Below are 112,835 nucleotides of genomic sequence, written 5' to 3' on the forward strand. Positions count from 1 at the left end.
AAATCCTGCCTTGTCTTGTTCGGATGACGGTAAACCGCTCCGAAACGAGAATGAGTGTCAAAGTCCGAGCATCATGCGGACGACGGGCTCCAGCCCGCGCCCGATGGCCCGCGTGTTTTCAGCATCGAGATGAACGCCGTCCACCGGCGTCGTGTGGGCGACGGACCCGGCATCGAAAAATCCGCAATCGAGGTCGTCGGCAAGGTCCCGGTAAACGGAAGCCAGCATCGCCGATTCATCGATTGCATCGCGATAGATCGCGCCCATGACGGGGTTCGCCGTTTCGCAAAGCTGCGGCGGCGCGACGATCAGCACGTCAGGCGCTTCCCAATCCGGCACCTGCCAGACATGGTTGCGCGTGAGTTTCACCAGACGCTCGATCCCCTTCATTGCCACCATGGCCGATCCGTGGATCGACGGCTTCATGTCGTTGGTGCCGAGCATGATGATGACGAGGTCAAGCGGCGCATGGCTGTGCAGCAGCGTTGGCAGAAGTCTTGCCCCGTTGCGGTCGCAATCGGCCGTATGGTCGTCATAAGCGGTGGTGCGGCCGCCCAGACCCTCGTGGATCACATGCACGTCGGAACCGAGCGCCTTCTGCAAGACGCTCGGCCAAAGATCGTCATGGCTGTGCCGGCCACCCGTTTCCGCGTCATATCCCCAGGTCAGGGAATCACCAAAGCAGAGGACCGACTTCACCATCTCACTCTCCAATCAAACCAGCATGCCCATCGGGTTTTCGATATAGCGCTTGAAGGCGCCGATCAGTTCGGCTCCGAGCGCGCCATCGACGCAGCGGTGGTCGGTGGAAAGCGTGACCGTCATGACGTTGGCGATCTTGATCTCGCCGTTCTTCACGACAGCGCGCTGTTCGCCCGCGCCAACCGCCAGAATGGTGGCATGCGGCGGGTTGATGACGGCGGAGAAGCTTTTCACGCCCATCATGCCCATGTTGGACACGGCGGTCGTTCCACCCTGATATTCCTCGGGCTTCAGCTTGCGCTCTTTCGCGCGCTTGCCGTAGTCCTTCATCTCGTTGGAGATGGTGGAGAGCGACTTCTCTTCCGCCTTGCGGATGATCGGCGTGATCAGGCCACCCGGAATGGAAACGGCAACGCCGACATCCGAGTGCTTGTGCTTGACCATGGCGCTTTCCGTCCAGGAGACGTTGGCATCCGGCACGTCGCGCAGCGCCAGAGCAAGCGCCTTGATGACCATGTCGTTGACCGACAGCTTGTAGGCCGGCTTGCCGTCCTTTTCAGGAGCCGCCGCGTTGAGCTGGGCGCGCAGTGCCAGAAGCGTGTCGAGCTCGCAATCCACGGAAACGTAGAAATGCGGAACCGTCTGCTTGGATTCGACCAGACGCTTGGCGATGACCTTGCGCATGCCGTCATGCGGCACGAGCTCGTAGGAACCAGGCTCGAACAGCTTGAGAACGGCTTCGTCGGAAGGACCCTTGGCAAGTGCCGGAGCCGGCGCGCCTGCGGATGCCGCGGCGGCCGGAGCAGCCTTCGCACCGCCGGAAGCGGCAGCTTTTTCCACGTCGGTCTTGACGATGCGGCCATGCGGGCCGGAACCGGAGACGGCCGAAAGGTCGAGACCGGCTTCCTTGGCAAGACGACGGGCAAGCGGCGAAGCGAAGATACGCTCGCCGGACTTTGCAACCGGAGCCGGCGTGGAAGGTGCCGCTGCCTGATCGGCCGCCGGCTTCTCAGCCTTGGCCGGTGCAGCCTCTTCCTTCGGCGCTTCGGCCTTGGCAGCTTCCTGCTTCGGAGCTTCCGCCTTGGCGGGAGCGGCAGCGCCGCCCTTTGCCGCCTCGGCAACATCCTCGCCGTCAGCAGCGAGGATCGCGATCAGGGCATTGACCTTGACGGCTTCGGTGCCGGCCGGAACGACCAGCTTGGCAACGGTGCCTTCGTCGACGGCTTCCACTTCCATGGTCGCCTTGTCGGTCTCGATCTCGGCGATCACGTCACCGGGTGCGACCTTGTCGCCTTCCTTGACCAGCCACTTGGCCAGATTGCCCTCTTCCATGGTTGGAGAAAGGGCAGGCATGGTGATGTTTATCGGCATCGAAACGCCTCCCCTTACTTGTAGCAGACGGTTTTGACGGCCTGAACGACTTCATCGACGTTCGGCAGAGCCAGCTTTTCGAGGTTTGCCGCGTAAGGCATCGGAACATCCTTGCCGGCGATCGTCAGGATCGGCGCGTCGAGATAATCGAAAGCGGCACGCATGACCTGGTTGGCAATGAAGTCACCGACCGATGACTGCGGGAAACCTTCCTCGACCGTGACGAGACGACCGGTCTTCTTGACCGATTCAATGACGGTGGGCAGATCCATCGGGCGGATGGTGCGCAGGTCGATCAGTTCGACATCGATGCCGAGCTTTTCGAGTTCCGCAACCGCCTTGATCGCATAGGTCATGCCGATGCCGAAGGAAACGATGGTTGCATCCTTGCCCTTGCGGTGAATACGCGCCTTGCCGATCGGCAGCACGAAATCATCGAGCTTCGGCACTTCGAAGCTCTGGCCGTAGAGAATTTCATTTTCCAGGAAAATGACCGGGTTCGGATCGCGGATAGCTGCTTTCAGCAGACCCTTGGCGTCGGCTGCCGTGTAAGGCATGACGACCTTGAGGCCCGGAATATGGCTGTACCATGCGGCGTAACATTGCGAATGCTGTGCGCCAACGCGGGCAGCAGCACCGGAAGGACCGCGGAACACCATCGGTGCACCCATCTGGCCGCCCGACATGTAAAGCGTCTTTGCCGCCGAGTTGACGATCTGGTCGATCGCCTGCATGGCGAAGTTGAAGGTCATGAATTCGACGATGGGCTTGAGGCCCGTCATCGCAGCGCCGACGCCGATACCGGCAAAACCATGCTCGGTGATCGGAGTGTCGATGACGCGGCGCTCGCCGAATTCCTGCAGCAGGCCTTGAGTGATCTTGTAGGCGCCCTGATATTCGGCGACTTCTTCACCCATGACGAAGACTTTTTCGTCGGAGCGCATTTCTTCGGCCATGGCGTCGCGCAGCGCTTCACGCACCGTCGTCATCACCATTTCCGTACCGGCCGGAATATCCGGATCGGCAGCAACTTCAATCTTGGGTGCCGCCGGAACCTTGGCGGCTTCCTTGTCAGCGCTTGGCTCTTCGGTGGCTTCGCGAGTCTTGCCGCCAGCGGCATCCGAGCCGGAATTGGCGGCTTCCGCCTTCGGCGCCGAAGCGATATCGTTGGCGCTCTCGCCTTCCTGGATGAGAACGGCAATCGGCGTATTGACCTTGACGCCTTCGGTGCCGGCATCGATCAGCAGCTTGCCGATAACACCTTCATCCACGGCTTCCACTTCCATGGTTGCCTTGTCGGTCTCGATTTCGGCAATCACGTCGCCGGAGGTGACCTTGTCGCCTTCCTTTTTAAGCCACTTGGAAAGCGTGCCTTCCTCCATGGTCGGGGAAAGGGCGGGCATAAGAATTTCTACAGGCATGGGTTTCCCTTTCCCGATCAGAGCAGAATGTCGGTGTAGAGCTCGGAGACATCCGGCTCGGGGTCGTTCTGGGCGAAGTCGGCGCTGTCGGCGACGATATCACGGACATCCTTGTCGATGGCCTTCAATTCGTCTTCGCTTGCCCAGCCATGGTCCAGAAGCCGTGCCTTGACCTGCTCGATCGGGTCATGTTCGGAGCGCATCTTCTGCACTTCGTCCTTGGAGCGGTATTTCGCCGGGTCCGACATGGAGTGACCACGGTAACGGTAGGTCAGCATTTCCAGGATGATCGGACCCTTGCCGGAACGGCAATGTTCCAGCGCCTGGTCGGCGGCGGCCTTGACGGCGCGCACATCCATGCCATCCACCTGAACACCGGGGATGCCGAAGGACTGTCCGCGCAGCGAATAGTTCGACTGGGCGGTGGCGCGGGCGGTCGAGGTGCCCATGGCGTAACGGTTGTTCTCGACGATATAGATGATCGGCAGTTTCCAGAGAGCAGCCATGTTGAAGCTCTCGTAGACCTGGCCCTGGTTGGCGGCGCCGTCACCGAAATAGGTCACGGAGACATTGTCGTTACCGCGATACTTGTTGGCGAAGGCGAGACCGGTTCCAAGCGAAACCTGCGCGCCAACGATGCCGTGGCCGCCGTAAAAATGCTTCTCCTTGGAGAACATGTGCATGGAGCCGCCCTTGCCTTTCGACAGGCCGCCCCTGCGGCCGGTCAACTCGGCCATGACGCCACGCGCGCTCATGCCCAAGGCGAGCATGTGGCCGTGGTCACGGTAAGCGGTGATGACCTGATCGCCGTCCTTCTGCGACATCTGCATGCCGACGACAACAGCTTCCTGGCCGATGTAGAGGTGACAGAAACCACCGATGAAGCCCATGCCGTAAAGCTGGCCTGCCTTTTCTTCGAAACGGCGGATCAAAAGCATTTCACGATAGGCGTGAAGCTCTTCGTCCTTCGAGAAGTCCGGGCTGTTCTTGCCGGTGAATTCGGTTGCGGACTTTGCCGTGGTCTTGCGGCCGGATACGGTCGCTGGTTTTCGCGGCGCCATTCATCCCTCCCTGAGTTGCCGTTTGAATGGATAGAGTGGCGCGTACCATATGCAAGAAAATGCCATGCAGCAATGCTTTAAACGCATGGCACATATTCACGCTAAGATGCTGTGAATAAATCAGAAATGTTAAATTAACATGATTTCGGTTAATTAGAAATAAGTGTTCATGATGACGATTTCGTCCGTGCGGGACATATTCAGCTGGTAACGGGAAATCTCGTCGATCATGTCGCGCTCGAGCGAACCATCACTCAGCAATTCCACCTGCCGCTCCAGCGCCACACGGGCCTGCGTCAGCTTTGCAAGCTCAGCCGTCCGGGTAATACGCTGCCGCTCCAGCCGCTCCGTCGCCTGAAGGCCGAAGTCGCCATGAATGGAATGATAACCGAAATAGGAAAGAAAAGCGATCGTGATGGCCGGAACGATCAAACGGCCGAATCGTCTCTTTTTATGATGTCTGGTCCACATGCCGGAGAGAAGCCTTAAAACGCACAACGTGATTCTGAGACTAAGCCGGATTGTTTAACTATCCGTTGACCTTAAATTCCAATCGGGGGATGGGGCATGAAAAAGCCCGCCTGAAGGCGGGCTGAGAAAGGCAGTGATGTCACATAAACCTCGTCATGCCGGACTTGATCCGGCATCCCGCCACGGCGCGTCTGCGCCGTGAGAGAGACTTTCGCGATCAAGGACTTGATCGCGCTGGATCCCGGATCGAGTCCGGGAGGACGGAGTGCGGATGAGACCGCTCACTCCTGGAATTAAGCCCGCCGGACGGCGGGCCTCATCCGCAAAACCAAACCGAGAATTATCCGCGCAGGATCGAACGGCCGGCGTAAGCGGCCTGCGGGCCCAGCATTTCCTCGATGCGGATCAGCTGGTTGTACTTTGCGAGCCGGTCGGAACGGGCAAGCGAACCGGTCTTGATCTGACCGCAGTTCGTGGCGACTGCGAGGTCAGCGATGGTGGAATCTTCCGTCTCGCCCGAACGGTGCGACATGACGGCGGTGTAGCCTGCCTTGTGCGCGGTCTCAACCGCATCCAGCGTCTCGGAAAGCGAACCGATCTGGTTGACCTTGACGAGGATGGAGTTTGCAACGCCCATCTTGATGCCGTCGCGAAGGCGGGCGGAGTTGGTGACGAAGAGATCGTCGCCCACCAGCTGGCACTTGTTGCCGATGAGATCGGTCAGCGCCTTCCAGCCATCCCAGTCGTCTTCCGCCATGCCGTCTTCGACGGAGATGATCGGATATTTCGCGACCAGCTCGGCCAGGTATTCGGCCTGCTCGATCGGAGAACGGGTCTTGCCTTCGCCTTCATAAACGTAATTGCCGTTCTTGAAGAATTCGGTCGCGGCACAGTCGAGACCGATGAACATGTCGTCGCCCGGACGGTAACCAGCCTTTTCGATCGACTTCATGATGAAATCGAGCGCTGCCGGTGCGCTTTCGAGACCGGGAGCAAAACCGCCCTCGTCACCGACGTTGGTGTTATGGCCTTGTGCGGACAGTTCTTTTTTGAGCGTATGGAACACTTCCGAACCCATGCGCACGGCTTCACGGATGTTTTCCGCGCCAACGGGCAGGATCATGAATTCCTGGAAATCGATCGGGTTGTCAGCATGCGCGCCGCCATTGATGATGTTCATCATCGGAACCGGCAGCAGATGCGCGTTCGGGCCGCCAACGTAACGGTAAAGCGGCAGGCCGGAAGCTTCAGCGGCAGCCTTGGCGACAGCGAGCGAAACGCCGAGAATGGCGTTGGCGCCAATGCGCGACTTGTTCGGCGTGCCGTCAAGCGCGATCATCAGCTGATCGATCTGGATCTGGTTTTCAGCATCGAAACCGCCGATGGCGTCGAAGATTTCCGTATTGACGGCTTCAACCGCCTTTTCCACGCCCTTGCCGAGATAACGCTTGCCGCCATCACGCAGCTCAACCGCCTCATGCGCGCCGGTGGAGGCGCCCGAAGGAACGGCTGCACGGCCCATGGAGCCGTCTTCGAGATAGACATCGACTTCAACGGTCGGGTTGCCGCGGCTGTCGAGGATTTCGCGCGCGATGATATCGGTAATGGCAGTCATGGTCTCTCCCTTGGGAATGGAACAGATATTTTCCGTCGCCTGTCTTAGACGATGGCGAAGAAATTACAATGACGGCGGGCGGCAGAAACGGACCGCCCGCCATTTAAAATCGATTGGCACGAACCGCGCCCGTTCCTCAGGCTTTCGCGATGGCGTCGAAGGCCAGAAGCTTCTCGAGCAGTTTCGGCATATCCTTCAGATGCACCATGTTGGGGCCGTCGGAAGGCGCATTGTCCGGGTCCTCATGGGTCTCGATGAAGAGGCCGGCCACGCCGACAGCCACTGCCGCGCGCGCAAGCGTCTCGACGAATTCGCGCTGGCCGCCGGTGGAACCGCCCTGCCCGCCCGGCTGCTGCACCGAATGGGTGGCGTCGAAAACGACCGGCGCGCCGAGCGAAGCCATGATCGGCAGCGAGCGCATGTCGGAAACCAGCGTATTGTAACCGAAGGATGCGCCGCGTTCGCACAGAAGCACATTCGGATTGCCGCTGTCATTCAGCTTGGCCAGCACGTTCCTCATGTCCCAGGGTGCCAGGAACTGGCCCTTCTTGACGTTGATGACGCGGCCGGTCTTTGCTGCGGCGACGAGAAGATCGGTCTGGCGGCTGAGGAAGGCCGGGATCTGCAGCACATCCACCACTTCGGAGACGACGGCGCATTGTTCTTCGGTGTGAATATCCGTCAACACCGGAAAGCCGAATTCCTTCTTGAGATCGGCGAAGATTTCCATCGCGCTGTCCAGGCCGATGCCGCGCTTGCCGGAGAGCGAGGTGCGGTTCGCCTTGTCGAAGGAGGATTTGTAAACGAGGCCGATGCCCAGCCTGTCGCACAGCTCCTTGAGCACGCCCGCGATCATGAAGGCATGTTCGCGGCTTTCCATCTGGCAGGGACCGGCAATCAGCGAAAAACGCTCGACGTTGGAGAAAGAAACCTTGCTGGCGCCATCGCCAGCGGTGACTTTGAGATTGTTGGTAACGCTCATCATATTTCCTCGAAGGCGAATGCAACGCCCTGACCGGGTGCTGCGGGCACCACCAGACGGCCGCCCGCTTCCATGCTCGAAACGCCATTAGCAGCAAGTACTGCCGCTGTCACGGCAAGATCGTCGACGGAGAAGACGACGCTCGCGCCGTGCAGCCCGCCGTCCTCTCGATTTGAAGCATTCGGGCCGACGCTGGCGAAGGCCCGCTTTTCGGTCAATCGGATCCTGGCATTGCCGGTTGCGAAAACCGTATCTCCGTCCGGAGATATGGTCGCTTCACAGCCAAAGACCGTTTCGATCAGGCGAGCCGCCTTTGCGTCCCCTCCGGGAAACAGGACAATTTCGCGGAGACCCGTGGCAGAATTGGCATGCCGCTCGAGCGCCGTGCGGTCACCCGGCAAGGCCTTCAGCCGCTGGCAGTTGAACAGGAAAAAATCCGCCGGCGCCCCGCTTGCCGCAAAGGCCAGCCGAAAGGCCGCCTCGCTGCGCGAACCGTCCGGCATCTGAACCGGCCGCGAAAAATCAAAGCGATCACCGGCGGACAGGCCCGCCGCGACGAACCGTTCGTGATCGGCAATAGCGTCGTCTGTTTTGGCGACGAGAGCCGAAAAACCTTCCTGCCCATGATGTTGTCTGAACGCCCGATCCCTGCCGGTAAAGACATCACCCTTTTCTATCGAGGCGTCATAATTAGCTGGCTCAGCAATCGCCAGCGGCTCGATATAGGTGCCATCCTGAAAGAAAACGCAGGCGTTTTGCGTGCCGAATGGATGGAGAGCCGGCGGCGCGACCGTAAAGCCGAGAGCTTCAAGTCGACGAACAGCAACACCGATATCCCGCACGGGCAGGACGAGATGATCGACGCTTCGCTTGTCATCCATGATTTCCGCCCCTTCGGCCTGCCTCCGGCGCCGGACCGGACTGTTGCGGCAGACAAAAGCACGAACGGCGCCAGGAATGCAAATCGGCAATCCCGGATATTTCGCGCATCCCGAGGCAAACACTCACGAAGCAATGTTGGACATATCCACCGATACAGGCGTTTGCAGCGGGTAAAGGACGTTGTCTCCACCACTTCCCGTCTGCCACATCGTCATGGCAAATCGGCCGGAAGGCGCAAGCGGTGTCAGCCTGTGGTGCATGACACCGCAACGATAGGTGACGATCTGGCTGGGGCCTGCCAGAAAGGCCTGGAAGGTGGTTTCATCCGGCATCCCGTTTTCACCGGCCTCGCAGACCACGACCAGAGATGGCGCCTGGTCGAGCGGCAGAAAAGTCTGGCTGGAGAATGGATGTATTTCCATTTGCGAAATGACTGGCGAACCCGACATCGCCTTCGCCTGCACGAGTTGAAGCACCGGCGTTCTTGCGTCGCCGGTTCCCTCATAGGCATCCGTCAGCGACACCAGATTTTCAAGTGCGGAGATGTCGGCGACAGAGCCGAATGGAGCGAAGGCTTCCGCTGTCAGCGGCGTGGCGACAACGGGCTTCATCAGGCTGCTCCACTGAAGGCAAGCTGCACTTTCATGCTTTTTGCGCGGTCACCGGCAAGATCGAAAGCCTCCCGGGCGCGGTCAAACGGCAATGTGGCACTGATCAAAGGCTTAACATCGATCAGGCCGCGTCCCATCATGTTCACCGCCTGCGCAAATTCCTCATGGAAGCGGAACGTTCCGCGCAGTTGCAGCTCTTTGGCAACGATGAGGTTCATCGGGATGGTGAAGTCTCCGCCAAGGCCGAGCTGGACGATCACGCCGCCCGGTCGGAGCAGATCCAGCGCCGAGACCAGAGCCGCCTGATTGCCGGAGGCTTCGAACAAGACATCGAAAGCGCCTTTTTCAAACCGGTATTTTTCAAGCGTGCCGGCATCGCGCAGGATGTTGACTGCTTCATCCGCGCCGATACGTCGCGCCAGATCGAGCGGCGCATCGGCGACGTCGGTAACGACGATATGGGCGGCGCCCGCAAGACGGGCAACGAGCAGGCTCAGCATGCCTATCGGTCCGGCGCCGGTTATCAGTACCGTCTTGCCCAGAAGCGACCCGGCCTGCCGCGCGGCATGGAGGCACACGGCCAAAGGTTCGGCCATCGCTGCCTCACCCATGGAAAGCGCGTCGGCAATCGGTACCGGTTGCGTCGAATGGACCGTCACGACTTCACGGAAACCGCCCTGAACATGGGGGGAGCGCATGGCGCTGCCCATGAAACGCATGTCCAAGCACTGGTTCTGCATTCCCTCACCGCAATAGCGGCAGGTGCCGCAAGGCAGGCTCGGATTGACCGCCACGCGCATGCCGGGCACGAGATGCGAGACGGAACTGCCCACCTCAGCCACCGTGCCGGCAAACTCATGACCAAGCGCCATGGGCTCGCGCACGCGCACCGTGCCGAAGCCGCCGTGGTTATAATAATGCAGATCCGAGCCGCAAATTCCACCGACGGCGACAGCCACCCGCACCTCGTCCGCGGCAAGTGGCTGGCCGGCAACGTCCTCTACCCGCAGGTCTTTTGCTGCATGAATGACGACTCCGCGCATGCGCGTCTCCTCCCGTCAATTTCTGTTGGCATCAAGGATGACGGCGGCCCTAAAGAACCGACAGCATTCCACCGTCGACATAGATTATCTGGCCATTGACGTAGTCGGAGGCCGAAGCAGAAAGGAATACAGCGGTTCCGACGAGTTCCTGCGGCTTGCCCCAGCGTTTCGCCGGCGTGCGCGCCTTCACCCAGGCGTCGAATTCCGGATTGTCGATCAGCGCCTGATTCATGTCGGTCAGCATGTAGCCGGGGCCGATGGCATTGGCCTGTATGCCATATTGCGCCCACTCCGCCGCCATGGCGCGGGTCAGCATCTTGATACCGCCCTTGGCCACGGTGTAGGGCGCCACTGTCGCGCGGGCGAGTTCGCTGGTCAGCGAGCCGATATTGACGATCTTGCCATATCCTCTCGGGATCATCCGCTTTGCCGCCTCACGGCCAATCATGAAGGCGCTTGTGAGGTTGGTGTCGATCACCCGCTGCCAGTCCGCCGTCTCGAGCTCGACCATCGGCTTGCGGAACTGAATGCCGGCATTGTTGACGAGAATGTCGACCTCTATCCCCTGCTCATCAAGTCTGGCGAAGGTCTCAATGATTTCACTTTCGGAGGTGACGTCAAAGGCGACCGCCTCGGCATCATGGCCGGCATTGCGAAACTCCTGAACCGTTTGCGCGACACGCGACGGATCCGTGCCGTTAATGAGGATGCGTGCCCCCGCGACGGCAAGCCCTTCCGCCATTGCGCGGCCAAGACCGCGTGAAGAGCCGGTAACAAGCGCAGTGCGCCCGCCGAGATCAAAGATGGTCTGATAGGTCATGGCGTCCTCCTCACAGCGTGCTGACGCGGACCGTCAGGTCCGGCCGCTCGAAGACCTTGGGCAACAATTCGGTCCCGAGGCCGGGGCCTTCCATCGGCAGCACGAAACCGTTTTCGATGACGGGCAGATTTGTTACCAGCTCGCTGTACCAGCCGGTATAAAAAGCGCGCACCGACTCCTGGATCATGGTGTTGGTCTGTGAAAAAGAGGAATGAACGGCCGCTGCATAGGCGACAGGCCCGGTGCAATCATGCGGCGCGTAAGGGCGATGGTAGGTGTCGGCCAGTGCGGCGATCTTGCGGCCTTCGGTCAGACCGCCGGTCCAGACCAGGTCGGTCATCACGATGCCGATCGCACCGGCTTCCAGCATGTCCTTGTAGGGGAAACGGGAACCGAGCGTTTCCGAGGCACAGATCGGCACGCTGGTGGAGGCGGCCAGTTCCGAAAGGGCGGATACCGAATTCATCCGTATCGGATCCTCGTACCATGTCGGGTCGAAGGCTTCGAGTTCGCGGGCAATCTTCTTGATCGTCGGCAGGTTCCAGAGGCTGTGAAACTCCACCATGATCTGCATACGATCACCCACACGTTTGCGTATCTGCTCGAACGGCAAAAGGGCTGCGCGCAACTGTTCGCTCGTGATGTAACGCCCATCATTTTCGATGGCCGCAGGATCGAACGGCCAGATCTTCATGGCCGAAATGCCCTGCTCCAGCAGGTTTTCGGCAAGCGCGCCCGCATCCGTCATAAAAGCCTTGAGATCTTCATAGGGGCCTTCTGCATCGTCGCGAAAATTCCAGGTATCGACCGGCTTGATCTTGTTGGACCGCACATAACCGTAACCGGCGCAGGTATTGTAGACGGGAATACGATCGTGGCAGAGGCCGCCCAGCATCTGATGGACCGGCTGGTTGCAGACCTTGCCGAAAATATCCCAGAGCGCCAGATCGATCGCCGAAGCCGCGCGATATTCGGCGCCAGTCGAGGCCTGCGCCATCGGCAGATTCACCAATTCGCGGGAATGTGCCTCGATCCGCATCGGGTCGCGGCCAAGCAGGCGACCGGCGAGCACATCGTGGATATGAGCCTCGACCGCGCCTGCGCCATAGAATGTCTCACCCAGCCCGATCACCCCGGCATCGGTGTGGATGCGCACCCAAAGCACATTTGAGAACTCCTCGGTCCGCAAAGTTTCGACAGACGTAATCTTCATTAGCTCCTCCGCGCGCCCGGCTCGGTCGCGTCTCCCGATTGACTGACCAGCCTCCCAGCCAGTCTCGATCAGGACAATAATGTTGCTTGTAAAATTTCACAACATGTTTTATAGCGATTTATGTACTGAGTTCGTTGACCGCGACGGGAGGAGACCGGAGATGGCACGCAAGCAGACAAAGCCGGAATTGGTAAAAGACGGCGAAAAGCCCAAGCGGGCAAACCGCGTCAATTTCTTCGATCTCGCTTATGAGCGCATCGAGGAACTGCTGATCAATTGCGAGCTGAAGCCCGGCCGACAACTGACGTTGCAGGAATTGCAGGACGTCACGGGTCTGGGCCGGACGCCGGTTCATAATGCCGTCAGCCGTCTTGCCGCCGATACGCTGCTGGTGGTGTTGCCCCGCCATGGCCTCAGGGTCGCGCCGATCGATCTGGCGCGCGAGCGCCTTCTGCTGCAGCTTCGCCGGGACATGGAGCGCTTCGTCATGCGGCTGGCGGTGGAACGGGCAAGCCTCTCCCATCGCAATCAGATGCTGCATATCGAACGCGCCCTGCGTGAACGGCGGGAGCAGATCACGCTCAGCGAATTCAACCTGCTCGACCGTCGGATCGACCAGATATTGCTGGCGGCGGCGAACGAGCCGTTCCTCGAACATACGCTGCGGCCACTGCATACGATCTATCGGCGCATCGGCTTCATTCACCATACGGTGACACATGGAAAATCCGACCTGACGCAGACCGTCGACTGCCATCTTTCGGTCTTGAACGCCGTCGCGAACCGCCATCTGGACACGGCACTTGCCGCAACGGACGCATTGGTCGGCTTCGTCGATTCCATGTTCGACGAAATGGAGACGGGCATAGACCCTCGCCTGCTGGATTGCAGCATCGAACCGATTTTCAAGATTTGAAACAGCGGCGCCATTGGATGCCCGACATCCGGCCGCCACGAAGAAAGATTTCTGAAATACATATTTTACAATGACTTATGGCGCTCGGGAGGCGCCGCTAAAAAGCTCAGGGAGGAGCATGGATGAGCAATATCGTAAAATCCTTGATTGCGGCCACAATGGCGACGGCACTCGCATCCTGGGCAGCGCCTGCGCTGGCCAAGGACAAGATCACCTTCGCAGCCGCGGTTTTTGCGGAAGCCGGACGTGGCGACCGGGTCAAGGCCTGGATCCAGAAGTTCAACGAAAGTCAGGACAAGGTCGAAGTTGAACCCATCGCAATTCCGTTTTCCAGCCTTGCCAACACCGTCTTCACCCAGATGGGCGGCGGCGGTGGACCGGACCTCGTGCGCTTCGACCAGACCGATTTCTTCGCTGCTATCCCATCCGGACGCCTGCTGCCGCTCGATGATCTGATCAGCGACAAGGATCACGAATTCCTGGGGCCGGACCGCTTCATGAAGGTGAAGGACGTCCGTTACGGTCTGCTGTTCGACACGACGGGTTATGCGCTGCTGTACAACAAGGACATCCTGCCGGAACCGCCGAAGGATTTCGAAAGCTTCCTGGCGGCCGCCAAGGAGAAAACCAAGGACGGCGTGTATGGTTATGCCTACCGCGCCACAATGGCGGAGCGCGCCGGTTTCTGGCAGGATCTCTGCAACTACGTCTTCGGATTTGGCGGTCGCTGGAGCGACAAGGACGGCAAGCTCACGCTCAACAGCCCTGACGTCATCAAGGGCGTTACCGCCTACAAGCAGGTTTATGACGCCGCCGTGACGCCACGCGGTGCGGATGCGGCCACCTATCGCCGCATGTTCTGGGAAGGCAAGATTGCCATGAACGTCGACAATGGCGGCGTGGCGGCAATCTTCAACCAGAATGCCCCGCAGCTCAATTTCGCAGCAGCCCCCTCGCCTTTCCCGGACAAGGCACAGGGCCTCATCATGACCGCTCTCGTGGTCAACGCCAACACGAAGCACAAGGATGCGGCGGGCGCCTTCATCAAATGGGCCTATGCCCCCGAGAACCAGAAAGGCCTTCAGGCCGCCATGGGTACGGGTGTCGGCACCAAGATCGACATGTCTGCCGAAGAGCAGGCGAAGCGGCCATGGCTGAAGGTCTATGAAGGCCAGATGCAGAATGCCCTTCCGCAGCTTGTGATGGGACATGAGGGCAAGACGCCCGAAATCCAGCAGATCGTGCTCGAGCAGGTGTTGAAGGTGCTTCTCGAAAACGCCGATCCAAAGGACGCCATGGATCGCGCCCAATCGCTGGTGGAGCGGCGCGTGCTTCGCTGAAATCGATGCGGAGGCTGCCTGAACGGCCTCCGCAACCCCGGCTCTATTTCCATCGAGGTCAGTTATGAAACGTGCCCAGCTCGCAAGAGCAAGGCTCGACGGTCATCCGTTGACTCCTTATCTCTTCGCCGCACCGGTCGGCATCTATCTACTGCTGTTTCAGTTTTACCCTCTGGTCCAGCAGTTCTTCATGAGCTTCACCGCCACCGACCTGCTGACGCCCAACGTCAACCCGTTCGTCGGTATCGAGAATTATTCCTTCCTGATCGAGGATGGCGAATTGTGGAAGGTGCTGTGGATCACGGCGATCTATACCGTCGCCTGCGTGATCTTTGCGATCGGCACGGGCCTCGGGTCGGCCATGCTGCTCAATTCCCCCTTTTTCGGCCGGGGTATTGCTCGAGCGCTGATCACCGTTCCCTGGGCCGCACCGTCCGTTGCCGTCGCGCTGGTATTCACCTGGATATTCAATTCGCAATACGGCATTTTCAACCGGGTTCTCACCGGTCTCGGCCTTCCCTTCGGCGGCGAGAACTGGCTCGACGATCCAAGCCTCGCCCTACCGGCTATCCTGCTCACCACCGTCTGGCAGATATTTCCATTCTCTTCCGTCGTGATCCTCGCGGCGCTGCAGGGCGTGCCGCATGAGCTCAAGGAGGCTGCCGTCATCGATGGCGCGGACCGGCTTAACATCTTCAAGACCGCCACATGGCCGACCATCCAGCCGACCGTGCTGATGCTGACGCTGTTCGTCACCATCTGGTCGCTGCGCCGCTTCGACCTCATCTGGCTGATGACGCAGGGTGGCCCTATCGGCGCGACCAACACGCTCGTCATCGAGCTTTATCGCCAGGGTTTTGTCTATCGTGATCTCGGATCGGCGGCCTCCATCGGCATGATCGGCCTGTCGATCGCGCTTCTGGTCACCGTCATCTATTTCAAGGTCACCCGGATGACTGAACAGGCACAGGGGAAGCGTTGATGAACACCACAGGCAACGCCCACCACGTCCGCATCCTTGCCGTCCTCTTCATGCTCGGCTTTGCGGCTTTTCCGATCTACTGGATGTTCGTCACCTCCATGACGCCGTCATCGGAACTCTTCGCGCCCTTTCCGCGGCTCGTACCGGACTGGTCGCAGCTTGGAATCTATCTCGAGGTTTTTGATACCATTCCGGTGACGACATGGCTGAAGAACAGCTTTCTGGTCGCGGCCGGAACCACCATTCTCAGCATCATGCTTGCCGTCCTGCCGGCTTACGCCCTTTCCCGCTTCCGTTTTGCGGGACTTGCCATACTGGGCTTTGCATTGTTCGCAACGCAGATGCTGCCGGAAGCCATGCTCGTCGTGCCGCTCTATTCGATATTCGGCGACCTCAACCTGCTCAACACGATCCCTGGCCTCGTGCTGGCAAACACCGCTTTCGTGGTGCCTGTCATCACCTGGATCATCAAGGGCGCGATCGACGGCATTCCGATCGAGATCGAAGAAGCTGCAAGGGTCGATGGCTGCTCGCGTTTCGATATTGTGCTCGGCATCATCATTCCGTTGATTGCACCGACGCTGGCTGCCGCCGCCGTCATCTCCTTCTTCCACGGCTGGAACGAATATGTCTTCGCGCAGACCCTGATCAGCAGTGAAAACCTCAGGACGGCTTCCGTCGGGCTCGCCAGTTTCGTGGGCGAACTCTCCACCCCCATCCATTCCGTCATGGCAGTGGGGGTGATCTACACCCTGCCCGCCATCGTCTTTTACCTCTTTGCCCAACGCTATGTGGTCGCCGGAATGACCGCCGGCAGCGTCAAAGGCTGACAGGAAAACCAGATGTCCGCTATTGAACTCAACAATATCTCAAAGAAATTCGGCGCGAAGGAAGTCATTCGCGACATCAATGTCTCGATCGAAGAGGGAGATTTCCTCGTCCTTCTCGGTCCTTCTGGCTGTGGTAAATCCACGCTCTTGCGTATGCTCGCAGGCCTTGAAAGCATTTCCGGCGGGGAAATCCTGATCGGCGGCAGGCGGGTCGATCAATTGCCACCCGGCGAGCGCGATATCGCCTTCGTGTTTCAGTCCTACGCGCTTTACCCGCATCTTTCCGTGCGCAGGAACATGTCCTTCCCGCTGTTGATGCAGCAGTTTCGCTGGTGGCACCACCTGCCGGTCATTGGCGGCATGGCGAAACGCCGGATCGAGAAATCACCTGCAGTTGTCGAAAAGGTCGCCAGAATCGCAAAAATCCTCGGACTGACGGAGATGCTCGACCGTTTCCCGCGCACGCTTTCCGGTGGACAGCGCCAGCGTGTCGCCCTCGGGCGGGCCATGGTGCGGGAGCCGGAAGTGTTCCTGATGGACGAGCCGCTCTCCAATCTGGACGCCAAGCTTCGGACCTCCATGCGTTCGGAAATTTCACGGCTGCACCAGGAGATCGGCGGCACTTTCGTTTATGTGACGCACGACCAGGTCGAAGCCATGACCATGGGCACAAAAATCGCCCTGATGCGCGACGGCATCATCCAGCAATTCGGAACGGCACGCGAAATCTATACCGATCCGGCCAATACCTATGTCGCCCGCTTCATCGGCACGCCGCCGATGAACCTGATCGTTGCGGACAGAAAGCCGGACGGCCTCTTCGTCGGTTCAACCCCCATTCGCATAGATGCGCCGAAGTCAGAGACGGCTTCCACCGTGCTGTTGGGCGTCCGGCCGAACGCCCTCTCCCTGACGGCAGAGCCGACCGAGGCTTCCCTGCGGGGCGAGGTCGTGATGGTCGAACATATCGGTGCGGATTCGATCATCGCCGTTCGCCTCAAAGACGGCCGCACGGCGCATGACGAAGACGGCGATATGGATGCGGTGATGGTGACTGTTCCCGGATACTGCACGCTTTCACTGCGGCAGGAGGTTTCGCTGACGATCGATCCCGATCAGGCCATCCTGTTTTCGACCGTGACGGGCGAGCGGATCCGGTCGTGATCGTGACCGGATCTGCACCAGCGCAACCATTTTTCAATCTCCAGAAATATCCGCAGCGGGGAGAATAAACATGTCAAAACGGATCGTTTTTCACGGCGAAAATGCCGCCTGTTTCAGCGATCACTTCACAAGTCTGGTCGATGGCGGCGCGGAAATCGCTCTGCTGCCGGATCAGCTAGCCACCGAGGAAGACCGCGACGCCTATCGCAACGCCGATATCATCGTCGGCGTCAAATTTGATGCATCGTTGCCGATGCCTGAGAGACTGACGCTGTTTCATGTGCCCGGTGCCGGTTATGACGCCGTCAATCTCGATCTGCTGCCGAAAACTGCCGTCGTGTGCAACTGCTTTGGCCATGATCCCGCGATTGCCGAATATGTGTTTTCAGCCATTCTGAACCGCCATGTTCCGTTGCGCGATGCCGACAACAAATTGCGCGCCGGCCAATGGGCCTACTGGTCCGGTTCAGCGGAGCGCCTGCACGACGAAATTTCCGGAAAGACCGTCGGCCTTCTCGGCTTCGGCCATATCGGAAAGGCCATCGCCGTCCGCGCGAAGGCGTTCGGAATGCAGGTCAGCGTCGCCAATCGCAGCCGCGTGGAACCGTCAGATCTGGTCGACCGCTCCTTCACACTGGATCAACTGAACGAATTCTGGCCGACCGCAGATTTCATCGTCGTCTCCGTACCATTCACGGACACGACGCGCGGGATCGTCGATGCGGAGGCTTTCGCAGCGATGAAATCCGGTGCCGTCATCATCAATGTCGGACGCGGCCCGACCATAGACGAACAGGCGCTCTACGACGCGCTGAAGGGCGGAACGATCGGCGGCGCGGTCATCGACACCTGGTACGCCTATCCGTCCACCGACGCGCCGACGAAACAACCCTCCGCACTGCCATTCAATCAACTCGATAACATCATCATGACGCCGCACATGTCCGGCTGGACCAGCGGAACGGTGCGGCGACGTCAGCAGACAATCGCGGAAAACGTCAATCGGCGGCTGAAGGGGCAAGACTGCATCAACATCGTCCGCACCGCGTCTGAATAGCAGATCAACGCATGGCCGGGAGGAGCCGGCCGGAAACTACAGCTCAATCAACCAGGGAGAGAGTGATGAGCATCTTTCAGTCTTTTAAATCCGTCGCTGCCGCGATCGCGGTTTGTGCCGGTATCTTCACCGGTTTTTCGGCGAATGCACAGAGCGTCGATGACATCGTCAAGCGCGGCTCGGTGAAGATCGGCGTGCTGGTGGGTGCGCCGCCCTTCGGCTCGGTGGATGCGCAGGGAAATCCGGTTGGGTATGACGCCGATGTCGCAACGCTTGTCGGTAAATATCTCGGCGTACCGGTCACGATGGTCCAGCTGACACCGCCATCGCGCATTCCGGCTCTGGAATCCGGCAAGGTGGACTTCCTTGTCGCGACGCTGGCGCCGACGCCGGAGCGCGCCAAGGCGGTGATGTTCACCAACCCCTACAGCGCCTTCCAGGTGGGGATCTACTCCCACAAGGATACCAAGATTGAAAAGTGGGAAGACCTCAAGGGCATGACTGTCGGGGTCAATCGCGGATCGAGCGTCGAGCGCGAATTCGTCAACCGCGAGAAGGAACTTGGCCTGACGATCCTGCGCTTTGATGATGACGCAACGACCATGCAGGCTCTTTTCTCGGGTCAGGTGCAGGCGATCGCCGGGCCGGATGCGCAGGCCAACGCGGCCATCAAGCTGCGCGGCGATACGACGACAGAAGTGAAATTCTTCTTCTCCATGCAGCCGAACTCGATGACCGTTCGCAAGGATGCCACCGACCTGCATCAATGGCTGAACAATACGATCTATTACATCAAGCAGAATGGAGAGCTGGACGCGATTGCCCGCAAATGGGTCGGTACGCCCCTGCCCGTTCTCCCGACATTCTGATCGGACGGCAAAACTCCGGCGCGCCCTTCCACAGGCGCGCCGGAACAGCTTATTCGAGAGGAGCCAGCATGAATTTTTCACTTCACTTCGAGGCCGTGTTTGCTGAATCGGATCTGATCTGGCGCGGCATCATGTTGACGATAGGCCTGTCGGCAACTGCCATCGTCCTCGGCACGATGATCGCGGTGGCGCTGGTCGCCATGCGCAGTCTCGGCAACGGAGCCACCCGCTTGGGTGTCGATTCCTATGTTGAACTGCTACGCAACACCCCGTTTCTCGTGCAGCTCTTCATGGTCTTCTTCGGGCTGCCGCTCGTGGGCTTTCGCATGTCCGGAACCCAGGCGGCGCTCTTTGCCATGACGCTCAACCTTTCGGCCTATGCGACGGAGATCATTCGTGCCGGGGTGGAGTCCATACACCGCTCCCAGGTCGAGGCGGGCCTGTCGCTCTCGCTCAGCCGCCTTCAGGTGTTTCGTTACGTCGTGATGAAACCCGCCTTCGCGAAAATATGGCCGGCGCTGTCCAGCCAGTTCGTGCTGATGCTTCTGGCATCGAGCATCTGCTCCTTCATCTCGGTGCCGGAGCTCTCCGGCGCGGCTTCGATCATCGAGCAACGGACGTTTAGAAGCTTCGAGACCTATATCGTCGTGACCGTCATCTACCTCCTTCTCGCGCTGGCGCTGAAAATCATCCTCGCATGGATCGGTCATTGGCTGTTCCGCCGCCGCGTCAATGTCGTGTCCGCGATGACCGTCAAGGAAGGAATTGCCTGATGTCCACATTCGGTTGGCCGGAATTTCTTTTCCTGCTTCGTGCGGCTGGCTGGTCCATCGTCCTGACCGCCATCGCTTTCAGCATCGGCTCTATCGCCGGCGGCTTCTTCGCCATCATGCGGCTTTCGCAATACGGATCGGTCCGCAGCGTCGCCGCAAGCTATATCACCGTCATCCAATCGATACCGGTGCTGATGATCCTGTTCATGTCCTATTATGGACTGACATTGTTCGGCTTCGAAATACCGCCGCTGCTCGCCGCATCAGTGTCCCTGTCGGTCTATGTTTCGGCCTATCTGGCGGAAATCTGGCGCGGCTCCATCCAGGCGGTGCCCCATCAGCAATGGGAGGCCTCAGCTTCGCTGGCGCTCACGCGCTTCCAGCAATACCGCTACGTCATCCTGCCGCAGGCCATCCGGCTGTCACTGCCTCCGACGGTGGGTTTCCTCGTCCAACTGGTCAAGAACACCTCCATCGTATCGGTGGTGGGCTTCGTGGAACTCTCCCGGGCGGGCCAGCTCGTCAACAATGCGACGTTCAGACCCTTCCAGGTGTTCTTCGTTGTCGCCCTTCTTTATTTCGCGATCTGCTTCCCGCTATCGCGCCTCAGCCGCCATCTCGAAAGGGTTCTCCATGTCGGTCGTAACAATTGATCAGGTGCACAAGCGTTATGGCGCCCTTGAAGTTCTGAAGGGCGTATCGCTGAACGTCGAGGCGGGACAGGTCGTCGCCATCATCGGGCGCAGCGGCTCCGGCAAGAGCACAATGCTGCGCTGCATCAATGGTCTCGAAGAGTTTCAGTCCGGCAATATCACCGCCGCGGGACACAGGGTGGAGCAGGACCAGACCAAGCTCAGACAGCTGCGCAAGGACGTCGGCATCGTCTTTCAGAGCTACAATCTCTTTCCGCATCTGACCGTCGGCGAAAACATCATGCTGTCTCCGAAGATAACGCAGGATGTTGCAAAGGCGGAGGCCGATGCGCTGGCGCGCAAGGTGCTGGCGCAAGTGGGGCTGGCGGAAAAATTCGACGCTTATCCCGACATGCTGTCGGGCGGACAACAGCAGCGCGTGGCCATCGCCCGCTCGCTGGCGATGCGGCCGAAAGTCATGCTGTTCGACGAGGTGACATCCGCTCTCGATCCCGAACTGACGGGAGAAGTGCTTCTTGTCATGGAACAGCTGGCGCGGGAGGGCATGACGATGTTGCTGGTGACACATGAAATGAGCTTTGCCCGCAGTGTCGCAAACGTGACCGTCTTCATGCATCAAGGCAAGATCTGGGAAATGGGTGCTTCGAAACAGCTGTTCGAACAACCGCAAACGCCCGAGCTGCAGGCTTTCCTGTCCAATGGCGTGAAATAGGCAGTCACCGGCTCAGCGCGCATCAATGCGCACAACAGGAAGCAACGCAGACAATGTCACTCTTCTGCGTTGCTTTGGCTTATCCAGACTGTACGAGGTGGGAGGTGAGTTGCGGGCCGCGCCGGTTTATCGCGACCGATGCGGCCCCGCCCCGATCCAATCCAAATTCCACTACCGGCAGGCGTCGAGGCGGTTGATGGCCTCCACATTCTGCGCCGAAGATCCTCGCGGATCGAAATCCGAAACCAGCCAGGTGTCGACGATGGCTTTTGCGAGTTCCGGGCCGATCACGCGCGCTCCCATGGTAATGATCTGGGCATTGTTGGATTTCGCCGCGCGTTCGGCGGAATAGGTATCATGGGTCAAGGCGGCGCGAATTCCCGGCACCTTGTTGGCCGAGATACAGACGCCGATACCGGTTCCGCAAAAAAGCAGGCCGCGGTCGAATTCGCCGGAAAGAATGCTGCCGGCAACGGCTTCGGCGAGATCGGCATAAAACCCGTCCTGGCTTCGATCCACGACCGTCAGTCCTTCCCTGCCGGAGAGATGGGCGAGCACCGCATCCAGCAGGGGTTTTCCGGCGCTATCGGCGCCCGCGACAATTCTCATTTTGAAATCTCCCGTTGGCTGCGCAAGCCTGACCGGCTGCGACCGATATGTTGTGTTTTCACGATTGCAATCTGGCCTGCGCACCTTCGGCAAGGCTGCGCAAAATGAGCGCACAGGAGGTGGCTCCCGCATCGAGAACGCCCAGCGAGCGGTCGCCGAGGCGACTGGCGCGGCCGATCTTCGCAACCAGATTGATGGTTGAGTCCCTGCCGGTTTCGGCCGCAGCCACAAGTGCCAGAGCGGCATCGTGGAACGACGAGCCGGAAGCGATGGCGACGTCGAATGCCGTAACGGCCGGCACCAGCGTATCCATCAGCGTCTTGTCGCCCACCTTCGCGGAACCGATGGAGGCGACGCCTTCAAGGCCCGCATGCAGCATTCCGCTGAAGGAGGCAGCATCGATCGCCTCGGCATTTTCGATTTTCTCGGCGAATTCCGTAAACATGACGCCATAGAGCGGCCCCATCGAACCACCGATTTCCGTCATCAGAACCGTTCCGAGCGTATCCAGCGCCTCAGCCAGCGAGGCGTCCTGCCCGCGCAGCCGGTCTGCCGCCATGCCGAAACCCTTGGCCATGTTCACGCCATGGTCGCCATCACCGATCTTGCCGTCGATCTCGCTGAGATAGGCGCGGTTTTCGATGATCCTCTCAGCCATGGACAGAACGATGTCTCCGGCCTTTGCGTTCTGAAAAGATTGCATGATTTTTCCCCTCACAGCGTAACGGTGCAAACTGCCTCGGCATCGAGCAAAGGCTTCAACTCGTCATCCAGCGCCATCACGGTCAAAGTCGCGCCGACCATCTCGAGAGACGTGAAATAGTTGCCGACATAGGTTTTGTGGATTTTCAGGCCGCGTGCGGAAATCTCAGCCTCAATCGTGTCGTTGAGGATGTAGAGTTCATTGACCGGCGTTGCGCCCAGGCCGGAAACCAGCACCGCCACCTCGCTGCCGGCGGGCAGGTTGTGATCGTCGAGCACGATCTTGCACATGTCCTTTGCCACGTCGGCGGCGGATTTCAGCTTCTCGACGCGAACGCCGGGTTCGCCGTGGTGGCCTATGCCCACTTCCATGGTGCCGGGCGCGATCTCGAAGTTCGGATGGCCGACCGCCGGCAGAGTGCAGGGACCGAGGCCGACACCAATCGAACGGCAATTGTTGATGGCCTTCTGTGCGGTCGCCCGCACCTCCTCCAGCGAAGCGCCGCTTGCCGCCTTGGCGCCGCCGATCTTCCACATGAAGATTTCGCCTGCGACGCCGCGGCGTTTCTCACGCTCCCAGGGTGCGGCGGAGCATACGTCGTCATTGGCGACGACGGTAGCGATCTCGATGCCGTCCTTGGCGGCAAGTTTTGTCGCCATTTTCACATTCATGTTGTCGCCGGCATAGTTGCCGTAGAGCACGATCACGCCTCTGCCGCCATCAGCCTCGCGGATGGCGTCGTGAAAGCTCTTGGCCGTGGGTGATGAAAACAATTCGCCAACGGCGACGGCATCCAGCATGTTGCGGCCGGTGTAACCGATAAAGGCGGGCTCATGCCCCGAGCCACCACCCGTGACCACCCCAACCTTGCCGGCAACCGGTGCGCCCCTGGCAACGACGACACGTGGATTTTCCGCAAGACGCACGATCTCACGATGGGCCTTGACGAAGCCTTTCACCGTATCCTCAACCACCTCGTCGGGGTTATTCACAAATCTCTGCATTACTCTCCTCCTTTATGCCGTCTACGCGCCAGCGCTTGCCGCTTCTCAGGCGACAGCGGCCGAGCTTTCGGCTCCGCCCCCGGCCAATCCTCTTTTGACCGCATCAAGCGAAGCCGTCAGCGCTTCCTCTATTTCCCTAAGCGATGCGGGGCTGATACGCCTTACCGGCTGGGCATCCGCGCGACGGTGAAGGCGGGCCGGAAACTCGATGCTGATCGGCATCTCCGGCTTTCGCGCAATCTCGCCGAGCAGCTTGCGGCAATCGATATCGCCCTCGCCCACCGGCGCGAAAAACCAGCCTTCCGGCGTGCGTTTCACATCCTTGATATGTGCGTGGACCGAGGCGGGCAGTGCTGCCACCGCGTCGTCGGCAAAATCCTTGAGTTGCGGACGGTGGGACGCGGTATTGGCCGCGTCATAATTCAGCCCCAGCCATGGCGAGCCGAAACGCCGCGTGAGCGCGATACCCTCCTGCGCGATATTGAAAAGGTTGTCGCTGCCGTCGCCGGGATTTTCCAGCGCGATCACGATGCCGAAGGCTTCGGCACGGCGCAAAAGCACCTCGATATTGCGCAGGAACTGTCCTTCGCGCTGCCGGGCCGACGCATTGGTGGCGATAACCCTCGCGCCGATTCCCGCCGCAAAAGCCATTCTACCGGTGAAAATTTCAACGGAATTGTCCAGTCCGAGATCGATATGCGACGACATGGCATGGCAACCGAGCCCGGCATCGCTCAGCGAGCGGCGCCATGATGCCATTTCAGCCGGCAGGAAGGCGCTTTCGTCGAAGGGTTCGGTGTAACCGACGATAAAGGCAGGCTCCACATGGCAAAAACCGACTTTGGCGATGCTCTCCAGCATCTCCTCGCGCCCATAGCCGTCATATGGCGCGCCGGACGCCGATATGATGCGATCTTCCATGCAATCCTCCCTTGAGCCGCAGCTGAAGGGACGATGCCGATCACGCTGCAACCTCATTATTCCGATCGGAAAATGACGGAGAGGTCCGCTCGCGAGCAAGCGGAAAAAATTAACGCGCCAGTGAATTCAATTCATGTAACAGCCACACTCCTATTCGGAGGCGGCATCCTGCGGGTCATCGATCAGCCAGTCGGCGAACCGCCGGGCCAGCCTGCGCTGGCTGCCGGACTTCGGGTAAGCGAGATAATGCCCGACATAGTGAAGATCCTGCGTCACGCCGCTCAAGGGGGCGACCAGCCGCCCGGATTTTATCTCGCGATGGGCAAGCCGCGTCGATTCCAGCGCCACGCCGACGCCATTGGCGGCGGCGTCGATCGCCAGAAAACTGCGGTCGAAACTCATGGCCTGAATGGGCGGCTTGCCGAGCCCATTGGCCTCGAACCAGTCCGGCCATTGCAGACGTTTGTTGTCGCTTCGAATAAGCAATTGCCGGTTCAGATCACGCGGCGTCTGGATCTCTGCCGCAAGCGCCGGTGAACAAAGCGGCGTGACACGCTCGCTACCGAGCGGAATGGTGATCAGGTCGTCTCCCTGCGGTTCACCATAGATGATATCGGCGTCAAATTCACCATCCACGAAACGCACGTAGGTGGTGCTCGCGGCAAGCCGCACCTCGATCCCCGGATTGGCGTTTAGAAATTCAGGCAGGCGCGGAGACAGCACCTGCGCCGCATAGCTCGGCGCGCAGTGCAGGCGCAGAAGATGCGAGCGATTGGAGGACACCACCTCGATGCCCTGCCGCAGCTCCTCGAAGGCGTTCGATGCATGGGTCAGAAGCGTCTGCCCCGCCGCCGTCAGGCGCACGGTCCGCGTCGTGCGTTCAAAAAGCGGCGTGCCGAGCACCCTTTCGAGCTTGACGATGGCATGGCTGACGGCGCTGGCCGACAGGTTGAGCTCATCCGCAGCGGCGCGGAAGGAGCCGAGCCGGGCGGCGGATTCGAAGGCGCGGATGGAGGTAAGTGAAATGCCGTTCAACATTCGATTAGTGAAGCAGATTCATGAGATGATGTAAACTTCGCGTTTGAAGCGCCCTCTGCCCATCTGCAATATCGAGGCTGCATTCGTCGCAGGACGGGATGCGGCGGCAGGTCGGGAGCACCGCCGTCAAGCGTATGGAGCCGGCCCGTCCGGCTTGGGAGGATTGCTCATGTTGTTGAATGGAAAGACCGCGGTTATTTCAGGCGCCGCCAGCAAACGCGGCATCGGCCGCGCCACGGCGGAACTTTTCGCCCGCCACGGCGCCCGCGTCGCCATCGTGGATCTCGACGAAGCCGGCAGCATCGAAGCTGCGGCCTCGCTTGAAAAAGTGGCTGGTGGCGAGCATCTGGGCGTCGGCGGCAATGTCGCAGACCGCGCCTCCTGCGAGGCGGCCGCGCAAAAAGTCATCGCCGCTTTCGGCAAGATCGATATCCTCATCAACAATGCCGGCATCACTCAGCCGGTGAAGACGCTCGACATTACCGCCACGGACTGGCAGCGCATCGTCGACGTTAACATGACCGGTGTGCTGAATTTCAGCCAGGCCTTCATCCCCAATATGCGCGACAATGGCGGCGGTTCGATTGCCTGCATGTCGTCGGTTTCCGCGCAGCGCGGCGGTGGCATTTTCGGCGGGCCGCATTATTCGGCGGCCAAGGCCGGTGTTCTCGGTCTCGCAAAGGCCATGGCGCGTGAATTCGGCCCTGACGGCATTCGCGTCAACTCCGTTACCCCCGGCCTGATCCAGACCGACATTACCGGCGGCAAGCTCACCGACGACATGCGCCGCGACATTCTCAAGGGCATTCCACTCAACCGCCTCGGCGACGCCGTCGATGTGGCCAATATCTATCTTTTCCTCGCCTCGGATCTCTCTTCCTACGTCACCGGTGCGGTCGTCGACGTGAATGGCGGAATGCTCATTCACTGAAAACCATCTTTCGAAGCCGGGAAACCGGCTTCGATTTTCTGACCGGGAGGAGGAAACCATGGATCAGGCGTATTCGGATACCGATGCAACGAGGGAAGCGGCGCTGGCGAATGTATCGCTGGCGGAACGCGCCTGGCGCATCCGGCGCAACGCCCTGTTGATGGGTGAAGTTCAGGGACAGGGTTATGTCGGTCAGGCGCTCGGTATTGCCGACGTTCTGGCCGTGGCGTGGTTTCACACCATGCGCTACCGGGCGGACGATCCGCACTGGGAGGGCCGCGACCGGTTTCTGCTCTCCATCGGCCATTATGCGATTGCACTTTACGCAGCACTCATCGAGGCGGGCGTCATCCCGGAAGACGAGCTGGAGACCTATGGCTGCGACGGCTCGCGCCTGCCCATGTCCGGCATGGCCTCCTATACGCCGGGCATGGAAATCACCGGCGGTTCGCTCGGCCACGGGCTTGGCATTGCCGTTGGCATGGCTCTCGGCCTCAAGCGCAAGAATTCAGACCGGTTCATCATAAACCTGATGTCGGATGGCGAGTTGGGTGAAGGCTCGACCTGGGAGGCCGCCATGGGCGCGTCCCATCACAGGCTCGGCAATCTCATCAATCTCGTGGATTTCAACAATCAGCAGGCGGATGGCCCTTCCCGCGAAATGCTGTCCTCCGAACCCGTCGACGCCAAATTCGCGGCCTTCGGCTGGCATGTGCAACGCGTCAACGGCAACGATATCGACAAGGTTCGTGAGGCTTTCGACATCGCCATGTCACTTGCCGATGACAGGCCGCGCGCCATCATCTTCGATACCCGAATGGGCCGTGGCGTGCCCTTTCTCGAAAACCGAGAAATCACCCATTTCATTCGCGTGGAGGCGCATGAATGGAAACTGGCGCTCGACGCCCTTGAGGAAGGACGGCCGTCATGAGTGCAGCAGCCCCGCAGAAGCGCCTCACCACATCGGCGATGATCGCCTCCATTGCCGCCGAAGGTCAGTCGACACGCCCCGCGCCCTTCGGTCATGCTCTTGTTCAGCTGGCGAAGGAACGCGAGGATATTGTCGGCCTTACCGCCGATCTCGGCAAATATACCGACCTGCATATTTTCGCCAAAGCCTTTCCCGAGCGCTTTTATCAGATGGGCATGGCCGAGCAGCTGCTGATGAGCACCGCCGCCGGTCTCGCGCGCGAGGGCTTCGTGCCCTTCGCGACCACCTATGCGGTCTTCGCCGCCCGCCGCGCCTATGATTTCATCGCGATGGCGATTGCCGAAGAAAACCTGCCGGTGAAGATCGTCTGCGCCCTGCCCGGCCTGACAACGGGTTATGGCCCCAGTCATCAGGCGACCGACGATCTGGCGATCTTCCGCGCGCTGCCGAACATAACGATCATCGACCCATGCGATGCGACCGATATAGAAGGCGCGGTGCCGGCGATTACGGCTTACAACGGCCCGGTCTATATGCGCCTGTTGCGCGGCCAGGTGCCGGTGGTACTCGAAGAATATGGCTACAGGTTCGAACTCGGTAAGGCCAAACTCATTCGTGATGGTGCGCAGGTCCTTTTCATATCGTCCGGCATATTGACGATGCGGGTTCTCGAAGCGGCTGCCCTGCTTGAGAAGGAGGGCGTCGGCTGCGCCGTACTGCACTCCCCCACCATCAAACCGCTCGATACCGCCTCGATCTTCGCGGAGGTGGACAAGGCCGATCGTCTTGTCATCGTGGCGGAAAACCATAGCGAAATAGGTGGTCTCGGAGAGGCCGTGGCAATGGCGTTGATGAAAAGCGGCCGGGCGCCGCGACTGCAGCATATCGCCCTGCCCGATGCCTTTCTGGATGCAGGTGCGCTGCCCACCCTGCACGACCGATACGGCATCTCGACGACAACGATCGTGGCGCGCGTTAGAGGCTGGCTGGAGAATGAAGGTTTTGAAGTACCGCGCGGTTCGGTCTAAAGGCTGAGGTAAAGACATCGCGCAGAATCAGCCGGGGGGAGCCGGCGGTTTTAAGGGAGTGGAGCGCGTTATCCGCATGATCGGACAACGCTGAGGGTATTTAAATCCAGGGAGGAAAAAATGAGTATTTCCATCAACAGGCGCATGTTCCTGACCGGTACCGGACTGGCACTGGCGGCACCGGCCATTCTGACGGCAGCCCGCAACGCCCGGGCCGCCACAACGCTGACGCTCGGTCATGGTGCGGCACCGGGCAATCCGCGCACGCTCGCAGCCGCGAAATTCGCGGAACTCGTTGGAGAGAAAACCGAAGGCCGAGTGGCGATCAACGTCGCCGGTTCGGAAACGCTTGGCAGCGACGCCGCCATGCTGACCAGCCTGCGCACCGGGGCACTGGATTTCACCGCCAATAGCCAGGGTCCAGTTTCGAGCGTTGTTCCAGAACTCGCGGCGCTCGGCCTGCCCTTCCTGTTCAGCAATGCCGATCAGGCGATCAAGGTGCTTGAGGGCGATGTCGGCGCATCACTCGATGCGCGCTTCCAGAAAGTCGGCATCGTGCCGCTTGACTGGTGGGATAACGGCATCCGCCATGTTTCCAATTCCAAACACGCCATCACCAGGCCGCAGGATGTTGCAGGCCTGAAAATCCGCACGCCCGCCGACCCGATGACGATGGATATTTTCAAGGCGCTGGATGCGGCGACGGTTCAGATCGCCTTTGGCGAACTTTACATCGCGCTTCAGCAGGGCGTTGTGGACGGGCAGGAAAACCCTCTGGTCAACATCGAAAGTTCCAAGCTTTACGAGGTCAACAAACATATCAGCCTCACCGCTCATAAATGGGAATCCACGCCATTCCTGATGTCCAAATTCGCCGAGGGGCGGCTGGGCAAGGATTTTGAAGCGGTCAAGGCGGCTGCGAAGGAGGCCGGGGCGCTTCAACGCAAACTTTCGGCTGAAAAGGCAAGCGCATCGCTGGCCGCCTTCAAGGCCAATGCCGCTATCGAGGTGGTGGAAGACATCGACCACGCCGCTTTCGCGAAGGCCACCGCGCAGGTTCTGGAGACATGGAAACAGAAGCCCTTCGGCGATTTCGTCGCTGAGCTGGAAAAGGCCGCCAAGGGCTGACGATCAGGATGCCGGGCCGGCTCATGCCGCCCGGCCTCGCCTTCATGTCCACCGACAGGATCGGCGGGAGCCTCGCTCACGCCGACATTCATACGGTTTCAGTTTTCAGGAGATGCGCCAATGCTCGAAGGAGCCTTGTCCGCCGCCAATCGCGTTGACAGTTTCATCGCCATCCTCTGCCGCATCATCATCGTGGCATCCGGCATTCTGCTCACGGTCATCATGACCGCAAACGTCATCGTCCGCTATCTATCGACATCCGGCGGTCTGGATTTTGCGGAAGAACTGCCGACCATGCTGTTTCCATGGTTCATCGTCGCCGGCATTACCCTTGCCGCACAGAGCGGCGCGCATATGGCGGTGGAATGGATTTATGATAAGTTCGACGAACGCGGCAAGGTGGGCGTTCTGCTGTTCGCCAATCTCGTCACTGTCGCAAGCTTCATCATTCTCGCGCAGCAGGCGCTTGTCGTCGCCGAGATCGCCGGCGCGGAAATCAGCCCGGTTCTGCAGCTGCCCAACAGCATCGGCTATTATTCCATCGCCTTCGGCGCGGCACTGGTTTCGGTCACCACCGCAACGGCCAGCCTGCGCATTCTCTCCGGCGGCTGGCATGCCCGCCCGCACGGTGCAACCGAGGAGATGCCGCTATGACCATCGTGATGATCATTGCATTTTGTATTCTCATGATGATTGCGGTTCCGGTCGGCTATGCGCTGATCATCTCTGCGGGCGTCGCCGTGCTGTGGAACGGTTACGTGCCGCTTTCGATCGTGGCGCAGCAGGTTTACGACCAGACCCAATCCTTCCCCATGCTGGCGCTGCCATTCTTCATGCTCGCGGGCACGCTGATGCTCGGCGGCAAACTCGGAACCCAGCTTCTGGAACTCGCTTCCAAGGCCATGCAGCGTTGGCGCGGCGGCGCGCTTTCCACGACAGTCATTTCTTCGGTTGTGTTCGGCGGCGTTTCCGGCTCGGCGGTCGCCAATGCCAGTGCGCTCGGTTCGGTGCTCATTCCATGGCAGAAGCGTCAGGGTTACCCCGCGCCTCTCTGTGCGGCGAACAACGCCACCTCCGCGGTCATCGATGTGCTCATTCCGCCGTCGATCCCGATGATCCTCTATTCATTGGTCAGCGGCGTCAGCATCGCCAACCTGTTCATCGCCGGCATTCTGCCGGGCCTGCTCATGGCAGTGGGCTTCATCTTCGTCTGCTGGGCCATCGCTGTGCGGCGGGGCTATGCGGTGCGCGACGAAAGTATCCGCAAGCGTGATCTGGCGCTCCTTGCATTCCGCAGCCTGCCGGCAATCCTTCTGCCGGTCCTGATCATCCTCGGCCTGCGCTTCGGTTTTGCAACGCCGACGGAAGTGGCCGTTCTTTCCGTCGTCTATTCGCTGGTGCTCAGCATCTTCTTTTATCGCGATCTGACGTGGAAACGTTTCTGCGACAATTTCGTCGAGGCAGGCTCGGCAACCGGTGTCGTCATGCTGGTCATCATGGGAAGTGCCGCGGTGGGCTGGGTCCTCACCTTCGATCAGGCGCCCCAGCATTTCGCCACCTGGGTGGCAGAGAATATTTCGAACCCGATCCTCATCATTCTCATGATGAACATCCTGATGCTGATCATCGGCATGCCGCTCGATCTGCCGCCTTCGATCCTGCTGCTCGGACCGATCTTCGTGCCACTGGCCGATATGATAGGGCTCGACCGGGTGCAGCTCGGCATGATGATGGTGATCAATCTGGGTATCGGGCTCTACACCCCGCCCATCGGCACCACGCTGTTCATCTCGTCCTCCATTGCCAGAGCACCGCTCGGCGCGACGACGAGGGAATTGTGGCCGTTCTTCACCATGGCGATGCTGCTTCTCATCGCGGTCAGCTTCATTCCTGCGCTCACGATCTACTGAAATTCAGCCCGCAGCAAAACGCTAAGGGAAACCATCGGCCGATTCTCCCCGGCCGGTGGTTTTGGCGTTCGAGACACCTCGCTTAAGTAATCAAATCCGCTTTGTTCACGGTTTCGACGATCAAATCACCATCTGCGATACACCCTTCACGAAATTTTAGGGGATTGCGGAACACATATGGAACATATAGTGTTCGTTCTGTATTTGTTTCGCGACTTCAACGACGATTCTCAAGGGTGTTTTCCTCATGCTCACGCGCAAACAGCAGGAATTGCTTCTCTTCATTCATGAAAGAATGAAAGAGTCCGGCGTGCCGCCCTCCTTCGATGAAATGAAGGACGCACTCGATCTTGCCTCCAAATCCGGCATCCACCGGCTGATCACCGCACTCGAGGAGCGCGGATTTATTCGCCGGCTACCTAACAGGGCGCGAGCGCTGGAAGTGATCAAATTGCCGGAGGCCTACACGCCGGGTGCGAGGCCGCAACGCGGCTTTTCGCCAAGCGTCATCGAAGGCAGCCTCGGCAAGCCGAAGACGCCGGAACCTGCCCCCGCCCCCAAGGCGCCTGCCAACGATCTCGGCGGTGCGGTCACCGTGCCGGTCATGGGCCGCATTGCCGCCGGTGTGCCGATTTCCGCTATCCAGAACAACACCCATGATGTGGCCGTGCCGGTCGACATGCTGGGTTCGGGCGAACATTACGCTCTGGAAGTCAAAGGCGACTCGATGATCGAGGCCGGCATTTTTGATGGCGACACCGTCATCATCCGCAACGGCAACACTGCCAATCCGGGCGATATCGTCGTGGCGCTGGTGGATGATGAAGAAGCGACGTTGAAGCGTTTCCGCCGCAAGGGTGCCTCCATTGCGCTTGAAGCGGCCAACCCCGCTTATGAAACCCGCATTTTCGGGCCGGACCGGGTGAAGATCCAGGGCAAGCTGGTGGGACTGATCCGCCGTTACCATTGAATGGGTGATATCGAGCCCGTCCCTTTCGCGATGGCGAGAGGACGGTCTCTTGTGATGCATGGCCGCCGGTCCGAGGAACGGCGCGTTTACCGCGTTCATGAGGGGACGCACCATCCGTCGGATCGACATGCCGTTTCCTGCGAAGAGCAATTCCAGCTTTCACGCTTGATGTTTCGGTTGCGCTGCAGGCGCAACGGCAAAATGACGCTGGCTGCAATCGCGGAAAAGGCGCATTTCCCTTCTTCGCGAGCCATGGGCAGCCAATCGCCTCGCACCTTTTCGGTCGTCTCCAGGTGGTGATGTGTGTGGAATTCTTTCCCCTGCCCGGCCGCCATTCATCAATCCGGCTTATGGAAGCCATGGATTATTTGCAATATTCCGGACCGCATTGCCGGTATAGAAATGCGCGTCATATCGGGGAGACATGCCATGTACGATCTTTATATCGCCAACAAGAACTATTCCTCATGGTCGCTGCGGCCCTGGATATTGATGCGCACGCTCGGCATCGCCTTCAATGAAAAACTCGTTCCCTTTGGCGAAGGCGTCTCATTTTCCAGCTTTTCGCCGACCGGTAAGGTGCCCTGCCTTGTCGATGAGGGCGTGACGGTCTGGGAAACGCTGTCGATCGCCGAGTATCTTGCCGAAAGACATCAGGGTGTGTGGGCGAGCGACAAGCAGGCAAGGGCCTGGTCGCGCTCGGCGGCGAGTGAAATGCATGCGGGCTTCTCGTCGCTGCGCAATCTCTATCCCATGTCAGTCGGCATCCGGGTAAAGCCGAAAGGCGGCGACGCCGGGCTTGCGGCCGATATAAAGCGCATCGATGCGCTTTGGAGCGAAGGCCTCACGAAATTCGGTGGACCTTTTCTCGCCGGTCAGAAATTCACGGCGGTCGATGCTTTCTTCTGCCCGGTGGCATTCCGTTTCCAGACCTATGGCGCCGACCTCTCGCCGGCGGCCAAAACCTATTGCGACCGGCTGCTCGACCTGCCGGCCATGCGCGAATGGTACGAAGCAGGGTTGAAGGAAATCTGGCGCGATCTGCCCCATGAAGAGGAAGTCGGCGGCATTGGCGAATTGACCGCTGATCTGCGCGTCAAGGCCTGATGAATCACGCTGGCGGCATTCATTGTGACGCCGCCAGCAGCCGGGTGACGGCTTCGGGCACCTCATGGTCAAAACGGCCGCTTTTCCAGTCGTAGAAGCGATGTTCGCTCCAAGGCCTGTCGGTTCCCGCGGTTGCCGCGCGCATCCCTCCGACGACCCCGGTTTGATCGCTTCCGGCGAAATTGACCTCCACCGAACCGATGCGCCGTAAAATATCGCGGTTGAGCAGCAAGGCTCCCGAGCGGCATTGCGCAAACGAGGTTCTGCGGGAAACAATGACGATATCGGCAATGTCGCAGGCTTTCCCGGCAAACCGGCCGTCCTCCAGCACTATGATCCACTCGCCGCTTCTCGCGCGCGCCACGCACCAGATGCCTGTCCTGCAGGTAAAGGCTCCCGGCGCAGCGTCCCTCAGGGCGGCCGTCATCTCCCACACCACTGCCTTCATCTCTTCCGGCGCAAGCTTCGATTTTGCGCTTAAAGCAACGGTGGTTGCCGGAACCCCCGACTTGAGAAGGACCGGTGAGAGCGGTTTCTCAGGCAACAGCAGCGCCCTCTGCCATTGCTCATAGATGAAGCCCTGCGGCCGCGTTTTTGTGGTATAGACCTTGCCCTCGTCCAGAAGGGCGACCAGCCTGCCTTCCTCATGAATAAGCAGATCAGGCAGGCCGCGTTGGGCGACCGCTCCGGACAGGCCAAAGGCAAAGAGCAGAAGCGGAATTCCGAGAAGCGCCAGACGGGTGCGCAGCAATGTCAGCAACAGAAAGCCCACAGAGGCAATGCCGATGAACCAGCCATGCGGCCGCCCGGTCGCAGCGCTGCCGCCCCAGGACGCCACCTCCTGCGCGACCTCGATGACGAGCGCCATGCCATAACCCATGACCTTCAGGAAAGGCGCATCGAGCCCGAAGGGCATCAGCAGCATGGCGATGAGGCCGAAAGGCATGACGATCAGCGACATCAGCGGCATCGCCGCCAGATTGGCAAAAAGTCCATAGGTGGTGACACGCTGAAAATGTTCGGCCGAATAGATCGCCGTCGAAAGCCCGCCGATCAGCGATGTGGTGACGACCCCGCCAACAACGGCGCCTGCCGTTTGCGCAATCGTCATCCACGCCGGTTTGCGACCGATGACGAGACGCTCACGATCTCTGCGCCAGCGGCTCCAGGCGGCATAGGCGGAAACGAGCGCAATTGTTGCGGCAAAGGACATCTGAAAGCTCGGCCCCATGATTTCCGAAGGCGAAAGGGCGAGAATGACCAGAGCGGAAAGCGCAACATTCCTGAGGCTGAGCGAAGGTTGGTCGAACAACACCGCAATCAGCATCACCGACATCATCAGCCAGGCGCGTTCGGCGGAGACGGCAAAACCGGAAATCAGATAATAGGCAAGCGTCATCAGGAGCGCTGCGAAGGCGGACATCTTCTTCACCGGCCAGCGCTGCGCAAAAGCCGGAAACAGGCTGAAGGCGAGCCTCAGTCCCACGAAGAATATGCCCGAAGCGAGCGCCATGTTGAGCCCGGATATGGCGACGATATGGGCAAGACCGGAAAGCCGCAACGCTTCCATCGTCCCGGCCGATATGGCCTGTCTCTCATCGGTGACGATGGAGGCGGCAAAAGCGCCGGCATCACCGCCGATGGTGTTGCGAATGCGCTCTGCAATGGCGGTGCGCAGGCCATAAAGCCGCATATCGGCCCATTCCAGCCAGCCAGTTATCGCGTCGATGTCAGGTGGGGCTACGGCCTGCGGCGGCTTATAAAAGAAGCCTGTCGCACCTATGCCCCTGAAATAGGAGGCGAAGGCGAAATCGTTGAGACCCGGCAAGGCCGGACCGGATGGTGGAGAAAGCCGCGCCTTGCCGCGGATGGTCGCGCCGAGTGTAACAGGCTCACCCCCGCCGCGGGCCAGCAACGAAACCTTCTGCGGCGGGCGTGACAATGCCGGCGCTTCCGTCGCAGCCAGTTGCACGACATACCGCCAGTCACCACGCGCATCGACCTCCCGACGCATCACCGTGCCGGTGATGGTGGTGGTAACGGGCGTATCCAGCAGCACCGTCCCTGCCCGCCAGGTTTCGAACCCGGCGAAAAGCATGCCCAGCAACAGCAGCGCAGCGAGGCTGCAGGCCGTGGCTGCAAGGCGCGCGCGATATCGGGTGGCTAGCGCCAGGCTGGCGGCAAGCGAAAATGCGATAGCCAGAAGCAGCAATGAAGGTGTGGCATCCAGCGAAAACCAGAGGATCGCTCCACAGCCGATGAAGACCGGCACAAAAAGAAAATCATGGCCGAATGCGCGTTCTTCGGCGAGGCAGATGGTGATTTTTTGGAGAACCGCAGTTTGCAGTTTCGGTTTGCTGACAATGGCCGGCAGATCATATGTTGCGACTTCGCCGGTCCGGCGCAGCGGAGACAGGATATCCACCGTGCGGGGCAAGCCGCCCTGCATCGTTTCGGCATATCCGAAATGCTGTTTTTCCCCTTGATCAAGCAATCTGCGCCGCGCCCCTGCCGCACCGGAAACAGGTTTGCAGATGGACGCGCGGGATTGCAATGCTTTCCTTTAACCCTGCGTTGACCGAGATTGAATTGCTATTGCCGATAAAGCTGAAAGCAACGCGATTGCGTTTGCCGCAATGCACAATTTGACCTTTGGATAGCTTGGCATCGGCGCCAGGATCATATAGCTAATCGGTAGACGCTTAACCGCGAGGCGTGTCTCAACGCCTCCACCCGCATGTTCTCGGAGGATCAGTATGACGGAAAAAAGCGCTACAGTGACACTTGGCGAAAAGCAGGTGGAACTCCCGGTCAGGGAAGGCACGATTGGACCAAGCGTCGTCGATATCGCCACGCTCTACAAGCACACGGGCTCCTTCACCTACGACCCGGGTTTCACGTCGACGGCCTCCTGCGAATCCAAGATCACCTATATCGATGGTGACGAGGGCGTTCTGCTGCATCGCGGCTTCCCGATCGAGCAGCTTGCCGAACAGGGCGACTTCCTGGAAACCTGCTACCTGCTGCTTTACGGCGAACTGCCGACGGCTGCGCAGAAGAAGGATTTCGACACCCGCGTCACGCGCCACACCATGGTGCATGAGCAGATGAGCCGCTTCTTCACCGGCTACCGTCGCGATGCGCATCCGATGGCCGTCATGTGCGGCACGGTCGGCGCTCTCTCGGCCTTCTACCACGACTCGACCGACATCACCGATCCGCACCAGCGCATGGTCGCTTCGCTGCGCATGATCGCGAAGATGCCGACGATCGCCGCCATGGCCTACAAGTACCATATCGGCCAGCCCTTCGTTTACCCGAAGAACGATCTGGATTACGCCTCCAACTTCCTGCACATGTGCTTTGCCGTGCCGTGCGAGGATTACAAGGTGGATCCGGTTCTGGCCCGCGCCATGGACCGCATCTTCATCCTGCATGCCGATCACGAGCAGAACGCCTCCACCTCCACGGTGCGTCTTGCCGGTTCGTCGGGTGCAAATCCGTTCGCCTGTATCGCGGCTGGCATCGCCTGCCTCTGGGGCCCGGCTCACGGCGGTGCCAACGAAGCGGCGCTCAACATGCTCAACGAAATCGGCACGGTTGACCGTATTCCGGAATATATCGCCCGCGCCAAGGACAAGAACGACCCGTTCCGCCTGATGGGCTTTGGTCACCGCGTCTACAAGAACTACGACCCGCGCGCCAAGATCATGCAGAAGACGATGTACGAAGTGCTGGAAGCCACCGGCAACTCCGACGATCCGATCATGCAGGTCGCGCTGGAACTGGAAAAGATCGCCCTTTCCGACCCCTACTTCGTCGAAAAGAAGCTCTACCCGAACGTCGACTTCTATTCGGGCATCACGCTGAAGGCGCTCGGCTTCCCCACGACCATGTTCACCGTTCTCTTCGCTCTCGCCCGCACCGTCGGCTGGATCGCACAGTGGAACGAAATGATCGAAGATCCGCAGCAGCGTATCGGCCGTCCGCGCCAGCTCTATACGGGCGCCGGCAAGCGTGACTACGTTCCGGTTTCCAAGCGCTAAGCGACGAAACCCAGCAAGATCAAAGGCCGGCAGGTTTTCACCCGCCGGCCTTTTTGTTGAATGTCGTCCCAATAGCTCTCAATGGCGCGCAGCAACGCCCAGGAACTGCTTGAGTTCGGGCGTGGCCGGATTGGAGAACACCTCTTCCGGCGGGCCGATTTCGTGCACCCTGCCCTCATGCATGAAAACGACGCGGGAGCAGACGTCGCGCGCAAATTTCATTTCATGCGTCACCATCAGCAGCGTCATGCCTTCGCCGGCCAGTTCACGCACCACCGCCAGCACCTCCGAGACCAGCTCGGGATCGAGTGCCGAGGTGATCTCGTCGCAAAGAAGCGCGATCGGCTGCATGGCGAGTGCACGGGCAATCGCAACGCGCTGCTGCTGACCACCGGAAAGTTCATCGGGATAGGCATCGAACTTATGCGCCAGCCCGACCCGTTCCAGCATCTTGCGCGCAACGGCTTCCGCTTCCGGTCTCGGCGTCTTCTTCACAACGGTCTGCGACAGCATGACATTGCCGCCGACCGTCTGGTGCGGGAAGAGATTGAATTGCTGGAAAATCATGCCGACCTTCAGCCGCAGGGCTTTCAGATGCAGATCGTCTTCGAGAAGCTGCGCACCGGCGACCGATATGGAACCGGCCGATATCGTCTCCAGCCCGTTGATGCAGCGAAGCAGGGTCGACTTTCCCGATCCGCTCTTGCCAATGATGGCGATGACCTCACCCGGCTCCACATCAAGGTTGATGCCTTTCAGAACCTCGTTGCTACCATAGCTTTTGCGGACTTCAGTGATTTCGATGAGCGACATTGAGCTTCCTTTCGAGGATCTGGCTGCTCTTCGACAGAGGCCAGCACAGCGCGAAATAGATGAGGGCGACGAGGCCATAAACGGTGAAGGGCTGGAAGGTGGCGTTGGTGACGACCGTGCCGGCCTTGGACAGTTCCACGAAGCCGATGATCGAGGTCACGGCCGTGCCCTTGATGACCTGGACGAAGAAACCGACGGTTGGCGGAATGGCGACCCGCATGGCCTGCGGCAGGATGACGTAACGCATCTGCTGCAGGCGGCCCATGGCAAGGCTTGCCGATGCCTCCCATTGGCCTTTCGCGACGGATTCGACGCAGCCGCGCCAGATTTCGGTGAGAAAGGCAGCGGCCCAGAGGATCAGCGTCAGGCCCGCCGCCAGCCAGGCCGGCACATCGATGCCGAACAGGCCAAGGCCAAAAAAGGCGATGAAGAGCTGCATCAGCAGCGGCGTTCCCTGAAAAAGCTCGACATAATAACGCGCAAAAGCCCGCATCGATTTTTTTCGGGAAATGCGCATGAACAGCAGAAGCAGCGCCACAAGGCCACCGCCGGCAAAGGAAACGAGCGAGAGCAGCACGGTCCAGCGCGTGGCGAGCAACAGGTTTCTGAGAATATCCCAGGTGGAGAATTCGATCATCGGACACTCCTGCGCGGAAAGATAAGGTTGCCGCCCATGACAAGCACCTGCCGGAGAAGAATGGCCAGCACGAGATAGATGACGGTGGAGACCATGTAGGCTTCGAAGGCGCGGAAGGTGCGCGACTGGATGAAATTGGCGGCGAAGGTCAGGTCCTCGGCCGCGATCTGCGATACGACCGACGAGCCGAGCATGACGATCACCACCTGCGAGGACAGTGCCGGCCAGATGCGTTGCAGGGACGGCACCAGCACCACATGTCGGAAGGTTTCGAAACGGGTCATGGCAAGGCTTGCCCCCGCTTCGAACTGCCCCTTCGGCGTCGCCTGAATGCCGGCACGGATGATCTCGCAGCTATAGGCTCCGAGATTGACCACCATGGCGATGTTGGCCGCACTCAGTTCCGATAGTTGCAGGCCAAGCGACGGCAGGCCGAAAAAGATAAAAAACAATTGTATGAGAAATGGCGTATTGCGAATGAGCTCCACATAGGTCGCGACCGGCGGCCGTAGCCATTTAGGCCCAAGCGCGCGCACCCAGGCGCAGAATATGCCAAGCGCGATGCCAAGAACGCCGCCGACGGCGATCAATTCCAGCGTGATGACGATGCCCTTGGCGATCTGCGGGTAATAATCGAGAAGCCATCCAAAATCGAATGTATATTTCACCCGATGTTTCCTTTCGGGGAGGACAAACCATGCGCCGGACCGGGATCAGACAGGACCGGCGCGTGGATTTGCCGGGTTGATCAGAGATCCTTCGGAAGATCGGTTTTCAGCCACTTCTGTGCGATTGTGTTCAGCGAACCATCGGTCTTTGCAGTCGCGATGATGGCGTTGACCTTTTCAAGCAGCGCCGGCTGTTCCTTGTTCAGGCCGATATAGCAGGGCGAATTCTTGATCAGGAATTTCAGCTCGGGACGCTTCGGCGGGTTCTTGGCCAGAATGGCGGCAGCCACGACATTGCCGGTGGCCACGGCTTCCACCTGGCCGGCGAGGAAGGCGGAGATCGTGCCGTTATTATCCTCGTAGCGCTTGATGGTCGTGTCGGCCGGAGCGACCTTGGTCAGTTCCAGATCTTCTACCGCGCCACGGGTGACGCCGATGGTCTTGCCCGCCAGATCTTCTGCCTTGGCGACGGTAACCGAGTCCGGAGCAAACACGCCATTGAAGAAAGGTGCATAGGCGGTGGAGAAATCGATGACCTTTTCACGGTCCGGGTTCTTGCCGAGGCTCGAAATCACGAGATCGACCTTGTTGGTTTGCAGATAGGGAACGCGGTTGGCGCTGGTGACCGGCACCAGCTCGACCTTCACGCCCAGCTTCTCGCCGATCAGATTGGCGACATCGATATCATAGCCCTGTGGGGCCATATCCGTACCGACGCTACCGAAGGGCGGAAAATCCTGTGGGACGGCAACGCGGATCGTGCCGCGGGAGGTGATATCGCCGAGCGTATCGGCAAGGGCAGCAGATGAAAAACCAATCGTTGCGGAAATCGCGGCAATGGCAAGCAATGAACGTCTGGACAACATGGGAGACTACTCCTTGGGGCTTGAGAAAAGCGGCTGCAGTGAAAGGGAATTGCGAAGCTCGTAGAGCGGGTCCGGCCTGCGGGTGAGATCGAGACCGGTTTCGACCTCATCGAGGTGGCGGATGGCGAGTTCGGCGGCGGCGTGGAAATCGGCCGCCTGGATCGCCTCGAAGATGCGGCAGTGCCCGTCATGCGATTGCTGCGCATGGAAATCAGACTGATAGAGCATGGAGATGAGGATGGTTCTGGCGGTCAGGTCTCGGAGCGTTTCGACGATGATGTCGTTTCCGGCGATTTCCGCGATGCGGATATGGAAATCACCCATCAGGCAGGTCAGGCGCTGGCGATCACCCTTGGCGATGGCCGCCTTCTCCTCGTCGAGGTGACCGGCAAGGATGGAGATGCCTTCCGGGCTGACAACGGAAAGATTGCGCAGAAGCCCATATTCAATGATGCGGCGCGCCTCATAGACCTTGATGGATTCTTCCGCAGAAGGCTCCACCACGAACCAGCCGCGACGCGGACTGACGGTGACGATGCCACGCGTTTCAAGCCGCATCATCGCCTCGCGGATGCGCGTGCGTGACACGCCAAAAAGGCTGGCGAGCTGGTTCTCGCTGAGGCGGGTGCCCGGACGAATGCGCGCGGAGAGAATGCCGGAGATGATGGCGTCTTCTACCGCGCTCTGGGCGCTTTCGGATGTATGGCTATCTTGCATACAAGATTGAAAGCAAGAGCCGTGCCAGACGTAAATCTAGAGACTATTGGCCATTTGACGGTGCATTGCCTGCCGCCCTAACGATCAAATGCGTTAAAACAGGCCCCTCGTCTGCCTCGATCCGCAGCAGGATGGCCGTGAGCTTCGCCCGCTGGCGAACCGCAATTCCGGCACCTCGAACATGAAGATGTGATCAGGCTGAGCGGCTATCTTTGCTCTTCAGGACATCGAGAAGGATGGCCGCACCGGTTTCGCCTGGGGGGACGTCCGTGCGCAGACGCTGCTGCACCAGCGCATAACCTTCCAGCATCGCCTGTCGTTCGATGGTATCGGAAGACAGGCGTTCGGCCCAGCGCAGCATCGAACCTGCCCGGACCACTTCGTTGAAATATTCCGGCACCACGGCATAGTCCGCAATCAGGTTCGGCAGTGCGCCCGTCCAGGTCTTCACCCGCTTGCTCAGCATGGTGAAAATCCAGTCTGTCTTGTAGACGGAAATTGTCGGCACACCGGCCAGCGCCAGTTCGAGAATGACAGTGCCGGAAGCGGCTATGGCCGCATCGGCCTGCGCAAACGCATTCCACTTGAAGGCGGGATCTATGCCGATCTCGGGCCTGACATCTTCCGGCCATGTCGCGGCCAGTTCACGGAGACGGTTTTCCTGACGCTGAACGGTGGGCAGCACGAAACGGGTCGGGCCGTTGCGTTCCACGAAGGCTCTTGCCGCCTGCTGAAATGGCTCCATCAGCCGTGTCGTTTCGGTGGAGCGTGATCCCGGCAGGAGAAGAATGGTCTTCGACTGGCCCTGTTCCGGCAGAGGCCGCTCCGCTCGCCTCTGCCGCACCGCCAGCACATCGGGATCAACGCTCAGGCGATGGCCAACGAAGGTTGTCGGCGGGCCACCAAGGCGGCGCATTGCCTCCGGCTCGAAGGGCAGCAGCGCCAGAACGTGATCGACATAGGACAACATCGCGGTGGCGCGATATTCCTTCCACGCCCAGACGCTGGGGCAGACATAATTGACGACCGGCAGAGGCGGCAGTTGCTTGCGGACTTTTTTCGCGACGCGATGGGTGAAATCCGGACTGTCGATGATCAGCAGAACATCCGGCCTTGCGGCAATGATCGCCTGCGCAGTCTGGTTGATCCGCGCAATGAGCTTCGGCAGCTTCTTGAGAACCTGCGTGAAGCCCATGATGGAAAGTTCGGAATAATCGAACAGCGAGGTGAGCCCCTGCGCCTCCAGCGCTTCGCCGCCAACGCCCACCAGCTCCACAGGACCCGGATATTGGACTTTAAGCGACCGGATCAGATCCGCGCCGAGAAGATCGCCGGACACCTCACCGGCAATAACCGCCACTTTGAGTGCCGCCGTCATGCGTTCATGTCTCCGCCAACCATGTCGCCACCGAGTGACGTATCGATGCCGCAGACGAATATGCCCGCCTCATCCGCCGCTTTCAACATCGCCTCGCGATCAAGCACCAATGCTCGCCCGGCTTCGACAGCAATGCCCGCCAGCCCGGCTTTTTTCGCGTTTTCCACGGTTTCGATGCCGATGGTCGGCAGATCGGCGCGCACATCCTGCTGCGGTTTGCAGAGCTTGACCAGCACCCCCTTACGGCGTGGCGATATGCGGCCTTCGGCACGCAACGCCGCGACGCGCGCCAGCATGGCATCCGTACCCTCGACGCCTTCCAGCGCCACGATACGGCCGCCAACGGAGACCGCCCCCTGCCCGACATCGAGCTTGCCAAGCGCAAGCGCCGCCTCGGCAGCCTTGCGAATATCCTTCTGATCCTCCTCGGCAGGCTTCTGCCCGCCGAAAGGGCCTGTCGTTGCCAAAAGGCCGGGTGCAATCTCGTGCGCGCCGATGACCTTTGCGCCGAGCGTGCTGATGATCTTGATCACCATCTGCAGAACCGCATCATCGCCGCCCGAAAGCAGCGTTTTGACGATGGATGGCAATTTCAGCAGGATGCCGGCTGTGGGGCGGATTTCACGCCATTCCGGCCGCCGGGCGACACCGCCGGACAACACGACACGATCTACCTGGTTATCGCGCAGCAGACGACCAAGCCCGGCGACATCGCCAACGCTGATGACGGCATTGTCGAAACCGCTCCAGTCGAAACGGGAATCATCGCGCAAGCGCACGATGAAGGGGTTCTCACCCATCTCACGGGCGGCGGCCGCCACATAAAGCGGCAACTGGCCACTGCCGGCCACGATGGCGAGACGCCCGCCGCCTGTCACGGCTCACTTGCCCCGGTTGGGCGAAGAAATCGCGCGATCGGTGCCCGCGCCGATGAAATCGATGACTTCAAGCGCCTGCGGGCAATCCAGATAGTCATTGCGGTCGATGGCCGCCGCATTGCCGCGGATCGTACCCTCGGCCTCGAAAATCGCCTTGTAGACGCGTCTGACCTTGTGGATATCCGCGCGCTCGATGCCCGCGCGCGTCATGCCCACGACATTCAGGCCGCCGAGGATGCCGGGATTGCCGTTCAGCATACCGTAAGGGATCACATCGTAATTGACCGCCGACAGCCCGCCGATAAAGGCCTGACGGCCGATGCGGGTGAACTGATGCACAGCGCAACCGCCGCCCAGTATGGCGCGGTCCTCGATGGTGACATGGCCCGCCAGCATCACATTGTTGGACAGGATGATATGGCTGCCGAGGCGGCAATCATGCGCCACATGTGAATTGGCCAGGAAGAGATTGTCGTCGCCAATAATCGTCTTGCCACCGCCATCGGAACTGCCGGCATTCATCGTCACGCCTTCGCGCATGATGCAGCGCTCACCGATCTCGAGCGTCGTTTCCGAACCGTCGTGGCGAACCGCCTGCGGCGTACCGCCGATAACCGCCATGGGATGAATGACCGAACCGCGGCCGATGACGGTGAGGCCGGACACCACGGCGTGGTTGTGAAGCCGGACATCGTCATGCAGCGTTACCTTCGGTCCGACATAGGCAAGCGCACCGACGACAACGTTTTCACCGATGACCGCTCCGTCTTCGATGACGGCCGTCGGGTGAATTCTGGCCGAGGCCGCGATCGTGCTCATTGCTGGTCCTCGGGGATCATCATGGCGCCGACATCTGCCTCCGCCACCAGCGCACCGTCCACCTTCGCTTCGCAATGGAACTTGAAGACATTACCGCGCTGACGCTGCTTGGTGACATGGATTTCCAGACGATCACCGGGGATCACGGGTTTGCGGAAACGCGCATTGTCGATCGTCATGAAGTAAACCAGGTGACCACCCTCGCCCTGGCTGCGAGCGCATATCGCACCTGCTGTCTGGGCCATGGCTTCGACGATCAGAACGCCCGGCATGATCGGCCGGTCCGGGAAATGGCCGGTGAAATGCGGTTCGTTGACCGTCACATTCTTGATGCCGATCGCCGAATTATTACCGTCGATCTCGATGATCTTGTCGATCAGCAGGAACGGGTAACGATGCGGCAAAAGCTTCATGACTTCCAGAATGTCAGCCGCGCCAAGCGTCGTCTTCGTTTCTTCAGTCATTATTTTTCTCTCCTGTTTTTTTATCACGCCCTTCAGCGCGTGCCAGAATTTCGGCCATGTCGCGCAGGAAATATTTCATCGGTCGCGCAGGCGTTCCGCCATAACGGGCGCCTGCCGGTACGTCCGCCACAACACCGCTCATCGCCGCGATCTGCACGCCGTCGCCAATGGTGATATGGCCATTGATGCCGGCCGCGCCACCAATCATCACACCGTCGCCGATGCGGGTGCTGCCCGCAATGCCGACCTTGCTGACGATGCCGCAATGGCGGCCGATGCGAACGTTGTGGCCGATCTGGACCTGGTTGTCGATCTTGGTGCCTTCGCCGATGACCGTGTCATCCATGGTGCCGCGATCGATCGTGGTGTTGGCGCCGATCTCGACATTGTCCTGGATGATCACCCGGCCGATCTGCACGATCTTCAGCATGCCGCGCGGACCGGGCGCATAACCGAACCCGTCCTGACCGATGCGCGCACCATTATGGATAATCACATTATTACCGATGAGCGCGGCAAGAACGCTTGCGCCGCCGGCAATGGTGCAATCGCGCCCGATCTGCACATCCTGCCCGATGATGACGCCGGGGCCGATCCGCGTGCCGGCGCCGATATGGGCGCCAGCCCCGATCACCGCGAGCGACTCGACGATGACACCAGCCTCCAGCTTCGCCGATGGATCGACATGTGCCGCATGAGAAATTTCAGCTTCCATCCGCGCTATCGGACCGGGACGCATGGCGGAAGGATGCAGCAAGGCACCAACCTGCGCAAAAAGCGTGTGCGGGTTTTTCGATATCAGCGCAGGGGTGTGAGACGGAAGCATGTCTACAAGCGCCGCGTCACAAATGACGGCGCCAGCTTCGCAGGTTTGCAGCTCATCGCGGCTCTTGCGCGAAAGAATATAACAGAGCTGGTCCGGTTTTGCCCGGTAGACCGGCGCAACGGACCGAATGATCCGCTCCCCTGCCGTTTCATCAGACAGTTCCGCCCCAAAACGGTCTGCGATATCTTTCAATCGCAGTCCCTCGTGGGGCGGAAAAAAGGCGTTGTATTCCATCAGCCGGAAACTCCAGAACGTTCAAAGTTGCAGTTCTGGACTGCCGATATCAGAAAGTGTTGGACATGCCAAACCGGAAACGCTGTTCCTCGTCGTAGTCTTCCTTGGCGATCGGTACAGCATAGTCAACGCGGATCGGACCGAAGGGCGACGCCCACATCACGCCAACACCGGCAGAGGCGCGGATGGAGTTATCATCCTTCACACCTGCACTGTTGGCAACCTTGTTGCCATACAACGTACCGGCATCCACGAAGCCAGCAAGACGCAGGCCGAAATCTTCCGGAACACCAGGCATCGGAGCCGTGACTTCAGCAGAGGCCGCGAAATAGGTCGTGCCGCCGATGGAGTCGGAGCCGATACGCGGGCCAATACCGTCGTTCTTGAAGCCGCGAACCTGACGACCGCCAAACTTGAACTGATCGAAGACCAGCAGATTGTCGCCCGTCGGCACGACATGACCCGCCTGACCGGTGATCGAGCCGATGACATCGTACTCGTCTGACAGCGTGTAGAAGAAGCGCGCCTTGGCGTAGACCTTGTAATATTCGGAATCGCCGCCGAGACCTGCAAATTCGTTCGTCAGAGCAGCCTGCCAGCCTTCACGCGGCATGTTGCGGTCGTCGAGCGTATTGTAGTTCAGCGTGTTCGAGATGATGGACTGGGTCCAGTCGCCACCGCGAATCAAATCCTTGTAGGGCTCGGCAAGGTTGCTGCCGGTCTCCCAGTCGCCCTCACCATCATAGTTGAGCTGCTTGTAGGTATATTTGAACGTCGTCGAGAGGTCCTCGGTGATCGGCGCGGTCACGCGCAGCGAGAAGCCCTGCTCGTCGTAGTCGTAATAATCTTCGCTGCGGCTCTGGCTCTTGAACAGGTCGAAACCTGCGGCCAGACGGTAGCCAAGGAAATAAGGCTCGGTGAAGGACAGCGTATAGGTGCGCGCATCGTCTTCACCCGCACCCGCCGCGAGACGGATGTACTGGCCACGGCCGAGGAAGTTCTTTTCTTCGATGGATGCTTCGAGCAGAACGCCGTCGTTCTGCGAGTAACCCGCACCGATACCAAACGAACCCGTCGACTGGTCCTCGACATCGACAACGATCACGACGCGGTCCGGCGCACTGCCGCCGGCGGTCGAGATATTGACCTTGGAGAAATAACCGAGCGCTTCGAGACGGCGCTTTGCAGCGGTGATGACCGTCTGGTTGAACGCATCGCCTTCGGAAATATCGAACTCGCGACGGATGACGTAGTCACGCGTACGGGTGTTGCCGCGGATTTCGATACGCTCGACATAAGCGCGCTCGCCCTGATCGACGATGTAGGTCACGCCGATGGTGTTGCCAGCCATGTCGCGGTCGCCGCGCGGCGTAACACGGGCGAAGGGATAACCTTCACCGGCAACGCGCTTGGAAATCGCTTCCATGCTCTGCTGAACTTCCTTGGCGCTGTAGCTCGCACCCTGGCGGGTTTCCACGAGGCCCTGCAGCTCCGAACCGTCGACACCTGGAACAGTCGATTCGACCGCGACACCGCCGAAGTTGTAACGCTGACCTTCATCGACCGTGACGGTGATGTTGTATTCGTTCTTGGACTCGTCCAGCACAGCCTCGGAACCCACGACCCGGAAGTCGGCATAACCGCGATTGTAATAGAACTGGCGCAGCGCCTCTTCGTCGGCGCGCAGCTTGTCCTCGTTATAAACGTCCTTACGCGTCAGGAACGACAGCATGTTGGACTTCTTGGTATTGATGACAGCAGCCAGACGACCATCGCTGTAGGCATTGTTGCCAACGAAGTCGATACGGCCAATCTTCGTGCGCTCGCCTTCATTGATGACGAAAGCAATGTTCACGCGGCCCTGACCGACGGAAACGGTCTGCGTGGTGACTTCGACATCACTACGGCCGATGGCGGCGTAGGCTTCCTTGATGCGGGCAATATCCGCCGTCACGATGGCCTGGTTGAACGGGCCGAGCGACTGAGTCTGCACAATGCCGGTGAGCTTGTCGTCCTTGATCTTGCGATTGCCGTTGAAGACAACCTGATTGACCATCTGGTTCTCGTTGACCGTTACGACCAGCGTGCTGCCGGAAACGCGCATGGAGACATTCGAGAAATAACCGGTGGCGTAAAGACGCTTCACCGATTCATCGATGTCCGAATTGGAAAAGTTCTTACCCGGCGCAATGGTGATGTTGGAACGCACGGAGTCCGCACCGGACCGTTCAGCCCCGCGAACATCGATCTTGCTGATGACAGCTGCATTTGCAGCACCAGCAGAGGCAAGCACGCCAAGGCCCGCAACCGAAGAAACACCGGCAGACAGAGCAACCGCCGACACAGCGTTCAAAAATCTTGAACCAGCCTTCATTTCAATTCTTACCTTTTTACGTTGTCCCTCAGCGGGCGGAACCCGACTCCGGCCATGTGCGTCGTTTTACCTGCTTTTCCCCTACAAGCAAGCGTGAACGTTAAATTCTGTTTACTTCGTGCTCCAGAGTGGCTCATTCGCCACTTCGGCATAAAAACACGGTAAACAAATAACTAACAAAACCGTTAAAACACAATCCTCAGCCGATCAAGCTGCTGATATCATTCCATGTTGCAAAAACCATAAGACCCAAAATCATCATCATGCCGATACGGAACGCCACTTCCTGCGCGCCCGCGCCGAGCGGCCTGCCGCGGATGGCCTCAATGGCGTAGAATACCAGATGCCCACCGTCCAGAACCGGCACAGGCATCAGGTTCAACAGACCGATCGAGACGGAAAGAACGGCGGCGAGCTGGATAACGGCGGAAATGCCGAGCGTCGCCATCTGGCCGGAGGCCTGCGCCACACGCACCGGGCCGCCCAACTGATCGGCATTCATGCGCCCCGTCACGAGATTGCCGATATAATTGACGGTACCGGTTATGACGTGGCCCGTTTCGCGCACGCCCTCAACCAGAGCCTCCGACGGCGAATATTCGATATGACGGAAATTGCCGCTGGTCTGGTCGGTGACGATGCCGATAATACCCATTTCCAGCTTGTTGCCGAACTGGTCGGTGGTTTCGGTGCGTGTCGGGACCATCGGCAGCTTAAGCGCCTCGCCTGCCCTTTCGACTGTTACCGTAATCGGCGTACCCGGCCGGATGCCGACATAACGGCGAACATCCTCGAAGGTCGTCACTTTTTCACCGTCGATCGCCACCAGCCGGTCACCCGGGCGCACGCCGGCGGCGGCGGCGGCGCTGTTTTCACGCACCTCGGCCACGACCGGATCGGCGATCATCCGGCCATAGACACCGAAGAGCACCGCGAAGATGAGAATTGCGAGGATGAAATTTGCGATCGGGCCGGCAGCAACCGTGGCCGCCCTTTTCCACAGCTTTGCGCCGGAAAGGGTCTGCGCCCTCTCTTCCAGCGACATATGCGACAGGCCGGAACTGTCCGGCTTGCTTGCCGCATCTTCGTCGCCGAAGAACTTGACGTAGCCGCCGAGCGGAATCGCCGAAACCTTCCATCGCGTGCCACGCTTGTCGGTAAAACCGATCAGCTCCGGGCCGAAACCGATGGAGAATGCCGTGGAGCGGATGCCGCACCAGCGGCCGACAAGGTAATGACCCATTTCATGAACGAAAACGAGCAGGGAAAGCACCAGGATGAAGGGCACGATATAGCCGGTCAGAAAACCCGTCGCCGCCATTACTGTGTTCATGACAATCTGCCCTTTATGTCGTGACCTTTCGCGCCGCCTAGAAGCCCGGCAGCAGACCGCCGCCCGATCCGGGCACGTCGCCAGTTGCCGCTGCATGCACGAAAGCTATGAGGAATACCGTAAAGCAGGCGAAAACAAGACCGTCAACACGGTCCATGAAGCCGCCATGGCCCGGAATGAGATGACTGGAATCCTTGACCTGGAAACGCCGTTTCACGAAGGATTCGAAAAGATCGCCAATCTGGCTGAACACCGAGAGGATGAGGGCGAGCCCGAGCACCAGCAGGCTGATCCTGCCATGATAGGCCATGGAGACCGCCGCACCGCCGATCACCGCCGCCACCGCCCCGCCAATGGCACCGGACCAGGTCTTGCCGGGCGAAATCGAAGGTGCAAGCTTCGGCCCGCCAATGGCGCGTCCAACGAAATAGGCCAGGATATCCGTCGACCAGACGACGGCGAAAATGAACAGGATGGAGACGAAACCCGTCAGTTCATCACCACGAATGGCGGCGAGCGCTATGCCGCTCAGACCCGCATAAAGAATGCCGCCCACCAGCCACCAGTTCTTGCCGCGCAAGACCGGAAACAGCGCCGCGGTCAACGTGAATCCGGATAAAAGCGGCAGATCGAGCGAAGGTTCGCCAAAAATCGTATTGCCGGCGATGACGGCGACCGCGAACCAGCCCCAGGCATTGCCGGTGGAATTGGTTTCGGACAGCCGGGTAATCGTCGACCACTCATAATAGATGAGGATCGCCAGAAGGCCCGCGACGATGCGGAACAAGATGCCGCCATACCAGGTCGCGGCCAGAATGACCGCCGCCATGACGATTGCGGACACGATCCGCAGTCTGAGTTCACGGCTCATCAGGCGCCTGCCACGGCAACCTGCTCCGTGATTGCGCCAAAGCGGCGATCACGCGTTGCATATTGCTCGATTGCGGAGAAGAAGAGCTTCCGGTCGAAGTCCGGCCAATATTCGGGAACGAACAGGAACTCGGAATAGGCAGCCTGCCAGAGCAGGAAGTTCGACAGCCGCTCTTCGCCACTGGTGCGGATAATCAGATCCGGATCCGGCATTCCCGAGGTATCGAGTCTCGCCGAAATCATCTCAGGCGTAATGGCGTCGGCACTGAGTCGACCTTCGGCGACATCGCGGGCGATTGACGCTGTCGCACGCGCGATCTCGTCACGGCTACCGTAATTGAAGGCGATCACCAGCGTCAGCTTGGTGTTGTCCGCCGTCATATGCTCCGCCTCTTCAAGAAGGGAGCGTATATCGTTCTTAAGTCCCTGCCGGTCGCCGATGATGCGCACACGGACGTTTTCGCGATGCAGTTCCGCCAGGTCACGCCGGATGAAAGCCTTCAGGAGCCCCATCAGGTCGCTCACCTCGGCTTCGGGCCTGCGCCAGTTTTCCGAGGAGAAGGCGAACAGCGTGAGATAGCGTATTCCGCATTCACCGGCCGCACGCACGGTCTCGCGCACGGCCTCCACCCCGCGGCGATGCCCCATCACGCGCGGAAGACCGCGCTGTTTTGCCCAGCGGCCATTGCCATCCATGATGATGGCAACGTGCTCGGGTATGGAGGAACGTGTCGTCGTCGGCATATCGATCCAGTAACAGGCAGCGCGGAATTAAAACGGATAAAATACAGGTCTATCGCAAGCGATATCAGACCTGCATGATTTCCTTTTCCTTCTCGCCAAGCAAGCGGTCAATTTCCGAAATCGTGTCGTCGGTGATTTTCTGCACCTTTTCCGACTGTCCACGGCTTTCGTCCTGACCGATATCGCCGTCTTTTTCGGCTTTTTTCAGACCGTCCATGCCGTCTCGGCGCACATGGCGAATCGCCACTTTTGCTTTTTCGGAATATTCGTGGGCCACCTTGACGAGCGATTTGCGGCGTTCCTCGTTCAGTTCAGGCAGCGGAATACGCAGGTTCTGACCGTCGACAATGGGGTTGAGACCGAGATTGGATTCGCGGATGGCGCGGTCGACGGCATTGACCATCGACTTGTCCCAGATGTTGACGCCGAGCATGCGCGGCTCCGGAACGGTGATGTTCGCAACCTGGTTGAGCGGCACGCGCGAGCCATAGGCATCGATGGTCACCGGGTCGAGAATATTGGCCGAGGCGCGGCCGGTGCGCAGCGATGCGATATCGCTCTTGAACGCATTGATGGCACCATCCATACGGCGCTTGATATCGTTGAGGTCAATACCACTCATCTTGATACTCCATCTTGTCGGCCATGGCGGCCGTAATTCGCCCGTGGGGCGGCATCGTTTTGATTATTTGTCGTGCACGATGGTCTTGCGGCCGCCGCCGGTCAATATCTGCGTAAAACCACCCTTCTCGTGGATCGAGAAAACAATGATCGGGATGTGGTTTTCGCGCGCAAGCGCGACAGCGGCGACGTCCATGACCGCGAGCCCCTTGCCGAGCACTTCGCTGTGGGTCAGTTCGTCGAAACGGGTGGCCGTCGGATCCTTCTTCGGGTCGGCGGAGTAGATGCCGTCAACCTGGGTACCCTTGAAGATCGCCTCGGCGCCCATTTCCGCGGCGCGGAGTGCTGCGGCGGAATCGGTGGTGAAGAAGGGATTGCCCGTGCCGCCGGCAAAAATCACCACGCGACCCTGCGCGAGATGATGGAGCGCTGCGCGCTGCGAGAAGCTCTCACAGATTTCAGGCATGGCGATTGCCGAAAGAACGACGGTGTCAATGCTGAGCTTGCGCAGCGAGGTGGCAAGCGCCAGCGCGTTGATGACGGTGGCCAGCATGCCCATATGGTCGCCGGTAACGCGATCGCCGCCCTTGGACGCCACGGCCACGCCGCGGAAAATATTACCGCCGCCGACGACAACGCCGACTTCGACGCCCATCGCCCTCGCCTCGGCAATATCGGAGGCGATACGGTCGGCCACCGCCACATCGATACCGAAACCCTGATCGCCCATGAGGGCTTCACCGGAAGCCTTGAGAAGAACACGTTTGTAGATCGGCTTGGAAGACATCATGACTCCTCGGAAATGTAACCGAAACGCGGATACACGAAGGGCACCGCGTTGTCACGCGATGCCCTCCCGTTTTCCCAAGATTGGGTAAATATAATCAGCCCTTGGCGACGGCTGCGACTTCGGCTGCGAAATCGCTTTCTTCCTTCTCAACGCCTTCGCCGAGCAGCAGGCGAACCATGCCCGTCACTTCGATGGAAGCGCCGGCTTCCTTTTCGGCTGCCTTGACGGCGTCGCCGACGGTCAGGTCGGGGTTGATGACGAAAGCCTGCGACAGAAGGGCGACTTCTTCGAAGAACTTGCGCATGCGGCCATCAACCATCTTTTCGATGATGGCTTCCGGCTTGCCGGATTCACGGGCCTGTTCGATGAACACGTTGCGCTCGCGCTCGGCAACGGCGGCGTCAACTTCTTCAGCGCGGATGGCGAGCGGGTTGGTCGCAGCGATGTGCATGGCAACCTGGCGGCCGATGGAGTTCAGAACGGCCTTGTCGCCTTCCGACTTCAGGGCAACGAGAACGCCGAGCTTGCCGATGCCGTCGCCGGCAGCGTTGTGGATGTAGGTCGCAACAACACCATGCGGAACTTCGAGCGCTGCCGAGCGGCGGAGCGTCATGTTTTCGCCGATCGTTGCAATCGCGTCCTTGATGCTGTCGGAAACAGACTTGCCGGTTGCCGGATAGGTGGCAGCGGAAACAGCGTCAACGGTGCCGTTGGTGGTGAGGGCAACCTGGGCGATACCGCGGATGAGGTCCTGGAACGCGTCGTTGCGGGCAACGAAGTCGGTTTCGGAGTTCAGCTCGACAACAACAGCCTTGTGACCCATGGTGGCAACGCCGACCAGACCTTCGGCAGCCGTGCGGCCAGACTTCTTGTCGGCCTTTGCGATGCCCTTGGCGCGCAGCCAGTCGATTGCCGCTTCCATGTCGCCATTGGTTTCAGCAAGAGCCTTCTTGCAGTCCATCATGCCTGCGCCAGACTTCTCGCGCAGTTCCTTCACCATTGCGGCTGTGATTTCGGTCATTGTTTGCCTCTTATCGGTTCGATCGGTCAGCCGGCGGAATTTGCCGTGCCGAAGTTCTGGGTGATGACTGTACCCGGCCGCACACCCTCTGAAACCGGAGAGGATTTCAGGAAAGGGGCATGCGCATTCCCAAGTGCTGCGGCGTCTCCATGCATCGAAATGATGGGTGCCGCTGAAGTGTGACAGCGTTATGAAGACTGCCTTCCGTTTCAACCACATCAGACGCCAGCGGTTTCCTCAAAAACGTGACGGAGCGGTATGAAACGAACAAGGCCGTCAACCCGTGAAAGGTCTTTGACGGCCTTGTCATATCCTGGTCGAGGAGACGGCGATCGAAATCGCCGCCAGACAGGGCCTAAATCAGGCGCCAGCCTCGTCTTCGAGAGCGGGCTCGATCGGAGCTTCTTCAGAAGCGCCGATGTCGCGGCCGGAAGCGCCCTGCTGACGGGCGATACCGTCGATGGCAGCGCGGGCAATCAGGTCGCAGTAGAGCGAGATGGCGCGCGAAGCATCGTCGTTACCCGGGATCGGGTAGTCGATGTGGTCCGGGTCGCAGTTGCTGTCGATGATCGCAACGACCGGAATGCCAAGACGCTTGGCTTCTTCGATCGCGATCTTTTCCTTGTTGGTGTCGATGATGAACATCAGGTCCGGAACGCCGCCCATATCGCGGATACCGCCGAGAGCCTTTTCAAGCTTTTCGCGTTCGCGCTCGAGGTTCAGGCGTTCCTTCTTGGAGTAGCCGGAAGCTTCCGAGTTCAGGATCTCGTCAACCTTGCGCAGGCGCTGGATCGAGTTCGAGATGGTCTTCCAGTTGGTCATCATGCCGCCGAGCCAGCGGGAGTTGACGTAGTACTGGGCCGAACGCTTTGCGCTGTCGGCGATGATTTCCGACGCCTGGCGCTTGGTGCCAACGAACAGAACGCGGCCACCACGGGCAACGGTGTCGGACACGACCTGAAGGGCGCGCGACAGCATCGGAACGGTCTGAGCCAGGTCGATGATGTGGATGTTGTTACGGTCGCCGAAGATGTACGGCTTCATCTTCGGGTTCCAGCGGTGCGTCTGGTGGCCGAAGTGAACACCAGCTTCCAGAAGCTGACGCATAGAAAAATCGGGCAATGCCATGCCTTGTTACTCCTTTTCCGGTTTAACCCCCGCGAAGCGAACAGCGCCGATTTTCATCGACACCACCGGGCGGAACGGACCGGATTTCTCCCGGAACATCCCAAGCTTCGCGTGTGGAATGGTGAGCCGCATACAGTCGCCCGCATGAAAATGCAAGCATTTATGCGAAAAAACCGCGAGAACGGCCCGTGTTTCAGCGAACCGGCTTGTTTTCGCAGGTTTCCGGCTTGAGAATATCAAGCTTCGCAAGCTTTCCCGTCAGGACGAAATCGCCGTAATCCATCGTCAGATCGCGGGTGATTCCGTTTTCGTAAAGCTTGAACGACATGCGGTAGATCGGCAGGGCGTCGGTGCCGGTCTTATCGTTGTAATAGGCGATCGTCACCGGCCAGAACGCGGCTTTGCCGAATTCGCCCGCCTTGCCGGCTTCCGCATCGCCATCCTTCGGCATCTGCGACTTGCCGAGCAGCGTCGACGTGATCAGGCTTTCATCGCCGTCATCCGACCCGTCGAAAATGCGCGATTCGAAGATGCGCTTTCCCTGCCTGGCGTTTTCGATGACCTGGAACATGTGCTGGGTTGGAAACTCGCTGGCGACGAGATTGACCTGGCGGGCATCCGGGCGGGTCAGATCGACCTTCACGCCCTCATTATTGTCGGTCGCAGCCCCCTGCACTTCCTTGTCCAGCTTGTCGTCGGTGTAGGACTTGGTCTCGAAGGTGAATTTCTTCGCCGCAAGATCCTCGAAGGTCGTGGTCTGCTGATCGGTCATGCGCACGGCGTCGCCGGTGTTGATCTGCGTCACGAAACGGAAATCCGTCTTGTAACCCTGACAGGCCGAGCCGGTGAATTCATAGACCATACGCCCCGTCATGCCCTCGATGCCGGAGCGATCGGACGCATCCTTGAGCTCGAGGTCGTAGACGGCGCGGTGCGCTACGAGATCCGGAACCGCGACTGGCAAGGCATTGGCGGCGTTCGACAGGCCGGTCATAAGCCCTGTTGCGGCAACGAAACCAAGCGTCCTGACAAACATGCAATATCTCCTGTTGGACTCGCCGCTCATATTGTACAAGCAACCGCCCGGCTTTTGGATCAACATCTTCTGAATGCCGGATTCTTGAAGGATTTACAACAAAACCGGAGACGAAAATGTCGGACGTCATCGAAGGCCGCCTCAAGGAACTTGGCTTTACGCTTCCTGTCGCGGCAGCACCAGCCGCAAACTATGTTCCGTTCACCATCAGCGGCAATCTGCTTTATGTATCGGGTCAACTGCCGATGGAATCGGGCAAGATTGCGGTGACAGGCCTCGTTGGCCGCGATGTAGACGTCGCGGGCGCCCAGCGCGCCGCCGAATTATGCGCCGTCAACATTCTCGCACAGGTCAAGGCCGCTTTGAATGGCGACCTCTCGAAAATTCGCCGCGTCGTCAAGCTGAACGGCTTTGTTGCGTCGGTTCCGGAGTTCGTGGAACAGCACCTCGTCATCAACGGCGCTTCCAATCTCATTGCCAATGTTCTCGGTGAGCCCGGCAAACATGCCCGCGCCGCCGTCGGCATGGCCTGCCTGCCCTTTAATGCCGCCGTCGAAATCGACGCCATCGTGGAAATCGACGTATGACGCTGAAACTCTCCTGGCTGACGGCTGAGCCCGTCGCCCATCGCGGTTATCATGATCTCAACAAGGCGGTATGGGAAAACACGCTCTCCGCCTTTTCTCGCGCCATCGAGGCCGGTTTCGCCATTGAATGCGACGTGCAGCTGGCAGCGGACAGCGTGCCAGTGGTTTTCCATGACCACGATCTGGAAAGGCTGACCGGCATCAAGGGCGATGTGCGGGAACGCACATCGGCCGAGCTGTCGCTGCTTGCCGTTGGCCAGACCGGCGACCGGGTCCCTACCCTCAAGCAGCTTCTCGCGCTCTGCGCCGGCAAGGTGCCGCTGGTCATCGAGCTGAAGGGCCGTGCCGGCGAAGGTGTCGATGACGGTTTTGCCGAGGCGGTGCTGGAAGACCTCGAGGGCTACAAGGGCCATGTGGCGCTGATGAGCTTCGATCATCATTTGCTGAAGGACCTGAAGGCTGCGGGTTCGCCCTGGCCGCTGGGGCTGACCGCCGAAGGCGACAAGCCGGAAGACTTCTTCAAACATGACGAAGCGATGCAGCTGGGGCTCGATTTCATCTCCTATCATTGGGGGCACCTGCCCAACAGCTTCATCGAAGCGCAAAGAAAACTCGGGCTTCCGGTGATTACCTGGACTGTCAGGGATGAAAATGCGCGTGCGACTACCTATAAATATGCGGACCAGATGACATTCGAAGGTTTCGACCCGAGAGAGAACCCCTCCGCCACGGCATGACAGACGACTATTCCATAAGCATTGCGCAATCCTTCGCGGATATCGATCCGGAAAGCTGGAAACGGCTTTCCGGGACATCACGTAATGCATCAGGAAAATACTACAACCCATTTATTTCCCATGAATTTCTATCCTCCATGGAGGAGTCTGGCTCGGCGACGGCAAAGACCGGCTGGCTTGGACACCATCTGCTGCTCGAAGATACTGCGGGCACGCTCGTCGGCGCTGTTCCGGCCTATCTGAAGAACCACAGCCAGGGCGAATATGTGTTTGACCATGGCTGGGCGGATGCTTTCGAAAGGGCTGGCGGCCACTATTATCCGAAACTGCAATGTTCGGTTCCCTTCACGCCTGCGACCGGCCCGCGGCTGCTTGTTGCCGAAACGGCCGACGCCACGCGCTTCAAGCCGCTTCTGGCCTCCGGTCTCGCGCAGGTGACGGAAAAGATCGGCGTTTCCTCGGCACATGTCACGTTTTTGCAGGAAGACGACCTCTCCGCTCTTCTGCCGCACGATTTCCTGCATCGGACCGACCAGCAATTCCACTTCATCAATGACGGTTATCGCGACCATGATGATTTTCTCGAGGCCCTCTCTTCACGCAAGCGCAAGGGGCTGAAAAAGGAACGCCGCGCGGCGCTGGAACACGGCATCGAGATCGACTGGCTGACCGGAAGCGATCTGACCGAGGATATCTGGGACCAGTTCTTCGCCTTCTACATGGATACCGGCAGCCGCAAATGGGGCCGGCCCTATCTGACGCGGGAATTTTATTCGCTGATCGGCGAACGCATGGCCGATGACGTACTGCTGGTCATGGCGAAACGCGAGGGGCGCTATATTGCTGGCGCGATCAACTTCATCGGTTCGGATGCGCTTTATGGCCGTCATTGGGGCTGCATCGAGGACCATCCCTTTCTGCATTTCGAAGTCTGTTACCATCAGGCGATCGATTTCGCGCTTTCCAGGGGATTGAAACGGGTCGAAGCCGGAGCCCAGGGCGAACACAAGCTGGCGCGCGGTTATGTGCCGGTCACCACCCATTCGGCGCATTTCATCGCCCATCCGGGCCTGCGCCGCGCCATTGCCGATTATCTTCAGCGCGAGCGCGAAGAGGTCGAGCATATCGGCGACTATCTGGAAGACCATACGCCCTTCCGCAAGGGCGAGAGACAGGAGCCGGACGTATAGTCCGCATAGAGGAGAGACCACGATGACGGCCAGCGCCTATGACGACAACAATATCTTCGCGAAAATCCTGCGCGGCGAAATTCCGAGCCACAAGCTCTACGAGGATGAACACACGCTGGCCTTCATGGATGTGATGCCGCAGGCCCCCGGCCATCTGCTCGTCGTTCCGAAAACCGGCTCCCGCAACCTGCTCGATGCCGACCCGGAAGTGCTGGCGAGGACCATTCCCGTTGTGCAGAAACTCGCCGTCGCGGCGAAGGAAGCCTTCGATGCAGATGGTGTCTTTGTCGCCCAGTTCAACGAACCGGCGGCCGGCCAGACCGTGTTCCACCTGCATTTCCACGTCATTCCGCGCAAGGAAGGCGAGCCGCTGAAGCCGCATTCCGGCGTGATGGCCGATGGCGAAGTATTGAAGGCCCACGCGGAGAAGATTAGGGCGGCGCTCGCTTCGTGAAGAGCGTCAAGACGCATGGGCGTTTGGCAGCAGGACCACGGTATCCGCAGGCCGTCACCCCGGACCTGATCCGCGGTCCAGCGCGATCAGGTCCTTGATCGCGGGAGACTCTTTCACGGCGCAGACGCGCCGTGCTGGATGCCGGATCTAGTCCGGCATGACGACAATGGTGTTTTTTATCACTCGACAGGACGGTACGCGTTCCTCTCCGGCCACGGCCAGCCTTCGAGCACCGTCATATCCGGCCGGAAGATTTCCACCTTCAGCGGATAACAGGCCGCCGTATCGCTCGAATGCGTGGCGCTGCAATCACCGCCCGGGCAGGCGGAAAGCGCGCCTATGAGATCGATTTCCGCAAAAAACTCCAGATAGTCCCCGGGCCGCACCGGGCTTGCCTTCATGAAATATTGATGTGTATCGCGGGTGAAACCCGTGCACATGAAGACATTCAGTACATCATGCGCATGCGGCTCGGCCTCGCGGAACGACAGGCCCTTGGCCGAAGCAAGCGCATTCGTAAGGTTCGAATGGCAGCAATGGTGATAGTCGCCGCCACTCAGCAATTTGTTGGTATAAGGATCGCAGCGTGTGCCGATCACGTCATGCACACCGCCGCCATCCTCGTCGAAGCCATACCATGACAGCGTATCATGGGTGATGGTCGCCATCGGCCGCAGGGATGGCAGATTGCTCCACAGCCGGTTGCCGACGGATACATGGGTGGCATGCAGCGCACGGGTCTTGCCGCTGAAAAAGCGCTCGCTCAGATCATGGGCGTTCCACAGGTTCAAATCTCCGACCTGCGGCCCTTCGATGCTGACGATGCGGAAGAAATGCCCCTTCGGCACATGAAAGCTGCGGCCGTCGCGCGGCGGCACGATGACCTCATCGATCTTTTCCATGCCCTCCCTGGCCCTTTGCAGCCTTGCAAGGTCCGGCACCTCCAGCGTGCCGTTCGGGTAGACAACGACGGGACGGACGGCTCGGCGCGTGGCGGCATCCACGGGTTCGGCATTGGGCATTGGGGGCATGGCGGGCATGAAATCCTCGGAGCGATGAAATATCGCTGCGAAATTGCGGCATGAAGGCCTATCTGGCAAGACGGGTTTTTCTTGCGCTCAGCCCAAGCCTCACTTACCCTTGCGATCATGACGCTTCCGCCGCTCGCCACCCTCCGCGCTTTCGAAGCCGCCGCCAGAAGAACGAGTTTTTCTTTGGCCGCGCAGGAACTGGGCATGACGGCGACCGCCGTGAGCCAGCATGTGCGCAATCTGGAAGCATGGCTCGGCGTTCCGCTTTTCGAACGGCACGCGAGAGGCGTGGCACTCACCCCGGCCGGAAAGGAATTCGGCGGCACGGTTTCGGCCAGCCTGCGGCAGATCGCTTCCGGCGCGGAACGCATCCGTAAGGGCCGCGAACGCAAGACTGTCCGGCTTGCCAGCCTGCCCTCGGTGGTGACGTATTTTCTCACACCCCGCCTGCCGCGCTTCCGGGCGCTGCATCCCGACATACAGGTATCAATCAGCTATTCCGGGGCGCATCAGGCAAAGTCGGCCGACCTGACCATAGGGCATGGGGTGGCTTCCGGTAAAAATGCCGTGGCGCTTTTCAGTGCCGAGACACGCCCGACCTGCGCACCGGGCTACGCCGCCGAGTTCGGCCCTTTCGATGAGGTTGCCAGCCTGCTGCAGGCGGAACTGCTGCATGACGACACCGAGGCGGCATGGCGGGACTGGTTCGCAGCCGAAGGCCTGTCCCTGCCGGATGGCGCCGGCCCCGTTTTTGCGGATTTCAACCTGCTCGTGACCGCCCTCAAGGCGGGACAAGGAATCGGCCTTTGCCCGACGGCGCTTTTGCGCGATGAAATTGCCAATGGCCAACTGACCGTGCTTTTCGAGCGCGCCGCCGATACGGAAAAATATTACTGGCTGATGGAGGCAGAAGAGATGAGTGCGCCGGCCCGGCTTCTTGCGGATTGGCTGGTGGCGGAGGCACACCGAAGCGATCTCTGACATCGAATCAGCCGGTGTTAGAAACCGAGCCCAAACAGCCCACCGGCCAGGAGCAGGATCGGAACCGCCACCCCGACGATGACGCGCTGGCCCGCCATCAGGAATGCGATGAAACCAAGCGAAGCCGCACCGATGCGCAGCCACATCGGCGAGGCTTCCAGCGTTCCGGTCGGAAAGACGATGAGTTTCGCAGTGACGGCCATGACGAGTGCTGTGGCAACCGCCCGCACCCAATAAAGCGCCTCGGAATCCTCCTTCAGCCGGTTGCCGGCAAGCACACCGAGCCAGCGCCAGAAATCGGTCGCCAGCCAGCCGGCAATGGCGATGAAGAGATAGGGCGCCCACCAGTTCTCGCTCATCATGGTTCGCTCTCTGGTGAAACGGGTTTGATCCTGCGACGGAAAACGAAGCGGTCAATGAGATAAGCCACCGTCCCGCCGCCGATGCCGGCATAAAGAATGTCGAATTCCGGCGCGATCACCGCAAAGGCCGGTCCGGCGATGACGCCGATGACGAAGGCGACTTTGACAACGGAATGACGGGCCGAAGCCCAGATGGATGCGATGAAATAAACCGGCGTCAGGAAGAACAGCACACCCGCAACGAGCGGCGGAAAGGCAGCGACAACACCGTAACACAGGCCGACAATGATGGCATTAACGACGGTGAGCGTGATGCCGAAACCGGCAAACCAGGCGGCGCGCGCTTCACGCGGCACCTTGGAGAGATTCTGTGTGGCAAAAACCCAGGCCGTGATTGCGACGAAATGGGAGAGAAACAGCAAGATCCATGTCGGCGTCTTCGCACCGCGCATTTCCGGAACGATGGAGGCGACCATCGGCATCATCCGGACCGAAGATAGGGTGACCGCCAGAAAGCAGGCGGCAAGGTTGGCGCCGCCGACCATGGAGCCGATCAGGATCATCTTGGCCGGCAGGGCCCAGATCACCAGCGTCATGAACACCGCTTCGCCACGCGCGACACCCGACTCCAGCGCAAAGGCGCTGAAACCGACAAAAGATGTCATGAGAATGAGCGAGGGTAGCGAAAATATGCCCCGCATTCCCCGGAAGAACCAGCCGCTGAGGGGGATGGCATCGCTGTCGGCAGTTTGCATTCGGCTTCCACTATGCATGAAAATGCCGGGCTTTCGCCCGGCATCGGTTTATTGGTGAAACACCAGGGTTATTTCTTCTTCGGCACCTTCGGCACCGTGTTGGTCTTGCGGCGCGGCTTGTCCTCGTCCGCCTTGTCCGCCTCGGCAACAAGAACATCCGCATCCTCATTGGCCTTCGCCGCCTTCGAGGCCGGTTTTGCCTTGGCCTTTGCCTTGCCCGGCGATTTCGCCGCCTTCAGCTCGGCTTCCGGCTGCGGCTTCACGGGTGCGGTCTCCGGCAGAACCTCAAGGATCAAACCGTCGGAGCCGTCATCCTTCTTACCAACGGTGACGCTGACGACGCCGCCCTTCTTCAGCTTGCCAAAGAGGATTTCATTGGCGAGCGGCTTCTTGATGTTCTCCTGGATCACGCGCGACAGCGGGCGAGCGCCCATCTTTTCGTCGTAACCCTTCTCCGCCAGCCAGGAGATCGCATCTTCATGCAGATCGAAGGTGACGTTGCGCTCGGAGAGCTGGGTTTCCAGCTGCATGACGAACTTCTGCACGACCTTGTGGATAACGGCGGTCGGCAGCGGCGAGAACGGAATGATCGCATCCAGACGGTTGCGGAATTCCGGCGTGAACAGGCGGTTGATTGCCTCTTCATCCTCACCCGTGCGGCGCGAAGAGCCGAAACCGATCGCCGATTTCGCCATTTCGGACGCACCCGCATTGGTCGTCATGATGAGGATGACGTTGCGGAAATCGATCTTTTTGCCGTTATGGTCGGTCAGCGAGCCATGGTCCATCACCTGCAACAGGATGTTGTAGATATCCGGATGCGCCTTCTCGATTTCGTCCAGCAGCACCACGGAATGCGGATGCTGGTCGACGCCATCGGTGAGGAGACCGCCCTGATCGAAGCCGACATAACCGGGAGGTGCCCCGAGCAGGCGAGACACGGTATGCCGTTCCATATATTCCGACATGTCGAAGCGCAGCATCTCGACGCCGAGCGAGGCGGCAAGCTGCTTGGCCACTTCCGTCTTGCCCACGCCCGTGGGGCCGGAGAAGACGTAAGAGCCGATCGGCTTGTTCGGTTCGCGCAGGCCCGCGCGCGCCAGCTTGATGGCGGTGGCCAGCGCCTCGATGGCGATGTCCTGACCATAAACGACCGAGCGCAGTTCCTTTTCGAGATTGGCGAGAACCATCTCGTCGTCCTTGGAGACCGTCTTCGGGGGAATGCGGGCCATCGTTGCGATGGTGGCCTCGATTTCCCGTTCGGTGATCAGCTTGCGGCGCTTGGACGCCGGCAGCAGCATCTGCGCCGCACCGGTCTCGTCGATCACGTCGATCGCCTTGTCCGGCAGCTTGCGGTCGGAGATGTAGCGGGCCGACAGCTCGACGGCAGCCTTGATCGCCTCATTGGAATATCTGAGGTGATGGTAATCCTCGAAATAGGGCTTCAGGCCCTTCATGATCGCGATGGCGTCATCGATGGACGGTTCGTTGACGTCGATCTTCTGGAAACGACGCACAAGCGCGCGGTCCTTCTCGAAGAACTGGCGATATTCCTTGTAGGTGGTCGAGCCGATGCAGCGGATCGCACCCGAGGACAGCGCCGGCTTCAGCAGGTTCGATGCATCCATTGCGCCGCCGGAGGTGGCGCCGGCACCGATGACGGTGTGGATTTCATCGATGAACAGAACCGCGCCCGGAAACTCCTCGAGTTCCTTGACGACCTGCTTCAGGCGTTCTTCGAAATCACCGCGATAGCGGGTTCCGGCAAGCAGCGTGCCCATATCGAGCGAGAAGATCGTGTCATTGGCGAGAGCCTCCGGCACCTTGCCCTCGACGATGCGCTTGGCCAGACCTTCGGCGATCGCCGTCTTGCCCACGCCGGGATCGCCCACATAAAGCGGGTTGTTCTTGGAGCGGCGGCAAAGAATCTGGATCGTGCGGTTGACCTCGTCATGACGGCCGATCAGCGGATCGATCTTGCCGTTTTTCGCCTTTTCATTGAGGTTGACGCAATAGGCTTTCAGCGCATCCTGCTGCTTCTTGGCGGAAGATCCATCTTCCTCGGGATTGCTGCGGCTCGCCTTGTTTTCGCTTTCCGGCTCATCGGCACCCCGCGGCGCGCGCGTCTGCGACGTGCCCGGGCGCTTGCCGATGCCGTGGGAGATGTAATTGACCGCGTCATACCGGGTCATTTCCTGTTCCTGCAGGAAATAGGCGGCATGGCTTTCACGCTCGGCGAAAATGGCGACGAGCACATTTGCGCCGGTCACTTCCTCGCGGCCGGATGACTGAACATGGATGACGGCGCGCTGGATGACGCGCTGGAAGCCGGATGTGGGTTTGGAATCCTCGTCGTAACCGGTGACGAGGTTGGTCAGTTCATTGTCGACATAGTCGCTGACGGTCTTGCGCAGCGCATCGAGATCGACATTGCAGGCAGCCATCACGGCGGCGGCATCCGCGTCGTCGATCAGCGCCAGAAGCAGGTGTTCGAGCGTCGCATATTCGTGGTGACGCTCATTTGCAAAGGTCAGTGCCTGGTGCAGCGCCTTCTCGAGACTTGGGGAAAAAGTTGGCACGTTGCGATCCTCATTTCTTTTCCATGACGCATTGCAGCGGATGCTGGTGCTGTCGGGCGAAATCCATGACCTGGCTTACTTTCGTCTCTGCGACCTCATATGTAAACACCCCGCATTCGCCCACGCCGTGCTGGTGCACGTGCAGCATGATGCGGGTTGCCGCTTCGCGATCCTTCTGGAAAAACCGTTCCAGAATATGGATGACGAATTCCATGGGAGTGTAGTCGTCATTCAGTAAAAGAACACGGTACAAATTCGGTCTTTTCGTCTTTGGCTTGACGCGGGTGATAACAGACGTTCCGCGGTTGGTGCCGCCCCCGTCTTCCCCTTCGCCCTCGCCCTGCATGTAGATCGGCTTAGCGATCATCTTTCATCATTCTCCAAACTGTTCTCAAACCGACAGTTCTTTGCCAGGAGGGAGAACTTCGCCTCTTCATATCTAGGTCGTTAAGACGCGATTTTAAGCCCCTTGCGAAACGGTGCAATCACTATTGCGTTTGCGAAGAGGCAAACCTCGGGAAAAGTACGGTTGCGGAGGCTGCAAGCGGCGCAAGGAGAGACGAACCGGCAGGAACGGCACATTTCAGCCCGGACATAAACGCAGGGGCAGGTCATGGCGCAGGCGAATCCCGTTCGCCGCCGCCAGCCCTACTCCTTGTCGTCGAGCATTTCGCGAACGGCGATGGCGAGCTGCTTCAGCGAGAACGGTTTTGGCAGAAAGCCGAACTTGGCGTCCGCCGGCAGGTTTTTCGCGAAAGCATCCTCGGCATAACCCGAAACGAAGATGAATTTCAGGTCCGGATAAGACTTGCGCAATTCCCGCAGCAGCGACGGGCCGTCCATTTCCGGCATCACGACGTCGGAGACGACGATATCGACCTTGCCTTCCAGCTCCTCCATCACCTCCAGCGCCTCGGTGCCTGAGCCGGCCTCATGCACGGTGTAGCCGCGGGTTTCCAGCATGCGCTTGCCACCGCGCCGCACCGCCTCCTCGTCTTCCACGAGAAGCACGACGGCGGATTTGCCGGTGAGGTCCAGCGGTTCTTCCTTCACCGGCTCGGCTGCGACGACCGGAGCAAGTGCTGCCTCGCCGGGCTGCTGTCCGTTGGCCTGAACGGCCTCCACGACATGGCGCGGCAGGTAAATGCGGAAGGCCGTTCCCTTGCCCATTTCCGATTCGGGATAGATGTAGCCGCCCGACTGCTTGACGATGCCATAGACCATGGACAGACCAAGGCCCGTGCCCTTGCCGACTTCCTTGGTGGTGAAGAAGGGCTCGAAGATCTTGTCCATGATCTCGGGCGGAATGCCGGTACCGTTATCGGCGACTTCCACCATGACCATGTCTTCGGCCGGGAATTCGGGTCGGCCAAGCGCTGCGACTTCCTCCGCATCGACGTTGCGCGTCCGGATGGTGATCTTGCCGCCATCCGGCATGGCGTCGCGCGCATTGACGCAGAGATTGATGAGCACCTGCTCGAATTGCGAAAGATCGGTCTTCACTGGCCAGAGATCGCGGCCGTAATCGACCTCCAGCTTGACATTGGTGCCGGAAATCAACCGGTCCACCAGCATGCGCAGATCGCCGATAACATCCGTCAGGTTGAGGACGGCCGGACGCATCGTCTGCTTGCGCGAGAAAGCGAGAAGCTGGCGTACCAGCACGGCGGCGCGGTTGGCGTTGCGTTTGATCTCCATGAGATCGGCAAAGCTCGGGTCGGCGGGCCGCGCCTGCAGCAGCAGATGGTCGGACGAGAGCAGGATGGCGGTGAGAACGTTGTTGAAGTCATGGGCGATGCCGCCCGCAAGCGTACCCACCGCATTCATCTTCTGGGTCTGCGCCATCTGGGTCTCGAGCGCCTTCTGCTCTGTCACCTCGATGGCATAAACGATCGCCACCTCTTCTGGTGCCTCATCGTCCTGGTCGATGACGGCGTTGACGTAGAAACGGAAGTGACGGCCCTCGTCGCTCGGATGGCGGGAATCGAAGGGCGCAATATCGCCCTGGCGATCCTTGGCCTCGGCCAGCGCCTGCTCGAGCCTCGGTTTCTCGTTGTCGTGAAGGACGGTTTCAAGTGCCACGCCGCGATCAATATCGTCGCGCCCAACGACGCCGGAGAACAATTTCAGGAAAGGCGCATTTATGCGCAGGATGCGGCCTTCGCCGTCAAGCGAGGCGATCGCCATCGGCGTATTGTTGAAGAAGCGCGTGAAGCGCATGGCAGAGGAGGATTCCGTGTCCTCCTGCCCCTTCGGGCGCATCAGAACGATCGTCCGGCTCTCACCCGGCGCGCCATCCCTTGCGGTGACCTGATGCACGAGACGGGCCGGCATGCTTTGGCCGTTCACCCGGCGCATGTCGAGATCGAGGATTTCGGTGCGCTTTGCCGTGCCCTGGGGATGCACCGATTCGATCAGCGCCATGCCTTCGCCGGCGACGATATCCGAAATGGTCATCGAGCCCGGCGAAAACTGCGCCAGATCGATGCCGAGCCATTCGGAAAGGGTGGCATTCAGATAAACGATCTCGCCCTTGCGGCCGGCGGAAAAGAAACCGGCCGGCGCGTGATCGAGATAATCGATGGCATTCTGCAATTCGCGAAAGAAGCGTTCCTGATCCTCGCGCTCCGGCGTGATGTCGGCGATCTGGAAAACGTGCAGCCCCTCGCCGCCCGCATCCTTCAGCACCCGGCCCTTCAGCCTGTACCAATGCGGACCTTTGCCGGAATCCTCTCCGAGCGGCTTCAGCAGCCGGAATTCCTCGTAACCGTCACGGCCCTCACGCAGCACGTTGATGAGCCGGTACAGCGCTTCGGTCGATTCCCGGCTGCGCGACAAAAGCGTCTCGAGGCTCTGTATGTCGCTCGCCCTGGTGGTGCCGCTCATGCGGCAATAGGTGGCGTTGGCATAGATCATATGCCCCTTGGCGTCGGTGATCAGCGTGCCGTCGGGATGGGCCGAGAGAAACCGGCGGGCAAGCCCGTCCGATTGCGATTGCGGCATGACCTCGATGAAACCGATGATCGACGAGACCAGAAAAAAGATGCCCATCATGGCCAGCACGCCGAGAATGCCGAGCACGATTTCGTTTTCCAGCGAATCCTTGAAATAAACGAAGGCGGCCGCCGCCGCGATCAGCACCAGCGCCAGAAGCAGAATGCGCAAGACCGTGCCGGAACGGGCACGCCTGTCCACCAGCGGAAGGTCGTTGTCGCTTGTCTCGCGCACCCGTGTCATCTTGGCCTCGCAGTCGTGCAGGTCGTCATTCGGTCAGCCTTATTCCGTCGACGGAATCGGGCAGCAGAATTTCTTGTAGCAACTCACTTGACCGTCAAAAAGCTCCGCCACGACACAAAGGCTTAAAAACGCACAGCGAAAACGGCCTGAAAGGTGTATAAAGGCGTTGAAAGATCACTGCCGGGTGCAGGTCAGCTCCTTCACCTGGCATTGAATGCGTGGCGCGGAACAAATGATCTTGCCATCGGTGACGGTGCAAACCGAGCATCCGTCCGTGAAATCAAGGCAGGACGGATTGTCTCGCACGAATTCCGCCATGGTGGCGGCGTTTTGGGGCGCCTTGTCATCTGCCGCAGCCTGATACGGAAAAACGAAAGCCGGCAGCAACAAAAAAAACGCGGCAAAGAGACAGGATGCAGGAGACCTGCCAACATGCAATGTCCTGATCATTTATGACCGCTCCTGGGGCGAAAGAATTGCAACCTTCACTGTCTTTCAGCATTGAAGGACGGGATATGGTGTTTTGGTGGCGTCGTCCGGTTGATACGGTGATCCTGTGGGGCGAAATGAATAAACCTTGTATCGCGCCCAAAAAAATCGTCTTTTCCTGCTTGATGTTCACGTTATAGGAACCACGGCAATATTAATTGCCCAAGAAACTAAAAGCCAAAAAATCTGAAGGGATGATCTCCATGATGGAAGATTTTATCGGCACCTATGGAAACAATCTCATCGTCGCCGTCGTCGGTGTGGGTGTGGCGCTTCTCGTTCTGGCGATCGCTTTGTGGCTTCTGCGCAGGCGCAACGGTTCGGCTCCCTTTATTCGCGGCGGCCGCAACCGCCAGCCGCGCCTGCAGGTTCTCGATGCGACGGCCGTGGATGCCCGCCGCCGTCTGGTGCTGGTGCGCCGCGACAATGTCGAACATCTGGTCATGATCGGCGGCCCGACCGATATCGTCATCGAAAGCGGTATCGGTGCGATCCCCATCGTCAGGGACGTGCAGGAGCCGGAATTGAAGGCGCTGCCGCGCCAGGAAAGCGAGCAGAAAAGAGCCGAGCCGCCGATTCCCCAGGAACGTCGCGCCGCCCTGCCGCAGCAACAAGCGCCGGTTCCAGCCGCAGCGCCCGTTTCCGTCGCCGAAGAACCCGTGAAGCAGCCGCAGCGGCCTGAGCCTCCTGCCCCGGCTCCGCGCCCTGCCCCGGTCTCCGCAACGGTTACGCCGCCGCCCCGCCCGTCGGCACCGCCGCAACCCACCGCTGCGCCCGTAACGGCGCGTGAACCCGTTCCCCCGGCAAGACCGGCGGCACCCGAGCGGGAAACCGCGCGCCCCGCGCCGCCGCCGATACCGGTGGCTGTCGCCGCCCCGGCTGCCGCCATTTTGCCCGCTGCCGCCGCAACGCTCGACATGGCTGCGGAACGGCCCGAGCAGAAGCGTTCCGAGCCTGCCGCATCCGCCCCAGCGCCCGTGGCGCCGCCCATCATCCCTGCCCAGACCGTCCAGGTGCCTCAGCAGGCAAGGGCGGCGGAAGAACGGTCGTCCGAGTTTGCGCCGCCGGTCTTTACCGCACGCGAGCCGGTGATCGACCAATCCATCGCCGCCGATTTCCTCGATGCCGCACGGGAGCGGGTTCTTCCCGGCCTGACGCCCGGACAGAATACGCCGCCCGCCGCCTTCGCGCCGAAGCCTGAAAATCCGGCCATGGCCACCAACGACGCCGAGCCGAAATTTTCCGACGAACTGGCGAGCGATTTCGAAAGCTTTCTTGAGGCGGAGATCGCCAAAAGCAAGGAAGCGGATAATGAGCCGTCAATCGCCCCTGCCGGCGAAAAACAGGCCAAGGCGCAGCCCGTCTCGCCGCCCGTCACCGGCGCTTCACCGGACGGTGACGTACAGAAGGAAATGGCGCGTATTTTCGGAGAGCTTTCCGTCACCCGCGACCGCTAGAGCGTTTCCCCTCGAAATGCGACGACACGCCAACTCCATGTCGTCGCATTTCCGGACGGGAAGCCGGGGGCCACTTTTCCCGGAGACGTTCCATGGACGTAGGTTCCGGCGACGGGATCAGGACAGCAAAAAGGGCACGGAAATCGTTTCCGTGCCCTTTTTTAAATGGTGATGCGGTTTTCCGGCCTGCTGGCCGAAACGCCTTATTCGTCGCGGTAGACTTTTTCGCGACGCTCGTGACGCTCCTGCGCCTCGATGGAAAGCGTTGCGATCGGGCGGGCGTCCAGACGCTTGAGGCCGATGGGCTCGCCCGTTTCCTCGCAATAACCGTAGGTGCCGTCTTCGATCCGCTGAAGGGCTGCATCGATCTTCGAGATCAGCTTGCGCTGACGGTCGCGGGCGCGCAATTCGATCGCCCGGTCTGTTTCGGAGGAGGCCCGATCGGCGAGATCGGGGTGATTGGCGCTTTCTTCGGCGAGATGTCCGAGGGTCTCGCGCGCTTCTCTCAGGATGTCATTTTTCCAGGCGACCAGCTTCGCGCGGAAGTAGGCACGCTGGCTGGCATTCATGAACTCGTCGTCTTCCGAGAGTACATATTTGCTAAGATCGATCTTCTCACTCAACGCGATTCTCCTCGAAGAACATCTCAATGCGGCGGTGTATACTCCAATGATATAGGCCGGTTCAAGTCTACAGATCAGTTTTCAGGCATTTTTAAAACTGACACAAAAATCATCTAAATGACTAATTTTTATCCGTTATTGGCGTAGGAGCGATCTCTTCTTCGATCACTTAAGTGCGACTTGCCAACAGGAAAGAGGACTTGCGGTCCCGTGATCCTATCCTGTAGCATTCAGGCCGTGCCCTAGAGTTTCGAACGCCGGTCCCTGCCCTTGACAGCTTCTCCCCTCAGCCGAGTTTATCTTCTGCGCCACGCCAAGGCCGCCTGGGCGGCGCCGGGAGAACGCGATTTCGACCGGGGATTGAACGAGGCCGGTTTTGCCGAGGCGGAGATCATCGCCGACCTTGCCGCCGACCGGCGCTACCACCCCGACGTTCTCCTGTCTTCCACGGCTGCGCGCTGCCGGCAGACGACACAGGCCTGGAAGCGGGCCTTCAACGAAGGCATAGACGTCTTCTACGTCGATGAGATGTATAATGCGCGCAGCGAGACCTATCTTTCCCTCATCGCCGCGCAGACGGACGTGCAGTCGGTCATGCTGGTGGGACACAATCCCACTATGGAGGCGACGCTGGAGGCGATGATCGGCGAGGATCTGCTGCACGCCGCCCTGCCCTCGGGTTTCCCCACATCCGGCCTTGCGGTTCTCGACCACGACGACGGCGCCACGAATGGCAAAAACCGCTGGCGGCTGGTCGACTTCCTCGCACCGGGCAAATAATCGCCGCAGCGCTCAACAAGGATGCCGGGCAAGCAGCCACGCTGAAAATCCGCCGGCACGCTTCTTTTTTGGGCAGCTGCAACTTCCTATATGCAGCCGTGACCGTGAAACACAGCCAGGAAACTGCCATTGCCGCCTTCTCTTACGTCCCTGACAGACAGCGCGCTTATCGCTTTCGATAATCTGGCCGACCGTGCGAGCAACCTCACCCATCCGACATTGCGGCTTGGCGTCACCGGCCTTTCGCGGGCGGGCAAGACGGTTTTCATCTCCTCCCTCGTGCATAACCTCCTGAATGGCGGTCGGTTGCCGCTGTTCGAGGCCATGCGATCCGGGCGCGTCTCGAATGTGCGCCTGGAGCCGCAGCCGGACGACGCCATTCCCCGCTTCCAGTATGAAGACCATATCCAGGCACTGGTGCGCGACAGGCTTTGGCCGGATTCGACACGGGCGATCTCGGAACTTCGGATCACGCTGGATTATCAGAGTGCCAGCGGCTGGGGCCGATGGTTTTCGGCCGGCAAGCTTTCCATCGACATCGTCGACTATCCCGGCGAATGGCTGCTCGACCTGCCGCTGTTGTCGCAGGATTACAAGCAGTTCAGCGATGCGACCGTTGCACTGGCCGGAACCGGCATCCGCGCCGAGCTCGCGCAGGAGTGGCTGGCGATCTCCTCTTCGCTCGATATCAATGCACCCGCCGATGAAATGACGGCGCGTCGTCTGGCGGAAAGTTTCGCTGCCTATCTAAAGGCGTGCAAATCCGACGAAAGGTCGCTCTCCACCCTGCCACCGGGGCGCTTTCTGATGCCGGGCGATCTCGAAGGATCGCCGGCGCTGACCTTCGCGCCGCTTCCGGGCCTGACCGACGAGAAAGCACCGAAAGGCTCGTTGCGCGCCATGATGGAACGGCGCTACGACGCCTATAAATCGATCGTGGTGAAACCCTTCTTCCGCGAACATTTTGCCCGGCTCGACCGGCAGATCGTGCTGATAGACACGCTGCAGGCGGTCAATCGCGGTCCCGAGGCCGTGCAGGATCTGGAGCGGGCGCTGGGCGATGTTCTTGCCTGTTTCCGCCCCGGCACCAACAGCCTGCTGTCGTCGCTGATTGGCCGGCGCATCGACAAGGTGCTGATCGCCGCCACCAAGGCCGACCATCTGCACCATGAAAGCCATGACCGGCTGGAGCGCCTGACCCGCCGTCTGGTGGACCGCGCCATCACCACCATCGGCATGAATGGCGCCGGCATCGAGGTCATGGCGCTTGCCTCCGTGCGTGCCACCAGAGAGGCCAGCGTGCGGCAGGACGGCCACGAACTGCCGGTTATCGTCGGCACACCGATGGCCGGTGAAACCATCAATGGCGAGACCTTCGACGGCAATCGCAAGACGGCGATCTTCCCCGGTGACCTGCCGGATGACCCGGAACCGCTGTTCCGCAGCATCGACAGGGGTGGCGACAAGGCATCGCTGCCCGATGTCAATGTCGTGCGTTTCCGTCCGCCCAATATTGACGAGCCGGGAAGCGGCGGCATCCGGCTTTCCGTTCCCCATATCAGGCTCGACCGCGCCATGCAGTTCCTGTTCGGAGACAAGCTCGCATGAAAGCTCCCACACAAAACGACCCGCAGACGCGCCGTCCCGCGGCTTTCACGCTCGATACCGAGGAGACGGCACGTCCATCCGCCACGCAGAAACGTGCGCCGCGCAGTTTCGGTGCCGAGATTTCGCTGACGCCCGACGAGGATGATCCGTTTCTGGCGCCTGAAGAGATCGACGCCGCCGCATTACCGGTCGCGACGCCGAAGAAAAGCCGATTCTCTTTCGGCAAGCTCGCGCTCGGCGCATTGGGCGTCCTGTTCTCGCTCGCCTTCGGGCTCTGGGCGGATCAGCTTATCCGCAATCTCTTCTCCCGCTCCGACTGGCTGGGCTACACGGCGACGATCGCGCTCATCGTGGCGCTCTTTGCGGTTCTTGCCCTCGTCGGTCGCGAAGTCTTCGGCATCATGCGGCTCAATGCCGTGCAGTCTCTCAAGGCAGACGCCGAGAAGGCGAGCCTCGACAAGAGCCCGAAACCCGCCCGTGCCATCGTCACCCGCCTCAATGCCGTCCTTTCGCACCGGGCCGAAACGGCCAAGGGCCGCGCGGCGCTGAAGGAAACCGAAAACGACGTCATCGACGGCCCACATCTGATCGAGCTTGCCGAACGCGAATTGCTGGTGCCGCTAGACCGGCAGGCCCGTGCCCTCATTCTCAATTCCTCCAAGCGTGTCTCCGTCGTCACTGCGGTGAGCCCGCGCGCGGTGGTCGATCTTGCTTATGTGCTGTTTGAAGTGACGCGGCTGGTGCGCGCCATGGCGGAGCTCTATGGCGGCCGCCCCGGCACGCTCGGCATGCTGAAGCTGCTGCGCGATGTCATTGCCCATCTGGCCGTCACGGGGTCGATTGCCGTCGGCGACGGGCTTGCCCAGCAGGTCCTCGGCCACGGTCTCGCCTCGAAACTCTCCGCCCGTCTCGGCGAAGGTGTCATCAACGGGTTGATGACGGCGCGAATCGGCATTGCGGCGATGGATCTTTGCCGTCCGCTGCCGTTCAGGGCCGTGAAGCGGCCGGGCATCGGCGACTTCATGTCCGATCTCACGCCCGATTTAAGCGGTGGAAAAAGCGGCGAGAAAGCCTGATTTGCCGGGCTCGGACGGTTCAAAAGGTTACGGACGAAGCCGCAAATGAGAGTGAAATAAACCAAGCATTAACCATTCCGCCGGTAGATTGCAGCCTATCGAACAGGCTTCTTCGCCGGGGAAAGTATCATGTATTCGCGCTTCTTTTCGCTTGTGGGCGGACTTGCCGCCATTTTGTCCGTCAGCGGCGGCTTCGGCATGTCTGACGTCCATGCCGCATCGCGCGATCGCGACGACGTCTTCTTCCGTTCCGTGGCCGGAGTTTGGAAGGGTCCGGGCGAAATCGTCGCCGGCAAATACAAGGGCACCAAATTCACCTGCGACCTGACGGGCGAACCGCTCGACGACAAGCAGACCGGCATCAAGCTCGGCGGCACCTGCCGCGTCGGTGTCTTCAGCCAACCCATGTCCGCCGTCATCACCCAGAACGGCAGCAGCTACGAAGGCAAGTTCCTTGATGGCGCCGCCGGCAAGGGTCTTGACATCACTTCCGGTCAGGTGAGCGGTGACAAGGTCGTCGTTGGCATCAACCGCGCCAAGCTCAACGGCGCCATGGTTGCCCGCGTTTCGAACGACAATTCCATGAACATCACCATTTCGGTCAAGGTCGCCGATCAGATGATCCCGGTGATCGGCGTCACGCTGGCCCGTGATATCGACCAGATCGCCGTCGGCTCGATCAAGCCGTAAAAGCCGTAATCTTCTCAGCCATCACCGAGCGGGAGTGTCCACCACTCCCGCTTTTCATTTGCGCGGACAATGCCGCTCCTGTCCACCTGCTGAAGCCATTCCCGCACGGGCTTACCCTTGACCTCGAGGTCAGGGGCGATGTCGGCGAGCGGCATCAGCACGAACGCCCGTTCCGTCATGCGCGGATGCGGCACTTCGATGCTTTCCGTAACGAGAACCTCATTCCCATAGGTCAACACATCGATATCGATGGTGCGCGGGCCCCAGCGCTCCGTCCGCACCCGCTTCATGCCCTTTTCGATATCGAGGCACAGTTGCAGCAGCGCGGGCGCTGAAAGCGAGGTTTCTACCAGCGCGCAGCAATTGAAGAAATCCGCCTGATCCGTCTTGCCCCAGGGCGGCGTGCGGTAAAGGCCGGAAACGGCCAGCACCCGGCAATCGCCATGCCCGTCGAGTTCGCGCAATGCCCGCGCCATGGCGGCGGCGGGATCGCCGATATTGCCTCCGAGGCCCAACGCGGCGACGGTCATTTTCTCAGGCATGGTGCTCAACGCTCACCTGCGCATAGTCGAGAATGCCCGGAACCGGCGCGGATGGCTTGCGCACCGTGATGCGCAGCCAGACGATCTGCGGATAACGCGCGCGAAGCGCCTTGGCGATATCATTCGCCAGCGCCTCGATGAGATAACGGCGCTGCCCGACAACACTTTTTTCGATGACGGCGAAAGCCACGCCATAATCGACGGTGTTTTCGATATCGTCGGTTTCCAGCGCATCACCGGCCTCGACTTCCATCTCGGCATCGACGAAAAAGCGCTGACCCAGCACCTCCTCCTGCTCGAGAAGGCCATGACGGGCGAAAAAGGAACAGTTTTTCAGGATGATGGTATAGCGGCTCATCGCATCGCCTCCATGGCAGGACTGTTTCGCCTGAAAGCCGCGCCATCTTCAGGACACGGCATTCCGGCACTCGTTGATCTACGCATCGGCCTTTGCCGACGCTTTGGCAAGAACCGCATCGGCAATAGCCAGTGCATCACGGGTCGCGGCGACATTATGCACGCGAAAAATCGAAGCACCCGCGAGCCTCAGGATTGCGGTGGTCGCTGCCGTTCCGATATCGCGTTCCTCCGCAACATCCCTGCCCGTCAGCGACCCGATGAAACGCTTGCGCGACGTGCCGGCAAGAACCGGCAGGCCGAAAGCGGCAAGTTCGCCGAAACGTGCCATCAGCTCGACATTTTCGCTTTCGTCCTTGGCAAAGCCGAAACCGGGATCGAGCACGACGGCATCGCGGGCAATTCCCGCATCCTCGGCGATCTCGAGTGAGCGATTGAGGAATTCGAACTGGTCCTTGATGACATCGGCAAGCTTCTGCCGGTCGCGGCCGGTATGCATGACGCAGACACCCGCGCGGGTGGAGGCGACCACGCCCGCCATTTCCCCATCCTTTTGCAGCCCGAAGACGTCATTGACGATATGGGCGCCGGCACTGATCGCCAGCCTTGCCGTCGAAGCGCGATAGGTATCGACGGAAATCAGCACATCGGTCTCGCGGCGCAATTTTTCAATGACCGGCAGCACCCGGTCCTGCTCCTCCGCCCCCGTGACCGCCGCCGCACCCGGCCGTGTGGATTCGCCGCCGATATCGATGATGTCGGCGCCCTCCTCCACGCAGGTCAGCGCATGGGAAAAAGCCGCATCGACGGCAAGATAACGGCCGCCATCGGAAAAGGAATCAGGCGTTGCATTGACGATGGCCATAATACGGCCACGCCCATCAAGTTTCAGGGAGCGGCCATGGGCCGCTTGCCACGCGTTGCTGCCGACTGTTATCACGTAACACGCGCCTTTCGGGAATAACGGAGTGTTATGCCAATTCTTATAAGTTCCGCTCCGCCTATGCAGCAAACCTTTTTCAAGTTCAACCGGAAGGCCGGGTCATGACCAAATCATCACGCGCTCTCTGCGCCGTTTTTGCAGGCGCATTGGCCCTTTCCCTGTCCGGACCGGCTTTTTCCGAAACCATCGTCCGCAAGACCTATTCCTATTTTTCGATCGGCGGCAAAACCGCAGCCGATCTCGACCAGCAGCTTTCCAAACATGGCCCGCTGACCCGCAATACCGGCGCGCGCCATCCCGGTGCCACCGAGATCAAATTTGGCGGCGAACTCACCTATGTCGAGAAAAACGGCCTGTGCAGCGTCGGCACGGCCAAGGTGTTGCTCAACACCCGCATTCTCCTGCCGCAGTGGAAAAACCGCCGCCGCACCTCGGCGGAACTGGCCTTCATCTGGGATACGCTGCTTGCCGATATCAAGCGCCACGAGGAACGTCACGCGGAAATCGCCCGCACCCACGCCCGCTCGCTCGAAAGGCAGCTGACGGGCCTTCGCCCGCAGAAAAACTGCGAGACGCTGCAGGAAATGGTCGGCAAGATCACCCAGACGGTGATGGATGAGCACGATCGCGATCAGTTGCGCTTCGATGTGGTGGAATCGAGAAACTTCGATACCCGCATGACTAGGCTTTTAAAGAACCGGCTGGAACAGGGTCAGAACCGCCGCTGACGCTTGTTGGCTGCCCCTTCCAAATCCCAAGCAACAACAGGGACATGACGTAACGTCATGTCCGATATCACCCGTGAATTCTCGTCATGGTGCGGCCGGCAAGACTCATTGTAGCTTGTTCATACGGTTTGAAATGGTTGCGGCCCACGGCGGGTCCGACGGTTGCAACCGTCTCCGGTTCTCCCGGTGCGCGCTTGAGGGCTCGCAGGTGTTTCCTCCCTCGCCTGCATGCTGCGTACCCGCCTCGCCCCGCTCCCCGCTAACAGGTGAGCGGGGCTTTTTCTATCTCAGACCATACCGAGAGCTTTCAGCCCTGGCGTTCGGGAACATGAACGACGAGACCGTCAAGCTCGTCATTCATCTTGATCTGACAGGAAAGCCGCGAGGTGGGGCGAACGTCGAAGGCGAAATCCAGCATATCCTCTTCCATCGGCTCCGGTCCGCCGACGCGCTCTGCCCAGGCATCGTCGACATAGACGTGGCAGGTCGCGCAGGCGCAGGCGCCGCCGCATTCCGCATCGATGCCGGGAATGGAGTTGCGCACCGCATTCTCCATGACGGTGGAGCCGTTGCTCACGTCGAGTTCATGGGGCGTGCCGTCAAAGGCAACGATGGTCAGTTTTGTCATGCCGGAAATCCAAAATGTGATCTGAGAATTGTTCTAAACACATAGAAAGGCCGGTTCGCCTTGGCAACCCGCTTCAGGGGCGCACAGGCTGAACCGGCCTTGCAAAATGGCAAATTTGATCGCCTGCGCCTTAGCGGCAGAGCTTGAGGATGAAATTTTCGGCTTCGACAATGGCCGCCGCGAGTTTTGCGATCGCCGCGCCGTCATTGCCCTTTTCCTCAACCGCCGCTGCGGCCGCGGACACGGCGGAGGCGCCGACGGCCTGCGCCGCGCCCTTCAGACGGTGGGCCGTTGCCGTGATAGCCTTGGCGTCTGCGCCTGCCATTTCATGCAGGGCGGCGCGGGCGTTGCGGCTGAACAGTTGCAGCACCTCGATCTCCAGATCCTTGTCACCCATGGTCTGCCGGGCGAGATGATCGAAATCGATTGGCTTCTTGCTGGCGGCAGACACGCCGCCGTAATTATCGGGAGCTTCGAAAACAATACTGACCGCTGCCATGGCTGGAATCCTGTCTCACCGTTTCCTGTTTCGTGTCACATATGTGTCGTATTCACGCATGCCGGCGGCTGCTATCGGCTTAAATTACGGCGTGACGCAGGCGAAAATCTTCTGCTATGGTTAATTTATGTTAAACTTATGCGAAACAAGGCGTTCAGCGCGAAACTCAGGTTTAAAAACTGTTAAAAAGCCGACACTTCGCCGCCGCCGCAAATCCGCATTAATTGTTTCGAACACCTAAATGTGTCACTACGGTACTGCCGTTCTCACAGGGCTTAAGCTCAAGCTTTGTTATTGCGGCACAGTGATGTAATTTCGCCCGAAAGCTGGACCACCAGCAATTCGGGATTTGGTAATGGCGGAATTGTTCTCTCGTAAGAGATAATGTTCCGCTGGCATGATGGCGGCAGTCCGCTTGCGGATAGCAAGTGGTCAACGGCATGAAGCCGGGCGTATGTGTAACGAGGCGTAACCGCATGGCGAATAACAAGATCAGCGACTCTGTCGACGAGACTGCATTCCAGGCATTGGAAGATGCCTTGCAGCTTGGCGCTTTCGAAGAAAAGCCGGAATCGCGGAAAACTGCAGCGCCGAAGCAGCCGGAGGCCAGAGTGAAGGAAGCAAGCAGACAGACCCCTGCTCCCGAGGCCGCCCGCGCGCCTGCCGAACAGACGCCCAGATCGCCCAATCTCGAAGCCGCCAATGACGGCTCCAAGCGCAGCCCGGCCATGATCCTGAAATCGCTGGAAGGCGGCTCCATCGGCGGCGCGCTCCGCAACGCCACGATCATGTCGGTCATCTGGGCGCTCGGTGGCCTTGGCATCGCACATCTCCTTTACGGCAATGCGCTGTGGAACATCGGTTCTCTGGCCGATCTTACCGCGATCCCCGGCCTGATGGCGATCGTCGTCGGCATCCTCGTTCCCGTCATGCTGTTCTTCGCCTTCGCTATCATGATGGCGCGCGCCCGCGATCTGCGGAATGCCGCCCGCTCCATGGCCGAAGTCGCCCTTCGCCTTGCGGAACCGGAAACGGTGGCGTCTGACCGCATCATGTCCGTTGGTCAGGCGGTTCGCCGCGAAGTCTCGGCCATGAATGACGGCATCGAGCGCACCATTGCCCGTGCGACGGAACTCGAAACGCTGGTTCATTCCGAAGTCAACGCGCTTGAGCGCAGCTATGCCGACAATGAACTGCGTGTCCGCAGCCTCGTGCAGGAACTGACCGCCGAGCGTGACGCCATCGTCAACCATGCGGAGCGCATTCGCTCCTCCATCGTCGGCGCGCAGGAACAGATCAAGGAAGAACTCTCCATCGTCGGCGAAGAGCTTTCGATGCGGATCGCCACGACCGGCGAAGCTTTCGCCTCGATGATCGACACGCGCTCGGCCGCGCTGCTCGAAAAATCGCGCGCCTCGACCGAAGCGATGGGCAGCCTGATCGCCGCCAAGACGGAAAACCTGCTGCAGGCGCTGAACTCCTCCGGCACGACGATTTCCAACGAATTCGACATGCGCCTGCACAACCTCACCTCGACGCTCGACGAGCGTGGTGAAGTGTTGCTGGAGCGTTTCGCAATCCATGCATCGACGCTGGATAGCGGCGTGGAAAGCCTCAACAGCGCGCTTGAGGAGCGCACCCGCCAGCTTAACGAAACGCTGTCCAACCGCTCGCTGGAACTTAACCGCAATATCGAACGTGGCCAGCAGGTCATCGGCGGTTCGCTGGATACGGTTCTCGACAAGCTTTCGACTACGCTTGAAGAAAAGGGCCTCTCCTTCCGCCAGAGCCTGCAGAGCACGGCCGACGATGCGATCATGGATCTCGATCTTCGCTCCGGCCTCTACGAAGAACGCATGCAGGCGACGGTCGGGCAGGTCAACTCTGCCTTCGACGAGCATGTGGCGCAGTTCGCCAGCGCCTTCGACCAGCGCGCCGGCAGCCTCGACAGCAAGCTGATGGAAAGCCTCGCCCGCATCAACGAAACCGTTGCCGGCGGCTCCGAAGCGCTCGACACCATGCTGAGCGCCGGTTTGGAGCGCATCGGCACCACCATGACCGATCAGTCGCTGGCGCTCGCAACCGCGCTGGGAACGGGTCAGGAAATGCTGGAAAGTGCGCTTGAAAGCCGGACACAGGCCTTCAGCGACGCCATCGGCCAGCGCACCGCCGAAATCACCGATGCCTTCGCCAATTCGCACGAAAAGATCGACGCCGTGCTGGCGGAACGCAGCAATGCCCTGTTCGGCGCGCTTTCGGCCAGCCAGAACCGTTTCGACGAAGCGCTCGCCAGCCGTTCGATGGCGATTACCGGCTCCGTCTCCGGCACGGCCGAGCGTCTTGCCGCCATGCTCGATGAACGCGCAGCCGCGATCAACAGCGTCGTCGCCGATGTCGAGCGTCGCCTTGCCGAAACGCTCGAAACCCGCGCCGCCGCCATCACTGGCGCGGTATCCGGCATCGAGGACCGTATCTCCGACACGCTGGAAAGCCGCACGGCCGCCCTACACGACGTCGTCGCCGGTGCGGAGAGCCGTATCGCCGATACGCTTGACGGCCGCACCGCCGCTCTCTCCAGCGCGATTTCCGGTGTCGAGGAACGCATTGCCGACACCATGGACAGCCGCACTCTGTCTCTCGACATGACCTTCGCCAATGTCGAGGAGCGGCTTTCCGAGACGCTCGACAACCGCACCTCCGCCCTTACCGGCATTGTTGCAAGTGCCGAAGAAAAGATCGCCGGCGCGCTCGACAGCCGCACGGCCACCTTCGGCGACGTGGTTGCCGGTGCCGAAACCCGTATCGCCGAAACGCTCGATGGCCGCACCGCAGCCCTCAACGCCGTGGTTTCGGGTGCCGAAGAGCGCATTGCCGATGCACTCGACAGCCGCACCATGGCGCTCGACATGGCCTTCTCCGGCGCCGAGGAAAAAATCACCGAAGCGCTCGATACCCGCACCGCAGCCCTTGGCGAGCTGGTGGCAGGCGCCGAGACCCGCATTGCCGGCGCGCTCGACAGCCGCACGGATTCGCTGAAGACCGTCGTTTCCGGCGCGGAAGTGCGGATCACCGATGTGCTGGACAGCCGCACCATGGCGCTCGACATGAGCTTCTCCGGTGTGGAAGAAAAGATCGCCGATATTCTCGACGGTCGCACCGCGGCCCTGCACAGTGCCGTTTCCGGCGTCGAGGACCGCATCGCGAGCGCGCTCGACAGCCGCACTTCGGCCCTTTCGGGCATTGTCTCCAGCGCGGAGGAGCGCATCGCGGACGCACTCGACAGCCGCACCGTGGCGCTCGACATGACGATTTCGGGCGTCGAAGAGCGGATCGCCGAGGCGATGGACGCGAGGGCCTCGTCGCTTTCGCTCGCCGCTGCCGGCGTCGGCCAGCGCCTCGAGGCAACCGCCTTTACGCTTGAAAACGCCCTTGCCAGCGGCCACGAGCGGCTGGAAACCATGCTCGGCTCGCAGGCCGAACGCATTGCCGGTTCGCTGGAACGCAATAGCGGTCTGATAGAGCAGAGCGTTTCGGGTGCCGCCAACCGCATCGAAAGCGTCGTGGAGGACGGCAGCAGCCGTTTTGCCCAGACGGTGGAAGAAGGCGTCTCGCGCCTCGAAAGCAATCTGTCGCAGTCTCACGAGGATATCCGCACCACGCTCGAACAGCGCCACGCGGACATCGCCGCCACGCTCACCTCCGCCACCACCCAGATGGGCGACATGCTCTCCGAGCAGGCGATGATGATCGGCACCACGGTCGCCTCCAGCGCCAGCATGCTCGAATTGTCGCTCGAAACCCAGCAGGACACGTTGCAGAAGGCGATCGACGGCAGTGCCGCAACGCTGGAAGAGCGCCTTCGCAACAGCGCCGGCGACATCGCCGTCAAGATCGGTGAAGCCGCCCGCGAAATCGGCGGCGCGACGGATGCCCTGTCCTCGAAAATCGAGACCTCCATCGGCAATGTCACCGCCCGTCTCGATGAGACCGGCTCCCGTATCGAGACGTCGCTCGATACGCTGCAGGCACGCGTCGGTGGCGATCTGGCCAATGTGAACACCTCGATCGAGGATGCCGGCCGCCGCTTTGCTGACGCACTGGAAGACAAGACGGCCGTGTTCGCCCGCACCAGCGATGAGGCCGCCGAGCGCATCACCGGCATTCTGGACGAGCAGACGACGCGTGTCGCAGACACGTTCGAAAACCGCACCAGCCGTCTGGCCGAAACCTTCGATGCCGGCACGGCCCGTATCGACGAACGCCTCGGCACCATGGACCGGGCGCTGACGATCGGCCTCGACAATGTCAACCGCACCATCGAAGGCAAGGCGAGCGATCTGGCCGTCAGCCTGCGTGGCGCGGTCACCTCCGCCACCCAGAATATCGGCGACGAAGCGGCTCGCTCCTCTGCCCTGCTCGCCAAGTCCGGCTCGGAATTCGCCGAACAGGTGCAGGCGCAGAACGAGGCCTTCACCAAGGCCATCGAGGAACGCTCCGGCGAGATCGTCAACCGCATTTCCGATGCGCAGACACGCCTCTCCGGTCAGGCCGCCGCAGTCGCCCAGACCTTCTCCGAAGCGGGCAACATCATCGTCAACAAGGTGGCCGAAGCCGAAGCCGTCGTGCGCTCTCAGGTCGGTGTCATTTCCGAGACGCTGACGGGTGTGGAATCCGCCCTCGATGCCCGCGGCGAATCCATTCGCTCGGCGCTGGACAACCGCACCCGCGAACTCAACTCGATGCTGGCCAGCCGTTCTGCCGAACTGTCGCGCCTGATCGAAGAGAAGGCGAAACCCGTCGTCGACGAATATGCCAATATCGGCCGGGAAGCTGCCGAAAAGATCGTCTCCGCTGCCCAGCAGAGCGCAGATCTTCTGTCGCAGAGCAATAGCGGCATGGTCGGCATGGTGGAGCAGGCGATCAGCGATTATGCCAATGCCGGAACGGATGCGGCAAGCAAGCTCGTTGCCGCCACGCGCCAGAGCACCGACATGTTGTCCGAGACCCATACCGCCATGGCGGATGCCGTCGAACAGGGTATCGACAAATATGCTCGCGCCGGCAGCGATGCGGCCAACAAGCTGGTCGCCGCCACCCGGCAGAGCACGGATATGCTGTCGCAGACCCATAACAGTATGGCCGAAATCGTCGAGCAGTCGGCAACCAACTTCAACTCCGCCGTCGAGCGTGCCGCTCAGGGCTTCGGCGCGGCCGATGAAGCGCTGAACGCCTCTGCGACCCGCTTCTCCGAATCCGCCTCGCAGGCCGCCGACATGGTCTCCAGTTCCAGCCGTCTGCTCGAAGGAAAGATCGACCGCCTGTCGAATATCTCCGGTCAGACGCTGGCGCAGGTTGCCGGCATCGTCGGACGCTTCGAGGAACATTCGAAGGTACTGAGCCAGGCGTCGGAACTGCTCAATGCAGCACAGTCGAGCCTCGTCGGCACGCTGGAAGAACGTCAGGACGCGCTTCGCAGCCTGTCGGTCGGCCTTGTCAAGCGTTCCGAAGAAATCGAAAGCGCCATGCGCAACGTCGTCGGCGTCGTGGAAAACACCCTCAACGAGGCCGAGGAGCGTTCGCAGAATGTCGCGGGTAATCTGCGTGACAATCTGCAGGCCTCCTTCTCCGATATCGGCCGCTCGCTCGACGAGACGGAACAGCGCGCCCGCTCGGCGGCACAGACCATGCGGGGCGCCCTGCTCTCCGCCGGTCAGGATGCCAGCCGCTCGATCGAAAGCACGCTCTCCGACGCGCAGAAATATTCCGACGAGCTGGTCAACCGCCTGCGCGGCGGTGTCGAATCCTCGCTCTCCGAAGTCGACAACCTTCTGGGCAGTGCCTCGGAAAAATCCAACGCCGCGGCAGCCAACCTCAAGGAAACGCTGCGCCAGGCCGTCGAGGAGGCCGTCAGCCGCTTTGCCGGTGCGACGGACGAAATCCGCCGCTCCAGCCACGATATCCGCCGCGAACTGGATGCGACCCGCGCCGAACTGAAGCGCGGAGCCTTCGACCTGCCGGAAGAAGCCAAGGAAAGTGCGGCTGCCATGCGCCGCGCCGTTTCCGAACAGATCAAGGCCCTGCAGGATATTTCCCAGCTCGTCGGTCGCTCGACCCACCAGATGGAAGTGTCCGAACCCGTCGCCCGGGCCATTGCGGCAACCCAGCCCGCCGCAGAACGCCGCGTCGAGCCGCGTCCGCAGCCGGCAGCAGCCGCTCCGGTGCAGCAGCGCCCGGCGCAGGCGCAGCCTGCCCCCGCATTGCGTGGTGCGCTGCCGCTTGAGAACCGCCAGGTCGAAAACCGCCAGGCACCTGCCCCGGCACAGCCGGTCGCGACCAACCCGGCCGGGCGCCGGGAAGAAGGTGGCGGCTGGATCAGCGATCTGCTGCGCGGTGCGTCCCAGGAGACGCCCACAGCGTCCACACCGCGCGCCGGCACTGAGCAGCAGCCGACCCGTGCGGCCGACACCCGCAATCCGCGCCACATGGTGGAATCGCTGAACTCGCTTTCGGTCGATATCGCCCGCGCCATCGATCACGACGCATCGGTGGAACTGTGGCGCCGTTACCAGCGCGGCGAGCGCGACGTCTTCACCCGTCGCCTCTACACGCTGAAGGGCCAGACGACATTTGACGAGATCAAGCGCAAATACGAGCGCGAAGCGGAATTCCGCACCGCCGTGGACCGCTACATCACCGATTTCGAGAAACTGCTGGCCGACGTGGCCCGCACCGACCGCGACCGGACCGTCACCCAGTCCTACCTCACCTCCGATACCGGCAAGGTCTATACGATGCTTGCCCATGCGGCGGGCCGGTTTAATTGACCGACAGATGCTGAAATGACAAAACCCCGGTCAAGACCGGGGTTTTTCTTTTAGCTTTCTGGCTTTTTCGTCGCGCCTCAACGGCGCGAACTTATCCTGCTCCGTTCACCTCAAATCTCGAACGTACCCGATGCAACCCGCACCGCGTGGCCGCCGATGCGGGCGCGGGCGATTTCGTTGTCCTTGATGTCCATGCGCAGGTGGATGTGGGATGGTCTTTCCATCTCCACGCCCTGCTCTATCAGGAGCGGATGGTGACCGTCCGTCAGTCCGTCGAAATGGTGGATCGCACCGGAAAGGGCGGCGGCGGCCGAGCCGGTGGCGGGGTCCTCCGCAATCCCCATTTCCGGGGAGAACATGCGCACATGGAATTTTGCCGCGTGATTGACGCCACCGCGACAGTAGATATAGGCCGCCGTCAGCAGGCCTTCGACCAAAGGCGCGGTGCGCAGCCAGAGATTGGCGTCGAAATCCATGTCGCGCACGGCGGCGATATTGTGCATCGGCACCAGCAGGAAAGGCACGCCGGCCGTCCAGATCGACGGCACATGATTCTCGAAGCCTAAATGTCCCTCGCTGACGCCAAGCGCGTCGGCAAGCGCAGTATGATCGAGCGGCAGCTCGACGCGGGAGGATTTGCGCGGCAGGTCGAATTCCGCAAAGCTGACCGCGCCCGCGCGCATTTTCACGGCGCAGCGCACCGGCCCCACCTTTTCTTCCAGCACGCAAACCATGTCGATATCGTCATCGCCCTCGCTGCGATTGCGCTCGGCAATGGCGACGGCCGCGCCGACGGTCGGGTGGCCAGCGAAAGGCAATTCGCCCGAAGGCGTGAAGATGCGCAGCGAAGCGGCATGTGCCGGATTGGTCGAGCGGTTGATGAAAACCGTCTCGGAGAGGTTCATTTCCCGCGCAATTGCCTGCATGGTGTCCTGGGGAAGATCATCGGCGTCATACATGACCGCCAGCGGATTTCCCGCCATTTTCGTCTCGGTAAAGACATCGTAGATATCGTAGTTCAGCGCCACATCCGTCTCCTGCCACTCGTCATTCCGGCTGCCCTGGCAAACTGCATCAGGCCGCCCCGCATCGCAACCCTTGTTGGCAGCCGCAAATCAAGAAGCTGTGGACCGGAACGACAAGACCGATCGCAACGGAACGCCTGCGGGTCCGAAAGGCCTTGTGGCCTGCCGCCGTCTTCATGTACCAAGGGTGCGTCTGGCGGCTTGTTATCGGCCTCTTCATCGGGGTTTGAAGATTTCGAGCCGCTTCAACGGGTTACAGCGTCCTGCGCGGGCCGGGTCCGGTCTGCGCCGTTGTCGAGGGAAGCGGATGTCGCATTCTACCTATTCACTGTCCTTCGTCGCCTCGGCAACCGAGGAGGCTCAGACGGCGCTGAAAGAACTGAAGGACATTTACGGCGATACGCCTTTCGATGAGGCAGACGTGATCGTCGCGCTTGGCGGCGACGGCTTCATGCTGCAAATCCTCAACCAGACAATGAATTCGGGCAAGCGGGTCTATGGCATGAACCGGGGATCCGTCGGCTTCCTGATGAACGACTATCGGGTGGAAGGCCTCATACAGCGCATCGCGGTGGCGAGCGGCAATGATTTCCATCCCCTGCGCATGACGACGACGGATTCCGACGGCGACGAGTTTACCGCCCTTGCCATGAACGAGGTGAGTCTGTTTCGGCAATCGCACCAGGCCGCAAAGCTGCGTGTCGAGGTGGATGGCAAGGTGCGGCTGGAGGAGCTTATCTGCGATGGCATGATGGTGGCGACCCCGGCAGGGTCGACAGCCTATAACTTCTCCGCCCATGGGCCGATCCTGCCGCTCGAATCGCCGCTTCTGGCACTCACCCCCGTCAGTGCGTTCCGTCCGCGGCGCTGGCGCGGTGCGCTTTTGCCGAACAAGGTAACGGTCGATATTCATGTCCTCGAACGCGACAAGCGCCCAGTGAACGCGGTGGCCGACCACACCGAGGTTAAATCCGTTCGTCACGTCAGGATCGCACAATCACAGGACAGGACGGCGAGAATTCTCTCGGATCCGGATCGTTCATGGTCGGACCGGGTTCTGGCCGAACAGTTCAACAACTAAACCAACCACCACGATAGCCATGTACGCCAAAAAATCCCTCCTAGCTGCCCTGCTTGTTGCCACGACCGTCTTGCCCGCGCGGGCGCAGACGCAGGCGATCGACACGCTGCCTGTTTCTGCCATATTCGTCGTCAGCAGCGGCATGTGGGAAGATCGGAACCTTGAGCCGGTAAAAGGCCCTGACGGACAATTGCGGCCACCGCCTGCCTCGCCCACACGGGGCTATTACAAGGTTATTGCGATCCGCCAGGGCGACGGCACGGCGAAAATCTACCTGCAGCGCATCGTCTTTACCGCCGATGGCCCTAGCCTCCTCGAAAATATCGAGCTGGAAGAATTCAACCAGATGAAGTCCTATGTCACGGATATCCGTCCGGAAAGCTCGAATGGCGCCCCCGCCTCGCCCGGCCTGTTCGTCACCGTCTATCTGAAGACGGACCCGATGGCCAAGGAAGCGGAAAGCTGGACGATCCTGATCGACGAGCTCGGTGAGATGAAGGTCGAAAAAGCCTCGAACTAACCCGGTATTGTGGGTTCACTCTCTTCCGTCATTCCGGCCCTGAGCCGGAAACTAGTCAGCCCAAGTCCTTGGGCCGAAGGGACTTTCCCGCCGCGCCGACGGGTGTCGACTGGATACCGGCACAAGGCCGACATGACGGAAAAGGAAAATGCTAGTCGAAGTATAGGGTGCATTCGTTGCCTGATCCAAAGCAGTTTCAGGACTGACAGCCGTACTGGAATACTCTAGTCGTTCAGCTCATGCGGCCCGGCGAGCACTGCTCCGAAATGATGCTTCCATAATCTCGCCCCGAGTTCACCGCTGCGGTCGAGACTGGAGCCCACCGTCAGCCACGGCAGAAGCGTGGGATGCAGCCCCGCGTCGAAGAGGGCAAAACCGGCGGCCAGCACGCAGGTATCGGCCTGAATACCGCAGACCAGCACTCGCTCCGGCTTGAGAGACAGGAGATGGTCGATCGCCGCTTTCGGCGGCGCATAACCGTGCTTGATGAAGATGTGGTCCGCCGCGACAAGCGAGCAGTCATCCCTGCCCGGTTTCCAGCCAAGCTGCCGTTCGAAGGGTATCACGCTTTCATCATGGCGCTCGACGGTGGCAATGCTAGGCATGGTTCCGGCAAGTGCGGAAATCTCCGCCACCAATGCGGCCGGCGGATTGAAGCTCGGCTGAACGTCGACGATGTAGAGCACCTGTTTCATGCATCCCTCCAACGAAAAACCCCTCGCAGTGGGTTGCGAGAGGCAATTTTCCGATCGACGCATCGGGCGTCTTAATCGATATCCGCGACTTCCACATCCGCGCCGCCGCTGATGCGGTGAGCGAGTGCGGCTTCCATGAACTCGTTCAGGTCACCGTCCAGCACGTTGCCGGGCGCGGTGCTTTCCACGCCGGTGCGCAGATCCTTGACCAGCTGGTAGGGCTGCAGAACGTAGGAACGGATCTGATGGCCCCAGCCGATATCGGTCTTGGATGCCGCCTGGGCGTTTGCAGCCTCTTCGCGCTTCTGCAGTTCCACCTCATAGAGACGGGCGCGCAGCATGTCCCACGCCTTGGCGCGGTTCTTGTGCTGGGAGCGCTCCTGCTGGCAGGCAACGGCGATGCCGGTCGGAATATGCGTGATACGCACGGCCGAGTCGGTGGTGTTAACGTGCTGGCCGCCCGCACCGGACGAACGGTATGTATCGATGCGGCAATCGCTTTCATTGATGTCGATCTGGATCGAATCATCGACCACCGGATAGACCCAGATGGAAGAAAACGAGGTGTGACGCCGGGCATTGCTGTCATAGGGCGAGATGCGAACAAGGCGGTGTACGCCCGATTCCGTTTTCATCCAGCCGAAGGCGTTATGGCCCTTGACCAGGATCGTCGCCGACTTGATGCCTGCCTCGTCGCCGTCATGGATTTCGAGAACTTCGACCTTGAAGCCCTGACGCTCGGCCCAGCGGGTGTACATGCGCAGCAGCATGTTCGCCCAATCCTGGCTTTCGGTGCCGCCTGCGCCGGAATGCACTTCCACATAGGTGTCGTTGCTGTCGGCCTCGCCGGAAAGCATGGCTTCCACCTGACGGCGGTTCGCTTCGCTTCTCAGCGCCTTCAGCGCGTCTTCGGCGTCCTTGACGATCTCGTCGTCGCCTTCCATCTCGCCGAGTTCAATCAGCTCGATATTGTCCTTGAGCTGCTGCTCCAGCGCCTTGACGCCGTTGATGCTGTCATCCAGCTGCTGGCGTTCGCGCATCAGCTTCTGGGCTTCGGAGGCATCGTTCCAGAGGGTCGGATCCTCTGCCTTGTTATTCAACCAGTCCAGTCGTCTTATCGCCTGGTCCCAGTCAAAGATGCCTCCTCAGCAGGCTTATGGCCTGCTTGATTTCGTCGACTACGTTCACGATTTCATTGCGCATTTCGCTGGTTCTTCGCCTTCATTGAAACTTGCTGCTCAAATAAATGCGGGGGGCGCGGATGTAAAGACCCACGCCCCCCGATGATCCCGGAACTTGAGATCAATAAAGACCGCCGCCACCGCCGGTGATGGCCTGCTGTGCCTGCGGCGAGGTCTTCAGAATGTCTTCCTGCGACATATAGCCTTCCGCACCGATCACCGAGAAGGTGGAAGCTGGACCCGTGCCGGGCTTGAAGGCTTCCATGATCGTGTCCGGTTCGCCTTCAGCCGCCGCCATGCCCGTCTTGCGGTTGACTGCGACAAAGTTCATGCCGGCAGGCACGATGAACTTGCTCGGCTCCATGTGCTTGGCCGCATCGGCGATGAATTCACCGAAGATCGGCGCCGACAGCGAGCCACCTGTGCCGCCGCGACCGAGCGGTGCGGGCGAATCGAAGCCGATATAGAGGCCCGCAACCATGTCCGGCGTATAACCGACGAACCAGGCGTCCTTTTCATCATTGGTCGTGCCCGTCTTGCCGGCAACCGGCAGATCGACCTTGATCTTGCCCGCCGCCGTACCGCGCTGCACGACGCCTTCCAGCATCGAGGTCGTCTGGTAAGCGGTCATCGGGTCGAGAACCTGCTCGCGATTGTCGACGACGACTGGTTCGTCCTGGTTCTGCCAGCTCGTCGCATTGCAGCCTTCGCAGGCGCGCTCCTCGTGGCGGAAGATCGTCTTGCCGTAGCGGTCCTGAATACGGTCGATCAGCGTCGGCTTGATCTGCTTGCCGCCATTGGCGATGACCGAATAGGCCGAGACCATGCGCATGACGGTGGTTTCACCCGAACCGAGCGACATGGAGAGAAGCGGCGGCATCTTGTCGTAGATGCCGAAGCGTTCGGCATATTCCGCCACCAGGTTCATGCCCATGTCCTGCGCCAGGCGCACGGTCATGAGGTTACGGGATTTTTCGATGCCGAGACGCAGCGTCGACGGACCGGCGGAACCGCCGCCGTAATTCTGCGGCTTCCAGACCTGATTGCCGGAAACCACCTCTATCGGCGCATCAAGAATAACCGATGCCGGCGTATAGCCGTTGTCGAGCGCCGCCGCATAGATGAACGGCTTGAAGGAGGAGCCCGGCTGGCGCATGGCCTGCGTGGAGCGGTTGAATTCCGACTGCGCATAGGAGAAACCGCCGACCATGGCCAGAACACGGCCGGTATGCGGGTCCATCACCACCATGCCGCCCTGCACCTTCGGCGGCTGGCGCAGGCGGTATTCATTGCCGGAATTGGCAAGCGGCTGCGCATAAATGACATCACCAGCAGCAAGGACGCCGACCGGCGACTTGGCGGTCGCCTTTTTGCCGGTCGCATCGCGATAGGCCCAGCGCATGTTTTCCGCGGAGATATGGCCGCGCGTGCGCGTGTCGCCATCTTCCGTTTCCGTATCTGGCTGCACGCCGATATCGACGCCATCGGCACCAACGGCGAGCACGACCGCTACTTTCCATTCAGGAACGTCGCGCAGGCCCTTGACCTTGGCAAGCGCCGCCGTCCAGTCACCCGTAGTCTCGATCTTTTCAACGGGTCCGCGGAAACCGCGACGCTCGTCATATTGGACAAGCCCGTCCTGAAGCGCCTTGCGCGCCTCCATCTGGATTTGCGGATCGAAAGAGGTGCGGACCGAAAGGCCGCCTTCAAGAAGCGCTTCCTCGCCATATTTCTCGACAATCTGGCGGCGGACTTCCTCGGCGAAATAATCGGATGCAAAAATATGCGCGCCGCCGCGGCGCAGATTGACGCCAAGCGGCTGTTTTTTAGCGTCAGCGGCGTCTGCGACAGTGATGTAGCCGTTCTCGGCCATGCGGTCGATCACCCAGTCACGGCGCTCCAGAGCGGCCTTTTCGCGACGGATCGGATGGTAGTTGGCCGGCCCCTTCGGCAGCGAGGCGAGATAAGCGGTCTCGGCGATGGTCAGTTCCGTCACCGACTTGTTGAAATAGGTAAGTGCCGCACCGGCGATGCCGTAGGAATTCAGGCCGAAAAAGATCTCGTTCAAATAAAGCTCGAGAATCTTGTCCTTGGAATAGGTTTGCTCGATGCGGAAGGAGAGGATGGCTTCCTTGAGCTTGCGGTCGATGGTCTGGTCGTTGGTCAGCAGGAAGTTCTTCGCCACCTGCTGGGTGATGGTGGAAGCGCCGACCGGACGGCGGCCGGAGCCGAAATTCTGGATATTGACGAGGATGGCGCGGCCGAGACCGAAGACATCGACGCCCGGATGATTGTAGAAATTCTTGTCTTCGGCAGAAAGGAAGGCGGCCTTCACGCGGTCGGGAATGGCCTGGATGGGCAGGAACAGGCGCTTTTCATGGGCATATTCGGCCATCAGCGCACCGTTGCCGGCGTGAACGCGGGTCGTCACCGGCGGCTCGTAGGTGCTCAGGACGGCATAATCCGGCAGGTCCTTCGTCACGCCGTGCAAATAAATCGCAGCGACGACGGCGGCGCACAGGAAGAGCACGCTGGCCAAGCCGAAAAAATATCCAATCAGTCTGATCATACCAAGCTACCGATAATTCGAATCGTAACCATCAACGCCCGATGATACGGGCGCATCCTTGCATATCGCGTGCCGTTTTGCACACCATACCTTCGATGACAAGCCGGATACGGCAGCATTCGCCGATATGTTACCGGGCCAACCGTCGCAATCGAGCTTCAGCCGCCATGCGCATCGCCACCGAATCCGCTTTCCGAGTAACGCGGGGAATGTGAGTAAAATAGGGCTCGCGGATGTTAATCAGCCGCAAGCCCCAAGAATTGAACAGCTTTTCGGCGGCCAATGGCAGGGCGGCAACAGTATGGCCACCCTCCGCCCCATGTCTCAGCCGCCGTTCGCCACGGCCTTGGCGCGGTATCGCCCGACGGCGGTTGCCAGCGTATCGGCGACCTTTTTGCGCCATTCCGCATCGAGAAGCAGCTTTTCGTCTTCCGGATTGGAAAGGAAACCGAGTTCCAGCAGCACCGAAGGCACATCATGGGCGCGCAGCACCATGAAACCGGCGTAACGGTGCGGATTGTTGATGAGACCCACCTGCCCCTCGAAGGAAGAGACGATGTTTTCGGCGAGCGTCACCGAAAAGGCCTGGGTTTCGCGGCGGGTGAAATCGAGAAGGATATCGGCCACTTCCGGCGGCTCGCTGGAGACCGCGACACCGGCGATCTGGTCGGATTTGTTTTCGCGCTCGGCGAGCTCCTGCGCCTGCCGGTCCGATGCCCGGTCCGACAATGTATAAACGGTCGCGCCGCGAATGCCCTTCTGCTTAAGCGTATCGGCATGCAGGGATATAAAGAGATTGGCATTGTTCTGGCGGGCGATCGTCACCCGCTCCGACAAAGCAAGGAAAGTATCGGAATCCCGCGTCAGGAACGCTTTTATGCCGGGTTCGCGGTTCAGCCGTTCCACAAGTTCCTTCGCAAAGGTCAGCGTTATGACCTTTTCCTCGGTGCCCGTCGTGCCGCCGGTGGCGCCGGCATCGATGCCGCCATGGCCGGCATCGACCGCGATGACGAATTCCGCCGGGCGCGACGTCTTGTCGTCCGGCGCGATCGCAGCGGTGGTTACCGGCGCCGGTGCCTGCCACTGCTGGTCCTTCACCAGCTCGGCGAACTTACCCTTGGTGGTTATCTCGCTATCCAGAATGAAATGGAAAGATGCGCCGTCATCACCCTTTTTTGTTTCGGCAACCGCCACCTGGACCGGCTTTTTGGCCGTCAACACGATGCGGGCGCTGTTCTGGCCGATACTGCCGAAGCGGATATCTGAAAAAAGGCCGGTCGGTTTAAGGTCGGAGGCGGGGAAGCGGAAATTCACCGCCGGAAAGTCGACGACGATGCGGGCAGGCGAATCGAGATAATGCACATCGAATTCCGGCTCCTCGGCAAAATCGAGAACGATGCGCGTGCGCGCCTCGTCGCCGATGATCCGCGCCTGCTGCGCGACGATCGGTTCGGCGGCATGGGCTGCCGGGATGGCGGAAACGGAGGCGACAAGGCAAAACGCGAAAGCCGCCGCAAGCCGCGCGATTCGCGCACCAAGCCGCCCTGCCCCACCCGATATCGCTGCGCTGCGCGTGAAATTCATGATCTTCAAGAAATTCCGTATTTCAGTCGTTTTCGATAAACGGCGCGGAAAAACACCGGTAACGATGCCTTTTCAACCACGCCGAACGATGGTTTGCGCATTTGCGCCCCACAATCGCAGGCCTTGGTGAACCAATTGTTAACCCGGAAATTCCACCAATAATATGGCATATTTAGCCAGCCTATTGCTATTATGACAGAGAAAACATACAACACGGATGAGGGTTAAAAGTGTTGACGGGATAGATGCCCGCCGGCTGCCAATCGAAAAAGACGCTGGCGCTGCACATCGGGCAATCATCTGCCGTCGTTACATTTATCCTGAAACTGGATCAATTCCGGCTGTGGCCGGAGACCTACCCGGTGGCGCCGCCACCGCCGCTCTGAGGAGAGCAAATTCATCGGACCCCAAGGGGTCTATATATTATTGTCGTTCCGCCTGGCCAATGATGTCGCAGCAGTTTTCACATGAACCGGATACCAGGAGCAGGCCAAGCGCCTCGCCGTCGGTCCGGATGCTGCCAGTTTACAGAGGCCCGGCAGGAGACTTCATTTCCGGCACATCCTTGCACTCATATGAAAGGCTCGTCCGTGTGGCGGGCCTGTTCTCGTATAAAACAAGGCTGCGCCGAGGAGCACAGCTTACATGGCAGACAAAATGCTTATCGACGCCTCCCACGAAGAGGAGACACGCGTAGTCGTTGTCCGTGGGAACCGGATCGAAGAATTCGATTTCGAATCGGAGCACAAGAAGCAGATCCGCGGCAATATCTACCTTGCCAAGGTCACGCGCGTTGAGCCCTCGCTGCAGGCGGCTTTCGTTGACTATGGTGGAAATCGCCACGGCTTTCTCGCTTTTGCGGAAATCCATCCGGATTATTATCAGATCCCGCTTGCCGACCGTCAGGCCCTCCTGAAGGCGGAAGCCGAAGATCATCGCCGCAGCGACGATTTCGAATCCGCCGACGCACCCGAGCCCGCAGCACCGATGATCGACCTTTCCCAGGTGGATCAGCCGGATGTCGGCATTGTTTCCGCGGATGAAATCACTGAAACCGTCGTCACGGAAGAAGCAGCGCCCGTCGCGGAAGCTGTCTCCGAGGAAGCGGCCGTAGAAGCGGTTGCGGAAGAAGCGCCCGCCGAGGAAGAAAAGCCGAAGAAGCGCACCCGCCGCCCCCGCGCCAAGAAGAAGACCGCGGAAGAAGAAGCCGTAGCGGCCGAGGCTGCCGAAGCATCTTCCGAAGACGATGGTAGCACCAGTGGCGAAATGGCCGCCATGGTCGATACCGACACGATTTCCGAGGAAGTCGAAGGTCTTCGCCGCGGCAATGACGATGATGACGACGACGATGATGACGACCATCACGAAAAGGAAGTGATCGAATCCGTTGGCGCCGAAGACGCCATGGAAGAAGTTCCCGATCGGGTCGCCCGCAAGCCGCGCAAGCAGTATCGCATCCAGGAAGTCATCAAGCGCCGGCAGATTCTGCTGGTACAGGTTGCCAAGGAAGAACGCGGCAACAAGGGTGCCGCACTCACCACCTATCTGTCGCTTGCCGGCCGTTATTCCGTGCTGATGCCGAATACGGCGCGTGGCGGCGGTATTTCCCGCAAGATCACCCAGCCGACCGACCGCAAGCGCCTGAAGGAAATCGCACGCGATCTGGAAGTGCCGCAGGGCATGGGCGTCATTCTGCGCACCGCAGGCGCCAACCGCACCCGCGTCGAAATCAAGCGCGACTTCGAATATCTGATGCGCCTGTGGGAAAATGTCCGCACGCTGACGCTGAATTCCACGGCGCCCTGCCTCGTTTACGAGGAAGGCTCGCTGATCAAGCGTTCGATCCGCGATCTCTACAACAAGGATATCGGCGAGATCATCGTTTCGGGCGAAGACGGCTATCGTGAAGCGAAAGACTTCATGAAGATGCTGATGCCGAGCCACGCCAAGGTGGTTCAGCCCTACCGCGACATTCACCCGATTTTCTCGCGCTCCGGCATCGAAGCCCAGCTCGACCGGATGCTGCAGCCGCAGGTCACGCTGAAGTCGGGCGGTTACCTCATCATCAACCAGACGGAAGCGCTGGTTTCGATCGACGTCAACTCCGGCCGTTCGACCCGCGAGCATTCCATCGAGGAAACCGCGCTGACGACCAACCTCGAGGCTGCGGAAGAAGTGGCGCGCCAGCTGCGCCTGCGCGACCTTGCCGGCCTCGTCGTCATCGACTTCATCGACATGGAAGAAAAGCGCAACAACCGCGCTGTCGAAAAGAAGCTCAAGGATTGCCTGAAGAACGACCGCGCGCGCATCCAGGTCGGCCGCATCTCGCATTTCGGCCTTCTGGAAATGTCGCGCCAGCGCATCCGCGCCTCGGTGCTGGAATCGACCACGCAGGTCTGCCAGCATTGCGGCGGCACGGGCCATGTGCGCTCGGAATCCTCCATCGCCCTGCATGTTCTGCGCGGCATCGAGGAATATCTGCTGCGCAACACCACCCACAACATCACCGTGCGCACCACGCCGGAAACGGCGCTTTATCTGCTCAACCACAAGCGTGGAACGATCGTCGATTATGAAGGCCGCTTCGGCGTGTCGATCATCATCGCTGCCGATTCAGGCGTCGGCGCCCAGCATTTCGCCATCGACCGCGGTGAAGCCGTCGAAAATCCGGTGAAGATCGAAAGCCTCATCCAGATGCTGCCGAACTTCGTCGAAGAGGAAGACGATTTCGTCGCCGAGGTGGAAGAGGACGAAGACGAGGAAGAAATCGTCAAGGCCGAGAGCGCCCAACCACGCCAGCAGCCGCAGGGCGAAAATGGTGAGGATGGCAAGCGTAAACGCAAGCGTCGCCGCCGCCGTCGCGGCAAGGGCGGTCAGGGTGACCAGAACGGTGCGCTCGATGGCCAGTCCGCTGATGCGGAAGGCGATGATGCCGAAGGTGACGACGATGGCGTCGAAGCCGATGAGGCAGGCGCAGACGCCGAAAACGGCACGACGGAAGCGGTAACTTCCGAAGAGGATGGCAAGCGCAAGCGCCGTCGTCGTGGCAAGCGTGGCGGCCGCCGCAACCGTGCGGAAGACGAGGCTCTCGACGCCGCCGATTCCGAAGACGAGGGTGAAGGCGAAAGCGAAGAAGTTTCCGCCGAAGCAGCCGTGAGCGAAGAGCCGACCGCCGCCGAAGTGGTGGAAAGCGCGGTCGCCGAGGTTGTGGAAGAGGAAGCGCCGAAAAAGCCGCGCCGCACCCGCAAGGCAAAGGCCAAGACGGAAACCGAGGAAGCACCGAAGGCCGAAGCCGTCGAAACGGTCGAGCCGGTGATCGTCGAGGAAACCGTTGTTGACGTCGCCGTCGAAGAAGTGAGCGAAGCTCCGGCCGATCTCACTCCGGAAGCGGAAGCACCGGCGAGCGAAGAAAAGGTTCGCGCGAACCGGGGCAGCAACGTCTCGCATTCCGAGCCGGTGGTGACCTCTTCCGGTTCGCCTGCAATACCGGAAGGCGATGAGCCCAAGCCGCGCAAGGGCGGCTGGTGGCAGCGCCGCGGCTTCTTCTGAGAGAAGTGATACTGAATAAAAACGCCCGCAACATGGTTGCGGGCGTTTTGTTTTGTCGGTGCACGAACGAGCGGTTTTTACGCTGAGACGGCGAAGCGCACCGAGTCGATTGGCTTCCGAAGTACAAACCACGGAAGATCGAGCCCATAAATTCGGCGAAAAGCTTGCTTTTTTACAATCGCGCCCCTCCCTCATCCCTGCGACAAGCACAGGAATGAGGGGCGATATAACCGTCCGTCAAACAGACCGCGTCAAACCGCCATCAACCCGAATGTTCTGGCCGGTGATATACCCCGCCCCTTCAGACGCAAGAAACGCCACGGTGGCGGCGATTTCTTCGCTCTTGCCGTAACGCTGCATCGGCACGCGTTCACGGCGCTCCTCCGTGGCCGGCAGGCTGTCGATCCAGCCGGGCAGGACATTGTTCATGCGCACATTGTCGGCCGCATAGGTATCGGCGAAAATCTTGGTGTAGGAGGCAAGGCCAGCGCGGAACACCGCCGATGTCGGGAACATGGCGCTCGGTTCGAAAGCCCAGGCCGTCGAGATGTTGACGATCGCACCCGCCCTCTGTTTCAACATGATGGGCGCGATGATCCGCGTCGGGCGGATGACGTTCATCAGGTAGACATCAAGGCCGGTGTGCCATTGCTCGTCGGTAATATCGAGAATGGAGGCGCGCGGGCCATGCCCGGCGCTATTAACCAGCACGTCGATGCGGCCGAATTTCTCGAGCGTCTGATCCGTCAGTCGCTGGAGATCGTCATTGGACTGGTTGGAACCGGTGACACCAATACCGCCCAGTTCCTTCGCCAGCGCCTCTCCCTTGCCGGAAGAGGACAGGATCGCGAGGCTGTAACCATCCGCTGCCAGACGTTTCGCCACGGCCGCGCCCATGCCGCTGCCACCTGCCGTTACAATCGCCACTTTTTCTGCCGACATCGCTTTTCTCCATGTCCAATCCGACGGGTGTCCTGCACCATATTGGCCCATCTATAACGGGTTTCAAAGGCGAGTTCGAACCAGAAAGCCTTGCAGCCCATGCAGAAAAACTGATGCTGGAAATCTCAGCCCAAACTGCTCCCCTCTGCCGGGTGGGCGTTCCGGCTGTCGGCTGGCGCCTCCTCCCGTTCCTGCAGACCATAGTCGCGGATCACATGTGCAATACGCAGCCGGTAATCGGAAAAGACGCCGGATCGGCCCAGCGCCTGTGCTGCGCGATGTGGCATGGTGTTGCGCCATGCCCGCACCGCCTCCTCATCCCGGAAGAAGGACAGGGAGAGCATCTTCTGCGGATTGCTGATGCTCTGAAACCTTTCGACGGACAAAAAACCATCGATGGTTTCGAGTTCGGCCCGCAGGCCGGCGGCAATATCCAGATAATGCTGTTTCTCGCCCTCCGCCGGCCAGACCTCGAAGATGACGGCGATCATTGCCCGCCTCCCGTCTGCGGGCCGGAAGCGAGGCGCAGGAACAGCCGGTCCTCGCGGCGGATGAACTGCTCGCGGCGGGCGAATTCATAGTTTTCCCGCCCCGCCGGGTCGGCGGCAAGCCGCGCCCTGTAGGCTTCGTAAGCAGCGAGATTTTCAACGTTGTAGACACCGTAGGCAATCGTGCTCGATCCCTCCTTCGGCGCATAATAACCGATGAGATCAGCACCGCAGCGCGGGATCGCCTCACCCCAGTTGCGGGCATATTGGTCGAAGGCCTCGACCTTGAAGGGGTCGATCTCGTAGCGAATGAAACAGGTCAGCATCGTTATTCTCCTCGTGTTTTGTCTCTCCTTTCTACACCGTTGCCTTGCAGCAATGCTTCGGCTATCATCGAAGCATGAAAGACGGACCTCTTATCGCCAATGTCGCCGCCCTGATCGGCGACCCTGCCCGCGCCAACATCTTGACGGCGTTGATGGATGGACGTGCGCTGACGGCAAGCGAGCTTGCGGAAGCCGCCGGCGTAACCCTGCAGACTGCCAGCGGGCACCTTTCCAAGCTCTCCGAGGCACAATTGCTGAAGGCGGAAAAACAGGGGCGGCATCGTTATTTTCGTCTCTCCGACGAAGATGTGGCGCAGGTTCTGGAAGCCTTGATGGGGCTTGCACAGCGCACGGGCGCGGTCCGCGTGCGCACCGGGCCCAAGGACAAGGCGCTGCGTGAAGCACGCATCTGTTACGATCACCTGGCAGGGGAAAGCGGTGTGGCACTGCTTGCCGCCATCACCGCGAAGGGGCTAGTGACGCCCGGTGACGACCCGGCGCTGACGGATGATGGGCGCGATTTCTTCTCGAACTTCGGCATCGATCTTTCGCCGCTCGAAAAGGCGCGGCGGCCGGTGTGCCTGCATTGCCTGGACTGGAGCGAACGCCGCCATCACCTCGGCGGCGGGCTCGGCGCATCGCTGCTTGAGGCCATGCAACAGCGCGACTGGCTGCGGCGCGGAAACGGCCGTGTGCTGACCTTTACCGCAAAGGGCGAAAAGGCCTTTGTCAGCACCTTTGGCTGCACGCCCGCCTGATTTCGGAAGGAGGCGGGCATGCTGGCTTATTTCAGCCAGCCGGCAATACGTCCCACCGCCTCGGCAATGTCAGATACCGAACCCGCATAAGAAATACGCAGCGCCCTGTGGCCTTCCTCGGGATCAAAATCCATGCCCGGCGTCGCCGCCACATCGATCTCCGCCAGCATGCGCTTGGCGAAATCCATGCTGTCATTGGAAAAACGGCTGGTATCGACATAGGCGTAAAAAGCCCCGTCCATCGGGGATGCCAGCGGCAGGCCGATTTCCGGCAGGCGCGCCATCAGGAAATCACGGTTGGTACGATAGCTTTCCCGGTAGACATCAAGCTCTTCCGCCGCCGAAAAGGCTGCGGTCGCCGCAAGCTGCGAGAGTTCCGGCGGTGAGATATAGAGGCTCTGGGCCAGGCACTCGACCGGACGGACGAGATTTTCGGGCAGCACCATCCAGCCGATACGCCAGCCGGTCATGCAATAATATTTGGAGAAGGAATTGATGATGATGGCGCTATCGGTGATTTCGAGCGCGCTCGTCTCTTCCCCGACGAAGGTCAGTCCGTGATAGATCTCGTCGGAAATGAAGGCCATGTCGCGGCTTTCGCAGTAGCTCGCCAGCCGCTTTAGCGCCTCGCGGCCAGTAACTGTGCCGGTCGGATTGGCGGGGCTTGCCAGAAGCACGCCCTTCAGCTTGCAGCCGGCTTTCGTTTCCGCGCGTTCGAGACTTGCCGGTGTCAGCGTGTAGCCGGTTTCGGCCGTGACCGGCACTTCCACGACATTGAGGCCGAGCGCTTTCAGAATATTGCGATAGGCCGGGTAACCGGGCCTTGCGATAGCTACATGGTCGCCGGCATCGAACAGGCTGAGGAAGGCAAGATTGAAGGCGGCGGACGAACCTGTTGTCACGGCAATGCGCGCCGGATCGATGGCGACCTGATGGCGCAGCCGGTAATGGCCGGCGATCGCCTCGCGCAGTTCACGCAGGCCGAGCGCGTCGGTATAACCGATGCGCCCGTGTTTCAGCGCTTCCTGAGCCGCTTCCAGCGAGGCTTTCGGTGCGGGATGGGAAGGCTGGCCGACCGCCATGGAAATGACGGGGCGTCCCGCCTGCCTGCGCCTGTTCGCTTCCGCCAGGATATCCATGGCGTGAAAGGGTTCGACTGCGCTCCGCTTCGACATCGTAATCAAGGGCATGCTCTTTCCTGAACCATATTTCAGAGACTTGCCGCAGAATCACAATCTTCACAATCATGCGATCATAATGCGGACAAGTATTTTTGCCGTATGGCATTTGGCTTAAAGTAAGGTAATTGCCTTCATAAGATTTCAAGAGGCTCCGGCCGAACAGAATGAGGACCGATATGGCGCATTTTCTCCGTTCCACCCTTCTCGCCAGCGTGACGGCCCTTTCAACGGTATTCGCTTCCCTGCCCGCCCATGCGCTCGATGAGCAGCAGAAAAAGGAAATGGGCGAGTTCATCAAGCAATATCTGATCGAGAACCCGGAAATCATGCTCGAGGTTCAGGATGCGCTTGAACGCAAGCAATATGCTTCGCGCAACGCCAAGGCCGCAGAAGCGGTTGCCGACAACAAGAAGGCCATCTTCGAATCGAAATACGACATGGCGCTCGGCAATCCCGACGGCGACGTCACGCTGGTCGAATTTTTCGACTATAATTGCGGCTATTGCAAACGCGCCATGGGCGATATGGACAATATCCTGAAGGGCGACAAGAAGGTCCGTGTCGTCCTCAAGGAGTTTCCGATCCTCGGGCCGGAATCGGTCGCCGCACACCGTGTCTCCAACGCCGTGAAGCTTTTGGCGCCCGCCAAATATGCCGAATTCCAGCGCACCCTGCTCGGTGGCCGTGGACGGGCCAACGAGGACAGCGCCATGGAAGTCGCCACCTCGCTTGGCCTCAAGGAAGCCGATATCCGCAAATCGATGGCGGAAAACCCCAATGACGCGCAGGTTCAGGAAACCTACAAGCTGGCAAACAGCCTCGGCATCACCGGAACACCCTCCTACATCGTTGGCAACGAGGCGGTTTTTGGTGCTGTTGGTGCCGACCCGCTGAAGGAAAAAATCGCCAATATGCGCAGCTGCGGTAAAGCCACCTGCTCGTGATTCACGCGCAAGGGCCTCATTGCCTGTGAGATAAGGGCCAGCCCCTGCGCTTTAGGGCTTGCAGGGGCTTTTCCTTGACGGCTGCGCAGTCTATAGGTGTCGCTGATTTTCTTATGGAAACGCGAATGAGCAACATCATCATCGTCATCAACGGCCCCAATCTCAACATGCTGGGAAAACGGGAACCGGGTATCTACGGTGGCAAAACGCTGAAAGACATAGAAAACGATTGCGTGAACGCCGGAGCCGATCTCGGCTTTTCGGTGGAGTTTCGCCAATCCAACCACGAGGGCGTGCTCGTGGACTGGCTGCACGAGGCGGGCGAGCGGGCGGCGGGTGTCGTCATCAATCCCGGCGCTTACAGCCACACCTCCATCGCCCTGCACGACGCCATTCGCGCAATTTCGACGCCGGTCGTCGAAGTGCACATCTCCAATATCCATGCACGGGAAGAATTCCGTCACAAATCGATGGTCTCGCCCGCAGCCAAGGGCATGATCTGCGGTTTCGGACCATATGGATACGTCATGGCGCTTCACGCGCTGAAGAACATCACGGCATAAAAAGAAACAAAGAATAGGGTTTGTCATGTCTGAAAAGAAACAGGGTATCGACAAGGAACTGATCCGCGAACTCGCGAATATCCTCAATGATACCGACCTTTCGGAAATCGAAGTGGAGCAGGAAGACCTGCGTATCCGCGTTTCCCGCGCGGCTCCCGCTCCCGCCACGGTCTATGCCGCAGCACCCGCCGCTTATGCGCCCGCGCCGGCAGCAGCAGCGCCTGCAGCCGCACCGGCAGTTGCTGCCCCGGCCGCAGCTGCGGCGTCTGCAGCACCGGCCCGCAACCCGGCCAACACCGTCTCTTCGCCGATGGTCGGCACGGTCTATCTGTCGCCTGCTCCTGGCGCCCGCCCCTTCATCGAAGTTGGCGCGACCGTCAAGGAAGGCCAGACCATCCTCATCGTCGAGGCCATGAAGACCATGAACCAGATTCCGGCACCCAAGTCCGGCAAGGTCGTGGAAATCATCGTCAACGACGCACAGCCCGTGGAGTATGGCGAAGCCCTCGTGGTCATCGAATAAAGGCGGTTCAGCATGGTTTCGAAGATCCTCATAGCCAACCGTGGCGAAATCGCGCTGCGCGTCCTGCGCGCCGCGAAAGAGCTTGGCATTCCCACCGTCGCCGTGCATTCCACGGCCGACGCGGACGCCATGCATGTGCGCCTTGCCGACGAAAGCGTGTGCATCGGCCCGCCGCCCTCGCGTGACAGCTACCTCAACATCCACCAGATCGTTGCGGCCTGCGAAATCACCGGTGCGGACGCCGTTCACCCCGGTTACGGCTTCCTGTCGGAAAACGCCAAGTTTGCCGATATTCTCGACGCGCACGGCATCACCTTCATCGGGCCGACCGCCGAACATATCCGCATCATGGGCGACAAGATCACCGCCAAGCAGACGGCGCAGGAACTCGGCATTCCCGTCGTTCCCGGCTCCGACGGTGAAGTGAAGCCCGAAAACGCGCTTGAAATCGCCCGGACGATCGGCTTCCCGGTCCTCATCAAGGCGACGGCAGGCGGTGGCGGCCGCGGCATGAAAGTGGCGAAGACCGAAGCCGATCTGGAAGAAGCGGTTGCAACCGCCCGTTCCGAAGCGGCAGCAGCCTTTGGCAACGATGCCGTCTACATGGAAAAGTACCTCGGCAAGCCGCGGCATATCGAGGTGCAGGTTTTCGGCGATGGTGAAGGCAATGCCGTTCACCTTGGCGAACGCGATTGCTCGTTGCAGCGCCGTCACCAGAAGGTGCTGGAAGAAGCAAACTCCCCGGCGCTGACCGTCGAACAGCGCATGAAGATCGGCGAAATCTGCGCCGACGCCATGCGCAAGCTGAAATATCGCGGCGCCGGCACCATCGAGTTCCTTTATGAAAACGGCGAGTTCTATTTCATCGAAATGAACACCCGTCTGCAGGTGGAGCATCCGGTCACGGAAGCCATCACCGGCATGGATCTCGTGCAGGAGCAGATCCGGGTCGCTTCGGGCCAGGGCCTGTCGGTCACGCAGGCGGATATCGAATTCCATGGCCATGCCATCGAATGCCGAATCAATGCCGAAGACCCGCGCACCTTCGTTCCCTCGCCGGGCACGCTGACCTATTTCCATACGCCTGGCGGCCTTGGTGTACGTGTCGATTCGGGCGCCTATCAGGGCTACAAGATCCCGCCCTATTACGACAGCATGATCGGCAAGCTGATCGTTCACGGTCGTGACCGTGACGAGTGCATCCGCCGCCTGCGTCGGGCGCTCGACGAATTCGTCGTTGATGGCATCAAGACCACGCTGCCGCTTTTCCAGGACCTCCTCCAGAACGAGGATATCCTGAAGGGCGATTACGATATTCACTGGCTGGAAAAATACCTGGCCGGTGACGCGTCTCACTAAGACGATATGGTTGGGCGGCGCAGCAGAAATAACGGCATAACGGTCGATATCCTGCTGCGCGCCTATTCCGCCGGCCTGTTTCCCATGGCCGATTCGGCAGACGATCCGGAGCTTTTCTGGGTCGAGCCGGAAATACGCGGTATCATTCCGCTCGATGATTTCCATGTTTCCAAAAGCCTCGCCAAGGCGATACGCAAGAAGCCGTTCGAGATACGCTTCAACACCGCCTTCGAAGCGGTGATGGCGGGCTGCGCGGCGGAAGCGCCGGACCGGCCAAGCACCTGGATCAACGCCACGATCCGCAGGCTTTATACCGAGCTCCACCAGATCGGCCACGCCCACAGCGTCGAGGCGTGGGAGGGTGATGAGCTTGTCGGCGGGCTTTACGGCGTTTCGCTTGGCGCTGCCTTCTTCGGCGAAAGCATGTTTTCCCGCCGCACCAATGCGTCGAAGATTTGCCTCGTGCATCTGGTGGAACGGTTACGAGCGAAGGGATTCGTGCTGCTCGACACGCAATTCACCACAGAACATCTGAAGACATTCGGGGCTATAGACGTGCCGAAGCTGGAATATGCCAAGATGCTCGATCTCGCCGTGAACCGGCCGAGCCTGCAATTCTAGTCTTTACGTTAGGTTATTTGCTTGCCGTGGAGGGAGCCGGAACCTCGGAGTCCTGCTTGCAACCCGTCAGCCACACGTCATAGATCGGGTGTTCGACGGCATTGAGGCCGGGGCTATCGGCAAACATCCAGCCGGTAAAGATACGGCGGATCTTGCGGTCGAGGGTGATTTCATCGACTTCGATGAAGGCGTCGATCTTCTGGGTTTCGGTCTGGTCACGGGAGTAGCAGACCTTCGGCGTCACCTGAAGCGCGCCGAACTGCACCGTCTCGTCGATATAGACATCGAAGGAAGTGATGCGGCCGGTGATCTTGTCGATGCCGGAAAACACCGCAACGCGGTTTTCCAGACGGGCGGCGGAGACGGGTGAGACGAGGAGAACAGCAGAGACAGCCGCAAACAGCGAGACTGTCAGCGCACGCAAAGAACGATCCCGCGTGATTTTCCTCATAAAGTGGTCTCCAAAATTTGCCTGTGTCGCTATTCCGACTGGATCAACGCCTAAGGGCGGAATGTGGCAAAAACCGGTGGGCCGGATGCCGGCGCGGTGTTTTGCACAACACCGCGCATCTGAAATGCTCAGTTGCCGGGGGTCCAGGCGTCGTAGTCGCCGGTCACGCGCGGACGCTCGCCGGCTACCGCCAACGATCCCTGCGGACGATAGGCCTTGGATGTGCCGGTGTGGTTGGGCTGGTGCGGCTTCTGCCATTCGCGAGCCGCGTAGCTTTCCTGGCTCGGCGGCACGTCGGTGCGGTAATGCATCCAGCCATGCCAGCCGGGCGGAATGGCGGAGGCTTCGGCATAACCGTTATATATCACCCAGCGGCGCGGCATGCCCCATGAGGTGGTGCCACCTTCATAATAGGTGTTGCCCAACTCGTCCTGTCCTACCTTCTTGCCGAAACGCCAAGTGTGAAACCGCGTTCCGATCGTCTGGCCGTTCCACCAGGTGAAGATTTGCGTCAGGAGAGTCTTCATTATGCGTTCCTCGGGCTTGAATGCGCCGCAGCGATTTTCCGTGCACGGCACAAGACATGCTTATGCCGCCCCTCACGGCAATTGTCCAGCATTTCGAGATATATCCGCGCTATTTCAGCTTCATCCTGAAGCCCAGATGCCGCTTCTCGAAACCCAGCCGTTCATAGAAGCGATGCGCGTCCAGCCGGGCCATGTTGGAGGTGAGTTGCGCGGCGTTCAACCCCCGTCGGCGGGCTTCTTCCAGGCAATGATTGATCATCACCGCGCCGATACCGCGACCGCGCATATCGGCACGCGTCTGCACCGCCTCGATCACCATCGACTTCGCCCCTCGCCCGACCAGCTTGGTCAGGATCGCCGTCTGAAAGGTGCCGACCACCTCACCATCCAGTTCCGCCACATAAAGCGTTTCGCTGGGCGATGCTTCGATCGCCCGGAAGGCAGCGAGATAATCCGGCTGCGCCGAGTCGTCGGCCGTATCGCCGTGGCCACCGATCTCGTCGGCGGCAAAGATGGCGGCGAGCGCCGGCAGATCGTCTTCGCGTGCCCTGCGTATAATCAGCGTCTGCAATGTCGCATTCATCGTCTCAGGCTCTTTTCCATAACGATGCCGGGCAGACCCTCGATGCCAGCCATGCGCTCGATTCGGTCTACCTCGACAAATCCGACGCCTTCATAAAAGGCGATTGCGACAGTATTTTTAGGTTCGACCTCGAGACGCATGATTTCCGCATCGGGAAAGCAGGTTTCAAGCTCGGCGAAGAGATCGCGCCCCACGCCCTGCCGCTGAAGATCAGGCGCCACATAAAGCTGGTGCAGCAGCGCAGTCTTCGCCATCTTGGTGGACATGGAGCCATAGGCCATGCCGCCGATCCGCTTGCCGTCATCGGCCACCAGAAACTCGCCACCCTTTTTCTCGATACGATCCTTCATGGCCTGCGGCGAATGCCATGCGGCAATCAGCTCGTTCACCTTGTCCGCACCGTAGATCGTGTCATAGGTGGCGTGCCATGTCGTGGCGAGCAGGGTGCGTACCGGCTCGATGTCTCGCAGGCTGGCTGTGCGGATGAAAAACATGATCTGGCTCCGTCTCAGAATAGAAAAAGCCGGGCGTTGATCCCGGCAGCAAGCGATGTCAGCCCCCAATCTCGACGTCATCCTCGGGCTTGTCCCGAGGATGTAATCACGTTTGATCTTGTGGGTCGTTAGATCCTCGGGACAAGCCCGAGGATGACGACGGAGAGGTCTACAGTCTCTCTCAACCTTTTCTGAGAGCCACTCCGGCCCGCAGTTCCTATTCGTCCTCGATGCCGAGCTTGGCCTTGACCAGCGCCTGCACGGCCTGCGGGTTGGCCTTGCCGCCCGTCGCCTTCATCACCTGACCGACGAACCAGCCGGCAAGTGTCGGCTTCGCCTTGACCTTCTCGACCTGATCCGGGTTGGCTGCGATGATTTCGTCCACGGCCTTTTCGATGGCACCGGTATCGGTCACCTGCTTCATGCCGCGGGCCTCGACGATCTCAGCCGGATTGCCGCCTTCGTTCCAGACGATCTCGAACAGGTCCTTGGCGATCTTGCCGGAGATGGTCTCGGCCTTGATGAGATCGATGATACCGCCCAGCTGCTCCGGAGAAACTGGCGTCGTCTCGATATCCTTGCCGAACTTGTTCAGTGCACCGAGCAGATCGTTGATGACCCAGTTGGCGGCGGCCTTCGCATCGCGACCGGCGGCAACGGCTTCGTAATAATCGGCAATCGCCTTTTCCGAAACGAGGATCGAGGCGTCATAGACCGACAGGCCGAGATCTGCCACGAAGCGGGCCTTCTTGTCGTCCGGCAGTTCCGGCAGGTCGACCTTCAGCGCCTCGACGAAGGCATCGTCGAATTCCAGCGGCAACAGGTCCGGATCGGGGAAATAACGATAGTCATGCGCGTCTTCCTTGGAGCGCATGGACCGCGTCTCGCCCTTGCCCGGATCGAACAGGCGGGTTTCCTGATCGATGGAACCGCCGTCCTCCAGAATGGCGACCTGACGGCGCGCCTCATATTCGATGGCCTGACCGACAAAGCGGATGGAGTTGACGTTCTTGATTTCGCAGCGCGTGCCGAAACCTTCGCCCGGACGGCGCACGGAAACGTTGACGTCGGCGCGCATCGAACCTTCGTCCATGTTGCCGTCGCAGGTGCCGAGATAACGCACGATGGAGCGCAGCTTGGTGAGATAGGCCTTCGCCTCATCCGACGAACGCATGTCCGGCTTCGACACGATTTCCATCAGCGCCACGCCCGAACGGTTCAGGTCCACGAAGGACATGGTCGGGTGCTGGTCATGCATCGACTTGCCAGCATCCTGCTCCAGATGCAGACGCTCGATGCCGATCTCGATATCCTCGAAATTGCCCTGACGGTCCGGACCGAGCGAAATGGTGATGGTACCTTCGCCGACGATCGGGTCCTTGAACTGCGAAATCTGGTAGCCCTGCGGCAGGTCCGGATAAAAGTAGTTCTTGCGGTCGAAGATCGAGCGGTTGTTGATCTTCGCCTTCAGGCCGAGACCGGTACGCACCGCCTGCTTGACGCATTCCTCGTTGATGACGGGCAGCATGCCGGGCATGGCGGCGTCGACCAGCGACACGTTGGAATTCGGCGCATTGCCGAATGTGGTGGACGCACCGGAAAACAGCTTGGAATTGGAGAGAACCTGCGCATGCACCTCCATGCCGATCACGATTTCCCAATCGCCGGTGGCGCCGGGAATGAAGCGTTTCGGGTCGGGGGTGCGCACGTCTACAAGGGTCATCTGAAGCTCACGATATACGGGTTCTTTGGCCTTGGTGGGTAGAACAAATGGCGCGCGGGCGCAAGACATCTTGCACCCTGTGACACGACGCACCGGCTTTTCGGCGGCGTGGGACACGGGTTTTTTACGCTTCTCGATTTCAATTCAGGTCATGATGACGATCATTCTGTGTTTCTTGATCTATATCGCCTTCAATCTTTTCGTCTTTCTTGTCTATTGGCGGGACAAGCAGGCGGCGGGAAACGGCGGCTGGCGCATTCGCGAAAGCACCCTGCTATGGCTTGCGCTGGCGGGCGGCAGCATGGGTGCGATTTCGGCGCAACGCCTGCTGCGACATAAAACGCGCAAGGAACCTTTCCGCAGCATCCTGCTACTCATCGTGATGGTGCAGGCAGGCCTCGTTGCATCCCTTGTCATTATGCCGGCGTGGCCGACGCGGCTTGCAAACGACCTTGGGCTTCTCTTTCAGAACTCCGTGCCGTAAAGGCCGCTCTCGGCCTCGACCAGTTGCTTCTGCAGGCCGACCGACTGCACGTCCCGATCGAGTTTGGGGGCATAAGAAACCGAAAGCCAGCGAATGCTGTAATCATGATGTCGGAAAAACGCGACGGCGGGCTCGTTTTGGGCATGGGTTTCAAGCAGGATGGCGTCGAACCCCCTTTCCCGGATCAATCGCTCCATATCCGCCAGCAGCAAGGTACCGATACGTCGCCGCTGAAAATCCGGATCGATCCAGAAATCGGATATCGTCTCGTTGAAATGTTCCCGCGCCGCCCATCCGGCAACCGCGCCACCAAATTCCGCCACGCGGATGGCCAACCATGACGAGCGGGTGAAATTGGAAAAGGCACTGGCCGCATTGTCGTAAAGCGTCGGTGTGATGCCGAGCGCCGCTGTTGCCTGCCGCCATGCCCTGAGGCCGATGGCCGCCAGAACCTCCGCTTCCTGTTCATGCGCATTGCGAATGACGATCAAGCCGCGCCCTCCATGGCCGTGGAAAGTAAACCATTGGCAGCGCGATTCGACCAGCAGGGTTTTGTCGCGCTTGCGCGGACTTGACCGCGACGGTTTCGCCCGCTACCCAAAAGGAGCAAGAACGGAGTTTTTATGTTCGCTCAATCGGAGTCCTGGTAAGGGCCCTGCCCGCAAGTTTCTTGCGCGCCGGGCCATATGAAATCGAGCCGGCTGCCCTAACGGCACCCGGGTTTGTTTTCACGCGTCTAGATGACGCCGACCGGACTTCCAAAAATGGACATTTCCCGCGCCGAACAGCGCATTCTTCACCTGCTCGCCCAGGGCGGCAGAATTGAACTCGTTCGAGACGACGCCCATAAAATCGAAAAACTCTCGCTTTTCACGCGCGAGGGCTGGATTTTCAGTGGCCTCGATCTCCTCACCTTCCGCAAGCTGAAGCGAAAGAGGGCAATAGCCTCTTCCGGCGGCAAGCCCTATCGTATCACCACACGCGGGCTGGAACTCGTGCGGGGTGAGCTGGACAACAGATAGAACTGGCTGGGCGGCGGCACACCGTCGCCCGGCATTGATCCAGCGACGGCCACGGCACGAAGAAGGGATTAAGGCGAGAGCCTGCGCTCCAGCTTCACCTTTTCAAGCTCGACTTTCATGATGCCGGACCATTCCATGCCGCGCCAGACGATCTGAAACCCACAGCGCTCATAAAGACCGATGGCGGCACGGTTTCTGGCGTGGGTGTCGATCGTGGCAAGCGGCAGGTTCTTCGCTTGCATCCTGTCGAGAAAATGGAGGATCAGGGCTTTGCCGATCCCCTTGCCCTGCCAGTTGGGGTCCACCCACAGATCGGAAATATGATGAGGCGCTGTATCGCACGCGCCCCAGCCGACAACGAGGCCATCGATTTCGGCGATGACGACATCACCGCTCGGAGACTTGGCGAAATTCTCGAATTCACCCCTCACCCGCTCGATGACATCAGGATCGAGATAACTGTCATCGAAGGCCTCACCGGATCGCCAGGCGGCAAAACCAACGAAGCCGACCGCATCGCGATCGGCTTCGTTCATGTCTCTGAGCTTGAGGTCGCTTACCACCACTTGGTGGGAGTGAACTTGCCGGCAGCCTGCTCGATGGCATGGGCCGTCTTGAACAGCGTTTCTTCCTCGAAAGGCTTACCGATGAGCTGCAGGCCGAGCGGCAGTCCCTTTCCGTCAAGACCGGCCGGAACCGAAAGGCCCGGAAGACCGGCCATGTTGACGGTGATGGTGAAGACGTCCTGCAGGTACATCTTCACCGGATCGGATGCGAGTTCCTCATCACCGACAGCGAAGGCGGAAGACGGGGTGATCGGCGCCAGAATGGCATCAACGCCCTCATGGAAGACGTTTTCGAAGTCGCGCTTGATAAGGGTGCGGACCTTCTGCGCCTTCAGGTAATAGGCATCGTAATAACCGGCCGAAAGCACATAGGTGCCGACCATGATGCGGCGCTGCACTTCCTTGCCGAAACCGGCGGCGCGGCTCTTTTCGTACATATCGGCAATATCCTTGCCGTCGACGCGCAGGCCGTAACGAACGCCGTCATAACGGGCAAGGTTGGACGAGGCTTCCGCCGGCGCGACGATGTAATAAGCGGGCAGCGCGTATTTGGTGTGCGGCAACGAGATATCGACCACTTCGGCACCGGCGTCGCGCAGCCATTCCACGCCCTTGGCCCAGAGCTTTTCGATCTCTTCCGGCATGCCGTCGACGCGATATTCCTTCGGAATACCGATCTTCAGGCCCTTCAGCGACTGGCCGATGGCCTTTTCATAATCCGGCACCGGCAGGTCGACGGAGGTGGTGTCTTTCGCATCCACACTCGCCATGGTCTTCAGGAGGATGGCGGCGTCGCGCACGTCGCGGGCGATCGGGCCGGCCTGATCGAGCGAAGAAGCATAAGCGACAATGCCGAAGCGCGAGCAGCGGCCATAGGTGGGCTTGATGCCGACGGTGCCGGTGAAGGCTGCCGGCTGGCGGATGGAGCCGCCGGTGTCGGTCGCGGTGGCGCCGGCGCACAGATGCGCGGCAACGGCTGCCGCCGAACCGCCGGAGGAACCACCGGGCACCAGCTTCTGGTCGGAACCATTGGCGCGCCACGGGTTGATGGCCGGGCCGTACCAGGAGCTTTCATTGGACGAACCCATGGCGAATTCGTCCATGTTGAGCTTGCCGAGCATGACGGCGCCCTGATCCCAGAGGTTCTGGGTGACGGTGGATTCGTATTTCGGCTTGAAACCATCGAGAACATGCGAACACGCCTGCGTGTGTACGTCGCGGGTGGCGAAAAGGTCCTTCACGCCGAGCGGAACGCCTTCCAGCTCACCGGCCTTGCCGGCGGCGATGCGTTCGTCGGAGGCTTTCGCCATGTCGCGCGCCTTTTCCGGCGTCGTCGCCACATAGGCGTTCAAGGCGCCGTTCGCCGCATCGATGGCGGAGAGATAGGCGTCGGTCAACTCGAGGGCGGAAAATTCTTTGGCCTTCAGCTTTTCGCGGGCTTCGGCAATGGTCAGGCTCGTCAGGTCGGTCATGGTCGGCAACGGCTTTCGAAAATCTCGGAAAAATCGGGCGGCAGAGGCGGTCGCTTATTCGACCACTTTCGGGACCATGAAGAAGTCCCGGTCGGTCGCAGGCGCATTGGCGACAATGTCTTCCGCCTTGTTGCCGTCGGTCACCGCGTCGGCACGTTTTTTCATTTCCACCGGGGTAACGGACGTCATCGGCTCGACGCCGTCGACATTCACTTCCGAAAGCTGCTCCACGAAACCGAGTATGCCGTTCAGCTGGCCGAGCATATTCTGTGCTTCTTCTTCACTGACAGCGATACGGGCAAGGCGCGCAACGCGCTTTACGGTGGCGAGATCGACGGACATGGTTTTACTCCGGTAGGAATTTTCCTACCCGCTATAATCACCATGTCCGTCCTTCGCAACGGTAGAAAGCATGT

At 60.1% G+C, this 112,835-nt stretch carries 111 protein-coding genes; 42 read left to right on the forward strand and 69 right to left on the reverse strand.

All coding sequences use genetic code 11. The features are described from left to right. Positions 1–57 precede the first annotated feature (57 nt). From O3S81_RS12215 to O3S81_RS12270, 12 genes are all read right to left on the reverse strand, one after another. Complete coding sequence (locus tag O3S81_RS12215) at positions 58–702, reverse strand: SGNH/GDSL hydrolase family protein (protein WP_269343531.1); 645 nt, start codon at positions 700–702, stop codon at positions 58–60. 12 nt (positions 703–714) lie between these two features. Continuing rightward, on the reverse strand, positions 715–2,073 hold the full coding sequence (locus O3S81_RS12220) for a pyruvate dehydrogenase complex dihydrolipoamide acetyltransferase (protein WP_269343533.1): 1,359 nt from the start codon (positions 2,071–2,073) through the stop codon (positions 715–717). Between the two features lie 14 nt (positions 2,074–2,087). Further along, positions 2,088–3,494 carry a pyruvate dehydrogenase complex E1 component subunit beta gene (locus O3S81_RS12225; RefSeq protein ID WP_269343535.1) on the reverse strand — a complete coding sequence of 469 codons (1,407 nt, stop codon included), beginning with the start codon at positions 3,492–3,494 and terminating at the stop codon, positions 2,088–2,090. 17 nt (positions 3,495–3,511) lie between these two features. Further along, positions 3,512–4,555 (reverse strand): pyruvate dehydrogenase (acetyl-transferring) E1 component subunit alpha, encoded by a 1,044-nt coding sequence (pdhA, locus tag O3S81_RS12230; protein ID WP_269343536.1) that lies wholly within the window; start codon positions 4,553–4,555, stop codon positions 3,512–3,514. 153 nt (positions 4,556–4,708) lie between these two features. Further along, entirely contained in the window at positions 4,709–5,026 is a 318-nt protein-coding gene (locus tag O3S81_RS12235) for an FtsB family cell division protein (protein ID WP_004441601.1), read from the reverse strand. Between the two features lie 340 nt (positions 5,027–5,366). Beyond that, positions 5,367–6,641: a phosphopyruvate hydratase gene (gene eno / locus O3S81_RS12240; RefSeq protein ID WP_269343541.1), complete on the reverse strand. Its 1,275-nt coding sequence runs from the start codon at positions 6,639–6,641 to the stop codon at positions 5,367–5,369. 136 nt (positions 6,642–6,777) lie between these two features. Next, positions 6,778–7,623: a 3-deoxy-8-phosphooctulonate synthase gene (gene kdsA, locus O3S81_RS12245; protein WP_269343543.1), complete on the reverse strand. Its 846-nt coding sequence runs from the start codon at positions 7,621–7,623 to the stop codon at positions 6,778–6,780. Beyond that, positions 7,623–8,504, reverse strand: a complete 882-nt coding sequence (locus O3S81_RS12250; protein ID WP_269343545.1) for a VOC family protein — start codon at positions 8,502–8,504, stop codon at positions 7,623–7,625. The genes kdsA and O3S81_RS12250 overlap by 1 nt, the downstream gene beginning before the upstream one ends. 123 nt (positions 8,505–8,627) lie before the next feature. Next, a complete protein-coding gene (locus tag O3S81_RS12255; RefSeq protein WP_269343547.1) occupies positions 8,628–9,116 on the reverse strand; it encodes an ureidoglycolate lyase in 489 nt (162 codons plus the stop codon). Next, complete coding sequence (locus O3S81_RS12260) at positions 9,116–10,159, reverse strand: L-idonate 5-dehydrogenase (RefSeq protein WP_269343549.1); 1,044 nt, start codon at positions 10,157–10,159, stop codon at positions 9,116–9,118. The genes O3S81_RS12255 and O3S81_RS12260 overlap by 1 nt, the downstream gene beginning before the upstream one ends. A 49-nt stretch (positions 10,160–10,208) precedes the next feature. Beyond that, on the reverse strand, positions 10,209–10,979 hold the full coding sequence (locus O3S81_RS12265; RefSeq protein ID WP_269343551.1) for an SDR family oxidoreductase: 771 nt from the start codon (positions 10,977–10,979) through the stop codon (positions 10,209–10,211). 10 nt (positions 10,980–10,989) lie between these two features. After that, positions 10,990–12,192, reverse strand: coding sequence for a mandelate racemase/muconate lactonizing enzyme family protein (locus O3S81_RS12270; RefSeq protein WP_269343553.1), 1,203 nt, complete (start codon positions 12,190–12,192; stop codon positions 10,990–10,992). A 160-nt stretch (positions 12,193–12,352) separates the two neighbouring features. On the opposite strand from O3S81_RS12270, the gene O3S81_RS12275 reads away from it, so the two are divergent. From O3S81_RS12275 to O3S81_RS12320, 10 genes are all read left to right on the forward strand, one after another. Then, positions 12,353–13,108, forward strand: a complete 756-nt coding sequence (locus tag O3S81_RS12275; RefSeq protein ID WP_269343555.1) for a GntR family transcriptional regulator — start codon at positions 12,353–12,355, stop codon at positions 13,106–13,108. A 122-nt stretch (positions 13,109–13,230) separates the two neighbouring features. Further along, a complete protein-coding gene (locus O3S81_RS12280; protein WP_269343556.1) occupies positions 13,231–14,448 on the forward strand; it encodes an ABC transporter substrate-binding protein in 1,218 nt (405 codons plus the stop codon). Positions 14,449–14,512: 64 nt separating this feature from the next. Next, positions 14,513–15,430 (forward strand): carbohydrate ABC transporter permease, encoded by a 918-nt coding sequence (locus O3S81_RS12285; RefSeq protein WP_269343558.1) that lies wholly within the window; start codon positions 14,513–14,515, stop codon positions 15,428–15,430. Then, positions 15,430–16,260: a carbohydrate ABC transporter permease gene (locus tag O3S81_RS12290; protein WP_269343560.1), complete on the forward strand. Its 831-nt coding sequence runs from the start codon at positions 15,430–15,432 to the stop codon at positions 16,258–16,260. The genes O3S81_RS12285 and O3S81_RS12290 overlap by 1 nt, the downstream gene beginning before the upstream one ends. Positions 16,261–16,272: 12 nt before the next feature. Further along, entirely contained in the window at positions 16,273–17,424 is a 1,152-nt protein-coding gene (locus O3S81_RS12295; protein ID WP_269343561.1) for an ABC transporter ATP-binding protein, read from the forward strand. A 70-nt stretch (positions 17,425–17,494) separates the two neighbouring features. Then, complete coding sequence (locus tag O3S81_RS12300; protein ID WP_269343564.1) at positions 17,495–18,481, forward strand: 2-hydroxyacid dehydrogenase; 987 nt, start codon at positions 17,495–17,497, stop codon at positions 18,479–18,481. A 65-nt stretch (positions 18,482–18,546) separates the two neighbouring features. Then, on the forward strand, positions 18,547–19,350 hold the full coding sequence (locus O3S81_RS12305) for a transporter substrate-binding domain-containing protein (RefSeq protein WP_269343565.1): 804 nt from the start codon (positions 18,547–18,549) through the stop codon (positions 19,348–19,350). A 68-nt stretch (positions 19,351–19,418) separates the two neighbouring features. Next, positions 19,419–20,123, forward strand: coding sequence for an amino acid ABC transporter permease (locus O3S81_RS12310; RefSeq protein ID WP_269343567.1), 705 nt, complete (start codon positions 19,419–19,421; stop codon positions 20,121–20,123). Then, positions 20,123–20,776 (forward strand): amino acid ABC transporter permease, encoded by a 654-nt coding sequence (locus tag O3S81_RS12315; protein ID WP_269343569.1) that lies wholly within the window; start codon positions 20,123–20,125, stop codon positions 20,774–20,776. The genes O3S81_RS12310 and O3S81_RS12315 overlap by 1 nt, the downstream gene beginning before the upstream one ends. Beyond that, entirely contained in the window at positions 20,757–21,488 is a 732-nt protein-coding gene (locus O3S81_RS12320) for an amino acid ABC transporter ATP-binding protein (RefSeq protein ID WP_269343570.1), read from the forward strand. The genes O3S81_RS12315 and O3S81_RS12320 overlap by 20 nt, the downstream gene beginning before the upstream one ends. A gap of 171 nt (positions 21,489–21,659) precedes the next feature. Here O3S81_RS12320 and derI read toward each other — a convergent pair whose 3' ends face one another. From derI to O3S81_RS12345, 5 genes are all read right to left on the reverse strand, one after another. After that, entirely contained in the window at positions 21,660–22,097 is a 438-nt protein-coding gene (derI, locus tag O3S81_RS12325; RefSeq protein ID WP_269343571.1) for a D-erythrulose-4-phosphate isomerase, read from the reverse strand. 58 nt (positions 22,098–22,155) lie between these two features. Next, complete coding sequence (dhaL, locus tag O3S81_RS12330) at positions 22,156–22,800, reverse strand: dihydroxyacetone kinase subunit DhaL (protein ID WP_269343573.1); 645 nt, start codon at positions 22,798–22,800, stop codon at positions 22,156–22,158. Between the two features lie 11 nt (positions 22,801–22,811). Then, entirely contained in the window at positions 22,812–23,804 is a 993-nt protein-coding gene (locus O3S81_RS12335) for a dihydroxyacetone kinase subunit DhaK (protein WP_269343575.1), read from the reverse strand. Positions 23,805–23,849: 45 nt separating this feature from the next. Then, positions 23,850–24,725: a sugar phosphate isomerase/epimerase family protein gene (locus O3S81_RS12340; protein ID WP_269343577.1), complete on the reverse strand. Its 876-nt coding sequence runs from the start codon at positions 24,723–24,725 to the stop codon at positions 23,850–23,852. A 150-nt stretch (positions 24,726–24,875) separates the two neighbouring features. After that, positions 24,876–25,763 carry a LysR substrate-binding domain-containing protein gene (locus O3S81_RS12345; RefSeq protein WP_269343579.1) on the reverse strand — a complete coding sequence of 296 codons (888 nt, stop codon included), beginning with the start codon at positions 25,761–25,763 and terminating at the stop codon, positions 24,876–24,878. 169 nt (positions 25,764–25,932) lie between these two features. Between O3S81_RS12345 and O3S81_RS12350 the strand changes: the two genes are divergently transcribed. The 7 genes from O3S81_RS12350 to lexA all read left to right on the forward strand — a co-directional run bounded on the left by O3S81_RS12350 (position 25,933) and on the right by lexA (position 32,661). Then, on the forward strand, positions 25,933–26,694 hold the full coding sequence (locus O3S81_RS12350; protein ID WP_269343580.1) for an SDR family NAD(P)-dependent oxidoreductase: 762 nt from the start codon (positions 25,933–25,935) through the stop codon (positions 26,692–26,694). 58 nt (positions 26,695–26,752) lie between these two features. Continuing rightward, complete coding sequence (locus tag O3S81_RS12355; RefSeq protein WP_269343581.1) at positions 26,753–27,625, forward strand: transketolase; 873 nt, start codon at positions 26,753–26,755, stop codon at positions 27,623–27,625. Further along, positions 27,622–28,653 (forward strand): transketolase family protein, encoded by a 1,032-nt coding sequence (locus O3S81_RS12360; RefSeq protein ID WP_269343583.1) that lies wholly within the window; start codon positions 27,622–27,624, stop codon positions 28,651–28,653. The genes O3S81_RS12355 and O3S81_RS12360 overlap by 4 nt, the downstream gene beginning before the upstream one ends. A gap of 120 nt (positions 28,654–28,773) precedes the next feature. Beyond that, positions 28,774–29,781, forward strand: a complete 1,008-nt coding sequence (locus O3S81_RS12365; RefSeq protein WP_269343585.1) for a TRAP transporter substrate-binding protein — start codon at positions 28,774–28,776, stop codon at positions 29,779–29,781. 120 nt (positions 29,782–29,901) lie between these two features. Beyond that, positions 29,902–30,435, forward strand: a complete 534-nt coding sequence (locus tag O3S81_RS12370) for a TRAP transporter small permease (protein ID WP_269343587.1) — start codon at positions 29,902–29,904, stop codon at positions 30,433–30,435. After that, positions 30,432–31,691 carry a TRAP transporter large permease subunit gene (locus tag O3S81_RS12375; protein ID WP_269343589.1) on the forward strand — a complete coding sequence of 420 codons (1,260 nt, stop codon included), beginning with the start codon at positions 30,432–30,434 and terminating at the stop codon, positions 31,689–31,691. Before O3S81_RS12370 ends, O3S81_RS12375 begins: the two co-directional genes overlap by 4 nt. Positions 31,692–31,938: 247 nt before the next feature. Then, entirely contained in the window at positions 31,939–32,661 is a 723-nt protein-coding gene (gene lexA / locus O3S81_RS12380; protein WP_003521385.1) for a transcriptional repressor LexA, read from the forward strand. 95 nt (positions 32,662–32,756) lie between these two features. On the opposite strand, the gene O3S81_RS12385 is transcribed toward lexA, so the two are convergent. Continuing rightward, positions 32,757–32,996: a hypothetical protein gene (locus O3S81_RS12385; RefSeq protein WP_269343592.1), complete on the reverse strand. Its 240-nt coding sequence runs from the start codon at positions 32,994–32,996 to the stop codon at positions 32,757–32,759. A 94-nt stretch (positions 32,997–33,090) separates the two neighbouring features. On the opposite strand from O3S81_RS12385, the gene O3S81_RS12390 reads away from it, so the two are divergent. Further along, the gene (locus tag O3S81_RS12390; RefSeq protein WP_269343593.1) at positions 33,091–33,768 is read left to right on the forward strand and encodes a glutathione S-transferase family protein; all 678 of its coding nucleotides are present in this window, start codon (positions 33,091–33,093) and stop codon (positions 33,766–33,768) included. Between the two features lie 19 nt (positions 33,769–33,787). Here the strand turns inward: O3S81_RS12390 and O3S81_RS12395 are convergent, their stop codons facing one another. Then, positions 33,788–36,217 carry a ComEC/Rec2 family competence protein gene (locus O3S81_RS12395; protein ID WP_269344412.1) on the reverse strand — a complete coding sequence of 810 codons (2,430 nt, stop codon included), beginning with the start codon at positions 36,215–36,217 and terminating at the stop codon, positions 33,788–33,790. 307 nt (positions 36,218–36,524) lie between these two features. Between O3S81_RS12395 and gltA the strand changes: the two genes are divergently transcribed. Beyond that, positions 36,525–37,814, forward strand: a complete 1,290-nt coding sequence (gene gltA / locus O3S81_RS12400; RefSeq protein ID WP_003502585.1) for a citrate synthase — start codon at positions 36,525–36,527, stop codon at positions 37,812–37,814. Positions 37,815–37,892: 78 nt separating this feature from the next. Here the strand turns inward: gltA and O3S81_RS12405 are convergent, their stop codons facing one another. From O3S81_RS12405 to O3S81_RS12495, 19 genes are all read right to left on the reverse strand, one after another. Then, complete coding sequence (locus O3S81_RS12405; RefSeq protein WP_269343597.1) at positions 37,893–38,627, reverse strand: amino acid ABC transporter ATP-binding protein; 735 nt, start codon at positions 38,625–38,627, stop codon at positions 37,893–37,895. Further along, complete coding sequence (locus O3S81_RS12410; RefSeq protein WP_003521390.1) at positions 38,605–39,264, reverse strand: amino acid ABC transporter permease; 660 nt, start codon at positions 39,262–39,264, stop codon at positions 38,605–38,607. The genes O3S81_RS12405 and O3S81_RS12410 overlap by 23 nt, the downstream gene beginning before the upstream one ends. Beyond that, entirely contained in the window at positions 39,261–39,932 is a 672-nt protein-coding gene (locus O3S81_RS12415; protein ID WP_269343598.1) for an amino acid ABC transporter permease, read from the reverse strand. The genes O3S81_RS12410 and O3S81_RS12415 overlap by 4 nt, the downstream gene beginning before the upstream one ends. A gap of 80 nt (positions 39,933–40,012) precedes the next feature. Then, positions 40,013–40,798 (reverse strand): transporter substrate-binding domain-containing protein, encoded by a 786-nt coding sequence (locus O3S81_RS12420; RefSeq protein ID WP_269343599.1) that lies wholly within the window; start codon positions 40,796–40,798, stop codon positions 40,013–40,015. A 6-nt stretch (positions 40,799–40,804) separates the two neighbouring features. Continuing rightward, positions 40,805–41,515: a GntR family transcriptional regulator gene (locus O3S81_RS12425; protein WP_269343600.1), complete on the reverse strand. Its 711-nt coding sequence runs from the start codon at positions 41,513–41,515 to the stop codon at positions 40,805–40,807. A gap of 193 nt (positions 41,516–41,708) precedes the next feature. Next, a complete protein-coding gene (lpxB, locus tag O3S81_RS12430; protein ID WP_269343602.1) occupies positions 41,709–42,893 on the reverse strand; it encodes a lipid-A-disaccharide synthase in 1,185 nt (394 codons plus the stop codon). After that, complete coding sequence (locus O3S81_RS12435; RefSeq protein WP_269343604.1) at positions 42,890–43,771, reverse strand: LpxI family protein; 882 nt, start codon at positions 43,769–43,771, stop codon at positions 42,890–42,892. Before O3S81_RS12435 ends, lpxB begins: the two co-directional genes overlap by 4 nt. Before the next feature lie 3 nt (positions 43,772–43,774). Then, positions 43,775–44,590, reverse strand: coding sequence for an acyl-ACP--UDP-N-acetylglucosamine O-acyltransferase (gene lpxA, locus O3S81_RS12440; protein ID WP_269343606.1), 816 nt, complete (start codon positions 44,588–44,590; stop codon positions 43,775–43,777). After that, complete coding sequence (fabZ, locus tag O3S81_RS12445) at positions 44,587–45,054, reverse strand: 3-hydroxyacyl-ACP dehydratase FabZ (RefSeq protein ID WP_269343608.1); 468 nt, start codon at positions 45,052–45,054, stop codon at positions 44,587–44,589. The genes lpxA and fabZ overlap by 4 nt, the downstream gene beginning before the upstream one ends. Then, positions 45,047–46,114 (reverse strand): UDP-3-O-(3-hydroxymyristoyl)glucosamine N-acyltransferase, encoded by a 1,068-nt coding sequence (lpxD, locus tag O3S81_RS12450; protein WP_269343609.1) that lies wholly within the window; start codon positions 46,112–46,114, stop codon positions 45,047–45,049. Before lpxD ends, fabZ begins: the two co-directional genes overlap by 8 nt. Before the next feature lie 49 nt (positions 46,115–46,163). Next, a complete protein-coding gene (bamA, locus tag O3S81_RS12455; protein WP_269343610.1) occupies positions 46,164–48,488 on the reverse strand; it encodes an outer membrane protein assembly factor BamA in 2,325 nt (774 codons plus the stop codon). A gap of 199 nt (positions 48,489–48,687) precedes the next feature. Further along, the gene (gene rseP / locus O3S81_RS12460) at positions 48,688–49,809 is read right to left on the reverse strand and encodes an RIP metalloprotease RseP (protein WP_269344413.1); all 1,122 of its coding nucleotides are present in this window, start codon (positions 49,807–49,809) and stop codon (positions 48,688–48,690) included. A 49-nt stretch (positions 49,810–49,858) separates the two neighbouring features. After that, complete coding sequence (locus tag O3S81_RS12465) at positions 49,859–50,692, reverse strand: phosphatidate cytidylyltransferase (protein ID WP_269343611.1); 834 nt, start codon at positions 50,690–50,692, stop codon at positions 49,859–49,861. Continuing rightward, positions 50,692–51,435 carry an isoprenyl transferase gene (locus O3S81_RS12470; RefSeq protein ID WP_269343612.1) on the reverse strand — a complete coding sequence of 248 codons (744 nt, stop codon included), beginning with the start codon at positions 51,433–51,435 and terminating at the stop codon, positions 50,692–50,694. Before O3S81_RS12470 ends, O3S81_RS12465 begins: the two co-directional genes overlap by 1 nt. A 64-nt stretch (positions 51,436–51,499) precedes the next feature. Then, a complete protein-coding gene (gene frr / locus O3S81_RS12475; protein ID WP_269343614.1) occupies positions 51,500–52,057 on the reverse strand; it encodes a ribosome recycling factor in 558 nt (185 codons plus the stop codon). A gap of 63 nt (positions 52,058–52,120) precedes the next feature. Beyond that, entirely contained in the window at positions 52,121–52,843 is a 723-nt protein-coding gene (gene pyrH, locus O3S81_RS12480; protein ID WP_269343616.1) for a UMP kinase, read from the reverse strand. Between the two features lie 97 nt (positions 52,844–52,940). Beyond that, on the reverse strand, positions 52,941–53,867 hold the full coding sequence (tsf, locus tag O3S81_RS12485) for a translation elongation factor Ts (protein ID WP_269343618.1): 927 nt from the start codon (positions 53,865–53,867) through the stop codon (positions 52,941–52,943). Positions 53,868–54,227: 360 nt separating this feature from the next. After that, the gene (gene rpsB / locus O3S81_RS12490) at positions 54,228–54,995 is read right to left on the reverse strand and encodes a 30S ribosomal protein S2 (RefSeq protein WP_003496241.1); all 768 of its coding nucleotides are present in this window, start codon (positions 54,993–54,995) and stop codon (positions 54,228–54,230) included. Positions 54,996–55,188: 193 nt separating this feature from the next. Beyond that, positions 55,189–56,031: a cell envelope integrity EipB family protein gene (locus O3S81_RS12495; protein WP_269343621.1), complete on the reverse strand. Its 843-nt coding sequence runs from the start codon at positions 56,029–56,031 to the stop codon at positions 55,189–55,191. 116 nt (positions 56,032–56,147) lie between these two features. Between O3S81_RS12495 and O3S81_RS12500 the strand changes: the two genes are divergently transcribed. From O3S81_RS12500 to O3S81_RS12515, 4 genes are read left to right on the forward strand one after another with little or no spacing between them, the layout of a single operon-like run. Continuing rightward, entirely contained in the window at positions 56,148–56,618 is a 471-nt protein-coding gene (locus O3S81_RS12500) for a RidA family protein (protein WP_269343622.1), read from the forward strand. Beyond that, positions 56,615–57,355: a glycerophosphodiester phosphodiesterase gene (locus O3S81_RS12505; protein ID WP_269343624.1), complete on the forward strand. Its 741-nt coding sequence runs from the start codon at positions 56,615–56,617 to the stop codon at positions 57,353–57,355. Before O3S81_RS12500 ends, O3S81_RS12505 begins: the two co-directional genes overlap by 4 nt. Next, positions 57,352–58,545 carry a GNAT family N-acetyltransferase gene (locus O3S81_RS12510; RefSeq protein WP_269343626.1) on the forward strand — a complete coding sequence of 398 codons (1,194 nt, stop codon included), beginning with the start codon at positions 57,352–57,354 and terminating at the stop codon, positions 58,543–58,545. Before O3S81_RS12505 ends, O3S81_RS12510 begins: the two co-directional genes overlap by 4 nt. A 22-nt stretch (positions 58,546–58,567) precedes the next feature. Beyond that, positions 58,568–58,999, forward strand: coding sequence for an HIT family protein (locus O3S81_RS12515; RefSeq protein ID WP_269343628.1), 432 nt, complete (start codon positions 58,568–58,570; stop codon positions 58,997–58,999). 179 nt (positions 59,000–59,178) lie between these two features. Here the strand turns inward: O3S81_RS12515 and O3S81_RS12520 are convergent, their stop codons facing one another. After that, positions 59,179–60,030: an urea carboxylase-associated family protein gene (locus tag O3S81_RS12520; RefSeq protein WP_269344415.1), complete on the reverse strand. Its 852-nt coding sequence runs from the start codon at positions 60,028–60,030 to the stop codon at positions 59,179–59,181. A gap of 117 nt (positions 60,031–60,147) precedes the next feature. On the opposite strand from O3S81_RS12520, the gene O3S81_RS12525 reads away from it, so the two are divergent. Further along, positions 60,148–61,011, forward strand: a complete 864-nt coding sequence (locus O3S81_RS12525; RefSeq protein WP_269344416.1) for a LysR substrate-binding domain-containing protein — start codon at positions 60,148–60,150, stop codon at positions 61,009–61,011. 17 nt (positions 61,012–61,028) lie between these two features. Here O3S81_RS12525 and O3S81_RS12530 read toward each other — a convergent pair whose 3' ends face one another. The 6 genes from O3S81_RS12530 to O3S81_RS12555 all read right to left on the reverse strand — a co-directional run bounded on the left by O3S81_RS12530 (position 61,029) and on the right by O3S81_RS12555 (position 68,394). Next, complete coding sequence (locus O3S81_RS12530; RefSeq protein WP_269343630.1) at positions 61,029–61,373, reverse strand: AzlD domain-containing protein; 345 nt, start codon at positions 61,371–61,373, stop codon at positions 61,029–61,031. Then, entirely contained in the window at positions 61,370–62,128 is a 759-nt protein-coding gene (locus tag O3S81_RS12535) for an AzlC family ABC transporter permease (protein ID WP_269343632.1), read from the reverse strand. Before O3S81_RS12535 ends, O3S81_RS12530 begins: the two co-directional genes overlap by 4 nt. A 68-nt stretch (positions 62,129–62,196) precedes the next feature. Beyond that, positions 62,197–64,707: an ATP-dependent Clp protease ATP-binding subunit ClpA gene (gene clpA / locus O3S81_RS12540; RefSeq protein ID WP_269343634.1), complete on the reverse strand. Its 2,511-nt coding sequence runs from the start codon at positions 64,705–64,707 to the stop codon at positions 62,197–62,199. Between the two features lie 10 nt (positions 64,708–64,717). Then, on the reverse strand, positions 64,718–65,074 hold the full coding sequence (gene clpS, locus O3S81_RS12545) for an ATP-dependent Clp protease adapter ClpS (protein ID WP_003502541.1): 357 nt from the start codon (positions 65,072–65,074) through the stop codon (positions 64,718–64,720). A 281-nt stretch (positions 65,075–65,355) separates the two neighbouring features. After that, a complete protein-coding gene (gene cckA / locus O3S81_RS12550; RefSeq protein WP_269343636.1) occupies positions 65,356–67,944 on the reverse strand; it encodes a cell cycle histidine kinase CckA in 2,589 nt (862 codons plus the stop codon). A gap of 174 nt (positions 67,945–68,118) precedes the next feature. Next, positions 68,119–68,394 (reverse strand): hypothetical protein, encoded by a 276-nt coding sequence (locus O3S81_RS12555; protein WP_269343638.1) that lies wholly within the window; start codon positions 68,392–68,394, stop codon positions 68,119–68,121. Between the two features lie 233 nt (positions 68,395–68,627). On the opposite strand from O3S81_RS12555, the gene O3S81_RS12560 reads away from it, so the two are divergent. Further along, positions 68,628–69,890 (forward strand): flagellar biosynthetic protein FliO, encoded by a 1,263-nt coding sequence (locus O3S81_RS12560; protein ID WP_269343640.1) that lies wholly within the window; start codon positions 68,628–68,630, stop codon positions 69,888–69,890. A gap of 203 nt (positions 69,891–70,093) precedes the next feature. Here O3S81_RS12560 and dksA read toward each other — a convergent pair whose 3' ends face one another. Further along, positions 70,094–70,513 carry an RNA polymerase-binding protein DksA gene (dksA, locus tag O3S81_RS12565; protein WP_003496274.1) on the reverse strand — a complete coding sequence of 140 codons (420 nt, stop codon included), beginning with the start codon at positions 70,511–70,513 and terminating at the stop codon, positions 70,094–70,096. Positions 70,514–70,816: 303 nt separating this feature from the next. Here dksA and O3S81_RS12570 point away from each other — a divergent pair, with 303 nt between their 5' ends. From O3S81_RS12570 to O3S81_RS12585, 4 genes are all read left to right on the forward strand, one after another. Beyond that, a complete protein-coding gene (locus tag O3S81_RS12570) occupies positions 70,817–71,293 on the forward strand; it encodes a SixA phosphatase family protein (RefSeq protein WP_269344418.1) in 477 nt (158 codons plus the stop codon). Positions 71,294–71,422: 129 nt separating this feature from the next. After that, the gene (locus O3S81_RS12575) at positions 71,423–72,901 is read left to right on the forward strand and encodes a YcjX family protein (RefSeq protein WP_269343641.1); all 1,479 of its coding nucleotides are present in this window, start codon (positions 71,423–71,425) and stop codon (positions 72,899–72,901) included. Beyond that, positions 72,898–73,977, forward strand: a complete 1,080-nt coding sequence (locus O3S81_RS12580) for a YcjF family protein (protein WP_269343642.1) — start codon at positions 72,898–72,900, stop codon at positions 73,975–73,977. Before O3S81_RS12575 ends, O3S81_RS12580 begins: the two co-directional genes overlap by 4 nt. Positions 73,978–74,106: 129 nt before the next feature. Further along, positions 74,107–74,667: a hypothetical protein gene (locus O3S81_RS12585; protein ID WP_269343644.1), complete on the forward strand. Its 561-nt coding sequence runs from the start codon at positions 74,107–74,109 to the stop codon at positions 74,665–74,667. 14 nt (positions 74,668–74,681) lie between these two features. Here the strand turns inward: O3S81_RS12585 and folK are convergent, their stop codons facing one another. From folK to folP, 3 genes are all read right to left on the reverse strand, one after another. After that, entirely contained in the window at positions 74,682–75,209 is a 528-nt protein-coding gene (gene folK / locus O3S81_RS12590) for a 2-amino-4-hydroxy-6-hydroxymethyldihydropteridine diphosphokinase (RefSeq protein WP_331284194.1), read from the reverse strand. Further along, complete coding sequence (folB, locus tag O3S81_RS12595; protein ID WP_269343646.1) at positions 75,202–75,567, reverse strand: dihydroneopterin aldolase; 366 nt, start codon at positions 75,565–75,567, stop codon at positions 75,202–75,204. Before folB ends, folK begins: the two co-directional genes overlap by 8 nt. 78 nt (positions 75,568–75,645) lie before the next feature. After that, a complete protein-coding gene (gene folP, locus O3S81_RS12600; protein ID WP_442864914.1) occupies positions 75,646–76,506 on the reverse strand; it encodes a dihydropteroate synthase in 861 nt (286 codons plus the stop codon). Between the two features lie 104 nt (positions 76,507–76,610). Here folP and O3S81_RS12605 point away from each other — a divergent pair, with 104 nt between their 5' ends. Next, complete coding sequence (locus O3S81_RS12605) at positions 76,611–77,237, forward strand: DUF922 domain-containing Zn-dependent protease (protein WP_269343650.1); 627 nt, start codon at positions 76,611–76,613, stop codon at positions 77,235–77,237. Positions 77,238–77,544: 307 nt separating this feature from the next. On the opposite strand, the gene O3S81_RS12610 is transcribed toward O3S81_RS12605, so the two are convergent. Next, the gene (locus O3S81_RS12610; protein ID WP_003502527.1) at positions 77,545–77,865 is read right to left on the reverse strand and encodes a 2Fe-2S iron-sulfur cluster-binding protein; all 321 of its coding nucleotides are present in this window, start codon (positions 77,863–77,865) and stop codon (positions 77,545–77,547) included. Between the two features lie 130 nt (positions 77,866–77,995). Further along, positions 77,996–78,364 carry an Hpt domain-containing protein gene (locus O3S81_RS12615; protein ID WP_269343653.1) on the reverse strand — a complete coding sequence of 123 codons (369 nt, stop codon included), beginning with the start codon at positions 78,362–78,364 and terminating at the stop codon, positions 77,996–77,998. A gap of 476 nt (positions 78,365–78,840) precedes the next feature. On the opposite strand from O3S81_RS12615, the gene O3S81_RS12620 reads away from it, so the two are divergent. Further along, entirely contained in the window at positions 78,841–85,188 is a 6,348-nt protein-coding gene (locus O3S81_RS12620) for a hypothetical protein (RefSeq protein WP_269343654.1), read from the forward strand. Positions 85,189–85,298: 110 nt separating this feature from the next. Here the strand turns inward: O3S81_RS12620 and O3S81_RS12625 are convergent, their stop codons facing one another. Beyond that, on the reverse strand, positions 85,299–86,216 hold the full coding sequence (locus O3S81_RS12625) for a PhzF family phenazine biosynthesis protein (protein ID WP_269343655.1): 918 nt from the start codon (positions 86,214–86,216) through the stop codon (positions 85,299–85,301). Positions 86,217–86,520: 304 nt separating this feature from the next. On the opposite strand from O3S81_RS12625, the gene O3S81_RS12630 reads away from it, so the two are divergent. Together O3S81_RS12630 and O3S81_RS12635 are read left to right on the forward strand one after the other, a co-directional pair. Continuing rightward, positions 86,521–87,294: an NAD kinase gene (locus tag O3S81_RS12630; protein ID WP_269343657.1), complete on the forward strand. Its 774-nt coding sequence runs from the start codon at positions 86,521–86,523 to the stop codon at positions 87,292–87,294. A gap of 19 nt (positions 87,295–87,313) precedes the next feature. Then, a complete protein-coding gene (locus O3S81_RS12635) occupies positions 87,314–87,814 on the forward strand; it encodes a hypothetical protein (protein ID WP_269343659.1) in 501 nt (166 codons plus the stop codon). Between the two features lie 224 nt (positions 87,815–88,038). Here O3S81_RS12635 and O3S81_RS12640 read toward each other — a convergent pair whose 3' ends face one another. The 4 genes from O3S81_RS12640 to O3S81_RS12655 all read right to left on the reverse strand — a co-directional run bounded on the left by O3S81_RS12640 (position 88,039) and on the right by O3S81_RS12655 (position 93,843). Further along, positions 88,039–88,509 (reverse strand): hydrolase, encoded by a 471-nt coding sequence (locus O3S81_RS12640; RefSeq protein ID WP_269343660.1) that lies wholly within the window; start codon positions 88,507–88,509, stop codon positions 88,039–88,041. Positions 88,510–88,580: 71 nt separating this feature from the next. Beyond that, positions 88,581–89,712, reverse strand: a protein-coding gene (gene prfB, locus O3S81_RS12645; protein ID WP_269343662.1) for a peptide chain release factor 2 whose coding sequence is annotated in 2 segments (ribosomal slippage) — positions 88,581–89,642 and positions 89,644–89,712 — 1,131 coding nt in all. Because the reading frame shifts where the segments join, the coding sequence is not laid out codon by codon here. Between the two features lie 99 nt (positions 89,713–89,811). Beyond that, positions 89,812–92,259, reverse strand: a complete 2,448-nt coding sequence (locus tag O3S81_RS12650) for a penicillin-binding protein 1A (RefSeq protein ID WP_269343664.1) — start codon at positions 92,257–92,259, stop codon at positions 89,812–89,814. A gap of 324 nt (positions 92,260–92,583) precedes the next feature. Continuing rightward, on the reverse strand, positions 92,584–93,843 hold the full coding sequence (locus tag O3S81_RS12655) for an N-acetylmuramoyl-L-alanine amidase (protein ID WP_269343665.1): 1,260 nt from the start codon (positions 93,841–93,843) through the stop codon (positions 92,584–92,586). 645 nt (positions 93,844–94,488) lie between these two features. Here O3S81_RS12655 and O3S81_RS12660 point away from each other — a divergent pair. Then, positions 94,489–97,392, forward strand: a complete 2,904-nt coding sequence (locus tag O3S81_RS12660; RefSeq protein ID WP_269343666.1) for an Rne/Rng family ribonuclease — start codon at positions 94,489–94,491, stop codon at positions 97,390–97,392. Between the two features lie 237 nt (positions 97,393–97,629). Here the strand turns inward: O3S81_RS12660 and O3S81_RS12665 are convergent, their stop codons facing one another. The 3 genes from O3S81_RS12665 to O3S81_RS12675 form a co-directional block, all read right to left on the reverse strand. Continuing rightward, positions 97,630–98,334, reverse strand: coding sequence for an SDR family oxidoreductase (locus O3S81_RS12665; protein WP_269343668.1), 705 nt, complete (start codon positions 98,332–98,334; stop codon positions 97,630–97,632). A 125-nt stretch (positions 98,335–98,459) separates the two neighbouring features. Continuing rightward, a complete protein-coding gene (locus tag O3S81_RS12670; protein WP_269343670.1) occupies positions 98,460–98,825 on the reverse strand; it encodes an antibiotic biosynthesis monooxygenase family protein in 366 nt (121 codons plus the stop codon). Further along, positions 98,822–99,148: an NIPSNAP family protein gene (locus O3S81_RS12675; RefSeq protein WP_269343672.1), complete on the reverse strand. Its 327-nt coding sequence runs from the start codon at positions 99,146–99,148 to the stop codon at positions 98,822–98,824. Before O3S81_RS12675 ends, O3S81_RS12670 begins: the two co-directional genes overlap by 4 nt. A gap of 74 nt (positions 99,149–99,222) precedes the next feature. Between O3S81_RS12675 and O3S81_RS12680 the strand changes: the two genes are divergently transcribed. After that, positions 99,223–99,906 (forward strand): ArsR/SmtB family transcription factor, encoded by a 684-nt coding sequence (locus O3S81_RS12680; RefSeq protein ID WP_269343674.1) that lies wholly within the window; start codon positions 99,223–99,225, stop codon positions 99,904–99,906. Positions 99,907–99,932: 26 nt separating this feature from the next. Here the strand turns inward: O3S81_RS12680 and O3S81_RS12685 are convergent, their stop codons facing one another. Further along, entirely contained in the window at positions 99,933–101,090 is a 1,158-nt protein-coding gene (locus tag O3S81_RS12685; protein WP_269344422.1) for a pyridoxal phosphate-dependent aminotransferase, read from the reverse strand. A 173-nt stretch (positions 101,091–101,263) separates the two neighbouring features. Between O3S81_RS12685 and O3S81_RS12690 the strand changes: the two genes are divergently transcribed. The 5 genes from O3S81_RS12690 to aat all read left to right on the forward strand — a co-directional run bounded on the left by O3S81_RS12690 (position 101,264) and on the right by aat (position 105,097). Then, complete coding sequence (locus O3S81_RS12690) at positions 101,264–102,031, forward strand: DsbA family protein (RefSeq protein ID WP_269343676.1); 768 nt, start codon at positions 101,264–101,266, stop codon at positions 102,029–102,031. 125 nt (positions 102,032–102,156) lie between these two features. Then, complete coding sequence (aroQ, locus tag O3S81_RS12695; protein WP_006312617.1) at positions 102,157–102,594, forward strand: type II 3-dehydroquinate dehydratase; 438 nt, start codon at positions 102,157–102,159, stop codon at positions 102,592–102,594. 25 nt (positions 102,595–102,619) lie between these two features. Then, the gene (gene accB / locus O3S81_RS12700; protein ID WP_269343681.1) at positions 102,620–103,117 is read left to right on the forward strand and encodes an acetyl-CoA carboxylase biotin carboxyl carrier protein; all 498 of its coding nucleotides are present in this window, start codon (positions 102,620–102,622) and stop codon (positions 103,115–103,117) included. Positions 103,118–103,129: 12 nt separating this feature from the next. Further along, the gene (gene accC / locus O3S81_RS12705; RefSeq protein ID WP_080825234.1) at positions 103,130–104,476 is read left to right on the forward strand and encodes an acetyl-CoA carboxylase biotin carboxylase subunit; all 1,347 of its coding nucleotides are present in this window, start codon (positions 103,130–103,132) and stop codon (positions 104,474–104,476) included. A 6-nt stretch (positions 104,477–104,482) separates the two neighbouring features. Beyond that, positions 104,483–105,097 (forward strand): leucyl/phenylalanyl-tRNA--protein transferase, encoded by a 615-nt coding sequence (gene aat / locus O3S81_RS12710; RefSeq protein ID WP_269343683.1) that lies wholly within the window; start codon positions 104,483–104,485, stop codon positions 105,095–105,097. A 13-nt stretch (positions 105,098–105,110) separates the two neighbouring features. Here the strand turns inward: aat and O3S81_RS12715 are convergent, their stop codons facing one another. The 5 genes from O3S81_RS12715 to gatB all read right to left on the reverse strand — a co-directional run bounded on the left by O3S81_RS12715 (position 105,111) and on the right by gatB (position 108,875). Next, positions 105,111–105,548, reverse strand: a complete 438-nt coding sequence (locus O3S81_RS12715; protein ID WP_269343684.1) for a DUF2155 domain-containing protein — start codon at positions 105,546–105,548, stop codon at positions 105,111–105,113. 128 nt (positions 105,549–105,676) lie between these two features. Further along, the gene (locus O3S81_RS12720) at positions 105,677–106,075 is read right to left on the reverse strand and encodes an NADH:ubiquinone oxidoreductase subunit NDUFA12 (RefSeq protein ID WP_080825237.1); all 399 of its coding nucleotides are present in this window, start codon (positions 106,073–106,075) and stop codon (positions 105,677–105,679) included. Between the two features lie 109 nt (positions 106,076–106,184). Then, on the reverse strand, positions 106,185–106,658 hold the full coding sequence (locus O3S81_RS12725; RefSeq protein WP_269343686.1) for a GNAT family N-acetyltransferase: 474 nt from the start codon (positions 106,656–106,658) through the stop codon (positions 106,185–106,187). Next, on the reverse strand, positions 106,655–107,152 hold the full coding sequence (locus O3S81_RS12730) for a GNAT family N-acetyltransferase (protein ID WP_269343688.1): 498 nt from the start codon (positions 107,150–107,152) through the stop codon (positions 106,655–106,657). The genes O3S81_RS12725 and O3S81_RS12730 overlap by 4 nt, the downstream gene beginning before the upstream one ends. 217 nt (positions 107,153–107,369) lie before the next feature. Continuing rightward, the gene (gene gatB / locus O3S81_RS12735) at positions 107,370–108,875 is read right to left on the reverse strand and encodes an Asp-tRNA(Asn)/Glu-tRNA(Gln) amidotransferase subunit GatB (protein WP_269343691.1); all 1,506 of its coding nucleotides are present in this window, start codon (positions 108,873–108,875) and stop codon (positions 107,370–107,372) included. 151 nt (positions 108,876–109,026) lie between these two features. Here gatB and O3S81_RS12740 point away from each other — a divergent pair, with 151 nt between their 5' ends. Further along, on the forward strand, positions 109,027–109,359 hold the full coding sequence (locus tag O3S81_RS12740; RefSeq protein WP_269343693.1) for a DUF1294 domain-containing protein: 333 nt from the start codon (positions 109,027–109,029) through the stop codon (positions 109,357–109,359). On the opposite strand, the gene O3S81_RS12745 is transcribed toward O3S81_RS12740, so the two are convergent. Continuing rightward, entirely contained in the window at positions 109,341–109,850 is a 510-nt protein-coding gene (locus O3S81_RS12745; RefSeq protein ID WP_269343695.1) for a GNAT family N-acetyltransferase, read from the reverse strand. The two genes, O3S81_RS12740 and O3S81_RS12745, sit on opposite strands and share 19 nt — an antisense overlap. 273 nt (positions 109,851–110,123) lie before the next feature. On the opposite strand from O3S81_RS12745, the gene O3S81_RS12750 reads away from it, so the two are divergent. Further along, on the forward strand, positions 110,124–110,381 hold the full coding sequence (locus O3S81_RS12750) for a YjhX family toxin (protein ID WP_269343696.1): 258 nt from the start codon (positions 110,124–110,126) through the stop codon (positions 110,379–110,381). Between the two features lie 68 nt (positions 110,382–110,449). Here O3S81_RS12750 and O3S81_RS12755 read toward each other — a convergent pair whose 3' ends face one another. The 3 genes from O3S81_RS12755 to gatC are packed head-to-tail and all read right to left on the reverse strand — an operon-like array spanning position 110,450 to position 112,761. Then, entirely contained in the window at positions 110,450–110,947 is a 498-nt protein-coding gene (locus O3S81_RS12755; RefSeq protein WP_269343698.1) for a GNAT family N-acetyltransferase, read from the reverse strand. Continuing rightward, positions 110,938–112,419, reverse strand: coding sequence for an Asp-tRNA(Asn)/Glu-tRNA(Gln) amidotransferase subunit GatA (gene gatA, locus O3S81_RS12760; protein WP_269343699.1), 1,482 nt, complete (start codon positions 112,417–112,419; stop codon positions 110,938–110,940). Before gatA ends, O3S81_RS12755 begins: the two co-directional genes overlap by 10 nt. A 54-nt stretch (positions 112,420–112,473) precedes the next feature. Continuing rightward, positions 112,474–112,761, reverse strand: a complete 288-nt coding sequence (gene gatC / locus O3S81_RS12765; RefSeq protein ID WP_269343701.1) for an Asp-tRNA(Asn)/Glu-tRNA(Gln) amidotransferase subunit GatC — start codon at positions 112,759–112,761, stop codon at positions 112,474–112,476. Positions 112,762–112,835: the final 74 nt, after the last annotated feature.

The sequence above is a fragment of the Agrobacterium sp. SOY23 genome, assembly GCF_027212525.1.
Classification (GTDB): domain Bacteria; phylum Pseudomonadota; class Alphaproteobacteria; order Rhizobiales; family Rhizobiaceae; genus Agrobacterium; species Agrobacterium tumefaciens_I.

Excerpts from the sequence above, each read along its gene's own strand:
- O3S81_RS12215 (WP_269343531.1), bottom strand. The coding sequence starts at position 702 with ATGGTGAAGTCGGTCCTCTGCTTTGGTGATTCCCTGACCTGGGGATAT.
- O3S81_RS12220 (WP_269343533.1), bottom strand. The coding sequence starts at position 2,073 with ATGCCGATAAACATCACCATGCCTGCCCTTTCTCCAACCATGGAAGAG.
- O3S81_RS12225 (WP_269343535.1), bottom strand. The coding sequence starts at position 3,494 with ATGCCTGTAGAAATTCTTATGCCCGCCCTTTCCCCGACCATGGAGGAA.
- pdhA (WP_269343536.1), bottom strand. The coding sequence starts at position 4,555 with ATGGCGCCGCGAAAACCAGCGACCGTATCCGGCCGCAAGACCACGGCA.
- O3S81_RS12235 (WP_004441601.1), bottom strand. The coding sequence starts at position 5,026 with ATGTGGACCAGACATCATAAAAAGAGACGATTCGGCCGTTTGATCGTT.
- eno (WP_269343541.1), bottom strand. The coding sequence starts at position 6,641 with ATGACTGCCATTACCGATATCATCGCGCGCGAAATCCTCGACAGCCGC.
- kdsA (WP_269343543.1), bottom strand. The coding sequence starts at position 7,623 with ATGAGCGTTACCAACAATCTCAAAGTCACCGCTGGCGATGGCGCCAGC.
- O3S81_RS12250 (WP_269343545.1), bottom strand. The coding sequence starts at position 8,504 with ATGGATGACAAGCGAAGCGTCGATCATCTCGTCCTGCCCGTGCGGGAT.
- O3S81_RS12255 (WP_269343547.1), bottom strand. The coding sequence starts at position 9,116 with ATGAAGCCCGTTGTCGCCACGCCGCTGACAGCGGAAGCCTTCGCTCCA.
- O3S81_RS12260 (WP_269343549.1), bottom strand. The coding sequence starts at position 10,159 with ATGCGCGGAGTCGTCATTCATGCAGCAAAAGACCTGCGGGTAGAGGAC.
- O3S81_RS12265 (WP_269343551.1), bottom strand. The coding sequence starts at position 10,979 with ATGACCTATCAGACCATCTTTGATCTCGGCGGGCGCACTGCGCTTGTT.
- O3S81_RS12270 (WP_269343553.1), bottom strand. The coding sequence starts at position 12,192 with ATGAAGATTACGTCTGTCGAAACTTTGCGGACCGAGGAGTTCTCAAAT.
- O3S81_RS12275 (WP_269343555.1), top strand. The coding sequence starts at position 12,353 with ATGGCACGCAAGCAGACAAAGCCGGAATTGGTAAAAGACGGCGAAAAG.
- O3S81_RS12280 (WP_269343556.1), top strand. The coding sequence starts at position 13,231 with ATGAGCAATATCGTAAAATCCTTGATTGCGGCCACAATGGCGACGGCA.
- O3S81_RS12285 (WP_269343558.1), top strand. The coding sequence starts at position 14,513 with ATGAAACGTGCCCAGCTCGCAAGAGCAAGGCTCGACGGTCATCCGTTG.
- O3S81_RS12290 (WP_269343560.1), top strand. The coding sequence starts at position 15,430 with ATGAACACCACAGGCAACGCCCACCACGTCCGCATCCTTGCCGTCCTC.
- O3S81_RS12295 (WP_269343561.1), top strand. The coding sequence starts at position 16,273 with ATGTCCGCTATTGAACTCAACAATATCTCAAAGAAATTCGGCGCGAAG.
- O3S81_RS12300 (WP_269343564.1), top strand. The coding sequence starts at position 17,495 with ATGTCAAAACGGATCGTTTTTCACGGCGAAAATGCCGCCTGTTTCAGC.
- O3S81_RS12305 (WP_269343565.1), top strand. The coding sequence starts at position 18,547 with ATGAGCATCTTTCAGTCTTTTAAATCCGTCGCTGCCGCGATCGCGGTT.
- O3S81_RS12310 (WP_269343567.1), top strand. The coding sequence starts at position 19,419 with ATGAATTTTTCACTTCACTTCGAGGCCGTGTTTGCTGAATCGGATCTG.
- O3S81_RS12315 (WP_269343569.1), top strand. The coding sequence starts at position 20,123 with ATGTCCACATTCGGTTGGCCGGAATTTCTTTTCCTGCTTCGTGCGGCT.
- O3S81_RS12320 (WP_269343570.1), top strand. The coding sequence starts at position 20,757 with ATGTCGGTCGTAACAATTGATCAGGTGCACAAGCGTTATGGCGCCCTT.
- derI (WP_269343571.1), bottom strand. The coding sequence starts at position 22,097 with ATGAGAATTGTCGCGGGCGCCGATAGCGCCGGAAAACCCCTGCTGGAT.
- dhaL (WP_269343573.1), bottom strand. The coding sequence starts at position 22,800 with ATGCAATCTTTTCAGAACGCAAAGGCCGGAGACATCGTTCTGTCCATG.
- O3S81_RS12335 (WP_269343575.1), bottom strand. The coding sequence starts at position 23,804 with ATGCAGAGATTTGTGAATAACCCCGACGAGGTGGTTGAGGATACGGTG.
- O3S81_RS12340 (WP_269343577.1), bottom strand. The coding sequence starts at position 24,725 with ATGGAAGATCGCATCATATCGGCGTCCGGCGCGCCATATGACGGCTAT.
- O3S81_RS12345 (WP_269343579.1), bottom strand. The coding sequence starts at position 25,763 with ATGTTGAACGGCATTTCACTTACCTCCATCCGCGCCTTCGAATCCGCC.
- O3S81_RS12350 (WP_269343580.1), top strand. The coding sequence starts at position 25,933 with ATGTTGTTGAATGGAAAGACCGCGGTTATTTCAGGCGCCGCCAGCAAA.
- O3S81_RS12355 (WP_269343581.1), top strand. The coding sequence starts at position 26,753 with ATGGATCAGGCGTATTCGGATACCGATGCAACGAGGGAAGCGGCGCTG.
- O3S81_RS12360 (WP_269343583.1), top strand. The coding sequence starts at position 27,622 with ATGAGTGCAGCAGCCCCGCAGAAGCGCCTCACCACATCGGCGATGATC.
- O3S81_RS12365 (WP_269343585.1), top strand. The coding sequence starts at position 28,774 with ATGAGTATTTCCATCAACAGGCGCATGTTCCTGACCGGTACCGGACTG.
- O3S81_RS12370 (WP_269343587.1), top strand. The coding sequence starts at position 29,902 with ATGCTCGAAGGAGCCTTGTCCGCCGCCAATCGCGTTGACAGTTTCATC.
- O3S81_RS12375 (WP_269343589.1), top strand. The coding sequence starts at position 30,432 with ATGACCATCGTGATGATCATTGCATTTTGTATTCTCATGATGATTGCG.
- lexA (WP_003521385.1), top strand. The coding sequence starts at position 31,939 with ATGCTCACGCGCAAACAGCAGGAATTGCTTCTCTTCATTCATGAAAGA.
- O3S81_RS12385 (WP_269343592.1), bottom strand. The coding sequence starts at position 32,996 with ATGGCGGCCGGGCAGGGGAAAGAATTCCACACACATCACCACCTGGAG.
- O3S81_RS12390 (WP_269343593.1), top strand. The coding sequence starts at position 33,091 with ATGTACGATCTTTATATCGCCAACAAGAACTATTCCTCATGGTCGCTG.
- O3S81_RS12395 (WP_269344412.1), bottom strand. The coding sequence starts at position 36,217 with ATGCAGGGCGGCTTGCCCCGCACGGTGGATATCCTGTCTCCGCTGCGC.
- gltA (WP_003502585.1), top strand. The coding sequence starts at position 36,525 with ATGACGGAAAAAAGCGCTACAGTGACACTTGGCGAAAAGCAGGTGGAA.
- O3S81_RS12405 (WP_269343597.1), bottom strand. The coding sequence starts at position 38,627 with ATGTCGCTCATCGAAATCACTGAAGTCCGCAAAAGCTATGGTAGCAAC.
- O3S81_RS12410 (WP_003521390.1), bottom strand. The coding sequence starts at position 39,264 with ATGATCGAATTCTCCACCTGGGATATTCTCAGAAACCTGTTGCTCGCC.
- O3S81_RS12420 (WP_269343599.1), bottom strand. The coding sequence starts at position 40,798 with ATGTTGTCCAGACGTTCATTGCTTGCCATTGCCGCGATTTCCGCAACG.
- O3S81_RS12425 (WP_269343600.1), bottom strand. The coding sequence starts at position 41,515 with ATGCAAGATAGCCATACATCCGAAAGCGCCCAGAGCGCGGTAGAAGAC.
- lpxB (WP_269343602.1), bottom strand. The coding sequence starts at position 42,893 with ATGACGGCGGCACTCAAAGTGGCGGTTATTGCCGGTGAGGTGTCCGGC.
- lpxA (WP_269343606.1), bottom strand. The coding sequence starts at position 44,590 with ATGAGCACGATCGCGGCCTCGGCCAGAATTCACCCGACGGCCGTCATC.
- fabZ (WP_269343608.1), bottom strand. The coding sequence starts at position 45,054 with ATGACTGAAGAAACGAAGACGACGCTTGGCGCGGCTGACATTCTGGAA.
- lpxD (WP_269343609.1), bottom strand. The coding sequence starts at position 46,114 with ATGGAATACAACGCCTTTTTTCCGCCCCACGAGGGACTGCGATTGAAA.
- bamA (WP_269343610.1), bottom strand. The coding sequence starts at position 48,488 with ATGAAGGCTGGTTCAAGATTTTTGAACGCTGTGTCGGCGGTTGCTCTG.
- rseP (WP_269344413.1), bottom strand. The coding sequence starts at position 49,809 with ATGGCGGCGACGGGTTTTCTGACCGGCTATATCGTGCCCTTCATCCTG.
- O3S81_RS12465 (WP_269343611.1), bottom strand. The coding sequence starts at position 50,692 with ATGAGCCGTGAACTCAGACTGCGGATCGTGTCCGCAATCGTCATGGCG.
- O3S81_RS12470 (WP_269343612.1), bottom strand. The coding sequence starts at position 51,435 with ATGCCGACGACGACACGTTCCTCCATACCCGAGCACGTTGCCATCATC.
- frr (WP_269343614.1), bottom strand. The coding sequence starts at position 52,057 with ATGAGTGGTATTGACCTCAACGATATCAAGCGCCGTATGGATGGTGCC.
- pyrH (WP_269343616.1), bottom strand. The coding sequence starts at position 52,843 with ATGTCTTCCAAGCCGATCTACAAACGTGTTCTTCTCAAGGCTTCCGGT.
- tsf (WP_269343618.1), bottom strand. The coding sequence starts at position 53,867 with ATGACCGAAATCACAGCCGCAATGGTGAAGGAACTGCGCGAGAAGTCT.
- rpsB (WP_003496241.1), bottom strand. The coding sequence starts at position 54,995 with ATGGCATTGCCCGATTTTTCTATGCGTCAGCTTCTGGAAGCTGGTGTT.
- O3S81_RS12495 (WP_269343621.1), bottom strand. The coding sequence starts at position 56,031 with ATGTTTGTCAGGACGCTTGGTTTCGTTGCCGCAACAGGGCTTATGACC.
- O3S81_RS12500 (WP_269343622.1), top strand. The coding sequence starts at position 56,148 with ATGTCGGACGTCATCGAAGGCCGCCTCAAGGAACTTGGCTTTACGCTT.
- O3S81_RS12505 (WP_269343624.1), top strand. The coding sequence starts at position 56,615 with ATGACGCTGAAACTCTCCTGGCTGACGGCTGAGCCCGTCGCCCATCGC.
- O3S81_RS12510 (WP_269343626.1), top strand. The coding sequence starts at position 57,352 with ATGACAGACGACTATTCCATAAGCATTGCGCAATCCTTCGCGGATATC.
- O3S81_RS12515 (WP_269343628.1), top strand. The coding sequence starts at position 58,568 with ATGACGGCCAGCGCCTATGACGACAACAATATCTTCGCGAAAATCCTG.
- O3S81_RS12520 (WP_269344415.1), bottom strand. The coding sequence starts at position 60,030 with ATGCCCCCAATGCCCAATGCCGAACCCGTGGATGCCGCCACGCGCCGA.
- O3S81_RS12525 (WP_269344416.1), top strand. The coding sequence starts at position 60,148 with ATGACGCTTCCGCCGCTCGCCACCCTCCGCGCTTTCGAAGCCGCCGCC.
- O3S81_RS12530 (WP_269343630.1), bottom strand. The coding sequence starts at position 61,373 with ATGATGAGCGAGAACTGGTGGGCGCCCTATCTCTTCATCGCCATTGCC.
- O3S81_RS12535 (WP_269343632.1), bottom strand. The coding sequence starts at position 62,128 with ATGCAAACTGCCGACAGCGATGCCATCCCCCTCAGCGGCTGGTTCTTC.
- clpS (WP_003502541.1), bottom strand. The coding sequence starts at position 65,074 with ATGATCGCTAAGCCGATCTACATGCAGGGCGAGGGCGAAGGGGAAGAC.
- cckA (WP_269343636.1), bottom strand. The coding sequence starts at position 67,944 with ATGACACGGGTGCGCGAGACAAGCGACAACGACCTTCCGCTGGTGGAC.
- O3S81_RS12555 (WP_269343638.1), bottom strand. The coding sequence starts at position 68,394 with ATGATCAGGACATTGCATGTTGGCAGGTCTCCTGCATCCTGTCTCTTT.
- O3S81_RS12560 (WP_269343640.1), top strand. The coding sequence starts at position 68,628 with ATGATCTCCATGATGGAAGATTTTATCGGCACCTATGGAAACAATCTC.
- O3S81_RS12580 (WP_269343642.1), top strand. The coding sequence starts at position 72,898 with ATGAAAGCTCCCACACAAAACGACCCGCAGACGCGCCGTCCCGCGGCT.
- O3S81_RS12585 (WP_269343644.1), top strand. The coding sequence starts at position 74,107 with ATGTATTCGCGCTTCTTTTCGCTTGTGGGCGGACTTGCCGCCATTTTG.
- folK (WP_331284194.1), bottom strand. The coding sequence starts at position 75,209 with ATGCCTGAGAAAATGACCGTCGCCGCGTTGGGCCTCGGAGGCAATATC.
- folB (WP_269343646.1), bottom strand. The coding sequence starts at position 75,567 with ATGAGCCGCTATACCATCATCCTGAAAAACTGTTCCTTTTTCGCCCGT.
- O3S81_RS12605 (WP_269343650.1), top strand. The coding sequence starts at position 76,611 with ATGACCAAATCATCACGCGCTCTCTGCGCCGTTTTTGCAGGCGCATTG.
- O3S81_RS12610 (WP_003502527.1), bottom strand. The coding sequence starts at position 77,865 with ATGACAAAACTGACCATCGTTGCCTTTGACGGCACGCCCCATGAACTC.
- O3S81_RS12615 (WP_269343653.1), bottom strand. The coding sequence starts at position 78,364 with ATGGCAGCGGTCAGTATTGTTTTCGAAGCTCCCGATAATTACGGCGGC.
- O3S81_RS12620 (WP_269343654.1), top strand. The coding sequence starts at position 78,841 with ATGGCGAATAACAAGATCAGCGACTCTGTCGACGAGACTGCATTCCAG.
- O3S81_RS12630 (WP_269343657.1), top strand. The coding sequence starts at position 86,521 with ATGTCGCATTCTACCTATTCACTGTCCTTCGTCGCCTCGGCAACCGAG.
- O3S81_RS12635 (WP_269343659.1), top strand. The coding sequence starts at position 87,314 with ATGTACGCCAAAAAATCCCTCCTAGCTGCCCTGCTTGTTGCCACGACC.
- O3S81_RS12640 (WP_269343660.1), bottom strand. The coding sequence starts at position 88,509 with ATGAAACAGGTGCTCTACATCGTCGACGTTCAGCCGAGCTTCAATCCG.
- O3S81_RS12650 (WP_269343664.1), bottom strand. The coding sequence starts at position 92,259 with ATGATCAGACTGATTGGATATTTTTTCGGCTTGGCCAGCGTGCTCTTC.
- O3S81_RS12655 (WP_269343665.1), bottom strand. The coding sequence starts at position 93,843 with ATGAATTTCACGCGCAGCGCAGCGATATCGGGTGGGGCAGGGCGGCTT.
- O3S81_RS12660 (WP_269343666.1), top strand. The coding sequence starts at position 94,489 with ATGGCAGACAAAATGCTTATCGACGCCTCCCACGAAGAGGAGACACGC.
- O3S81_RS12665 (WP_269343668.1), bottom strand. The coding sequence starts at position 98,334 with ATGTCGGCAGAAAAAGTGGCGATTGTAACGGCAGGTGGCAGCGGCATG.
- O3S81_RS12670 (WP_269343670.1), bottom strand. The coding sequence starts at position 98,825 with ATGATCGCCGTCATCTTCGAGGTCTGGCCGGCGGAGGGCGAGAAACAG.
- O3S81_RS12675 (WP_269343672.1), bottom strand. The coding sequence starts at position 99,148 with ATGCTGACCTGTTTCATTCGCTACGAGATCGACCCCTTCAAGGTCGAG.
- O3S81_RS12680 (WP_269343674.1), top strand. The coding sequence starts at position 99,223 with ATGAAAGACGGACCTCTTATCGCCAATGTCGCCGCCCTGATCGGCGAC.
- O3S81_RS12690 (WP_269343676.1), top strand. The coding sequence starts at position 101,264 with ATGGCGCATTTTCTCCGTTCCACCCTTCTCGCCAGCGTGACGGCCCTT.
- aroQ (WP_006312617.1), top strand. The coding sequence starts at position 102,157 with ATGAGCAACATCATCATCGTCATCAACGGCCCCAATCTCAACATGCTG.
- accB (WP_269343681.1), top strand. The coding sequence starts at position 102,620 with ATGTCTGAAAAGAAACAGGGTATCGACAAGGAACTGATCCGCGAACTC.
- accC (WP_080825234.1), top strand. The coding sequence starts at position 103,130 with ATGGTTTCGAAGATCCTCATAGCCAACCGTGGCGAAATCGCGCTGCGC.
- aat (WP_269343683.1), top strand. The coding sequence starts at position 104,483 with ATGGTTGGGCGGCGCAGCAGAAATAACGGCATAACGGTCGATATCCTG.
- O3S81_RS12715 (WP_269343684.1), bottom strand. The coding sequence starts at position 105,548 with ATGAGGAAAATCACGCGGGATCGTTCTTTGCGTGCGCTGACAGTCTCG.
- O3S81_RS12720 (WP_080825237.1), bottom strand. The coding sequence starts at position 106,075 with ATGAAGACTCTCCTGACGCAAATCTTCACCTGGTGGAACGGCCAGACG.
- O3S81_RS12725 (WP_269343686.1), bottom strand. The coding sequence starts at position 106,658 with ATGAATGCGACATTGCAGACGCTGATTATACGCAGGGCACGCGAAGAC.
- O3S81_RS12730 (WP_269343688.1), bottom strand. The coding sequence starts at position 107,152 with ATGTTTTTCATCCGCACAGCCAGCCTGCGAGACATCGAGCCGGTACGC.
- gatB (WP_269343691.1), bottom strand. The coding sequence starts at position 108,875 with ATGACCCTTGTAGACGTGCGCACCCCCGACCCGAAACGCTTCATTCCC.
- O3S81_RS12740 (WP_269343693.1), top strand. The coding sequence starts at position 109,027 with ATGATGACGATCATTCTGTGTTTCTTGATCTATATCGCCTTCAATCTT.
- O3S81_RS12750 (WP_269343696.1), top strand. The coding sequence starts at position 110,124 with ATGGACATTTCCCGCGCCGAACAGCGCATTCTTCACCTGCTCGCCCAG.
- gatA (WP_269343699.1), bottom strand. The coding sequence starts at position 112,419 with ATGACCGACCTGACGAGCCTGACCATTGCCGAAGCCCGCGAAAAGCTG.
- gatC (WP_269343701.1), bottom strand. The coding sequence starts at position 112,761 with ATGTCCGTCGATCTCGCCACCGTAAAGCGCGTTGCGCGCCTTGCCCGT.